At 72.3% G+C, this 89757-nt stretch carries 96 protein-coding genes, 4 tRNA genes and 1 rRNA gene (1 of these 101 running past the window's edge); 48 read left to right on the plus strand and 53 right to left on the minus strand.

From position 1 onward, the window contains the following. On the plus strand, positions 1–39 hold the 3' end of the coding sequence (locus tag BTM25_RS23795; protein ID WP_146059127.1) for a chymotrypsin family serine protease. The gene continues 1782 nt to the left of window position 1, outside the view; only the last 39 of its 1821 coding nucleotides appear in the window; the start codon falls outside the window, past its left edge; its stop codon occupies positions 37–39. A gap of 28 nt (positions 40–67) precedes the next feature. Here BTM25_RS23795 and BTM25_RS23800 read toward each other — a convergent pair whose 3' ends face one another. The 6 genes from BTM25_RS23800 to BTM25_RS23825 all read right to left on the minus strand — a co-directional run bounded on the left by BTM25_RS23800 (position 68) and on the right by BTM25_RS23825 (position 7088). Further along, positions 68–2812 carry an ATP-binding protein gene (locus tag BTM25_RS23800; RefSeq protein ID WP_103565192.1) on the minus strand — a complete coding sequence of 915 codons (2745 nt, stop codon included), beginning with the start codon at positions 2810–2812 and terminating at the stop codon, positions 68–70. 470 nt (positions 2813–3282) lie between these two features. Continuing rightward, complete coding sequence (locus BTM25_RS23805; RefSeq protein ID WP_103565193.1) at positions 3283–3846, minus strand: dihydrofolate reductase family protein; 564 nt, start codon at positions 3844–3846, stop codon at positions 3283–3285. Positions 3847–3902: 56 nt separating this feature from the next. Beyond that, entirely contained in the window at positions 3903–4826 is a 924-nt protein-coding gene (locus BTM25_RS23810; protein WP_103565194.1) for a sigma-70 family RNA polymerase sigma factor, read from the minus strand. Positions 4827–4843: 17 nt separating this feature from the next. Beyond that, positions 4844–5074: a hypothetical protein gene (locus BTM25_RS23815; protein WP_205648238.1), complete on the minus strand. Its 231-nt coding sequence runs from the start codon at positions 5072–5074 to the stop codon at positions 4844–4846. Between the two features lie 90 nt (positions 5075–5164). Next, positions 5165–5914, minus strand: coding sequence for a sporulation protein (locus BTM25_RS23820; RefSeq protein WP_168212223.1), 750 nt, complete (start codon positions 5912–5914; stop codon positions 5165–5167). A gap of 172 nt (positions 5915–6086) precedes the next feature. Continuing rightward, on the minus strand, positions 6087–7088 hold the full coding sequence (locus tag BTM25_RS23825) for a hypothetical protein (protein WP_103565196.1): 1002 nt from the start codon (positions 7086–7088) through the stop codon (positions 6087–6089). Between the two features lie 139 nt (positions 7089–7227). On the opposite strand from BTM25_RS23825, the gene BTM25_RS29325 reads away from it, so the two are divergent. After that, positions 7228–7458, plus strand: a complete 231-nt coding sequence (locus BTM25_RS29325) for a hypothetical protein (protein WP_146059129.1) — start codon at positions 7228–7230, stop codon at positions 7456–7458. Between the two features lie 729 nt (positions 7459–8187). Here the strand turns inward: BTM25_RS29325 and BTM25_RS29330 are convergent. Both BTM25_RS29330 and BTM25_RS23830 read right to left on the minus strand, forming a co-directional pair. Further along, complete coding sequence (locus BTM25_RS29330) at positions 8188–8997, minus strand: hypothetical protein (RefSeq protein WP_146059130.1); 810 nt, start codon at positions 8995–8997, stop codon at positions 8188–8190. 70 nt (positions 8998–9067) lie between these two features. Further along, a tRNA-Val gene (locus BTM25_RS23830) sits at positions 9068–9139 on the minus strand. 82 nt (positions 9140–9221) lie between these two features. Here BTM25_RS23830 and BTM25_RS23835 point away from each other — a divergent pair. Beyond that, positions 9222–10136 carry a DUF1684 domain-containing protein gene (locus BTM25_RS23835; protein ID WP_205648239.1) on the plus strand — a complete coding sequence of 305 codons (915 nt, stop codon included), beginning with the start codon at positions 9222–9224 and terminating at the stop codon, positions 10134–10136. 2 nt (positions 10137–10138) lie between these two features. Here the strand turns inward: BTM25_RS23835 and BTM25_RS23840 are convergent, their stop codons facing one another. Then, positions 10139–11155: an ABC-2 transporter permease gene (locus tag BTM25_RS23840; protein WP_103565197.1), complete on the minus strand. Its 1017-nt coding sequence runs from the start codon at positions 11153–11155 to the stop codon at positions 10139–10141. A 37-nt stretch (positions 11156–11192) separates the two neighbouring features. Then, on the minus strand, positions 11193–11636 hold the full coding sequence (locus tag BTM25_RS23845; protein WP_103565198.1) for a PGPGW domain-containing protein: 444 nt from the start codon (positions 11634–11636) through the stop codon (positions 11193–11195). Positions 11637–11956: 320 nt separating this feature from the next. Here BTM25_RS23845 and BTM25_RS23850 point away from each other — a divergent pair, with 320 nt between their 5' ends. Beyond that, on the plus strand, positions 11957–12376 hold the full coding sequence (locus BTM25_RS23850; protein WP_103565199.1) for an SsgA family sporulation/cell division regulator: 420 nt from the start codon (positions 11957–11959) through the stop codon (positions 12374–12376). A 7-nt stretch (positions 12377–12383) separates the two neighbouring features. Here BTM25_RS23850 and sthA read toward each other — a convergent pair whose 3' ends face one another. After that, positions 12384–13787, minus strand: a complete 1404-nt coding sequence (sthA, locus tag BTM25_RS23855; RefSeq protein WP_103565200.1) for a Si-specific NAD(P)(+) transhydrogenase — start codon at positions 13785–13787, stop codon at positions 12384–12386. A 102-nt stretch (positions 13788–13889) separates the two neighbouring features. Between sthA and ppgK the strand changes: the two genes are divergently transcribed. After that, positions 13890–14633 (plus strand): polyphosphate--glucose phosphotransferase, encoded by a 744-nt coding sequence (ppgK, locus tag BTM25_RS23860; RefSeq protein WP_103565201.1) that lies wholly within the window; start codon positions 13890–13892, stop codon positions 14631–14633. Positions 14634–14636: 3 nt separating this feature from the next. Here ppgK and BTM25_RS23865 read toward each other — a convergent pair whose 3' ends face one another. Together BTM25_RS23865 and BTM25_RS23870 are read right to left on the minus strand one after the other, a co-directional pair. Next, the gene (locus BTM25_RS23865) at positions 14637–15473 is read right to left on the minus strand and encodes an aminotransferase class IV (RefSeq protein WP_103565202.1); all 837 of its coding nucleotides are present in this window, start codon (positions 15471–15473) and stop codon (positions 14637–14639) included. Beyond that, on the minus strand, positions 15439–16443 hold the full coding sequence (locus BTM25_RS23870) for a chorismate-binding protein (RefSeq protein ID WP_103565203.1): 1005 nt from the start codon (positions 16441–16443) through the stop codon (positions 15439–15441). Before BTM25_RS23870 ends, BTM25_RS23865 begins: the two co-directional genes overlap by 35 nt. A 192-nt stretch (positions 16444–16635) precedes the next feature. Here BTM25_RS23870 and BTM25_RS23875 point away from each other — a divergent pair. The 3 genes from BTM25_RS23875 to BTM25_RS23885 all read left to right on the plus strand — a co-directional run bounded on the left by BTM25_RS23875 (position 16636) and on the right by BTM25_RS23885 (position 16919). Further along, positions 16636–16707 (plus strand) — tRNA-Gly (locus tag BTM25_RS23875). Positions 16708–16744: 37 nt separating this feature from the next. After that, positions 16745–16815 (plus strand) — tRNA-Cys (locus BTM25_RS23880). 32 nt (positions 16816–16847) lie between these two features. Beyond that, positions 16848–16919, plus strand: a tRNA-Val gene (locus tag BTM25_RS23885). A 71-nt stretch (positions 16920–16990) separates the two neighbouring features. Here BTM25_RS23885 and BTM25_RS23890 read toward each other — a convergent pair. Then, the gene (locus tag BTM25_RS23890; protein ID WP_235828589.1) at positions 16991–18310 is read right to left on the minus strand and encodes a salicylate synthase; all 1320 of its coding nucleotides are present in this window, start codon (positions 18308–18310) and stop codon (positions 16991–16993) included. Positions 18311–18613: 303 nt separating this feature from the next. On the opposite strand from BTM25_RS23890, the gene BTM25_RS23895 reads away from it, so the two are divergent. After that, positions 18614–19585 (plus strand): terpene synthase family protein, encoded by a 972-nt coding sequence (locus BTM25_RS23895; protein WP_103565204.1) that lies wholly within the window; start codon positions 18614–18616, stop codon positions 19583–19585. A 37-nt stretch (positions 19586–19622) separates the two neighbouring features. Beyond that, complete coding sequence (locus BTM25_RS23900) at positions 19623–20804, plus strand: cytochrome P450 (RefSeq protein ID WP_103565205.1); 1182 nt, start codon at positions 19623–19625, stop codon at positions 20802–20804. Here the strand turns inward: BTM25_RS23900 and BTM25_RS23905 are convergent. Next, the gene (locus BTM25_RS23905; protein WP_103565206.1) at positions 20767–22314 is read right to left on the minus strand and encodes an MFS transporter; all 1548 of its coding nucleotides are present in this window, start codon (positions 22312–22314) and stop codon (positions 20767–20769) included. The two genes, BTM25_RS23900 and BTM25_RS23905, sit on opposite strands and share 38 nt — an antisense overlap. Before the next feature lie 28 nt (positions 22315–22342). Beyond that, positions 22343–23593, minus strand: a complete 1251-nt coding sequence (locus tag BTM25_RS23910) for a wax ester/triacylglycerol synthase domain-containing protein (protein WP_103565207.1) — start codon at positions 23591–23593, stop codon at positions 22343–22345. A gap of 226 nt (positions 23594–23819) precedes the next feature. Between BTM25_RS23910 and BTM25_RS23915 the strand changes: the two genes are divergently transcribed. Further along, positions 23820–25397, plus strand: a complete 1578-nt coding sequence (locus BTM25_RS23915) for a (2,3-dihydroxybenzoyl)adenylate synthase (protein ID WP_103565208.1) — start codon at positions 23820–23822, stop codon at positions 25395–25397. Between the two features lie 6 nt (positions 25398–25403). On the opposite strand, the gene BTM25_RS23920 is transcribed toward BTM25_RS23915, so the two are convergent. Together BTM25_RS23920 and BTM25_RS23925 are read right to left on the minus strand one after the other, a co-directional pair. Next, positions 25404–25628, minus strand: coding sequence for an acyl carrier protein (locus BTM25_RS23920; protein WP_103565209.1), 225 nt, complete (start codon positions 25626–25628; stop codon positions 25404–25406). A 123-nt stretch (positions 25629–25751) separates the two neighbouring features. Further along, a complete protein-coding gene (locus BTM25_RS23925; RefSeq protein WP_103565210.1) occupies positions 25752–26648 on the minus strand; it encodes an MBL fold metallo-hydrolase in 897 nt (298 codons plus the stop codon). 82 nt (positions 26649–26730) lie between these two features. Here BTM25_RS23925 and BTM25_RS23930 point away from each other — a divergent pair, with 82 nt between their 5' ends. Then, positions 26731–27582: a LysR family transcriptional regulator gene (locus tag BTM25_RS23930; RefSeq protein ID WP_103565211.1), complete on the plus strand. Its 852-nt coding sequence runs from the start codon at positions 26731–26733 to the stop codon at positions 27580–27582. Positions 27583–27585: 3 nt separating this feature from the next. Here BTM25_RS23930 and BTM25_RS23935 read toward each other — a convergent pair whose 3' ends face one another. Continuing rightward, entirely contained in the window at positions 27586–28539 is a 954-nt protein-coding gene (locus BTM25_RS23935; protein WP_103565212.1) for an alpha/beta hydrolase, read from the minus strand. Between the two features lie 87 nt (positions 28540–28626). Then, on the minus strand, positions 28627–29184 hold the full coding sequence (locus BTM25_RS23940) for a TetR/AcrR family transcriptional regulator (RefSeq protein ID WP_103565213.1): 558 nt from the start codon (positions 29182–29184) through the stop codon (positions 28627–28629). Positions 29185–29273: 89 nt separating this feature from the next. Here BTM25_RS23940 and BTM25_RS23945 point away from each other — a divergent pair, with 89 nt between their 5' ends. Further along, positions 29274–30215 carry an SDR family NAD(P)-dependent oxidoreductase gene (locus BTM25_RS23945; protein WP_205648240.1) on the plus strand — a complete coding sequence of 314 codons (942 nt, stop codon included), beginning with the start codon at positions 29274–29276 and terminating at the stop codon, positions 30213–30215. A 28-nt stretch (positions 30216–30243) separates the two neighbouring features. On the opposite strand, the gene BTM25_RS23950 is transcribed toward BTM25_RS23945, so the two are convergent. Further along, positions 30244–31449, minus strand: coding sequence for a cytochrome P450 (locus tag BTM25_RS23950; protein WP_103565214.1), 1206 nt, complete (start codon positions 31447–31449; stop codon positions 30244–30246). A 63-nt stretch (positions 31450–31512) separates the two neighbouring features. Between BTM25_RS23950 and BTM25_RS23955 the strand changes: the two genes are divergently transcribed. Together BTM25_RS23955 and BTM25_RS23960 are read left to right on the plus strand one after the other, a co-directional pair. Beyond that, the gene (locus tag BTM25_RS23955; protein WP_103565215.1) at positions 31513–32235 is read left to right on the plus strand and encodes a TetR/AcrR family transcriptional regulator; all 723 of its coding nucleotides are present in this window, start codon (positions 31513–31515) and stop codon (positions 32233–32235) included. A gap of 51 nt (positions 32236–32286) precedes the next feature. Continuing rightward, entirely contained in the window at positions 32287–33114 is an 828-nt protein-coding gene (locus tag BTM25_RS23960; RefSeq protein ID WP_103565216.1) for an MBL fold metallo-hydrolase, read from the plus strand. Positions 33115–33155: 41 nt separating this feature from the next. On the opposite strand, the gene BTM25_RS23965 is transcribed toward BTM25_RS23960, so the two are convergent. From BTM25_RS23965 to BTM25_RS23990, 6 genes are all read right to left on the minus strand, one after another. After that, positions 33156–34256 carry an amidohydrolase family protein gene (locus tag BTM25_RS23965; protein WP_103565217.1) on the minus strand — a complete coding sequence of 367 codons (1101 nt, stop codon included), beginning with the start codon at positions 34254–34256 and terminating at the stop codon, positions 33156–33158. Positions 34257–34395: 139 nt separating this feature from the next. Then, a complete protein-coding gene (locus tag BTM25_RS23970; protein ID WP_103565218.1) occupies positions 34396–35565 on the minus strand; it encodes a sedoheptulose 7-phosphate cyclase in 1170 nt (389 codons plus the stop codon). 27 nt (positions 35566–35592) lie between these two features. Then, positions 35593–36261, minus strand: coding sequence for an HAD-IA family hydrolase (locus BTM25_RS23975; protein ID WP_103565219.1), 669 nt, complete (start codon positions 36259–36261; stop codon positions 35593–35595). Next, positions 36258–37046 (minus strand): TIM barrel protein, encoded by a 789-nt coding sequence (locus BTM25_RS23980; RefSeq protein WP_168212224.1) that lies wholly within the window; start codon positions 37044–37046, stop codon positions 36258–36260. Before BTM25_RS23980 ends, BTM25_RS23975 begins: the two co-directional genes overlap by 4 nt. Further along, complete coding sequence (locus tag BTM25_RS23985; protein WP_103565220.1) at positions 37043–37777, minus strand: SDR family NAD(P)-dependent oxidoreductase; 735 nt, start codon at positions 37775–37777, stop codon at positions 37043–37045. Before BTM25_RS23985 ends, BTM25_RS23980 begins: the two co-directional genes overlap by 4 nt. Next, a complete protein-coding gene (locus BTM25_RS23990; protein WP_146059133.1) occupies positions 37774–38295 on the minus strand; it encodes a hypothetical protein in 522 nt (173 codons plus the stop codon). Before BTM25_RS23990 ends, BTM25_RS23985 begins: the two co-directional genes overlap by 4 nt. A 161-nt stretch (positions 38296–38456) precedes the next feature. On the opposite strand from BTM25_RS23990, the gene BTM25_RS23995 reads away from it, so the two are divergent. Then, positions 38457–39599 carry a site-specific integrase gene (locus tag BTM25_RS23995; protein WP_168212225.1) on the plus strand — a complete coding sequence of 381 codons (1143 nt, stop codon included), beginning with the start codon at positions 38457–38459 and terminating at the stop codon, positions 39597–39599. A 110-nt stretch (positions 39600–39709) separates the two neighbouring features. Here BTM25_RS23995 and BTM25_RS24000 read toward each other — a convergent pair whose 3' ends face one another. The 7 genes from BTM25_RS24000 to BTM25_RS24025 all read right to left on the minus strand — a co-directional run bounded on the left by BTM25_RS24000 (position 39710) and on the right by BTM25_RS24025 (position 44939). Then, complete coding sequence (locus BTM25_RS24000) at positions 39710–39961, minus strand: helix-turn-helix domain-containing protein (protein ID WP_103565223.1); 252 nt, start codon at positions 39959–39961, stop codon at positions 39710–39712. Then, a complete protein-coding gene (locus BTM25_RS29335) occupies positions 39954–40466 on the minus strand; it encodes a hypothetical protein (protein ID WP_146059134.1) in 513 nt (170 codons plus the stop codon). Before BTM25_RS29335 ends, BTM25_RS24000 begins: the two co-directional genes overlap by 8 nt. Before the next feature lie 227 nt (positions 40467–40693). After that, a complete protein-coding gene (locus BTM25_RS24005; protein WP_103565224.1) occupies positions 40694–40996 on the minus strand; it encodes a DUF4282 domain-containing protein in 303 nt (100 codons plus the stop codon). Next, entirely contained in the window at positions 40986–41408 is a 423-nt protein-coding gene (locus tag BTM25_RS24010) for a hypothetical protein (protein ID WP_146059135.1), read from the minus strand. Before BTM25_RS24010 ends, BTM25_RS24005 begins: the two co-directional genes overlap by 11 nt. 41 nt (positions 41409–41449) lie before the next feature. Next, positions 41450–42340, minus strand: a complete 891-nt coding sequence (locus tag BTM25_RS24015; RefSeq protein WP_103565226.1) for a replication-relaxation family protein — start codon at positions 42338–42340, stop codon at positions 41450–41452. 175 nt (positions 42341–42515) lie between these two features. Further along, positions 42516–44750, minus strand: coding sequence for a type IV secretory system conjugative DNA transfer family protein (locus BTM25_RS24020; RefSeq protein WP_146059137.1), 2235 nt, complete (start codon positions 44748–44750; stop codon positions 42516–42518). 9 nt (positions 44751–44759) lie between these two features. Next, a complete protein-coding gene (locus BTM25_RS24025; RefSeq protein WP_103565228.1) occupies positions 44760–44939 on the minus strand; it encodes a hypothetical protein in 180 nt (59 codons plus the stop codon). 274 nt (positions 44940–45213) lie between these two features. On the opposite strand from BTM25_RS24025, the gene BTM25_RS29340 reads away from it, so the two are divergent. Beyond that, entirely contained in the window at positions 45214–45663 is a 450-nt protein-coding gene (locus BTM25_RS29340; RefSeq protein ID WP_146059138.1) for a hypothetical protein, read from the plus strand. 138 nt (positions 45664–45801) lie between these two features. On the opposite strand, the gene BTM25_RS24030 is transcribed toward BTM25_RS29340, so the two are convergent. Both BTM25_RS24030 and BTM25_RS24035 read right to left on the minus strand, forming a co-directional pair. Further along, a complete protein-coding gene (locus tag BTM25_RS24030; RefSeq protein WP_103565229.1) occupies positions 45802–45987 on the minus strand; it encodes a DUF397 domain-containing protein in 186 nt (61 codons plus the stop codon). Further along, positions 45978–46802, minus strand: coding sequence for a helix-turn-helix domain-containing protein (locus tag BTM25_RS24035; protein ID WP_168212226.1), 825 nt, complete (start codon positions 46800–46802; stop codon positions 45978–45980). The genes BTM25_RS24030 and BTM25_RS24035 overlap by 10 nt, the downstream gene beginning before the upstream one ends. Positions 46803–47024: 222 nt before the next feature. Between BTM25_RS24035 and BTM25_RS29345 the strand changes: the two genes are divergently transcribed. The 4 genes from BTM25_RS29345 (at position 47025) to BTM25_RS29355 (ending at position 48340) form a co-directional block, all read left to right on the plus strand. After that, complete coding sequence (locus BTM25_RS29345; protein ID WP_146059139.1) at positions 47025–47240, plus strand: hypothetical protein; 216 nt, start codon at positions 47025–47027, stop codon at positions 47238–47240. A gap of 107 nt (positions 47241–47347) precedes the next feature. Continuing rightward, entirely contained in the window at positions 47348–47545 is a 198-nt protein-coding gene (locus BTM25_RS29805; RefSeq protein WP_103565231.1) for a hypothetical protein, read from the plus strand. 73 nt (positions 47546–47618) lie between these two features. Next, on the plus strand, positions 47619–47924 hold the full coding sequence (locus BTM25_RS24045) for a hypothetical protein (protein ID WP_205648241.1): 306 nt from the start codon (positions 47619–47621) through the stop codon (positions 47922–47924). Then, positions 47924–48340, plus strand: a complete 417-nt coding sequence (locus BTM25_RS29355) for a hypothetical protein (protein WP_146059141.1) — start codon at positions 47924–47926, stop codon at positions 48338–48340. Before BTM25_RS24045 ends, BTM25_RS29355 begins: the two co-directional genes overlap by 1 nt. Positions 48341–48618: 278 nt before the next feature. On the opposite strand, the gene BTM25_RS24050 is transcribed toward BTM25_RS29355, so the two are convergent. The 3 genes from BTM25_RS24050 to BTM25_RS24060 form a co-directional block, all read right to left on the minus strand. Continuing rightward, entirely contained in the window at positions 48619–49353 is a 735-nt protein-coding gene (locus BTM25_RS24050) for an alcohol dehydrogenase catalytic domain-containing protein (RefSeq protein WP_103565232.1), read from the minus strand. Beyond that, positions 49350–50372, minus strand: coding sequence for an ROK family protein (locus tag BTM25_RS24055; protein ID WP_103565233.1), 1023 nt, complete (start codon positions 50370–50372; stop codon positions 49350–49352). Before BTM25_RS24055 ends, BTM25_RS24050 begins: the two co-directional genes overlap by 4 nt. A 73-nt stretch (positions 50373–50445) precedes the next feature. Then, the gene (locus BTM25_RS24060; RefSeq protein ID WP_103565234.1) at positions 50446–51747 is read right to left on the minus strand and encodes a glycosyltransferase; all 1302 of its coding nucleotides are present in this window, start codon (positions 51745–51747) and stop codon (positions 50446–50448) included. Between the two features lie 204 nt (positions 51748–51951). Between BTM25_RS24060 and BTM25_RS24065 the strand changes: the two genes are divergently transcribed. Beyond that, positions 51952–54192, plus strand: a complete 2241-nt coding sequence (locus BTM25_RS24065) for an Orn/Lys/Arg family decarboxylase (RefSeq protein ID WP_103565235.1) — start codon at positions 51952–51954, stop codon at positions 54190–54192. On the opposite strand, the gene BTM25_RS24070 is transcribed toward BTM25_RS24065, so the two are convergent. From BTM25_RS24070 to BTM25_RS24080, 3 genes are read right to left on the minus strand one after another with little or no spacing between them, the layout of a single operon-like run. Then, the gene (locus BTM25_RS24070; RefSeq protein ID WP_103565236.1) at positions 54179–55093 is read right to left on the minus strand and encodes a carbohydrate kinase family protein; all 915 of its coding nucleotides are present in this window, start codon (positions 55091–55093) and stop codon (positions 54179–54181) included. The two genes, BTM25_RS24065 and BTM25_RS24070, sit on opposite strands and share 14 nt — an antisense overlap. Then, on the minus strand, positions 55078–55308 hold the full coding sequence (locus BTM25_RS24075) for a GH32 C-terminal domain-containing protein (protein ID WP_103565237.1): 231 nt from the start codon (positions 55306–55308) through the stop codon (positions 55078–55080). Before BTM25_RS24075 ends, BTM25_RS24070 begins: the two co-directional genes overlap by 16 nt. Then, the gene (locus BTM25_RS24080) at positions 55305–55652 is read right to left on the minus strand and encodes a GH32 C-terminal domain-containing protein (protein WP_146059142.1); all 348 of its coding nucleotides are present in this window, start codon (positions 55650–55652) and stop codon (positions 55305–55307) included. Before BTM25_RS24080 ends, BTM25_RS24075 begins: the two co-directional genes overlap by 4 nt. A gap of 217 nt (positions 55653–55869) precedes the next feature. Between BTM25_RS24080 and BTM25_RS24085 the strand changes: the two genes are divergently transcribed. The 3 genes from BTM25_RS24085 to BTM25_RS24095 all read left to right on the plus strand — a co-directional run bounded on the left by BTM25_RS24085 (position 55870) and on the right by BTM25_RS24095 (position 58440). After that, the gene (locus BTM25_RS24085; protein ID WP_103565239.1) at positions 55870–56691 is read left to right on the plus strand and encodes an SGNH/GDSL hydrolase family protein; all 822 of its coding nucleotides are present in this window, start codon (positions 55870–55872) and stop codon (positions 56689–56691) included. Positions 56692–56726: 35 nt separating this feature from the next. After that, positions 56727–57287 carry a TIGR04222 domain-containing membrane protein gene (locus BTM25_RS24090; RefSeq protein WP_103565240.1) on the plus strand — a complete coding sequence of 187 codons (561 nt, stop codon included), beginning with the start codon at positions 56727–56729 and terminating at the stop codon, positions 57285–57287. 178 nt (positions 57288–57465) lie between these two features. Beyond that, positions 57466–58440 (plus strand): hypothetical protein, encoded by a 975-nt coding sequence (locus BTM25_RS24095; protein ID WP_103565241.1) that lies wholly within the window; start codon positions 57466–57468, stop codon positions 58438–58440. Here BTM25_RS24095 and BTM25_RS24100 read toward each other — a convergent pair. After that, positions 58430–61183 (minus strand): helix-turn-helix transcriptional regulator, encoded by a 2754-nt coding sequence (locus BTM25_RS24100; RefSeq protein ID WP_103565242.1) that lies wholly within the window; start codon positions 61181–61183, stop codon positions 58430–58432. The two genes, BTM25_RS24095 and BTM25_RS24100, sit on opposite strands and share 11 nt — an antisense overlap. A 187-nt stretch (positions 61184–61370) precedes the next feature. Between BTM25_RS24100 and BTM25_RS24105 the strand changes: the two genes are divergently transcribed. The 8 genes from BTM25_RS24105 to BTM25_RS24140 are packed head-to-tail and all read left to right on the plus strand — an operon-like array spanning position 61371 to position 71100. Continuing rightward, positions 61371–63026: an ABC transporter substrate-binding protein gene (locus BTM25_RS24105; protein ID WP_103565243.1), complete on the plus strand. Its 1656-nt coding sequence runs from the start codon at positions 61371–61373 to the stop codon at positions 63024–63026. Then, positions 63008–63961 (plus strand): ABC transporter permease, encoded by a 954-nt coding sequence (locus BTM25_RS24110; protein ID WP_235828591.1) that lies wholly within the window; start codon positions 63008–63010, stop codon positions 63959–63961. Before BTM25_RS24105 ends, BTM25_RS24110 begins: the two co-directional genes overlap by 19 nt. Beyond that, entirely contained in the window at positions 63958–64803 is an 846-nt protein-coding gene (locus BTM25_RS24115) for an ABC transporter permease (RefSeq protein ID WP_103565244.1), read from the plus strand. Before BTM25_RS24110 ends, BTM25_RS24115 begins: the two co-directional genes overlap by 4 nt. Continuing rightward, a complete protein-coding gene (locus tag BTM25_RS24120) occupies positions 64800–66368 on the plus strand; it encodes a dipeptide ABC transporter ATP-binding protein (protein WP_103565245.1) in 1569 nt (522 codons plus the stop codon). The genes BTM25_RS24115 and BTM25_RS24120 overlap by 4 nt, the downstream gene beginning before the upstream one ends. An 11-nt stretch (positions 66369–66379) precedes the next feature. Next, positions 66380–67723: an NtaA/DmoA family FMN-dependent monooxygenase gene (locus tag BTM25_RS24125; protein WP_103565246.1), complete on the plus strand. Its 1344-nt coding sequence runs from the start codon at positions 66380–66382 to the stop codon at positions 67721–67723. After that, positions 67720–68910 (plus strand): LLM class flavin-dependent oxidoreductase, encoded by a 1191-nt coding sequence (locus BTM25_RS24130; RefSeq protein WP_103565247.1) that lies wholly within the window; start codon positions 67720–67722, stop codon positions 68908–68910. Before BTM25_RS24125 ends, BTM25_RS24130 begins: the two co-directional genes overlap by 4 nt. Positions 68911–68923: 13 nt before the next feature. Further along, positions 68924–69985, plus strand: a complete 1062-nt coding sequence (locus tag BTM25_RS24135; RefSeq protein ID WP_103565248.1) for an LLM class flavin-dependent oxidoreductase — start codon at positions 68924–68926, stop codon at positions 69983–69985. Then, positions 69982–71100, plus strand: coding sequence for an LLM class flavin-dependent oxidoreductase (locus BTM25_RS24140; RefSeq protein WP_103565249.1), 1119 nt, complete (start codon positions 69982–69984; stop codon positions 71098–71100). The genes BTM25_RS24135 and BTM25_RS24140 overlap by 4 nt, the downstream gene beginning before the upstream one ends. Here the strand turns inward: BTM25_RS24140 and BTM25_RS24145 are convergent. After that, entirely contained in the window at positions 71097–71957 is an 861-nt protein-coding gene (locus tag BTM25_RS24145) for an ROK family protein (protein ID WP_205648242.1), read from the minus strand. The genes BTM25_RS24140 and BTM25_RS24145 overlap by 4 nt on opposite strands. A gap of 212 nt (positions 71958–72169) precedes the next feature. Here BTM25_RS24145 and BTM25_RS29360 point away from each other — a divergent pair, with 212 nt between their 5' ends. Together BTM25_RS29360 and BTM25_RS24150 are read left to right on the plus strand one after the other, a co-directional pair. Continuing rightward, positions 72170–72349, plus strand: a complete 180-nt coding sequence (locus tag BTM25_RS29360; protein WP_146059143.1) for a hypothetical protein — start codon at positions 72170–72172, stop codon at positions 72347–72349. Next, positions 72346–72711, plus strand: a complete 366-nt coding sequence (locus BTM25_RS24150; protein WP_103565250.1) for a phosphomannose isomerase type II C-terminal cupin domain — start codon at positions 72346–72348, stop codon at positions 72709–72711. Before BTM25_RS29360 ends, BTM25_RS24150 begins: the two co-directional genes overlap by 4 nt. A 5-nt stretch (positions 72712–72716) precedes the next feature. On the opposite strand, the gene BTM25_RS24155 is transcribed toward BTM25_RS24150, so the two are convergent. Next, positions 72717–73193, minus strand: coding sequence for a pyridoxamine 5'-phosphate oxidase family protein (locus BTM25_RS24155; protein ID WP_103565251.1), 477 nt, complete (start codon positions 73191–73193; stop codon positions 72717–72719). Between the two features lie 91 nt (positions 73194–73284). On the opposite strand from BTM25_RS24155, the gene BTM25_RS24160 reads away from it, so the two are divergent. After that, positions 73285–73875, plus strand: a complete 591-nt coding sequence (locus BTM25_RS24160; RefSeq protein ID WP_168212227.1) for a TetR/AcrR family transcriptional regulator — start codon at positions 73285–73287, stop codon at positions 73873–73875. Between the two features lie 9 nt (positions 73876–73884). On the opposite strand, the gene BTM25_RS24165 is transcribed toward BTM25_RS24160, so the two are convergent. The 4 genes from BTM25_RS24165 to BTM25_RS24180 are packed head-to-tail and all read right to left on the minus strand — an operon-like array spanning position 73885 to position 78816. Next, on the minus strand, positions 73885–74328 hold the full coding sequence (locus BTM25_RS24165) for a hypothetical protein (RefSeq protein WP_103565253.1): 444 nt from the start codon (positions 74326–74328) through the stop codon (positions 73885–73887). Positions 74329–74331: 3 nt separating this feature from the next. Further along, a complete protein-coding gene (locus BTM25_RS24170; RefSeq protein WP_103565254.1) occupies positions 74332–75147 on the minus strand; it encodes an ABC transporter permease in 816 nt (271 codons plus the stop codon). Beyond that, on the minus strand, positions 75144–76058 hold the full coding sequence (locus BTM25_RS24175; RefSeq protein ID WP_103565255.1) for an ABC transporter ATP-binding protein: 915 nt from the start codon (positions 76056–76058) through the stop codon (positions 75144–75146). The genes BTM25_RS24170 and BTM25_RS24175 overlap by 4 nt, the downstream gene beginning before the upstream one ends. Further along, positions 76051–78816 (minus strand): bifunctional YncE family protein/alkaline phosphatase family protein, encoded by a 2766-nt coding sequence (locus BTM25_RS24180; protein WP_103565256.1) that lies wholly within the window; start codon positions 78814–78816, stop codon positions 76051–76053. Before BTM25_RS24180 ends, BTM25_RS24175 begins: the two co-directional genes overlap by 8 nt. 210 nt (positions 78817–79026) lie before the next feature. Between BTM25_RS24180 and rpmG the strand changes: the two genes are divergently transcribed. From rpmG to BTM25_RS24215, 7 genes are all read left to right on the plus strand, one after another. Continuing rightward, complete coding sequence (rpmG, locus tag BTM25_RS24185) at positions 79027–79191, plus strand: 50S ribosomal protein L33 (RefSeq protein ID WP_103565257.1); 165 nt, start codon at positions 79027–79029, stop codon at positions 79189–79191. Continuing rightward, a complete protein-coding gene (rpmB, locus tag BTM25_RS24190) occupies positions 79191–79427 on the plus strand; it encodes a 50S ribosomal protein L28 (protein ID WP_103565258.1) in 237 nt (78 codons plus the stop codon). The genes rpmG and rpmB overlap by 1 nt, the downstream gene beginning before the upstream one ends. Next, positions 79427–79732 (plus strand): 30S ribosomal protein S14, encoded by a 306-nt coding sequence (rpsN, locus tag BTM25_RS24195; RefSeq protein ID WP_103565259.1) that lies wholly within the window; start codon positions 79427–79429, stop codon positions 79730–79732. Before rpmB ends, rpsN begins: the two co-directional genes overlap by 1 nt. A 4-nt stretch (positions 79733–79736) precedes the next feature. Next, positions 79737–79898 carry a 50S ribosomal protein L32 gene (rpmF, locus tag BTM25_RS24200; RefSeq protein WP_103565260.1) on the plus strand — a complete coding sequence of 54 codons (162 nt, stop codon included), beginning with the start codon at positions 79737–79739 and terminating at the stop codon, positions 79896–79898. 137 nt (positions 79899–80035) lie between these two features. Continuing rightward, complete coding sequence (locus BTM25_RS24205; RefSeq protein WP_103565261.1) at positions 80036–80938, plus strand: metal ABC transporter solute-binding protein, Zn/Mn family; 903 nt, start codon at positions 80036–80038, stop codon at positions 80936–80938. Next, complete coding sequence (locus BTM25_RS24210) at positions 80935–81720, plus strand: metal ABC transporter ATP-binding protein (RefSeq protein ID WP_103565262.1); 786 nt, start codon at positions 80935–80937, stop codon at positions 81718–81720. Before BTM25_RS24205 ends, BTM25_RS24210 begins: the two co-directional genes overlap by 4 nt. A gap of 113 nt (positions 81721–81833) precedes the next feature. Continuing rightward, complete coding sequence (locus BTM25_RS24215) at positions 81834–82697, plus strand: metal ABC transporter permease (protein ID WP_103565263.1); 864 nt, start codon at positions 81834–81836, stop codon at positions 82695–82697. A 22-nt stretch (positions 82698–82719) separates the two neighbouring features. Here the strand turns inward: BTM25_RS24215 and BTM25_RS24220 are convergent, their stop codons facing one another. Next, positions 82720–83106 carry an SCO5389 family protein gene (locus BTM25_RS24220; RefSeq protein WP_103565264.1) on the minus strand — a complete coding sequence of 129 codons (387 nt, stop codon included), beginning with the start codon at positions 83104–83106 and terminating at the stop codon, positions 82720–82722. Positions 83107–83258: 152 nt separating this feature from the next. On the opposite strand from BTM25_RS24220, the gene BTM25_RS24225 reads away from it, so the two are divergent. The 3 genes from BTM25_RS24225 to BTM25_RS24235 all read left to right on the plus strand — a co-directional run bounded on the left by BTM25_RS24225 (position 83259) and on the right by BTM25_RS24235 (position 86543). Next, complete coding sequence (locus BTM25_RS24225) at positions 83259–84290, plus strand: dihydroxyacetone kinase subunit DhaK (RefSeq protein WP_103565265.1); 1032 nt, start codon at positions 83259–83261, stop codon at positions 84288–84290. Next, a complete protein-coding gene (locus tag BTM25_RS24230) occupies positions 84290–84889 on the plus strand; it encodes a DAK2 domain-containing protein (protein ID WP_205648243.1) in 600 nt (199 codons plus the stop codon). The genes BTM25_RS24225 and BTM25_RS24230 overlap by 1 nt, the downstream gene beginning before the upstream one ends. An 82-nt stretch (positions 84890–84971) precedes the next feature. After that, entirely contained in the window at positions 84972–86543 is a 1572-nt protein-coding gene (locus BTM25_RS24235) for a purple acid phosphatase family protein (RefSeq protein ID WP_235828593.1), read from the plus strand. A gap of 40 nt (positions 86544–86583) precedes the next feature. Here the strand turns inward: BTM25_RS24235 and BTM25_RS24240 are convergent, their stop codons facing one another. Both BTM25_RS24240 and BTM25_RS24245 read right to left on the minus strand, forming a co-directional pair. Next, entirely contained in the window at positions 86584–86991 is a 408-nt protein-coding gene (locus BTM25_RS24240; protein ID WP_205648244.1) for a helix-turn-helix transcriptional regulator, read from the minus strand. A gap of 125 nt (positions 86992–87116) precedes the next feature. After that, the gene (locus tag BTM25_RS24245) at positions 87117–87974 is read right to left on the minus strand and encodes an alpha/beta hydrolase (protein ID WP_103565267.1); all 858 of its coding nucleotides are present in this window, start codon (positions 87972–87974) and stop codon (positions 87117–87119) included. A 110-nt stretch (positions 87975–88084) separates the two neighbouring features. On the opposite strand from BTM25_RS24245, the gene BTM25_RS24250 reads away from it, so the two are divergent. Continuing rightward, positions 88085–88576, plus strand: coding sequence for a metallophosphoesterase family protein (locus tag BTM25_RS24250; RefSeq protein WP_103565268.1), 492 nt, complete (start codon positions 88085–88087; stop codon positions 88574–88576). Between the two features lie 10 nt (positions 88577–88586). Here the strand turns inward: BTM25_RS24250 and BTM25_RS24255 are convergent, their stop codons facing one another. Continuing rightward, the gene (locus BTM25_RS24255; RefSeq protein ID WP_103565269.1) at positions 88587–89033 is read right to left on the minus strand and encodes a GNAT family N-acetyltransferase; all 447 of its coding nucleotides are present in this window, start codon (positions 89031–89033) and stop codon (positions 88587–88589) included. 629 nt (positions 89034–89662) lie between these two features. Between BTM25_RS24255 and BTM25_RS24260 the strand changes: the two genes are divergently transcribed. Continuing rightward, positions 89663–89757 (plus strand): 16S ribosomal RNA (locus BTM25_RS24260); the annotation flags it as partial.

An 89757-nucleotide genomic window follows, 5' to 3' on the forward strand; every position in this document is an offset into this window, starting at 1 on the left:
ACCCCCGTCCCCGGCTACACACCGGGCAGCAAGCTGTAAGGCGCGAGGGGGCCGGGGTCCGGCCCCCTCAGTCCTCGGCGGGCAGGGCCGCGAGGGCGTCGCGCAGCGCCGCGCGGGTCGCGACGCCGAGCTTGGGGAAGATCCGGTAGAGGTGGCTGCTGACCGTGCGGTGGCTCAGCGAGAGCCGGGCGCCGATCTCCTTGTTCGTCAGCCCGCCCGCGGCCAGCGCGGCGATCTGCCGCTCCTGCGCCGTCAGCGGACCGGTCCCGGCGGCGCGCAGCTCACCGGCGGCCCGGACCGTCCACGGCCGCGCGCCCAGCCGCTCGAACGTCGCGAGCGCGGCGGCGAGATGGTCGCGGGCGGCCGGGGCGCGGACCCGGCGCAGCCGCTCCCCGTAGGCCAGCCGGACGCGGGCGTGCTCGAACGGCCAGCCCGGCCCCTCCGGAATCGCCAGCGCCCGCTCGAAGATCGCGACGAACTCCGCGTCCGGCGCGGCCAGGCCCGCCGCGCCGCCCGCCAGCAGCGCGAGCCGCGGCGAGATCCGCTCCACCCCGGCGCGGCGCAGCTCCGCGACGTGCGCGCGGGCCTCGGCGAGGCGGCCGGTGCGGACGGCGGCCTCCACCAGGTCCATGCACACCCACAGGACGTGCGGCGTGTGGGACGGCAGGTGTCCGGGACGGGCCATCGCGGCGGCGTTCCGGTAGGCGTCCTCGAAGTCGGCGCGGCCGAGCGCGGCCAGGCAGCGGACGTGGTGGAAGTAGAGGATCCGCCGCGTCGCCGTCGGCGCCCGCATCTCCTCGGCGAGGTCGGCGCCCGCCCGCTCGTCGCCGCGCGCGGCGGCCAGCAGGCCCAGTTTGTACCGGGTCGTCCACGCCATGAGGTGGTAGCCGTGCGTGCGGCACGTCTCCAGGCACTCCTCGCCCAGGGATTGGGCGCGGTCCCAGTTCCCGGTGAGGAAGTCGTCGAAGGTGAGGATCAGGGACGCGTTGATGGCGTGCATGACGGCGCGGCCCGTCCGGCCGAGTTCGCTGACGCGGGTCAGGGCCGTCCGGCATCCGGCCTGCCGGTCCACGTACACCGCCGCCATGCCGACGCGGGAGACGTGGGCCGGGTCGGCGGCGCCGTCCAGCCCGGCCACGGCCGCGTCCACCCGGGCCAGGTGCCCGGGACCGGCGCTGAGCGGATCGGCGAACGTCACGCTGCACAGCGCCAGCGGTTCGGGCACCGGCGGCGGGACGGCGGCGACGGCCTCGTGCAGCGGCGCCCACAGCTCGGGCCGCCCGATGAACATGCAGATCGAGATCAGCGTGTGCAGCGCCTCGATCAGCGCGGCGCGGGCGGCGTCCGCGCCGCTGCCGTCGTCGGCGTTCCACGTCCGGACGGCGCCGACGATGAGGCGGTAGGCGGTGTCGAGGTCGCCGTCCTCGTTGAGCAGGACGAACGACGCCGCGACGGCCGCCTGGAGGGACACCGCGTCCGACGGGTCGTCCGGCCGCGCCTGGGACAGCAGCTCGACCGCGCCCCGCAGCTCGCCCGCCATCTGCGCGCCGAGGTAGGCGGCGCTCGCGCAGCGCCTGGCACGGTCCCGGGTGCGGGGGCTCAGCTCGGCGGCCCGGAGCAGCGCCGTCATCGCCGTCCCCGCGTCGCCCCTGGCCAGCACGGACTGGGCGGCCCGTTCGAGCCGCGCGGCGACGTCGTCGTCGGGCTCGACCGTGGCCTCGGCCAGGTGCCAGGCGCTGCGCTCGGGCTCGTCCGCCAGCGCGTCCGCGAGCCGCCGGTGGGCCGCGCGGCGCTCCGCCAGCCCGGTCGGCGCGACGACGGCGGACCGGATCAGCGGATGCCGGAACCGCAGCCGCCGCGTCGGCCCGTCCAGGTAGACGAGCCCGGCGCGCTCGGCCGGGTCGAGGTCGGCGAGGCCCGCCGGTCCGGCCGCCTGGAGGACGCTCAGCTCTCCGGTGCCGTCCAGCGCGGCGAGCAGCAGCAGGTGGCGCGTCGCCGTGGGAAGTTCGGCGATGCGGGACGCGAACAGTTCGCTGAGCCGGCCGGTGAGCGGCAGCGCGGCGGGCAGCGGACGCCCGGTGCTCAGCCACCGGCTGTCCAGCGCGGCGGGCAGTTCCAGCAGCGCCAGCGGATTCCCCCGTGCGTCGGCGAGGACGCGGCGGCGCGCCCGGGGCGCGAGGTCGGGGAAGCCCGCGCGCAGCAACTCCTCGGCGGCGTCCTCGGGCAGCGGCAGCACTTCGTGCGTGGGAAGCCCGGCCCGGTCGGGGAACGCGCCGCTCCCGGGGCGGCCCGCGATCAGCAGCGCGACCCGGCTGCCGGTCAGGCGGCGTGCGACGAAGCCGAGCGCGGCGGCGCTGGCCCGGTCGAGCCAGGGGGCGTCGTCGACGAGGACCAGCAGGCCCGTCCGCGCGGCGCTGTCCCTCAGCAGCCCGAGCGCGGCCGTGAAGATCATCAGCCGGTCGGGGGCGTCCGCCGACGTCGTCAGGCCGAGCACGATCGCCAGCGCGTCGCGCTGCGCGGGGGGCAGGCCCGCGAGCCGGTCGGCGAGGGGCAGCAGCAACTGGTTGAGGCCCGCGAAACCGAGATCGGCCTCGAACTCGATGCCGGACGCGCGCAGCACCGGGACGTCCGCCGCCGCCGCGACCGCCGCCGCCTCGTCCAGCAGGGCGGTCTTGCCGATGCCGGGATCGCCCGACAGCACCAGCGCGCCGCCGCCGCGGGTCCCTTCGCCGACGAACGTGCGCAGCAGGTCCAGTTCCGCGTCGCGTCCCACGAGCCCGCCGAGTGGACGCACGACACCTGCGATACCCATGGAGGCCCCCAGATACCGCGACAGTTGACGTGTCCCAGTTTAGGGCAGCACGAAATGCGGGGCGGGTGGCCGGATGTGGGCACGGAACGCCGTCGGCGGGTTTCACCGCCCGTGCCATTGTCGGGTGTTCACGCGACTCCCCAGCGTCATCGACTTAGATCCGGAAGCCGGATTTTCGACCGCTTCGTACTGGAGATGATGGGCGTCAATCCGCCGGAAAGCGTCGCCCAGCGCGATGAGGTGGCACGGCGCGTGATGTCGGCCCTTCGGCGTGAGGGACGCCGCTATGCCCGCGCCCCTGGTGTCAGCAAAACCGAACTCGCCGCCATAGGTTGCGACCGCACGCTCGTCCGCATTCTCGACGCCGTCTCGGGTATTCACCCTTAGCCGCGAGCGTTTCCCGCGGAAAGCGGACGATGAGGGTCGGTCTGAGCCCGTGAACCGTCAAATGGGTGGCGCAGACCGGCCCGTCATCGAGCCGCGCGCCGGTATCGGCTGAGGACGGCCGCGCCGACCTGTTCGACGCCCGCGCACTCCAGTTCCCTCGGGGCGCCGTCGGCCGGGAAGAGCCGTCGGCCCGCGCCGAGGACGGACGGGAAGGTCAGCAGCCGGTACTCGTCCACCAGGTCCGCGGCGGCGAGCCGGTCCACGACGCTCAGGCTGCCGGTGACGACGACGTCCCGCCGCTCGCGCTTCACGGCGTCGATCACGTCGCCGTCGACGACCTGCGAGTTCGCCCACGCCGACGTGTCGGCCGCGGTCATCGTCCGGGACGCGACCAGCTTCGGCACGGCGTTCATCCGCGCGGAGAACGGGTCGTCGCGGCCGGGCCAGAGCCGCGAGAACAGCTCCCAGGTGGTGCGGCCGAGCAGCAGGACGCCGTCGTCCAGCGTGCGGCCGAGCCGGAACTTGTCCCCGGCCACCGCCTCGGGGCCGTGCCGGAACGCCCAGCCGCCCGACGGGGTGCCCGCCGATCCGTCCGGGTCGGACACGATGCCGTCCAGGGTGATGAACTCGATGACGACGACGCTCATGATGAGTCTCCTTCGGTTCGGTGCTCACCGGTATGTACCGGCGGCACCGCCGCGACTCATCGCTCCCGGCACGGCTTTTCGGCGGGGAGCCCGAACGCCGCGAAGACGCGCGGGTCGGCGAACACGACGTTGTGCGCGACCCGTCCCGCCGCGACGGTGAGCACCTGGAGGGTGTGCAGGCGGTGCCCGCCGCCGGGGTGCGGCGCGTACGCGGCGAACGCGGGCTGCCCGTTCGCGGTGAGCGTCCGCGTGGCCCAGTCCGTCCCGCGCGTCCGGAAGACCCGCTCCAGGAAGCGGCCGTAGTCCCGGCTCCCTCGGTACCACAGCGGCACCGGCGGCATCTCCAGGACGGCGTCGTCGGCGAGCAGCCGCACCAGCGCGGGCACGTCGGCCGCCTCGAACGCCCGCAGGTACCGCTGGACGACCGCCCGCACCTCGGGATCGTCCGGCTCGGCGACGGCGGCCGCGTCCGCGCCGGCGAGCGTGGAGCGGGCGCGCTGCAGAGCGCTGTTGACCGCCGCGACCGTGGTCGCCAACTGCTCGGCGACCTCGGCGGCGGAGAACGCCAGCACGTCGCGCAGCACCAGCACCGCCCGCTGCCGCGGCGGCAGCACCTGGACCGCCGCCACCCACGCGAGCCGCAGGTCGGCCCGCGCGTCCGCGTCGGCCCGCGCGTCGGGGAACGGCTCCAGCCAGGGAACGTCGAGGGCCGGTGCCAGCGGCGCCTCGGGATCGTCGCTCGGCGAGCCCAGCCCGGACGGCAACGGCCGCCGCCCGCGGCCTTCCAGCGCCGTCAGGCATGCGTTGGTCGCGATCCGGTACAGCCACGTCCGCACCGAGGCGCGCGCCGGGTCGTACCGGTCGCGGGCCTTCCAGGCGCGCAGCAGCGTCTCCTGCACCAGGTCCTCGGCTTCGTGGAAGGACCCCAGCATCCGGTAGCAGAACGCCAGCAGCTCGGCCCGGTACGGTTCCAGATCCACCGGACCATCATGCCCCGTCACAGCAGGCCGTCACGTTGGGCCTGGCAGACGGTCGCGGTGAACCCGAGGCCGCGCAGGAGGGTCCCGGCGGCACGGCCCGCCCAGGGATCGGTGAGCGGCTCGGCGGACGGCTCGCAGGGCGCACCGACGATCCGCGCGATCTCGTAGTCGGTGTCCCGGGCGGAGCTCGGTCGGGCTCTCCCTGCCGCCCGCCGCCGTTCGGAAAGGCCCTGCCCCACAACCCGCACGGCTGATGTGGTCCAACAACCGCGACAACCCGGCAGGTGTCACGCTCGCGTCGAGGAACTCGACCTGTACTGACCGTGGTCACTCGGGCGTCACGAACGTGGTCGGCGCTTGGGCGACAAGTAACGGGGCAGATGGGTGATCCAGGGCTCGGGCAGGGGCACGTATCGCCGGGGCATGACGTTGAGGTCGATCACGGTGACGGTCAACCGCTCGCCGTCGTTGGTGGCGTTGAGCCATATCAGCGCAGTGTCGGACTCGAACCACAGGCCGAATTCAGCCCCGTAACCGAGGGACGTCCTGGAGGGGCGGAGGCCGAGTTCCGCGCAGGCGTCCAGAAGACGTCGGTGGGGTGGGGCCGGTTCCAACCTGACCTCGAAATCAGGTGTTCCGCTCACGGAGGGCGTCGAGAACACCCTGAGCCGAACGTGGTCGCCGCGGATCCGGGTGCCGTCCACGTAGGTGATGGGCGTGTTCAAGCCGATCGGGATGCTGTAAGGGACGGCGACCGACTCTCTGGCGTCCAGCCGCAGGTCGGCCGCCAGTTTCTCGGTGTGCAACACCTCTACGGGCGCACCGTAGAGGTCGTCCCAGCGGCTGACGCAGCGGACTTGGAGCGCCGTGGACAGTGAGGTGATCGCCAGCGGAGCGGCGCCCGCCCGCACCGTGATCTCGCCACTCAGCGTCCCACCGGGGATGGCCCGCAGCCCGTCGGGGTGAATGCGGATCGATGCGTCGTTCGCCATGATCGCAATATCCCACCGCCGTCGCGGCATGGCGAAGCCGTCGAGGCCGCCCGCCAGAGCCACGGCATCGGGAGATCGGCGCAGCTCGGGGCTCATGACACGGTTCTTACCGACACCCGCCTTCATGCGCTCCCCGGCCAAGTCGTGCCGAAGAGCAGCCTGCTAGGCAGACAATGCGTCAGTACCCATTCCAAGCCGTTGCAGCGATAAATCATTTACCAGCGTCAAAACCCCCCAGCCCCCAGTTTCGTCGTCAGTGACGAGACCGTCAGCCCGAGCCCGGCAGATCGTAGGGGAATCCTCCTGGGTAGGCGGCGGCGTTCTGCACGCAGGGCAATTCGGGGGAGACGTTTCCGCGGCACAGCCACGCCACCCCGGTGCTGGTCTGGGCGATGGTGAAGAGCTGGGCCGGGTTCTTCGGCGGCGCGAGGACGCGGAACGCCGCTGACTTGATCAGCTTCGTGCGCGCCGTGCCCGCCGAGTGATAGACGGCTTCGAGGTCCCAGCGGCAGGAGCGAGTACCGGTGAGGACTGAGAGGTTCACCGCCCAAGAGGGCTGGCCGTTGCCCAGCTCGACGTTCTTGTCGGTGAAGAACGGCTTCAGGCTGTCGTTGCTCTGGTCCTGGGGGTTCTTCACCACCGACTGGAGTTCGAGGGTCCTGTGTAGTGGCGACAGATCCAGGGCGACGTTGTCGTTCTCGCCCGCTCCCTGCGCGCCGAGGTAGAGGACCGCGGGCGCGTCGGACTCCTGGCACCTGACGTTGACCGCCCTCAGGTCCCTGATGTCGACGGAGTCCTGCAGACCGCTCTGGAAGGTCATGGCGAACCTGCTCCAGGCGTTCCACACGTTCTGCGGGGCGTCGCTTGCGTCGGATCCCGTGTTGTGGGGAGAGTAGTACTTGCGCGGGGGCGACCGGCTGAACGCGATCACCGGAGCCGGATTGAAGGTTCTCAGGATGCGCCGGACGGCGTCATATATGTCCGATTTCCCGAGGGTCGAGACGATCTTCACCTGCTCCACGCGGGTCAAGGGCCGGTCGAAGACGACGAACAGCGGCGGGACGAAGTTCGTCTGGTCCAGGTCGTCAAAACGTGTCGTGGTGACCGTGAACAGCGCCGGATTCGCGGTGGAGCCGAGCCTGGGGCAAATGACGGTATTGCCGTTGCCGTTGGCGTTGCAGGCGTTCCCGGTTCCCTTCGTCGTGTTCGTGCCACCCGTGGAGTTTGCGCAGGCGGCGAGGAGCAGGGCCGCGGCCAAGGTTCTGCCCATACGCATACCTCTGCAGGCGCGCGCCAAGGGTGGCCTCCGCGATCGTAGGCGTTGTGAATCCCGATGCTGCCGGAGCAACCACTTGCCCCGCAAGACCGTCAAAGGCATGACGTAGCGACGAGAAGTCACAGGAGTTGACATGGTCACACCGGCACCGGGCGGTGAGCAGGGCAGCGGCGGTTTCCTGGGTTGGCTGGGAGATCATCGCTGGGCCGGCATTTCGGCGATCGCGGGGATCGTCGCGATCGTGGTGACGATCCTCCTGTCATCGTCCGGAGGTGACAACACGACCCAGGGGAACGGAAACACCTGCAACGCCAACGGCAACGGCAACACCGTTGAATGCGTGCCCAGCAGCAAGGCACCGTAGACCAGCTATGGCAGACGGGCGCGGGTCCGCTAAATCCGACGCCGCGCATGGCGTTGTCACGCCTCCGGTCGACGGCGCGGATGCAGCCGAGCACGACCGGGGCTGTTGGGCGCCCAGGGGCCGTGGCGGGCGATGATGGAGACGGGGACGCCACGACGCGCCGCCGTGCCTTTCAAGCGTAGCGGCCGCCATTGACGGCTCAGGTGGGATCGGGGATGCCGGGGTGGGCGGATGCGGTCGTGGCGGGAAATGGGTCATTCTCCGCCACATCAGAGTGTCGGGCCTCCCGGCTACCGTGCCGGCACGTCTGACACGTTGGCCGCTCCGCTGCGGGATCCGTTGCCCGGCCCGGCGCCGCCAGCCCCGCGCGGGTTGTCCGGACGGCTACAGCGCAGAGCGCGCTGGCCGCTCACTGTGTGCGCACCGCCAAGCTTTCTCGGCGGTGTGTGGAAGGCCTCGCGGCGTTTTGGAGTCACCTCAGTGCCATCGGCAGAACGCCAGACGGGGATGGCAAAGCGCTGGTGTTCGCCACGCGGAACGGCACGGCGCAGAGCGTCGGCAGCGTCCGGCGCGAGTTGCGAAGGCCGAACTGGTCGCGGACGACTGGGCTCCGCGCGAGCTGCGCCATAGCTTCGTGTCCGTCCTGTTGGACAGCGGAGTTGAGTTTGAGCCGATCTCTCGCCTGGTTGGACACCAGGGGGCGGCCGTCGCGGAAAAGGTGTACCGACACTAGATCAGACCCGTCATGGACGACGGCGCGACGGCGATGGACCGCATCTTTCCGAGCGTGGCGGGCGGTGCGGATGAATCTAAAGAGCCGACAGAGTAGCCCCCAGCCGTATGTAGAAGTTCGATTGTTTGTTTGCCTAATGTCGTGAGTACCCACCGTTCGCTCTTTCCTTTAAGGAAAGCGCGAACGGTGGGATCGCGCACCAGGCCACCGCTTACCAGAATGCCAATGAACGGGTTGATTACGTCGGCAAATTCGGGAAGCTCTCTAATGAGATCCTCTTCTCGCCAACCGAAGTTGGCCTCTCCCGGCGTGGGTGGCGCTTTCTTGGTGAGCGTCTCCAAAATCCTGGCGTGTGGCTCTTCAATAGTCGTCAACACGTCTGCGAGCAGAATTGCGATGTCGAACTTGGCATCGTCCCAAAGGCCCATCGCAAGGACGTGGCCGAGGGCATGCACTTTGGTATCGAGATTGACCGTGTGGCTAGCGGCGGCAAGAACGCGGGCAAAGAGTTCTGTCATCGCATCTGATGACTCAACTCGCGCCTGCAGTTCCTCGAGTCCGTAACCCGATACAGAGACGGCGACATTTACCGTCTCGACGGCTCTTTGAGTGCGTGCTTCGTGCGACCGCTGGTCTAGAACAATCACTTTCTTGAGTGTCGGGCCGAAGAAGGGAGCAAGGAAGGCAACTGGGTTGCCGCCGCTCGCTGCGAACGCAACGCTGCCGGTCACGGCGGCCGTGACCCAGTCCGCAGTCGTCGATGGAGTGACGGTAGGTGGCTCGTCAGGATCATCAGGTTGGGACATGGTGGGAGCCTCTGTCAGGCAGCACAACCACGAAGGCCGGTCCACGATGTGAACCGGCCTCTGACCTGGGTGGGCGATACTGGGTTCGAACCAGTGACCTCTTCGGTGTGAACGAAGCGCTCTCCCACTGAGCTAATCGCCCGGGACGGTGTGCCGCTGGGGCGTTCCGTCGTGGAAAAGCCTAGCGCATCCCGTGGGGTCCCCGCGCATCGTTTGGTCGGTGGGTGGCCGGGTGGACGAGGGAAGTGTACATTTTTGGTAGGGATGGTTGTCTAGCGGGGCGGCGTGCGGGGCGGTCTCTGTTTCGCGGCAGGGGTGCGCCGCTGTTCGATCTTCCTTGCACCGGTCCGTTCGCCTTCGACATGCATCTGAAGGAGAGCATCGTGAGCACCGACGAGGACGCATGGAAGCTGTGGCATGAGGAGCGGTTGCGCGCGGTGCGGGCGCCGCTCGGCGCGCTGTCGATCACCGGGACGCACTGGGTCGCGGACGAGACGCGCATTCCGGGTGTTCCTGGCGTGTGGGGGCCGCATGAGGCCGGTGTGCGGTTGAAGGCTGTCGCGGCGGACGGGATCCGTGCGCACGGACAGGTGCTGGAAGGGGTCGTCGTACTTGAGGCGGGCACGCCCGGTCTGACGGTGGGGGACCGGACGTTGGCTGTGCTGGTCCGCGACGGTGTGCCGGCTGTCCGTGTGTTCGACTCGGCGGCGGCGAACCGGCTGACGTTCGACGGGATCGAGACCTTCGACTTCGACCCGGCGTGGACGGTTGCCGCGACGTTCACGCCGTACGACGCTGAGCGCGCCGCGACCGTGCCGAACGCGGACGGCGTCCGCCGTGCGCTGGTCCTTGCGGGTGACGTGGCCTTCGAGCTTGCGGGAGAGCGCAGGACGCTCGCGGTGTCGCGCTCGGCCCAGGGCCTGAGCGCGGTGTTCGGTGACGCGGCCAGCGGGAGCTCCACGTTCCGCTTCCTCGATCTTCCCGAACCGGACGCCGAGGGACGAACCGTGGTCGACTTCACCAGGGCCTACCTGCCGCCCTGCGCGTTCACCGACCACTCGCTGTGTCCGTTCCCGCCGCCCGGCAATGTCCTGGACGTGCCCGTGACGGCGGGGGAGCGGTCCGTGCGCCGCGTCTGACCTCAGGACGCGGGCCGTCCGCCCGGATGCCGGTGCCGCCAGACGACGAACACGACAAGGGACACGATGCTCCACGCGGCGAGCACGAGATACGGCTGCACATGCTGGTGTCCGGAAAAGTAGACGGCCGTATGTTGCGCGCTTACCGACGCGCCGGGCGGCAGCCACCGTCCGATGGCCCCGAGCCCGGACGGCAGCAGCGGCCATGACACCGCGCCGCCCGACGACGGGTTGCCGAGCATGACCATCAGCCCCCACGTCGGAAGCATCGCCCAGCGTCCGACCAGGGTGTTGAACATGGTGAAGACCATCCCGCTGGTGAACAGCGTGAACGACAGGATCGCCCACGACAGCACGAACGGCAGGGCGAGGACGCCGAGGAGCCAGTCCACGACGGCGCCGATCGCGAAGCCGCCGAGCAGCGAGTACGCCGCGATGAACCCGATGCGCTCGGCCGGGTTCAGCGGACGGGCGTGGACGCTGAGCTGGATCGCCCCCACGAACCCGATGATCACGGCGGCGAGTGAGATGTAGAAGAGCGCGAGCCCCTGCGGATCGGACGACTGGAGCGGCTTGACGTTCCGCACGGAAAGGGGGATCCGGGCCGCGGCCGAGGCCGTCGGCGCCGCCTGGACGAGCACCCGCGCCACCGATGCCCCGGCGGCGGGTGCGATGTCCAGCCGGGCCGCCGCCGGGCCGGCCGTCAGAATCGCGAACCGGCTCTGCTCGTCGACGGCCCGCCGCGCCGACGCGTACGACGGGTACGTCCGGACGGCCAGCGTCGTGGACATCGACCGGTCCAGAGCGGTGACCAGGGCGTTCGCCCGTGCCGGAGTGCCGACGACCGCGATGGGCAGATGCCGGGGCGCCGGGTTCGCCATCGCGTAGGTGTAGGACCCGGCGAACAGCCCGGCCGCCGCCGCCAGGATCAGCGTCAGGACGAGCGCGGACAGGTACGGCGAGCCGCGGAACGCGTCCCAATGCCGCCGGGGCGTCCGCTCACGAGCGTGTTTGCGCACGTCAACGGCCCTACCCGGAGGCGGGTGGCGCTAAGGATCAGGACCAGGGCGTCCAGTCGGCGACGTGCCACGGCAGGTTGAAGTGGTACAGGCACAGGTACGCGATCACGGCCGCGCCGCAGACGAGCCCGCCGAGCACGGCGAGGACCGAGTTGCGGCGCTTGGTGCGCGGGTCGAGCGCCTTCTCCTTGGCCTTCTCGGCGGCGACCTTGGCGTGGTGGAGCGCACGCTGCGCCCAGGCGAACTCGGACGCGAGGATCGCCAGGCCGACGATGATGCCGAGGATGCCCGGGCCGGGCGCGACCATCATGACCAGGCCGCCGATGAGGACCGTCATCCCGACGGTGAAGACGCCGATGCGCCAGGTGGTGTTGAGCAGCGCGTTCCGCCGGATGCGCTCCCGGAAGCGGTGCAGCCTGCCCGGCTCCCCGGTCTCCTCCGGGGGCGACGACGGTGTGTCGTTCTGCTGGTTGATCGCCACGTTTTTACCCTACGCCAGAGGACTCACGACTTCGGGCGTCCGCGCCGCCCTCACCCCCAACGACCGAGCACCCTCGATCGTCACACACGGGATGTTCTGTCGCAGGGCGAATACCCCGCACCATCCGGCATGTTGCCCCCTTTTGTGCAGGTCAGGGGGGAGATTGACATACGTGAGATAGATCACACCGCACGCGGGGCGCGGAATGTTCCCACAAGTCGGCCCCGTTACGCGTCATAGATCCAGGGGACATCCGTCAGAGGGGTGTCTCCCATCCGGAACACCCGCGCACGCCGGGACCGACGTCTGAAGGATTGGCCATGAACAGCAGTACCTCCGTGTCCGCAGAGCTGGGCCTTCGCCTCGTCGTCCCCGACCGCGCGTCCGTCCCGCTGCTGGCCGGGCTGGAGTACGCGGCCGACGACCCGTACGCGATCCGCATGGCGTTCTACGTCGGCGACGACGAGCCGGTCGAGTGGATCTTCGCGCGCGAGCTGCTGACCGTCGGCATCGTCCGCCGCGCCGGGGACGGCGACGTCGAGGTGTGGCCCGCGGGCCCCGAGGCCGACGACACGCTGAACCTTGCGCTGTCCTCGCCGTTCGGGGACGCGCTGTTCGAGGTCCCGCTGTCGTCGCTCGCGGAGTTCCTGCACCGCACCTACCGCGCCGTCCCGGCGGGCCAGGAGAGCGACTTCATCGACATCGACGCCGAGCTGGAGAACCTGCTCTGGTCGTCGTGACCGGGCGTCAGTCCACGAGCCGCGCGATGTGGCGCATCTTGTTCGTCGCGTCCAGCGCCGCGACCTTGTAGGACTCCGCCAGCGTCGGGTAGTTGAACACGGCGTTGACGAGGTAGTCCACCGTCCCCCCGAGCCCCATCACCGTCTGGCCGATGTGGACGAGCTCGGTGGCGTTCGTCCCGAAGACGTGGACGCCCAGCAGCGAGCGGTCCTCCGACGAGACGAGCAGTTTCAGCATCCCGTACGAATCCCCGATGATCTGACCGCGCGCCAGCTCCCGGTAGCGCGACACCCCCACCTCGAACGGGATCTTGGCCTCCGTCAGCTCGTCCTCGGTCCGTCCCGCGAAGCTGATCTCCGGGATCGTGTAGATGCCGATCGGCTGGATCTCGTGGATGTCGGAGACCGGTTCGCCGCAGGCGTGGTGCGCCGCCAGCCGGCCCTGCTCCATCGACGTGGCGGCCAGCGACGGGAAGCCGATGACGTCCCCGACCGCGTAGATGTGCGGCACCTCGGTGCGGTAGTCGTCGTCCACCTTGATCCGGCCGCGGTGGTCGGCGTCCAGCCCGGCGGCGGCGAGCCCCAGGTCGTCGGTGACGCCCTGCCTTCCCGCCGAATACATGACCGTGTCGGCGGGGAGACGTTTGCCGCTCTCCAGGACGGCGATGGCGCCGCGCGCGTGCCGCTCGACGGACGCCACGGCCTCGCGGAACCGGAACGTCACCGCCAGGTCGCGCAGGTGGTACTTCAGCGCCTCGACGATCTCCAGGTCGCAGAACTCCAGCATCCGGTCGCGCCGCTCGACGACGGTGACCTTGCTGCCGAGGGCGGCGAACATCGACGCGTACTCGATCCCGATCACCCCGGCGCCGACCACGACCATGGTCTCGGGGATGCGGTCCAGGTGGATGATGCCGTCGGAGTCGATGACGGTCCGGTCGTCGAACTCGACGGTCGCCGGACGGGCCGGACGCGTCCCCGTCGCGATGACGATCTTCCCGGCGGTGTAATCGTGGACGCGGCCCTCGCCGTCCTCCACGGTGATCGAGTGCGGGCCGGTGAAGCGGCCGTGGCCGCTCAGCGTCGTGACGTGGTTGCGGGCGAGCTGGCTGCGCACCACGTCGATCTCGCGGCCGATCACGTGCCGCGTGCGCATCCCGAGATCGGCGACGGTGATGTCGTCCTTGACCCGGTAGCTCTGCCCGTACAGTTCGCGCTGGTTGAGGCCGGTCAGGTAGAGGACGGCCTCGCGCAGCGTCTTGGACGGGATCGTTCCCGTGTTGATGCAGACGCCGCCGATCATGGTCGCCCGGTCCACGATGGCGACGCGCCGGCCGAGCTTGGCGGCGGCGATGGCCGCGCGCTGCCCGCCGGGGCCGGATCCGAGCACAAGGACGTCGAAGTCGTTCACGTTCCTCAGTGTCGCAATCGCGGGGCCCGCTTATCAGGTGGACGCACATTCCGGATCCGGCCGGGTTCGTTGAGGACGCTCCGAAAAGGGCAGAATCACGCCATGAGCTTGCTGGGCATCGACATCGGCGGATCGGGCGTCAAGGGCGCCCCGGTGGACCTCGCCACCGGGGCGTTCGAGGCGGAGCGGATGCGCATCGAGACCCCCCGTCCCTCCGAGCCGAAGGCGGTCGCGGCGGCCGTCGCGCAGATCACCGCGCACTTCGGCGGGACGGGACCCGTCGGGGTGACGTTCCCCGGCGTCGTCCTGCACGGCGTGACGCGGACCGCCGCCAACCTCGACCGGAGCTGGATCGGCGTGGACGCCGCCGCGCTGTTCGGCGAGGCCACCGGACGTCCCGTCAGCGTCCTCAACGACGCCGACGCCGCCGGGATCGCCGAGATGCGGCTCGGCGCGGGCCGCGGCGCGCAGGGCACGGTCGCGATCTTCACGCTCGGCACCGGCATCGGCAGCGCGCTGTTCACCGAGGGCGTGCTGCTGCCCAACACCGAGTTCGGGCACCTGGAGCTGGACGGGCACGACGCCGAGACCCGCGCGTCCGCCAAGATCCGCGAGGACGAGGACCTGAGCTGGGACAAATGGGCGCACCGTCTCAGCGTCTACCTCCGCCACGTCGAGAAGCTGATCTCGCCGACGCTGATCGTGCTCGGCGGCGGCGTGAGCCGCAAGGCCGACAAGTTCATCCCGCTGATCACCGGGGTGAGCGCGCCGATCGTCCCGGCCGCGCTGCACAACAACGCCGGGATCGTCGGGGCCGCGATGGTCGCCGCCGCCGCGCGTCCCTGACGGTCAGGGGTCCATCACCTCGGCCGCCCGCGCCGCGAACGTCTCCATCGCTTTGGCGGTGATCGGGCCGGGCGCCGCCGGGAGCGCGACGCCGTCCACCAGCGCGATCGGCTGGAGATCGCGCGTGGTGGAGGTCAGGAACGCCTCGTCGGCGTCGCGCAGCGCGTCCAGCGAAACGTCCTGCTCCTCGCCGCCGCACCACTCCAGCGCCAGCGCCCGCGTGACGCCCGCCAGGCAGCCCGCCGACAGCGGGGGAGTGACGAGCCGTCCGCGCCGGACGACGAACACGTTGCTGCCGGTGCCCTCGCACAGGTTCCCGGCGAGGTTCCCGAAGATCGCCTCGCCCGCGTCCCGCCGCGCCGCATGGTCCAGCGCGACGGCGTTGTCGGCGTAGGACGTCGTCTTCAGCCCGGTCAGCGGGCCCCGCTCGTTGCGCGGCCACGGGACGACCGCGACCGCCGCCGTCGCCGGGAACGGGCGCTGCTCGGCGGCCGTCACCACGACCGTCGGCCCCGCGTCGCCGCGCGCCGAACCGAGCGGGCCCGGACCGCTCGTGTACGTGACGCGGATCCGGCCGAGCGGCCAGCGCGGCGCCGCCGCCAGTACTTCCAGGACGCCCTGGGCGATGGCGTCCTGGTCGGGTTCGGGCAGTCCGAGTCCCGCCGCCGACACCGCGAGCCGCCGCAGGTGCCGGGTCAGGGCGAACGGCTCGCCGCCCGTCGCCTTCACCGTCTCGAAGACCCCGTCGCCGACGAGGAAACCGTGGTCGAGCACCGACACCGTCGCCTCGCGCGGGTCGACCAGATCACCGTTGATCCAGACCTTGCCCTGCTCCGTCACCGGAAGCCACCTCCAACAGCCGAGCCGCCTTCAGCTCGGTCTCCCGCCATTCGCCGGCCGGGTCCGAGCCCCAGGTGATGCCCGCGCCGGTGCCGAGGCGCAGCATGCCGTCCTCCGCCCAGAAGGTCCGGATGCCGACCGCGAGGGCACCGCGCCGGGCATCGGCGTCGACCCAGCCGATGGCTCCACAGTACGGCCCGCGCGGGACCGGTTCGAGCTCGGCCAGCAGCGCCAACGCGCTCGCCTTGGGCGTCCCGGTCACCGAGCCGGGCGGGAACGTCGCGGCGATCAGCTCGGGCCAGCCCGTCCCCGGCGCGAGCCGCGCCCGGACGGTCGAGACCATGTGGACGAGCCCCGGATGCTCCTCCACCGCGCACAGCTCCGGCACCGTCACCGAACCCGTCGCGGCCGTCCGGCCGAGGTCGTTGCGGACGAGGTCCACGATCATGACGTTCTCGGCGCGGTCCTTCGGGAGCAGGCCCGCCGCCGTCCGCGCGGTGCCCTTGATCGGACGCGACTCCACCACGTCGCCGTCCCGCGCCAGGTACAGCTCAGGGGACGCCGACGCGATCTCCAGGCCCGGGACGCTCAGCGTCATCGCGTACGGGGCCGGGTTGCCGCGCGCCAGCCTGCTCCCGAGGCCCGCCATGCCCGCGCCCGCCGGCAGCGGCGCCGACAGGACGCGGCACAGATTGGCCTGGTACACGACGCCGTCGGCGATCTCGTCCCGGATGCGCCGTACGCCCGCCGTGTACGCGGCACGGTCCAGGGACGACGTCCACGCGCCGGGAGCGCTCCACGGGCCCTCCGGATGCGGGGCCCGGCGGACGTCGGTGAACCGCACGCACGTCACCTTGCCCTCGAACGTGACGGCCACCGCCCACCAGCCGCCGCCCTCCAGCGCGGCCGGATCGCTCGTCGTCTCCGCCGGTCCCGTCGCCAGCACGCCGCCGGCGTACGCGAAGTCCATCCCAGTCCGCCCCCGCCGTCCGCTCTCGGGACCAGTGTGCCGGGCGCCGTGGCCCGTGCCGTCGTCCGGGGCCCGACCTCGGGAAAGCCCCGCGCGGCCTTAACCGGTTTGGGGAACGCGGCGGAACGCGCTAGTGTTCTGCATGTCGCCGCGAGGGACCGGCCCGGAAGGGACCGGAACCGAGCAGCACACGCGGAAGTGGCTCAGGGGTAGAGCATCACCTTGCCAAGGTGAGGGTCGCGGGTTCAAATCCCGTCTTCCGCTCTGAGGGCCTCGGGGCTTTGCACGGCAGGGCCCGCTCGGTGGAGTGGCCGAGAGGCGAGGCAACGGCCTGCAAAGCCGTGTACACGGGTTCAAATCCCGTCTCCACCTCAACCGTCGTCTTCCCCCCGGGGAGAACGCGCGGGCGATTAGCTCAGTGGGAGAGCGCTACCTTGACACGGTAGAGGTCACTGGTTCAATCCCAGTATCGCCCACGAGTCGGGCCGTCGTGGTCGGTGCTTCGCACCTTCCCCGGCGGCCCGCAGTGTTTTCCGGGGCTCCCTTTCTACGTCGGTGTTCCGTCTTCGGACGCGACCACGTGGGGGGCGATGCTCGTCAGCTTCTCGCACGTCTCCTCGAATTCCCTTTCCGGATTCGAGGCGCCCACGATTCCCGCGCCCGCGCGCAGCCATGTCCGGCCGTCCTGGCGGTAGAGGGCGCGCAGGACCAGCGCGCAGTCCAGTGCGCCTTCGTGGGTCACCGAGAGGGCCGCGCCCGAATAGAGGCCGCGCGGTTCGTCCAGGCGGGTGATGGCTTCGATCGCCTGCGCTTTGGGGACGCCGGACGCCGTCACGCCCGGGAAGAGGGTGTCGAGCGCGTCCCAGGACGTGCGGTCGCGGGCCAGCGTGCCGGTCACGGTGGAGCCCAGGTGCTGCACGCTGCCGCGTTGTTTGACGGTCATGAAATCGCCGATCCGCACGGTTCCCGGGGCGCAGATCCGCTGCAGTTCGTCTTGTGCGGTGTAGACGGAGATCGCGTGCTCGAAGACCTCTTTCGGGTCGTGCAGGAGCTCGTTCCTGAGGCGGGGGTCGTCGTCCGTCCGGTTGAAAGCCCGGGTTCCCGCCAGCGGGTCGGTTCGTACGCGTCCGCCCGCGGTCACCAATGCCAGTACTTCTGGGCTGAAGCCGAGCGCCTGGTGGTCGCCCAGTACCGACAGGAACGAGCGGGCCGGCGTGTTGGCCCGGCGTCCGCGTACGTAGGTGGCGATGACGTCCACGGGGAACGGCACGTCGACCGTCCGGGAGAGGATCACCTTCTGGTAGCGGCCCGCGTGGATCTCGGCGATGGCTTCGGCGACTCGTTCCCGGTAATGGTCGCCGTCGGTGCGGATCTGCACTCTGGTCGGTGCGGCCGGTTCCGGTGCGCCTTTCGCCAGCGCGGCGGTGACGCGTTCGACCTCGTCGCGGTCGCCTCCCGTGATGTGCGCGGTGCCGTCGTGGACGCGGACCTCCACGCGCGGGACGAGCAGGTGGGCCAGGCGGCCGGCCGGGCGGCGGGCGGCGAACTCGAACGCGATCCAGCCGTAGGCGTTCCACGTCGGCAGGGGGCAGGCGGCGAACGCCGCGCGTAGCGCGTCGGCCGGACGGCCCGACCACGGGCGCACGTCGCGGGGCGCGTCCGGCCAGGCGGTGCTCACCGTGTCGGCTTCGAGGATCACCTCGCCCAGCGCGCCGCCCGCGAACGTCCACATGCCGGGCTTCTCGTAGACGACGTATTCGTCGAACAGGTTCGACCCGGCCAGCGCCGCCATCAGCAGGACGGGGGACGCACCGGTCGCCACCACCCGTTCCGTGCGTTCCGGGCGCTCGACTGGTGGGACGGTCACGGGGTGGCTCCCTTCGGGCCGGGACGGCTGACGCAGCCGTTCCGCAAGAGTGTGGTCACGATCCGTGAATTGTCCATGGCCCGCTCCGGTAGAGAACCCTTGCCCCACCAGTCACAATGACACAGCGTCATCGACTGGATACCTCGCGCCGCGTTAGGGGTAGGGTCCGAGGACACGTCGGCCGCCTGACAAGCGTTTCGGCGGAATGCGGAGTGTCCCTGCCGTCAGGTGTTCGGGCACGCTCCCATCTCGCGTCCGGATCCCGCCCGGGTGTGCTTCTTCGCTTCTGGAATCGAGCGTCCCATGACCACCTCCACGCCGTGTCCGTCCGTTCCCTCGCTGGCGGGGCTGCTGCCCGGGGTCGAGCCGCCGGTGGCCGAACCGGGGTTGCGGGAGGCGGCGGAGCGCCGGTTGCGCGACTGGGTCCGCCGCTACGACCTGACGCCCGGCACCGACGAATGGCTCCATCTGACGCTCGGCGCCGACACGGCCGCCTGCTGGCCTACGGCCGACATGGACGTCGTGGACCTGTCCGCCCGGCTCTACTTCACGTTCATCGCCGTCGGCGAGGTCGTGGAGGAGGTCGCCGACGGCGCGGACCTCGCCCGGTTCGTCCATCTGCTGATGGCGCTCACGACCGTCCTGGAGGAGCCCGGGCGCGTGCCGGACGGCCGGGGCTTCGACGCGGCGCTGGCCGACGTCCTCCGGCGCAGTGCCGTGATCCTTTCGCCGCGCCATCAGGAAGACCTGCTGGCCAGCGTGCGGTCGCTGCTCGGCGTGTGGCATTGGGAGGCGCACCACCGCGTCACCCGGACCTGGCCCGGCGTCGACCACTATCTGACGGCCCGCCGTCATCTGTCCCTGATGTGGCTGACGCGGACGCTGGCCGAACCGCTCTGCTCGGTCACCATCACGCCCGGTTCGCGCCACTACGACGACTTCCTCCGGCTCAAGAAGGCGGCGACCCGGGTCATGGTGATCCACCACGACCTCGCGTCCTACGCCAAGGAGCACCACGCCGTCGGGGGCGTCCCGTTCAGCCTGCCCGGTGTGCTCATGCACGCCCACGGCTGCGACCTTCCGTCCGCGCTCGACCGGACGCGCCGGATGTTCACCGAGGCCGCCGCGCGGGCCGTGGACGTCCTCCGGCCGCTGCTGTCGTCACCGGATCCGATGATGCGCCGGTACGCCGACGATTCGGCGCTCTTCCTCGTGATGACCGACGCCTGGTACGCGTCCGTGGCGGCGGAACGGTACGTCGCCCCCGTCCGGTGAGACGCGTGCCCGGCGATCTCCGAAAAGGACAGTGAACATGCCCGATGTGCCTCTTCCTCGGCTTCCGCTGGAGCGACCGGACCTGCTTCGTCCCGCTCCGCTGATCCGTGAGTTCCACGACCGCGACGAAGTGCGGCGCGTGCGGACGGTGGTCGGCGACGAAGCGTGGCTCGTCACCGGTTACGCGCACGTCCGCGCGCTGCTCGACGACGAACGGCTCGGCCGTTCCCACCCCGAGCCGGCCAAGGCCGCGCGCGCCGGGAACGCCGCCATCTTCTCCGCCCCCGGCAAGAACTTCGACCGGGAGAGGCAGGAGCACGCGCGGACGCGGAGCTTCTTCCAGTCCCATTTCACCGCCCGGCGCATGCAGGACTTACGTCCGCGCGTCGAGCAGCTCACCGGGGAACTCCTCGACGGGATCGAGCGGCACGGCCCGCCCGCCGACCTGCAGAGGGATCTGGCGACGCCGCTGCCCATCGCGGTCATCAGCGAGGTGCTCGGCGTTCCGCACGACGATCGCGGCAAGTTCCGCGCCTGGTCCGAAGCCGCGACGAACACCGCCGACCGCGACGTCTCCCTGCAAGGGCTGGCCGAGCTGTACCAGTACGGGACATGGCTCGTGGAACGCAAGCGGAAGGAGCCCGGCGACGATGTGATCAGCCGGTTGTGCGCTCGTCCCGACGCGTCCGACGACGACGTCATCACCGTCCTGTGCAAGCTGCTCATCGGCGGGCACGAGACGACGGTCGTGCAGATCGGCTGGGGCGCGCTGTTCCTGCTGGCCGACCCGGGGCGGTGGGCGGCGCTCGTGCGGGACCCGTCGGCCGTCCCCGGCGCCGTGGAGGAGATGCTGCGGGCGCCGATCACCGTGCCGAGCGGCGTCGTCCGGTACGCCCGCACGGACCTGGAGTTCGCGGGCGTCCGGATCGGCGCCGGGGACCTCGTGCTGCTGGACACCGGCGCGGCGAACCATGACCGGCGCGTGTTCGAGGACCCCGACGGGTTCGACGTGGCGCGGGACGTCAACCGGCATCTGGCCTTCGGGCACGGCCGCCGGCACTGTCCGGGCGCGCCGCTGGCCCGGCTGGAGCTGACGGCGGTGTTCTCCCGGCTCGTCGCGCGTTTCCCGTCCCTGCGGCTGGCGGTTCCGGCGAGCGAGCTGAAGGTGCGGGAGCACGGGCTCACGGCCGGGCTCGTCGCGCTTCCCGTGACGTGGTGAGCGTCCGCGCCATGCTCCACGCGACCGGGACGGCCGCCGCGCCGACGAGGACGGCACCGGCCAGCGCGCATCGGGTCATGCCGTGGACGAAGGCGTCCTTGGCCGCCGCCACCGCCGCCGGCCCGGGGCCGCCCGGGACGTGCGCCGCCGCCAGGAGGGCGTTGACGTCGTCGTCCGGGACCGCGCCGCGCAGGTCGTGCAGGCGGTGCGCGGAGACGGCGGACAGGGCCGACCCCTGCACCGCGATCCCGAGGGCCAGGCCGACCTGGCGGGTGACGTCGTTGAGCGCCGACCCCAGCCCGGCGCGCTCCCCGGGGAACGCCGCCATCACCATCTCGGTGCCCGCCGCCAGGATGACGCCCGCGCCGGTTCCCAGCAGCACGAGGTACACGGCCAGCGCGCGGTAGCCCGACGCGGTCGTGAACGTCGCCAGCAGGGCGAACGCCGCGGCGAGGGTCGTGAGGCCCACCACGATCGCGGTCCGGTCACCGAACCGCCCGAGCTTGTTGAGCAGCGGCAGCGCGATCGCGGCGCCGACGACCATGCCCGCCGTCGCCGGGAGCGTGCGCGTCCCGCTGCGCAGGGCCGAGTAGTCCAGGACGCCCTGCATGTAGAGGTTCAGGATCAGCACCGAGCCGAAGACCAGCGCGGAGACCAGCGCCATCACCGCCAGGCCGAGCCGGACGCGCGGCGCGCGCAGCAACGACAGCGGCAGCATCGGCGCCCGGCAGCGCGCCTGCCACACCGCGAACGCCGTGAGCAGCACCGCCGCGCCGGCGAACGCCGCGAGGACGGCCGGGCTCGTCCAGCCGTGCCTCGGCCCGGCGACCACGGCCCAGACCAGGGCGCTCAGCCCGGCGGTCGAGAGCAGCGCGCCGCGATGGTCCAGCGGGGACGCGTCGGCGTCGCGCGACTCGGGCACCATCCACGCCGCCAGGGCCGCCGCCGCGACCGCGATCGGCATGCTGCTCCAGAACGCCGCGCGCCAGGACGCGTGATCGACCAGCCAGCCGCCCGCGACCGGTCCGAGCAGGCCGCCGACGCCCGCGACCGCCGCCCAGACCGCGATGCCCCGGCGCCGCAGGTGCGGTTCGGGGAAGACGTCGATGATGATCGACAGCGTCGCGGGCATCATCAGCGCGCAGCCGGCGCCCTGCACGACCCGCGAGGCGATCATCTGCGCGGGGTTCGTCGCGGCGCCGCCCGCGACCGAGGCCGCCGCGCACAGCAGCAGCCCGGTGACGAAGACGCGGCGCCGCCCGATGCGGTCGCCGAGGCTTCCCGCCGCCAGGACCGTCCCGGCCATGACGACCGCGAAGGCGTCGACCGTCCACTGGACCTCGGCCGTGGACGGGCGCAGGGCCCGTTGCATCGCGGGGATCGCGACGTTGAGGACGGTGCCGTCGACGCCGATCAGCAGCAGCCCGGTGCACGCGACGGCGGTCGTCGCCCAGCGCCGGGCCAGGCGCGCGTTCGCCGGTTCCGGGTCGGCGAGGCTCTGCACGGTCATGGGCGCGGCTCGTTTCCTGAGGTCGGTGTCACGTGTGGAGGGCGCACAGCTCGGTCAGCGCGGCACGCCACAGGGCGCCCAGCCGCTCGGGGCCGGCGGCGGCCGATCCGGCGAGGGCGGCGTCGACGGACGCCACCGCCGTCACCCGCGCGCCGTAGAAGACGATCACGACGGCGAGGCGCACCAGCGGCACCGGCGCGGGCGTGATCGCCACCGCGCGCACCGGCGCTCCGTCGACGGTGAGCCCGGACGCCACGCGCAGGGTCGTCACGAACTGGCCGACGACGCCGGCGCGCTCGCACTGGCCGACCACCGTCCGCAGCAGCGCGTACGGCACCGACGGCGCCAGCGCCCGCGCGAGCGCGCGGTGGAGGGCGATGCGGCGCTCGCTCGTCTGGTCGACGACCTGCCGCAGGTGCTCGCGCGGGGACGGCGCGCCGCAGGGCAGGTCCACGCGCAGCAGGCCGAGGTGGTGGCCGAGCGCGCCGCTGCGTTCGGGCGGCCACAGGTTCATCGGCACCTGGACGGGCAGCGACGCGCGGCGGTCGGCGCGGTCCGGGGGCGTCCAGGCCCGCAGCGCGCCGGTCAGCGAGGCCAGGCAGACCTGGTTGACGGTCGTCCGCCCGGCGCGCGCGACGGTGAGCAACTGCGCGGTGTCCAGTTCGACGGCGTGCATGACGAAACGGCCGGTGGGCGTCCGCGCGGGCAGCGGCCACGGCGTGCGGCGGCGGCGCGCGGGGCGGCGCAGGGCCGGGAGCGGGAACGCGCGCGGACCGGTGCGGCCCGGGTTCGGCGGAGGCTCGGGCAGCCGCCTGCGGCCGAACAGCGCCTCCACGGTGCCGACGACGGCCGTCCCGTCCTGGAACATCGTGTGCGAGCGGTAGCACAGGGCGTACTCGCCGGGCGCGTGGCCGTGCAGGAGCGTCAGGTCCCACAGCGGCCGTCCGGCCGGGAGGGACGGCAGGTCCAGCGCGGCGGCCCGGACGTCGGCGCCGGGCTTCAGCTCCCGCTCGCGGATCTGCGGGCGGACGTCGAACGGCTCGATCCGGACCCAGCGCCGCCGCCGCCCGTCCGGCCGGTACCGCAGGACGGGCACGCGGTCGATCCGGTCGGCGATGTAGGCGCACAGATCGGACAGGGCCGGGGCGGGGCCGTCGACGGTCAGGATCACGCACGCCGCCGGGGGCGCCTGCGCCCGCGCGGCGACGTCCCCGGAGACCCGGTCGATCGCGGTGAACGGGACGGTTCCCGGCGGCGGCGCGGGACGGAGAATCGGCACCTGCGGCTCCCTCCAGGATCGGCCCCTCATGAAACTCCCGGCGGCGCGGGAACGTGCCGTGTTCGGCGTGACTGTGGCCGCGTCGGCATATTCATCGGGCGGCCGAGTAAGAATCGGCGCCGCGCGTTACCGGAAATGCGGATATCGCGTCATGAATCGCGGTCGAAGAAAGCGCGGAGAGACGTCATGATGAAGTTTTCTCGGCGACGCGGGAGGTGCCGCGAGCATGGACGGTTTCACGCCCTGGCCGCCGGAGTTCGCGGCCCGCTACGAGGCGGAGGGCCACTGGGGGCGGGATCTGCTGGGCGACGTCCCCGGCGGCGCGCCGGGCCGCACCGCGCTGGTCGCGGGGGACACCCGGCTGACCTACGCGGAGCTGGACCTGCGCGTCCGGCGGGCGGCGGACGGCCTCACCGCGCTGGGCCTGCGCCGGGGCGACCGGGTGATCGTCCAGTTGCCCAACTCCGCCGGGTTCGCGGTGGTCTTCCTGGCGCTCGTGCGCAGCGGCATCGTTCCCGTCCTGGCGCTGCCCGCGCACCGGGCCGGCGAGATCCGGGAGCTGTGCGCGCTGACCGACGCGCGCGGCTATTTCATGAGCGAGACCGACGGGGACTTCGACGTCCGTCGGCTCGCCCGTTCTCTTCCGGTGGACCATGTCGTCGTGGACGGCGACGCGGGGGAATTCACCACACTCGCCGACGTCGAGGCGGCGGGCCGCGCGGACTCTGTGCCGGAGCGTCCGGAACCGGGCGACGTGGCCGTCCTGCTCCTTTCCGGCGGAACCACCGGGTCCCCGAAACTGATCCCGCGAACACACCGCGACTATGTCTACAATCTTCGCGCGAGCGCGGAAGTATGCGGATTCGGCCGGGACACCGTCTATCTCGCGGCCCTTCCGGCGGCGCACAATTTCGCGCTGGCGTGCCCGGGGATCCTCGGCGCGCTGCACCGGGGCGGCACGGTGGTGATGGTGCCGACGACCTCGCCCGCCGAGACGTTCCCGCTGATCGAGCGGGAGCGCGTGACGGTGAGCGCGCTCGTCCCGCCCGCCGCGCTGCTGTGGGCGCGCGCGGCGGCGCGGACCCGGCACGACCTCGCGTCCCTGCGGCTCGTGCAGGTCGGCGGCGCCCGGCTCGCCCCCGAGCACGCCGCGACGGTGCCGCGCGCGCTCGGCTGCGCGCTCCAGCAGGTGTTCGGCATGGCGGAGGGCCTGCTGAACTTCACCCGCCCGGACGACCCGCCGCATCTGGTCGAAGGCACGCAGGGACGCCCGCTTTCACCGGCCGACGAGATCTGCGTCGTGGACCCCGGCGGCGCCCCGGTCCCGCCCGGCGAGGTCGGCGAACTTCTCACCCGGGGCCCGTACACGCTGCGCGGCTACTACCGCGCGCCCGAGCACAACGCCCGCGCCTTCACGCCGGACGGCTTCTTCCGCACCGGCGACCTCGTGCGGCGGCTCCCGTCCGGGCATCTCGTGGTGGAAGGACGCACGAAGGAGCAGATCAACCGGGGCGGCGAGAAGTTCGCCGCCGCCGAGCTGGAAGGGCACCTGCTCGCGCATCCGGCGGTCCGCGACGCGGCCGTCGTCGGCCTGCCCGACCCGGTGCTCGGCGAGCGGACCTGCGCGTTCCTGGTCCCGCGGGACGGGACGCCGCCGCCCGCGCTCGCGGCGATCAAGGAGTTCCTGCGCGGCAGGGGCGTCGCCGCGTTCAAGTTCCCGGACCGGATCGAGGCCGTCGGCTCGTTCCCCCTGACCGGCGTCGGCAAGGTCGACAAGAACGGCCTGGCCGCCCGGCTGCGGTAGCCGCCCTCAGCCGCCCGACATCAGGTGCTCCAGCTCCGCGACGGTCGTCGTGGCGTTGAACTCGGTCTCGTCCAGCCAGACGCCGAAGTCCTCCTCGATGCGGACGCGCAGCCGGAGCAGGGCGAGCGAATCCAGGCCCAGGTGCTCGAACGTGTGCTGCGGCCGCAGGTCCGTCCGGTCGATCCCGGCGTCCTCGGCGATCAGCGCCGCCCAGGATCGGTCCTCGCCCATCGGCGCTCCTTGTCGTGACGAGCCAAGAGAAACGGGCGAGCCCGCCGCCGGTTCATTGCCGGTCCGGCGGTCACGAAGCGTGACGGCACGTCTGAGGCCAGTGGCCCGGAGGACAGCCCGTCGTCACCTCGCCGCGTGCTCGGCGCACAGGCAGCCGACGCCCCGTTCGATCCACTCCCGGCCGGACCACTCCGGATGGCGCTCGATCAGCAGCGCCCGGACCTCCGCGGCGACGGCGTCCTCGGCGAGCGCGGAGTCGCGGCGGCGCCAGGTCTCGTCGCGCAGTTCGCGCAGGTAGGCGGCGACGTCGGTGAGGATCTCCGGGCCGCCGGGGGCGCCGTGGCCGGGGACGACGACGGCGGGACGGGACGCGGCCAGCCGGTCCATGACCGTCAGCCAGCGCACGCCCGAGACGTCGGTGTCGTGCGGCGGGAACCACGGGAAGATGGCGAACTGCCCGGTCTCGGCCAGGTCGCCGGTGAACAGGACGCCCGCGTCCGGCACCTCGATCACCTGGTCGCCCCGGGTGTGGCCCCGGCCGGTGGGCCGCAGCCGGACGATCCGGCCGCCGAGGTCCAGGTCGTACGCGTCGTCGTAGACCACGTCGGGGACGGGCACTTCGGCACCGTCCAGGCGGCGGGCGATCGCGTCGCCGAGGCCCCGGAACATCTGGAGGTAGGCCGCCCCCTTGGCGCCCAGATCGTCGGCCTGCGCGCGGTTGACCAGATACGTGGCCCGGCCGGCGAAGGCGTGGGCGCCGAACGCGTGCTCGGGGTGAAAATGCGTCGTCGTCAGAAACAGCCGACGGCCGCGCGCCACCTCATCGGCCAGCGCGAGGACCTGTTCGGCGTTGGCGGTGCCCATTCCCGTCTCCACGACGAGAACGGCCTCGGCGCCGCCGATGATGCCGATGTTGGGGACCAGCGGGACGTCGCGGTTCGGGACGATCAGCAGGTCGCGGGCGATCTCGTCGGCGTCGGTGACCCGGACGGCGGGGTCGGGGAGCTGTTCTTCGGTCATGCCCCGATTGCACCGCCGCCGCGTCCCGGACGTCCAAGACCGTTTGCGCGGGTGCGATGCCGTCCGGGTATCGTCGCCGGTCATGGAGCTGCGCACGCTGCGCTATTTCGTCGCCGTCGCGGAGGAGCTGCACTTCGGCCGCGCCGCCGCCCGGCTGCACATGAGCCAGCCGCCGCTGAGCCGCGCGATCCGGCGGCTCGAGGACGATCTCGGCGCCGTCCTGCTGCACCGCTCCCCGGCGGGCGTCGCGCTCACGCCCGCCGGGAAGGTGCTGCTGGACGAGGCGCGCACGCTGCTCGAACGGGCCGAGGGGGCGCGCGTGCGCGTGGCGGCGGTGGCGGGCGCCGCAGCGATCACTGTGGGGATCCTCGGGGACGGCGCCGATCCCGGCGCCGCGCGGCTGGCCGCCGCCTACCGGCGAAGGCATCCGGGCGTCGAGGTGCGCGTCCGCGAGGCCGACCTGACCGATCCGACGTGCGGCCTGCGCGCCGGACTGGTCGACGTGGCGTTGACCCGCGCGCCCTTCGACCCGGCGGGCCTCGCGGTGCGCGAACTGCGCGCCGACCCGGTGGGCGCGGTGCTGCGCGCCGACGATCCGCTCGCCGCCCGCGACCGCCTCGCCCTGGCCGACCTCGCCGGCCGCCGCTGGTTCCAGTTCCCGGACGGCACCGACGCCGCGTGGCGGGCGTACTGGAACGGCGGCGAGCCGCGCGAGGGCCCGGTGGTGCGCGGCGTCCGCGAGTGCGTGCAGGCCGTCCTGTGGAACGGGACGGTCGGCCTGAGCCCGCTCGGCCACGACCTGCCCGCGGAACTGGCCGTCGTCCCGCTGGCGGGCATGGCGCCGAGCCGCGTCGTGGTGGCGTGGCAGGCGGCCGACCCGAACCCGCTGATCAGGTCGTTCGTCCAGATCGCGACGTCGGTGTACCGGAGCTGAGCGTCAGGCGGCGGTGGTGCCGACGGCGCTCGGCGCCAGGTAGGTCCGGACGAACGACGCGATGTCGCCGATCGCCCGGTCCGCCTCGGGGATGACGCCGGAGAACGCGGCGAACACGTGCACCTGCTTCTCGAAGATCTCGACCTTGTGCGGCACGCCGGCGTCCGCCAGGCGCTGGGCGAGCAGGTCGGTGTCGTAGCGCAGGGCCTCGTGCGAGCCCGACACGACCAGCACGGGCGGCAGCGTGCGCAGGTCCCGGTCGGCGGGGGCGGTGACGTCGCCCTCGGACAGGAGCAGGCGCTTGAGCCGCTCCAGGCGGTGGACGGGGATGTAGGCGTCCTTGCGCGTGTACGGGAACGCGGCGCGCTCCACGTGGTCGAGGGTGACGAGCGGGGCCAGCGTCGCGATCGCGGCCGGCACGGGCCGTCCCTGCTCGGCGGCGGTCAGGGCGGTGTTGAGGGCCAGGAAGCCGCCCGCCGAGTCACCGCCGAGCGCGATGTGCTCGCCCGCGATGCCCTGGGCCAGCAGCCACTCGTAGGTCTGCTGTGCGTCGGCCACCGACGTGGTCAGGGGCGCCCCGGGAAGCTGCCGGTAGGCGACCGAGAAGGCGGTGACGCCCGCCGCCTCGGCGATCTTGGCGATCATGCGGCGGTGGGTCTTCAGGCCGCAGAAGAAGAACCCGCCGCCGTGGAAGTACAGCAGCACGCGGGACGGGTCGGCGTTCGCGGGGCGGATCCACTCGCCGTGGAAGCCGTCGAACTCCACGCGCTCGATCTGCGTCCCGCGCGGCGTCCGCATGACCAGGGGCGCGCCCAGCTCGAACACGCCCGCCAGGCGCAGGGTGCTGCGCGTCAGCGGCATGCCGAACAGCCACGGCTTGATCGCCAGCCGCAGGAAACGCTCGAAACTCCGCGCCCGGCCGCTGCGGCCCGGGACGAACTCAACCACTGGATCCATGTGGGTACGCTGCCACACGCCGGGCGCCGGGGTTATGCAGTCGGCGACGAATCCGCGCCGCCGAAACTGAATCCGGCGACGCCCCGGTCAGGCGCGGACCCCGTCGGTGACCAGCCCGAGCAGCCGCACGGCGAGGTCGCGGCGGTCGGGGCCCTCGGCGATCAGCGCGATCCCGCCGAGGACGAGCAGCAGATCGTGGGCGTCCACCTCCGGCCGGATCGTGCCGCGCTCGGCGCCCGCCCGCAGCAGGACCGCGAGCGCGTCGCGGAGCAGGCCGCGGGTGCGCATGCGGTCGTCCTCGGACGTCAGGACGGCCCGCAGCGCGTCGCCCATCGCGTGCTTGGCGGCCATGAAGTCCACGAACCGCTCCATCCACTCCCGCAGCGCGTCCAGGGGCTCCAGCCGTTCGAGCAGGGCGGGCGCCGTCGCGCACAGCCGGTCGACCTCGCTGCGGTAGACCGCCTCGATGAGCGTCTCGCGGCTCGGGAACCGGCGGTAGAGCGTGCCGATGCCCACCCCCGCCTCCTGCGCGATGGCCTTCAGGGACGCGTCCGGCCCCGAGCGGGCGAACGCCCGCGCGGCGACCTCCAGCAGACGCGACTCGTTCTGCCGCGCGTCGGCGCGCAGCGGCCGTGCCGGTGGCATCGCGCTCCTCCTTCGTGCTTGCAAACGGAGCCGGGTCCGCTTACGCTGAGCGGAGCCGACTCCGTTTAGTCTAGCGTGCTGGGAGCGCCATGATGAGAGAACTGGTCACCACTCCGTTCGGTGCCGCCTCGACCGCCGCCGAGGTGATCGAGGGCGTCGACCTGCGCGGCCGACGGGCGGTCGTGACCGGCGGCTCGTCCGGTCTCGGCGCCGAGACCGCCCGCGCGCTCGCCGGCGCGGGCGCCGAGGTGACGCTCGCGGTCCGCGACACCGCCGCCGGGGACCGCGCCGCCGCGGACATCGCCGCGTCCACCGGCGCCCGCCCGCGCGTCGCCCCGCTCGACCTCGCCGACCGCGCGTCGGTGGCGGCGTTCGTCGCCGCGTGGGACGGTCCGCTGCACGTCCTCGTGTGCAACGCCGGGGTCATGGCCCCGCCGGAGACCCGGACGCCCGAGGGCTGGGAACTGCAGTTCGCCACCAACCACCTCGGCCACTTCGCGCTGGCCACCGGCCTGCACCCGGCGCTCGCGGCGGCCGGGGACGCCCGCGTGGTCGCCGTCAGCTCGGTGGGCCACCTCAACGCCGACGTGGACTTCGAGGACCTGACGTACGAACGCGGCCCGTACGACCCGTGGTCGGCGTACGGACGGTCCAAGACCGCCAACGTGCTGTTCGCCGTCGAGGCCGCCCGGCGCTGGGCCGGCGACGGGATCGCCGTGAACGCGCTGAACCCCGGCCGGATCACCGCCACCAACCTGTCCCGCCACATCGGGGACGTGTCGGCCGCGCCGGCGTCGTTCGGCCCGCGCAGCACGGACGTGTCCTGGAAGACCGTCGCGCAGGGCGCCGCCACGTCCGTCCTGCTCGCCGCGTCGCCGCTGGTGGACGGGGTGACGGGCCGCTACTTCGAGGACTGCGCCGAGGCGGGGCCGCGCCGCGCGGGCGTCCGCCGCGGCGTCGCCGGCTACGCGCTGGATCCCGCGCGCGCGGCCCGGTTGTGGCGGGCGTCGCTCGCTCTCGTCGGCGAGTGAGCGGGCCCGGGGTCCCCGCGGCGCGGACCTAGACCCGGACGGGCAGCTCGGCGGGGCCGCGCAGGTTGACGCGGCCGTTCCAGACGACGTCCCCGTCGAACTCCAGGCGGGGGAAGCGCCGGACCAGGCGCTCGAAGGCCACCCGGCCTTCCAGCCGGGCGAGCGCGGCGCCGAGGCAGTGGTGGGGGCCGGCGCCGAAGGACACGTGCCGGCGGGCGTCCGGCCGGTCCAAACGCAACTGATCGGCGTCCGGCCCCCAGAACTCCTCGTCGCGGTTGGCCGACCCGACGCAGGCGATGACGAACGTGCCGGGCGGGATCTCCCGTCCGCGCACGGTGTACGGCGCGGTCGTGATGCGCCGCGTCTGCTGGACGGGCGAGTCGTAGCGCAGCAGTTCCTCGACGGCGTTGCCGGTCAGCCCGGGGTTCGCGCGCAGCGCGGCGAGCTGGCCGGGGTTGCGCAGCAGCGCGACGGTGCCGCCCGCGATGAGGTTCACGGTCGTCTCGTGGCCCGCGATGTAGAGCAGGACGACCTGGGCGACCAGCTCGTCGTCGGTGAGCCGGGCGCCGTCCTGCTCGGCCGCGATGAGGGCGGTCAGCAGGTCGTCGCCCGGGTCCCGCCGCTTGGCCGCGATCAGCTCCCGGACCAGCGCGACCATCGCGTCGCCCGCCCGCGCGACGGAGTCCAGGACGGCCGGGTCGAAGACGGGCTCCTGGGAGCGGACGAGCAGCCCGCTCAGCTCGCGGACGCGGTCGCTGCTGTCGGGCGGCAGGCCGAGCATCTCGGAGATCACCGCGAACGGCAGCGGGAAGGCCAGGGCGTCGACCAGGTCGGCGCGTCCCGCGTCGGCGACGCGGTCGAGCGCGGCGTCGACGAGTTCGGTGACGCGCGTTTCGAGCGCCGCGACGGCGCGCCGCGTGAACACTTTCGTCACGAGCGAGCGCAGCCGCGTGTGGTCCGGCGCGTCGTGCTCCAGCATCGTGCGGGCGAACATCGCGCCGGTCCCGCCCAGCCGCTCGTACTGGCCGAGGACGGCGCCGTGCGTCACGTTCCGCGGATTGGACGACAGCCCGGCGCGCAGGACGGCCGAGACGTCCCGGTAGGACGACAGGAGCCAGAATCCGGCGGCGCTCTCGTGCACCGGGTCGGCCGCGCGCAGGAAGCCGTAGGCGGGATACGGGTCGTCGGTGAAGTCGGCGCCGAGCGCCGCGATCGGGTCGGGGGTCTCGGTCATCGGGCACCTCTTCGGGGGGCTGACCTCGCGCATAACAATGTAATGAGCAGGTATAACATCGTCATGGCCGAAGGTCCAGGGGAGAACGCGCGGCAGCGGCTCGTCGCCGCCGGCATCCGGCTGCTGGAGCGGGACGGGCCCGAGGCGCTGAACGCGCGCAAGCTGGCGGCGGAGATCGGCGCGTCCACGATGGCCGTCTACACGCACTTCGGCGGCATGGCCGGGCTCCATGAGGCGATCATGCGGGAGGCGTTCGTCCGCTTCGGCCGCCAGTTGCGAGCCGTGCCCCGCACCGACGACCCGGTCGCCGACCTGCTGGCGCTCGGGCTCGCCTACCGGGACTACGTCCTCGCCAACCCGCAGCGCTACCGGTTCATGATCGGGCTCACCGGGCCGGGCGCGCACCCGCCGATCGGGCACGACCTGATCGCCGAGGGGACGCCCACCACGCTCGCCGAGAGTAACGCGGCGTTCGAGCAGCACGTCGAGACCGTGCGGCGCATCATGGCCGCCGGGCGGATCCGCCCCGACGACGCCATCGCCGTCGCCGCCCAGTTCTGGAGCGTTCTCCACGGCTATGTGCTGCTGGAGGCCGCCGGGGTGTTCGGCGACGAGGGCAACGGCGTGCTGCGGGTCCTCGCGCCGCACGTCGTCAACCTGATGGTCGGGCTCGGCGACGACCGCGCGGCGGCCGAGGCGTCGCTGCTGTCGCTCGCGGTCGCCCCGGCCCCGCCGCCCGCGCCGCCCGCGCCGCAGGCGCGCCGGGGTCGCCGTCCGCGCGCCTGACGCTCGCGCGCGGCTTGTTATTCAGTAGACCGGTCTGTAGATTTTCGGCCCATGCGCCTCCATCATCTGAACTGCGGGACGATGCGGCCGTTCGGCGGGCGGCTGGTCGACGGGACCGGCCCGGTGCTCGCGTCCGCGCGGGACGTCTGCCACTGCCTGCTGATCGAGGCCGACGACGGCCTGGTCCTGGTCGACACCGGGCTCGGGCTCGGGGACGTCGGCGATCCCGGACGGCTGAGCGGCGTCTTCCGGCGGCTCGTCCGGCCCGTGCTGGACGAGACCGAGACGGCCGCGCGGCAGGTGGTGCGGCTCGGGTACGCGGTCGAGGACGTCCGGCACATCGTCCTCACCCATCTCGACCTCGACCACGCGGGCGGGCTGGCCGACTTCCCGCACGCGAGAGTGCACGTCCACGCGACGGAGCTGGAGGCCGCGCTGCGTCCGGTCACCGCCCAGGAGCGTTTCCGGTACCACGCCGGGCAGTGGGCGCACGGCCCCGACTGGGTCCCGCATTCGGCCACAGGGGAGACCTGGTCGGGGTTCACGGCCGTGCGGGACCTGCCGGGGCTGCCGTCGTCGATCCTTCTCGTCCCGCTGACCGGGCACACGCGCGGGCACGCCGGGGTCGCGATCGACACCGGGGCCGGGTGGCTCCTGCACGCCGGCGACGCCTACTTCCACCACGGGCAGATGGCGCGTGAGCCGTCCTGCCCGCCGGGGACCCGGGCCTTCCAGGCGCTGTTGCAGGCCGATCGGGCGTCGCGTCTCCACAATCTGCAACGGCTCAACGAACTCGCGCGCACCGGGGATGTGCAGATCTTCTCGGCGCACGACGCCGTCGAGTTCGACCGCGCGGCAGGGCGCTCGTCCGCGCCGTAGTCGGGCCGCCTTGTTCCGCGTGGTCGAGGGGATCGCCCGGTTCAGCGGACGTCGTCCAACCGGTAGGTGCGGCGGGCGACGTCGCGCGTCAGGGCGTCGAGGGACGCGTCCTCGCCGAGGACCTCCAGTACGACGCCGAGCGTGGCCGGAAGCGTCAGCCCCGGCTTGTCGACGGGGAAATTGGAGGCCCACATCGTCCGCTCGGGGCCGAAGCAGTCGTGCAGGTGCCGGACGAGCGGCGCCACCGCGTCCACGAAGGCGGCGCGCGGCCCGTGGACGTCGTCCGGCGTGAGCGGCGCGGCCCGCTCGCCGCCCAGCAGCGGCATCCCGAGCCCCGAATGCTTGGCGACGACGTTGCGGTGCTCGGCGAGCGCGGCGACGTCGTCGCGCCAGGCGGCGAGCTGCTCGCGCCGCTGATGAGCGAAACGTCCGGTGTGCCGTCCGCGCGGGCCGAGGAACCCGACCGGCGTCGCGTAGTGGTCGAGCACGAACGTCGTCTCGGGATACCGCCGGACGAGCCCGAGCGCGCCCGGCAACTGGTGCGCGTAGCACCACAGCTCGAAGCTCAGCCCCCGCTCGGCGAGCGCCGCGAACCCGTCCAGGAACGCCGGATCGGTGTAGGCGGCCGGAACGTCGGCGAAGTCCCGGACGCCCCGGTCCGGGTGGTGCGCCGCGCTGAACCGCACCCCGCGCACCAGGCCGCTGACCGCGCGGTGGGCGTCGAGCACGGCGCCCACGTCGTCGCGGCGCGGATCGACATGGACGACGATCCCGCCGAGCCGGGGCGCTCCGTCGCGGCCGAACGGCAGCCCGGCCACCCAGCGCGTCTCCGCCACGGTCCCGAGATGCTCGCGCGCGGGCCAGGCCGCCTCGATGTGGACGACCGTACCGACGGGCAGCCCGCCGAGGTCCCGCGCGTACGTGCCGGGCAGATACGGCTTGAGGACGTGGTGCGGATCGCCGAGGAACTCCCGGTCGGCCCGCGGGACGACCCGCCGCAGCCCGCGCGGCACCCGGGGAACACGGCGCAGCAGCCGCGCCCGCCCCGAGCCCGCCCGCGTCGTCGTCAGCGGATCCCACTGGTGGACATGCGGGTCGACGATCGAGGCGGGCAGGCGCTCCGCGAGCTGGTGGGAATTCATGGCCCTCGTCTCGCAGGCGATGCGACTACGGCAAGCAAGACTGCCAAACTTCCGGCGTTCCGACGACTCCGGCGCTCCGACGACTCCGGCGCGCCCGCGGCGGTCGGCCGCGCTCGTGCGACGGGAGCGGGCCGCGGCGTCAGGGGAAGGGGAGCGGGGGAGTGGGGGCCAGGGTGCGCTGGACGGCCGCGGCGGTCTCCAGTTCGGTCTGCGTGATGTCGTTGACGAAGGTGACGCCGCCGATTCCGACCGGGAGCGGGACGCGTTGCCTGCCGTCGCGGTGCCGGACGGTGTCCTGGAGGGCGCCCGCCAGGACGTCCGGTTCCAGGAGGGGATGCCAGGTCGGGAGCTCCAGCGCCGTCATCACGGCGAAGACCCGGTCGCGCTGGTGCTCGGTCAGCAGGCCGCGGTGGTGGGCGACCACGGTCGTCAGGGCCATGTCCACGCAGACGGCCTCGCCGTGCAGCAGGGACGGAAGTGCCCGCATCTCGATCGTGGGGCTGAACGTGTGTCCGTAGTCGACACTGCGTTCCAGTTCGGTCTCCCACAGATTCGGTTCCAGCTCCTCCAGCATTCCCGCGGTGGCGGCGTGGAGCACCGCGACGGCGGCCTGGTCGCCGACGGGTGTGACGCCCTGGAACTTCTCGTCCAGCAGGCGGGGGCCGTGGCGTTCCAGCAGGTCGAACAGCCGGACGTCCTTGATCAGCCCGAGCTTCAGGATCTCGGCGATGCCGTTGCTGACGTGGCGGCGGGCGAGCGTCGCGAGGAAGAACCGGTCGAGCAGCGTCAGCGCGGCGGGCGCGTAGGTGCCGAGCCGGTTCTTGTGGCCGTTGAAGTTCACCCCGGTCTTCACGCCGACGCCCGCGTCCACGAGCCCGACGAGCGTGGTCGGGACGCGGACGAACGGCGTCCCGCGCCGGTACAGGCTCGCGACCAGGCCCACGATGTCGGTCAGCACGCCGCCGCCGACGACGATCACCGGTTCGCGGCGGCGCGCCAGGCCGAACGCGTCCAGTGCCTCCACGATGCGCGCGGCGGTGCCGAAGTCCTTCGCCGACTCGTCCGCCCGGACGGTCATGATCGTGGACTCGACGTCGTGATGGTCGAAGTAGGCGCGGATCCCGGCGCCGTGCAGCAGGTCGACGGCGTGGTCGACGACGACGAAGCGGCGCCGGCCCGATCCGATCTCCAGCACGTCGGCGCGGTCGGGCCGGAAGACGTGGTCGCGGAACCGCACCTCGTAGCTGACGAGCTGCTGCGCGCGGACGCGCCACGACCCCGGACGTTCCGCGTTGGACGGTGCGTTCACAGCGGCAACCCTTCGGCTCGCTGGCGGTCAGGACGGGGTGAGCCGCACGCGCAGCCGTCCGGCCGGGCCGTCGGCGGTGACGCGGACGTCCCGCAGGTCCCGGACGCGCTCGGCCCGCACGCCGTCCGGCACCGGGCCGGGGCCGACCAGCACGGTCGCGGCCCCGGCGGCGTGCGCGGCCAGCAGCCCGGCCGGGGAGTCCTCGAACGCCAGCGCGGACGCGGGCGCGACGCCGAGCCGTCCGGCGGCCGCGAGGAACCCCTCCGGGCTGGGCTTTCCTGCGGCGACGTCGTCGGCGGTGACGACGACGGGCGGCAGCGGGAGCCCGGCCGCGCGCATCCGGGCGGCGGCGAGCGCGCGGTCGGCGGACGTCACGAGCGCCCAGCGGTCCGGCGGCAGCGCGGCGAGGAGTTCGGGCGCGCCGGGGACGGGGACGATCCCGTCGGTCTCGCGCACCTCGGCGGCGGTGACGCGCGCGGTCTCGGCCGCGACGTCGGCGCCCGGCGGCGCGAACTCCGCGACGGTCTCGGCGGTGCGGCGGCCGTGCGACACCGCGAGGATCGCCGCCGCGTCCAGCCCGTGGCGGCGGGCGAAGTCGCGCCAGGTGCGCTCCACGACGGCGGTCGAGTCCAGCAGCGTGCCGTCCATGTCGAGCAGGAGGGCCGTCGCGGCGACGACGGCGGGGGTTCGTCTCATCGTGGTGTCCCTGAAAACGTCGGGGCGTGCCGCCGTGCCCAGGCGAGGTCCGCCGCGAGCCGCGCGGAGTCGCCGTCGCGGTAGTCGTTCTCCAGCACGAGCGCGCGCACCGGGACGCGGCGCAGCGCGCCGAGGGTCGCGTCCAGCCCGGCCGTGCCGGTGCCGAGCGGGGGCGTCGCGCCGGTGCCGGGCGGCCCGTCCTTGAGGTGGACCTGGTCGGCGAGCAGGTCCCCGCAGCATGCCACGAGGCAGTCCGGACGCAGCCCCGCCTCGACCGGGTTGTAGCAGTCCAGCACGAGCCGGAACGCCGGCGACGCGACCCGCGCGGCCAGTTCCCGGGCCTGTGCGCACGGCAGGACGTTCTCGCTCCCCAGCAGCAGGCCGCGCGCGACGGCCTCCGCCGAGGCCCAGCGAAGCGTCGCGGCGGTGGCGGCGAACGCGTCCGGGCCGTCGATCGCGCTGCGCCGGAAGCTCGGCGCGAACGCCAGCGGCACGCCGAGCGCGACGGCCGTGTCGAGCAGCCGCACCAGCACGGGCCGCGCGGCGGCGGACGTGAGGCCGACGTCGTTCAGGTGGTTGCCCGCCATGGCCAGCAGCCGCACGCCCGTCGCGTCCGCCGCCGCGCGCACCGCGTCCGTCCGGCCGGGCGCGTCGAGCCACGGGCCGCGTCCCGGGCCGCCGAGGTCGAGTTGCAGGCCGTCGGCCCCGGCGCCGGCCGCCGCGCGCACCGCCGCCGCGCCGGACGCGGGCAGCCGCCACTCCGCCAGCCCGACCGCACAGGTCACCGGACCGGCCCGCTCTGTGAGGCCGGCGCGCGGTCGCGGACCGGCCACCAGGTTCCGTCGCCGTCCACGACGAGGCTGTCGCCGTGGTGCCCGGCGGTCGTGGCCAGGCGCACCGCCAGCGGGGCGAACGCGGACGGCCGCATGTACGAGCCGTAGTCGAAGCCGGGCGGCCTGCGGCGGCGGATGCCCGGCGTGTCGACCATCCCGGCCGGGAGGATCTGGACGATCCGGACGTCCGCCGGGTCCTCCTCCTGCGCCACCGCGTCCAGCAGCGCCCGGGCCGCCGCCTTGGTCGCCGCGTACCCGGACCGTCCGGGGCCGGGGTTGAACGCCACTTCCGACGACACGCCGACGAACAGCCCCGGCCGCGCTGCGCGCAGCGCCGGGAGCGTCGCCGCGAGCGTCCGCCACAGCCCGGTCACGTTCACGTCGAGCTGGCCGAGCCACTCGTCCTCGGGCACCGCGCCGAACGGGGCGCGGCCGGCGCCGTACCGGACGGCCGCGAAGCACACCGCGTCCAGCGGCCCGGCGCCGAGCGCGGCCAACCGGTCGGCGGCGTCCGGGCCGCCGAGGTCGAGGCGCTCCCACCGCAGCGGCGCGGCGCGGGCGGGTTCGCGGCGGCTGCACACGACGACGTCGGCCCCGGCGGCGGCCCAGGCGTCGGCGACGCCCCGGCCGATGCCCGTGGAGCCGCCGACGACCAGCATCCGGCGGCCGGTCAGGTCGGTCATGGGTCTCCCTCCGTCGCGGCGATCCGGACCGACAGCTTGACCAGGCGGCGGCCGTCGACCGTGCGGTCGCGCGTGCGCGCGAGCCGCCGCATCAGCCGCGCGGCGCCGTCCATGCCGGTCCGGTGCGTGATCAGGTCGCGGTAGCGGGCGGGGTCGTGGGCCAGCTCGGCGGCGGCGGCGCGCAACTGGCGGCCGGACACGCCGCGATGGCCGAACAGCCGCCCCCGCGCGGTCGCCGTGACGCGGGCCGGGGACGGCAGCCCGCCGCAGTTCGCCGCCCGCGCCGCCGCGAGGTCCACGCCCGGCAGCAGCGGTGTGGCCGCGCCGGGCGGCAGGCCGCCGACCAGGTCCACGACGACGTCCGGCCCGGCCGCCGCGAGCACGGCCTCCAGGGCGGCGACGGTCGCGTCCCGGGGCGTGGCGATCAGCGCCGCGACCGGCCCGGTAGCGCGGCTACCGTGGGAACCCCCGGATGACCTGGGGGAACAACAGAAGATGAGTGCCGAGAGAGCCATCACGGGAGCCATGATCAAGGTTCGCGGAACGCCTGAAGTCGAAAGGCCGTTCTAACTCTCGATTGGCTCTCAACAGCGGAAGGGCCGGACGCTGCAACGTCCGACCCCTCCTGACACACACCGCGTCGTGGAAGGACTGGTGGCGTCTGATGAGTACTCTACTCGTGAACGGCTACAAGGCCAGCATCTACCCGGAGGGCAAGGGCTTCACCGGCGTTCTTGATCTGGGGTGGAAGGCTGACGGCAAGCGGAACCGGCCCAAGCGCAAGGGACCGACTAAGGCCGTTGTGAAGGACAAGCTTGCGAAGCTTGCCAAGGACCTTGATGACAAGGTCACCACCGACCGATCGGTTACCGTGCTCCGGGTCGCCACCGAATACGTAGACGAACTGGAGCGCGCCGGAAAGGCGCCCCGGACGATTAGCACCTACCGGAGTTTCGTCAAGAATCACGTATCGAAAATCGGTGCGATCAAAATCAAAGACTTTGAGCCACTTCATGTGTCCGTGTGGCTTGTGGAACTGGCCGCGAAGCTCTCTCCAGAAACACTGCGCAAGGTACACGCGCTGCTCACCAACGCGATTAATCGCGCCATCGTGTACCGATACGTCAATGAGAACGTGAGCCTTCCTGTCGCGCGTCCGCAGGGAAGAAAAGATGCGCTGCGCGAAAGCAAGTCTTTTAGCGTGGCTCAGACGGACTCGATCCTCAAGACGTGCCTGTCTCCACACCAGCGGTTCGGCGGGTATCTGGCGTTGGCGCTCACGTCCGGTCTTCGGATTGATGAGCTGAATGGCCTGACGTGGGAATGGCTGGATCTGGACTCCGATGAACCTACGGTTTATGTGGAGCGCGCCGCGCGAACCGATGGGAAGCTAAAGACGGAGAACAGCCGCCGGGGGCTGACGCTCGGCGGAGTTTCCGTGACCGCGCTCAAGGACTGGCGGGGGATCCAGCGCGCGGAATTCGCCGCGCGCGGCGAAATCGTGTCAAAGGAGACGCCGGTGTTCACGCGCCCCGATGGGAGCGCCTACACCGCCATTACCGCGCGGCAAGAATTTCGCGCCTTGCTCGCTGTGGCCGGTATCGCCAACCCTGCCGAGTGGACGCTACGCGAGACGCGCACCACGTTCGTCTCGATAATGAGCCATCATGGCATTGCACGCGAAATCATCGCGGACATGTGCGGGCACACGCTCAAGACGCTTGAGCGCCATTACCGCAAGGTTCTCGCTCCTGTTCACCGGCAGTCGGCAAGCGTGATCGACGCTGTGTTTGGACAGGCTGCGCACGCCCTAGCGGCGTAGGCAGCGCACAGAAACGCCCCTGACAGTTCGTCAGGGGCATTTCTGCGTCCTTCCACGACGGCTTAGGGAGTCTCTTACGCGGGCGCGCCGCGCGAGGCTCTGAGAGAGCGTTAGGCGCTATCGCTGTCTGCGGCGTCTTCCCGGCGCTTGAGGTAGGCGCGCAACTGGCCGTGCGTTACGCGCCGTCCGCGCTCCCGGATACGGATGGAGCGAAGTTCACCCGTGCGCAGAAGTGCGAAAACCGTATCCCGCGAAACGCCGAGAAGTTCGGCGACCTCCAAGACCGTGTAGACGCGGAGTTCGTTCGTCGCATCGTCGGTGGGTTCGCCCGAAATACTGTCTGGGTCATGCCGGTCAGACATGGATTCTCTCCTTGATCGTCGCAAAGTATCGGTCGGCACGCTGCCGGGTTCTCTGTGGGCTTTCATGGTGCGGACCGGACGAGACCTGCGCGAAACTCATGGTAAGCATGAACGGTCCGCGCGTGAGGACGTAAGAGACCTTTTCGCACTTGCCGCCATTCGTGCATCCCAGGGATTCGACCCGCCGGAAATACCTCCAGCCGAACATAACGGTCCCATTTTGGCCGGCCGCGCCCTTGCAATTTCTGGAAATCCGGTCGAAATATGCGGCGGCTTTCTCAGTGGTCTCGAACTCAAGTGCGGACTGATAGAGGGAACGGCGCAAGTCGCCGCCCATCCCCCGGATGTAGTCGTTCCAGCGCTGCCCGAAAACCCGAAGTTCCCCGGCGTGAACACCGGTAGGTGCGTCGTCGGTCCATCCGCAAAGCGCGTCAACTCGCGCGCTGTCGGTTTCGACTCGGTAGTGCGGCAAGTCGCGTCGGGATACGTCGGCACGGCTGAGCATGAGACGCAGGACGTCCGGCAGGCGTTGACCGCCTGCGGCGCATCCCGCGCCGGTGCCGACTGGCGCGCACGGCGCTGTGGTGCCCGTGGACGGCCGTGCGGACGTGGGGCCGGTCGGCAAGACGGGTGAGAACCTTCCGGACGGCTGGTGGCTCCCTCCGCAGGCGGACGCCGTCAGGACGACCGCCAGGGCGACCGCGACCCCTAGGCGTCTACGTGGGGACATGGCTACTCCTTTTCGTTGATGCGCTGAACTTCTGCGTGAATTGCGAATCCGATTGCCACCGCTTCGAGCGCGACTCGCACGGCCATGACGAAGACGACCCAACCGAGCGGCAGAAGCGTGACGAATGCCGCAGTTGCGACCGGTCCGAGCCACGAGCGAAAAGCGATGACGACGGCGAGAAGAATGCTCACCCACAGTCCCGCCGTAATGCGCGTCACGCGGTACAGGACTGAGACGATTGTGGGAGTCACGAAACGCTGGAACTGCGTTTCCGTAAGTGCGGCGGACAGGGAGTTACTTTTCATCGGACACCTTCCATTTCTGTGCTTGCCGGAGTGCGGCGAGTATGTGACCGGTAGCGGCGAAGGACACCATCCCGATCCAGAGCCATTCGGGAATCGTCGTTGTCCCGAGGAAGACGACAGCAGGGAACGTGCTCAACGGCAGGATGAACAAGATCGTTGATAGGTAGCGGTGGAAGGTGGGTCCGCGCAGCCACTCGAAAATCGGAGAGAGTAGCCACATGAATGCGCCGTAGTCCGGGTACTGCGCCGGACGCGCGAGCGCGAGGAAGATTTCTGTGACCGTTTGCGCCGCCCAAGCGGCAACCGTCGCCGATAGAACGGGCATGACCGGGCGGTGTGGCGTGGTGAATGAGTCCGTGAAGATCGGGAACTGAACGGCCATAAGTGCGGCGGCCGAATAGACTACGGCCAAAGCCGCAGACCAACCGGCGACAATCGCGGCAGGAAACCGTCTCATTGGTCGTCCCGGAAAAGGTCGCGCGTTAGTCCGTCTAGCGTTGCCAGACCTTGAGAGCAGATCACGAAAAGCCGGTCAGCCGGAGCCGGAAACTTGCGTGCTATACGGGTAAGCACACCCGTCCGCCGATTGTCCGGAGCGGAGAAAAGCACACGCGGGATGACGCCGCCCGGACCGGTTATTTCGGACTGAGCGATACGCAGGTAACTGCGCATCTTCTGTTCCACAATGGACACGCTCTCTGTGCCTCGATCTACTTCGATCCACCAATGATCGGTAACCCGGTGATTGCGCCTGACAAGAGCTGCGTAAGCATCGGGCTTGATGACGTCACCAAGTTCAGTAGTCCACCAGGATTCCGGCTCGGTTTGAAAGTCCGCGACCGCGAAAGGCAGCTTGCGTGACGACTCGATGAGCTGCACGTAAATCTCGGAGACGGCAAGGACGTGAGAGTGCAACCGGGGAGAAACGTTGCTCGCTGTCGTCTTCTTATCAGGTGCGGGAACACCCCGAATTGTTTGAATGAGCACAGCCCCGGCGGGATCAATTCCGTAGATTGCGGCACCGGCTCCACCGAAGCTTCCGCCGACACGACGAGGAAGAACGATAAGCGCTCGGCTTTCAACAAGCCGATGCAATACACGCTTACGGACGCTGAAACTACTAGAAAGCCCAAAGAAATGCAGACGCTCAATCTGAGAACCAGTGGCCAGCCCAAGCCGGTAAACAGTTTCAAGATCGGCCAGATCGCGATCCGTGAGGCGCATTCCGAGCCATACGGCGCGCTCGAAGATGTTAGGTGGCGGATTCAAGAAGATCACCTTTCTCGTTAATGTATTTCTTGCAATTCTTTCGATTTCTTTCCAGGCCGGCCGGAGCTTGATCATCAAGCGTCGGAAGCAGAAGAATTGCCGACAGGCCCGGACGTAGGGGAGAGTTTCAGCAGGAGAGGGAAGAGCTAACGTGGGGCTGACCTGCGGTGATGTGCTGTGACGCGTGTTGCCCGATGGCAACACCGGAGGCAACACCGAGGGACGCGCCGACGGCTACACCTCTATGGACTCATTTCTCACCGCTTTTTTCGTCGCTTGTTCGACCAATTCTCGGGACGACTCGAAGTCGCGGTTTGACGCGCTCGGCAATCTCGGTTTCGACGTCCGCGCGAAGTGCTCCGAAACGCTGTGCGCTTTCGCGGATGAAGTCGCGTCCGTCTCTCAGCGGTTCGCCGAGGGGTCGCGTCCGTCCGGTCACGGGTGCTGCCGTCCGCGCGTCAATACAGGGACGCATGGCGATCTCGAAGGCGTCCAGCGCTCCGAGGTCGTCTCGGGTCAGTGGCGCAAAGCGCGGTGCGAGCGTGGACGCGTCGCGGTATTCCGCCTGGAAAGTGACTTGAGTGCGGACGGTTCCCAGCACCGCGTTTGTGACGTCTGCACTCAGTTGGTCTAGGTACTGGTACGCCATGTTGACGCCGAGTCCCAGGCCGCGCGCTTGGGCGAGCATTTCGGCAAAATCGTCCGCTCTCCCGAAGTGCATGAATTCTTGAAATTCATCGAGATAGGCGAAGGTCGCGTGTCGCCGGTCCGCCGGAACGGACGCCCGACTAAGCGTGATCTGCCAGAGCGTCGAGACGAGTAGCGCACCGAGCAAATGCGCGGCGTCTGGCCCGATCCTGCCTTTCTGAAGCGGCACAAGTATGATTTTGTGCTCGCGGTACAGCGTGGACAGGTCAACGCCGTTGCTCTGTCCGAGCATGAGCCGCAGCGCGGTACGGGTGGAAAACGCACGAATCTTGTTCATGGAAGGGCCGATGACTTGCGCCCGTTCTGGCTCGCTCATCGCGTCATAAGCGGTCCAGAATCCGCGCACGGCGTCCGGAATCGGTTGTCGCAGGAGGTCCCGGCGAAATTCGTCGTCGGTGAGCAGCGCCGGTATCTCAACGACCGTGAACGAACGTCCGCCGGGCGCTCTCGTGTACGCCAGCGTCAGTAGGCAATTCCGCATAACGTCCGCCGTTCGCGGTCCCCAAGAATCGCGCCACAGGGACGCGAACACATGGACTACTTGGTCCACCATGAGTTCCCGCGCGTGCTCATCAGATGTGTCCACAGAAAGCAAGTTAAAGCCGGTCGGATAGTCCAACGACGCAGCGTCGATCACCACAACATCGTCGATTCTGTTGTCGGGAATCCGGGCGGTGATGTCCTCAATTAGATCGGCCTTTGGGTCGATAACCAACACCCCCCGGCCGGCCGCGATATCCTGCAATATCAGATTGGCGAGCAGAACAGACTTACCTGATCCGGTCGGCCCTTGAATCATTACGTGCCTCAGCCGGTCATCTGCCGTCAGCGCCAATGGCCGGGATTCCATCCCCGGATAGTTGCTGTCAGCGATGACGAGGCCCGTCCGCCGCATTCGCGACGGCGGCGGCAACTGGCGCGCGGACCCGACGCTGAGACCGGGAACGGTGAGCCCCTGTGTCGGCAACGCCAGCAGTGCCGCAGCTTCCGCAGCCGACAGCAGCATTGGCCACCATGCGGACGTGACCGGCATCGCGCGGCGCGCAGCTCGCCGCGCGACTACCCGTGTCGGCAAGGCGCGTGCCCGTATGCGCGTCTCAGGGCCGCTTACAGCCGACAGGCCACCGAGGACACCCGCCAGCAGCAACGCCGCGCGTGAGCGGTGCGACGCGCGGACCGCGACGCGTCCGGACGCGTCCAGCAACGGAAAACTGTTTTTCTCCGCAACCGCCTTAGCGATGTCGTCGGGCGCACCGCGTGCCACTTTCACGCGCCGAGTAGCCGAGACAACCCATTGCACGCAAACCATTTCGTCCGAGCCGAGCGGGTACATCGTGGCGAGCACACCAGCGATAGCGCTTTCACCATGCCCGTAGTCAAGCGTCCGCCACCGTCGGCTACTCCTCAGTTCACGCGCGCGGCGGAACTTCGGATATTCCAACCCTTCGGGATCTTCTTCAAGGCGCAATCCCGGCATTGCCGCCGTCAGGCGCGTAATCATCGCTGGCGCTAGGTGCGCCTGAATGAGTATGTGATGCGTGATGCCCCGAGCCGTTCCACGTACTTCTACGACAAGTGGCCACCGACCCGAAAGCGGACCGATCAGGTACAGGGCCGCTGTTACCGTCTCCACCGAGAGATCAGCGGGAAGCCGCATTTTGTACGCGACTAAACCCGCGCGCCACCTCCGGCGGTCCATCCAGCCCGCTGTCACGACGATCACGGCACACAAACCAGCGACGGCAAGCACAAAAATTGCCGATTCCCGGTAATTCATGCCGGCCGCCTAGTAACGGCGGCGGAATCCAACCGCCCAAAAAACGATGACGAGAATGGCCGCACCGATCAAAGGAAGGATCGGGATCAACCAATCACTGACGAGGCGACCCACGTACGCGAGGACCGGGATCGCAATGAGAAACGCGAGGATTCGGCCCATCCACGGACGTCGGTAGTACATGCGCATGATGCGTCTCCCATCGGCTGATGTTTCATCAATACCGATGGTGCGAGAACAGGTCCGTTTGAAACAAGCCACATTTAAAGGCAGGCCAACAGGGACCCATCACGGCAGTCAGTTAGGAAGTTACCAAGTCAAGGAAAACGTGGCAGTTATTGGCATCGGTGCAGGTCAGCGGAAGATGATCTAGTATGGGTCGGGCACGAAAGTTTCCCACCGACGACCCGCAAAGACGCAGGTCACCGGAAGGCAACGCGAACAGGAGGAGCCCTCAAGTCCGATGATCAGTGACGATCACCCCGCCGACACGACACCGCCACCTAGCCGGGAACAGGTTCACGACGCGCTACGCACGACAGTCCGGCATGGCGCGGCCGCAGCGAACCTCACCGTCTTCACGCCCACCGTCATTGACCTTCTCGCCCCTCCCAACGGGGACGAGGACTCGAATATGACACGCGCCGCTATAGCGGAAAACCTCATCCGCAAAGGGATTACAGCCGTTGAAGAACATGACGGCCCGGCGGTCGGGAGCGCCCTGCGTATTATGCTCGGACTCGCGTCCGGTACCGCAGTGCTTTCGGTCGAGCAACGCAGACGCCAAGCCGCACGCGCCATCGGTATACAGCCAGACACGTTCCGACGAGACAACCACTCGCGCCGATATTTCCTCGAACTCGCTTTTGCGATTCACTCACTTATCGAGAGTCGTTCAGCGGGCACGAGATAGCACACTTCCAGGCGAAAAGACCGGGCGAAGGTCCCGAACGGGAACCCCGCCCTTCCCCGGCACGCCGGACAGCAGAAACGCCCCTCGTTCGGTTGAACAAGGGGCGCTCTGTAGGCGGAGCGGGTATCGCCGGTTCGACTAGAGGTTCTTAACCGCTCCGATGAATTCCCGGAACATCTGCCGAGGAAGGGGCACCTTCGGCCCGTCCGGGTTCTTGCTGTCGCGAACAAGTACCGTTCCGGCCGTGTTGGCAAGTTCGACGCATTCGCCTCCGTTGCCAAGGCTTCTCTTGGCCTTTCGCCAAGTCAGATCGCTCAAGTCCATCGTTCCGCAATCACCTTCCGAATGAACTCCCGTGATTGGTCCACGGGAAGCGCGTTAGCCCTAAGTTCGATCAGGATTCCATGCAAGACCGTCAGGTCATGACGGTCGTCTACAGTGAAGCCTCTTAGCGAGTTCTCCACGTAGGCGACTTGTCCGGCATCATCCATTGTACCAACTACGAAACTGCTACCATTCCCCTGGTGGTCCCCGCTCGATCGAACAATCTGCACGGTGACGTTGGGAAGGTCACTGAGTGCGAGCAGGTGTTCCAATTGCTCACGCATAATTTCTTCGGTACCGACTTGCCGGTAAAGGACTTGTTCGTCTACGAGGAATACGACTTGGGGAGGTCGAGGTTCTTCCCGCGTGAGTACCGCTTGCCTTGCGAGTCGCTTTTCTATCTCCCTTACGTCGCCCTTGAGCAGGACGGCCATGTACGCGCGTGTTTGCGCGAGTCCCGACAAGACGCTTAGTTGGTAGCTTTCCAGGATATCCGCGTGCTCTTCCGACTCTTGCCAGTCGAACCATACGCTAGCGGGATATCCGTCCTGCGAAAGGTTATCCCAGAGACGGACCAGGGAGCCGCTGGCATTAAGGTACTTATCGGCTTTTTCGACGAAATCCGGACTTGGCCGATGCCTTCCGTTTTCGATCTTGCTGACAGCGGATTCGGTGACGTTCGTCGCCGCCGCAAGAGCGGCTTGCTTGATTTTGAGTTTTTCGCGCAGTCCGCGTAGATGTTCGCCAAATGCCTTCTTTGCCGGAGTGGGAGCCGACCTGTCCCCTGAGCGCTTCCGGCGCGGCTGGTCTGCCATTTCGGACACTCCTTCCACTTGAGCGAACTTGCGCGCTACTTGCGCGCCTTGCGTGTCTGGTCTCAAGGATGACACATGTTGAGCGTTTCCGGTGCTCAAGCTGCGCACTGATTCGGCAAGTGGCTTCATAGGTGACACACGCACGTCGATCAGGGCAGGAACCCCGTGAAAGCTGCGCCACCCCCCATACCGGTCATACCTATCGAGTCGATCATGCTTCCGGTGCGCGACAACGCACCGAAGAGGGCAGAGGACTTCGGCGTCACGCTCTGTCGCTTGGGCGACCTCAGCGAGTCCACGGCCGGTCCTCGGGCGCTGGCATTCTCCGAACTGACGATGAACGTTCTCAGGCACGCATCAAAGGCGACGGTGAATGAACGCCTCGCGCCAAACCAGGAAGTGAGGTCCTGGCTTATGAGAATCGGGTGGAGCGCATGACCACGCGCACGCCAGAGCAGACAAGCGGAGAGGCACATCCGCCGAACGCACGCAGGATGTATCTCGGAGGACTTCGGACTTCCTTGAAGGGAGACCCGCGTCTGTCCGTGAAGATGGTGGATGACCGTGGGTTGGTGTACCTGGAAGTCACCGAACCCACACGAGACAACACGGTGGAAGTCGGCGCGGACTTCATCGACGGTCAGTGGATGTTCATCCGACGCGAGGATGGCTTCCGCATGGGACACGCAATGGATTGCTTCGGAGCCACGCGCATAATTCAGATCGTCCTCGGACTCGGGTGACGCTTCCATTCACTCCGCACGGCGGAAGGTCAACCTTTTGGTCGCGATCACCGCCGGGAATAGGAACCACGGCATGAAGAGATCGAGTCTTTCCCCGCACACCGTCCGACATCTCGCCGCAAAGGGGGCACCGCAGGCCGCCACCAAAGACACGTCCCAGGAACCCCAAGAGGATCGGTGGAGCAAGCCTCAGCTTTCCTCCGATGGCACGTGGTCATGCCGACTGCGCGTACCGCTCAGCTATGCCCAGGAGAAGGCGGGCCTTCTGTATTTCGTGATCGCAGCGACGCGCGAGGAACTTGCGCGGCTCATGGAGCACGAGGACGAGCGCGCCGCGCGTTTCGAACTTCCCGCCTACCATCACCGGGACACCTGCTGATGACGAGCCACGAGCGAATCCCTGATCTCGTCAACGCCTACGACTTGGTGGGGGCCGCATACCAGGAAGCCATGCAGCGCGCAGGACTCATGGGAGGGATGATCACAAAGGTCAACGCTCTCGCCCGTGACCGACTTCGAGAAATCTACGCCGAAGCGGAACAGGGACCGACCTACACGGTCATGATCAATAAATGGACGGTGCATCTGTCCGGTCTTCGAGCGGCGAAACGCGGTGACGGGCGGACTTGCAATGCGCTGACGCGTGCATGGGAGACCTTTACGCCGGTCGCGTCCCATACTGACCTGAAAGACGCAATGGCAGCGGTGCGCGCGACCGCGAAGAAGTGGGATCTGCGCGTGTGTTCGCACTGTGCGCATGCCATCGCTTGGCAACCCGACGCGCCCGCCAAATGAACCCCTCCGGCCGGACGGTTGCCACTGTCCCGTGTGGCCCGACGAAGCAAGTCCTGTCCGGCCGGAGGTAACCACGGCTCCCCGGACCAACAGGGACAGTCCGGGGAGCGCTCACACGGGCGCACACGCTGAGAGTGCAAGCCCTGTGAGCACAGCCCCCCGGGGGGATCGAACCTCCCTTTTCTCCCCCTGGGGGGCTGCCCTGTCCGACGCGAGCGGACAGCGGGAGCCACCGCAGGGAGCCAACCCCAACGTTCCCGCCCCTACGGCTCCCCACTTCATGAGGTCACCACACGGTATCCGCGCAGGTCAGCAGCTTTCCACCTGACTCCCTCAGATTCGATGCGCAATCCCCTTGCTACCGGTCCGGGCAGCGGCGCCCGCTCGGCGCCGACGAGCAGCGCGTCGGCCGGGTGCGGGCTCCGCAGGCTGAACACCCGGCCCGACTCGGTGCGGTGGACGAGCACCACCCGCACGTCCGCGCCGAGCACGGGCCGCGCCGCGCGGACGGCCAGGTGCCCGACGACGCCGTCCCCGACGACGAGCAGCGTGCGCGGCGCGAACGCCCGCAGCTCCTCCAGCGCGTACCGGGCGACCGCGAGCGGTTCGAGCAGCGGCGCGAGCGTGACGTCCGTGGACGCGGGCAGCGGCAGGACCATCCCGCCCGCCACCGCCGACGCGGGCAGCAGCGTGCGCTCCTGGAACAGGCCGTCGACGTTGTGGCCCAGCAGGAAGCCCGGATCGTGGGGATGCGTCGGGTTGACGGTGACGAGCGTGCCGGGCGCGAGCGCGTCCGGCACGCCCGGGCCGACGGCCGCGACCCGGCCGACGCCCTCGTGCCCGATCACCGGCGCCGGGTCGTCGCGCAGGCCGCGCAGCATTTGCAGGTCCGTCCCGCACAGCCCCGCGTACAGGGTCGCGACGCTCAGCTCGCCCGGCCCGGGGGACGGCGTCGGCCGCGGGACGACCGACACCCCGCCGCCGCTCCGCACGATCGCCCGGTGGACGCTCATCGCGCCCCCGTCCCGAGCGCCGCGAGCCCGGCCCCGACGAGCCCGTCCGCCTCGCCCGGCGCGCAGACGCGGATCCGGTCGAGCGTCCAGGCCGGGTCGCGCTCGCCGGTCAAGTAGAGGCCCTCGCGGCGCAGATGGCCGAGCAGGGCGCGGTGATAGTGAGAGCCGAGGCCCGCCGCGACGCCGCCGGTGAACGCGACCAGGTCGAGGTCGGGGTCCAGGCAGAGCGCGGTGCGGACGACGTCGGCGACCGGCCCGGTGGCGGCGGCCAGCAGCTCGGCGGCCAGCGGGTCGCCGTCGTCCAGCGCCGCCGCGAACGCCGTCTCCAGCGGCTCGCCGCGCGCGGTCCGCACGCCGAGCGGCGCCGCGTCCCACGCCGCGCCCCGCCGGTCGCGCAGGACGCCCGCGAGCCGCCGGATCCCCGGCCCGGACGCGAACGCCGCGACGTGCCCGGGCCGTCCGCAGGCGCAGTCGAGGGCCACCGGAGCGCCGCCGAGCGCGGTGGACGCGGGCAGGTGCCCGATCTCGCCCTGGAGCCCGCAGCCGTCGACCGGGATCGTCCCGGTGCGGCGGTCGATCGTGCGGCACGCGATCCCGGTGCTGACGGTCACGAGCATGATCTTGCGGCGGTCGCGGGTGGCGCCCGCCAGGTGGAGGAGCGCGGCGGTGACGTCGTTGACGACCGTCCAGGCGACGTCCGGCCGCGCCGCCGCCAGCGCCGCGCGCAGGTCGAACGGCTCGGCGTGCGCGCCCCACAGCGGGGCCGACGCGTAGACCGTCCCGGTGCGGTGGTCGAGGGCCGCGCCGAACGACACGCCCGCCGCGCCGTCGGGCGGGACCGCGTCGGCGAGCAGCCGGACCAGCTCCGCGCGCAGCGCGGCGACGTCGGCGTCCGGACGGTGCGCGCGGCTCGGGGACGGCACCCGCCGCACGGCGCCGAGCCCGCGCCCGGGGGACCAGCCCGCCCAGCGCACATGGGTGCCGCCGACGTCGATGACCGTGATCGTGCGCTCAGGCATGGGGGTCCTCGGCGGCCGGCCGTCCGGCGGGGACCGGCCCGATCAGCAGAGTCACACGGATTGACCGGGCCCGTCAAGACGCCGGGGGCGTCGCCCCGGCCGCGTCCGGCGCGGCGACGCGCGCGTAGTCGTCGGCCAGCCGCCGCATCGTGTACCGGGCGGTCGCGCTGCGCCGCGCGTGCTCGCCGAGCCGCCTCCGCAGCGCGGGATCGTCCAGCAGCCGGGCCAGCGCGCGCCGCACCCCGGCGGTGTCGGCCGGATCGACGAGCACGCCGTTCTCCCCGTCGGCGATCTGGAGCCGGATGCCGCCGACCGCCGACGCGACCACCGCGCGTCCCTTGACCATCGCCTCGGTCACCGTGAGGCCGAAGCCCTCCTCCAGGCTCTTCTGGACGACCACGTCGGCGCGGCGCTGGAGCGCGTTGACGACCAGCGCGCTCCACTCCGGCGGACGCATCGACAGGCTCACCAGATGGACGCGGGCGCGCTCGGCGGGCGGCAGCTCCGCGCGCACGCGGAGGACCTCGGCGAGGACGGCGCGCCCCTCGGGATCGTCGGAGACCTCGGACGGGTCGGTGCCCGCGAGGACGAGATGGACGTCCGGCGGCAGCCCCGCGAAGCACCGGACGACGCCGACCATGTCCTTCAGCGGGTCCCACCGCGACACCTGGACGACCACGCGCGCGTCCCGGGGGAGCGGCGCGTCCTGCACGATCGCCGCGCGCGGGGACGTGCGGGCGGCGGTGAGCCCGACCTCGTCCAGCAGCGCGGCGCCCTCGCCCGGCGCCAGCTCCCGGTTCTTCGGCGCGTCGGTGTCGACGGCGGGCGCGGCGACGAACCGGCGCCCGTCCGGCACGCCCGGCGGCGCGAACTGCGGCAGCGTGGTCACGACGGCGTCGACGGCGGCCAGCTCGCCGGCCAGCGCCCGCCACACCGCGCCCGGCCCGCGCTCGGACGGGATCTCGGCGCCCACGTGGCAGTGCCACACCACCCGCGCCCCGGCCGCCCGCAGCGCCGGGGCGAGCCCGATCGTCTGCGTGTCGTGCAGGACGGCGACGTCCCCGGGACCGATGTGCGCCAGGAACCAGGGCGCCTGCCCGGCGAGCACCGCGCGGTAGACGGCCAGGTACTCCGGATCGTCCAGCGGCGCGGCGGCGACCTGCCCGTGCAGCAGCCGGTAGAGGTACTTGGTGACGGCGAAGAACTCCGCGTTCCCGCCCGTCACGGCCCACGCGGCGTTCGTGCCCCGGGCGCGCTGCGCGGGGACGAGCCCCGACAGCAGTTCGGCGACGCCGCCGCCCGTCGCCGTGGCGTTGACGTGGACCAGCCGGGGCCGGTCGTCCGCCGGCTCGATCACCCAGAACGGAACTGTCATCGGGCGCGCCTTCCGCAGCGAACGGCCACCGGGCAACGCCGTCCATGCTGACAGCGTTCCGACCGGAGTCAACCGGCCTGTCGAGTCCGCATGTGGCCACCGGCAGAGGCGACATTTCGTGATGAATTGGACGCGCTGTGTAACGATCACGGCCGCGGGTACTGATCGTCCATCGGTCTCCCCCCGGGCCTCTGGAGTCCCCCCATGCACCGCACGATCCTGGCCGCCGTCACCGAGCCCCCCGACGCCGACACCGTCCTCGCCGAGCAGACGCGCGGCCTGCGCGCGGAACTCGACGCGCTCGGCTTCCGCCTCCGCTGGACGCACCGGGCGTCCGACGCGCGCGCGATCATCGGGTCGGACGCGACGCTGGCGGCCGTGCTCGCCGCGTGGGACGCGCCCGGCGCCGAGGACGTGCTGCACGCCGTCGCGGCCCGGTTCCGCGGCCTGCCGGTCTTCCTGAGCGGCGCCGGGGACGCCGAGCTGCCGCTCTGGGTGTACGAGATCATCCAGGGCTACGTCCATCCGCTGGAGGACACGCCCGCCTTCATCGCGGGCCGCGTCGCCCACGCGGCCGAGCAGTACGCCGAACGGCTCTTACCCCCGTTCTTCGGAGCGCTCCTGCGCCTGGAGGACCACCACCGCTACTCCTGGCACACGCCCGCGCACGCCGGCGGCGTCGCGTTCCTGAAATCGCCGGTCGGCCGGGCGTTCTTCGACTTCTTCGGCGAGCACCTGCTGCGCACCGACCTGTCGATCTCCGTCCCCGAGCTGGGCTCGCCACTGGACCACACCGGCCCGATCGGCGCCGCCGAGGCCAACGCCGCCCGGATCTTCGGCGCCGAGCGGACGTTCTTCGTCGTCAACGGCAACTCGACCGCCAACCGCGTCGTCGCGCACCACGCCATCGCCCGCGACGACACCGTCCTGGTCGACCGCAACTGCCACAAGTCGATCCAGCACGCGCTGACGATCACCGGGGCGCGGCCGGTCTACCTCGTCCCCGAGCGCAACGGGCTCGGGCTCGCCGGGCCGGTCCCGCCCGCGGCGCTGACGGCGGACGCGGTCCGCGCGCGGCTGGCCGGCCATCCCCTCGCCGCGGGCGACCCGACCTACGCGGTGATCACCAACTCGACCTACGACGGGCTGTGCTACGACGCCGTCCGGGTCGGCGCGCTGCTGGCCGGGAGCGTCCCGCGCGTGCACTTCGACGAGGCGTGGTTCGCCTACGCCCGCTTCCATCCGCTCTACGCGCGCCGCTACGGCATGGCGATCGACGCGGGGACGCTGCCGGGGGAGGGCCGCCCGACCGTCTTCGCGACCCAGTCGACGCACAAGCTGCTGGCCGCGCTGTCGCAGGCGGCGATGCTGCACGCCCGCTCCAGCGACCGCGCCCCGCTGGACTACGACCGGCTCAACGAGACCTACCTGATGCACGCGTCCACCTCGCCGCTCTACCCGATGATCGCCTCGCTGGACGTGGCCGCCGCGATGATGGACGGCCCGTCCGGGCCCGCGCTCACCGGCGAGGCGATCGCCGAGGCCGTCCGGTTCCGGCAGGCGATGGCGCGGATCGCCGCCCGCATCCGCGACGCGGGGGACCGGCCCGGCTGGTTCTTCGGCGTCTGGCAGCCGCCGCACGTCACCGACCCGCGCACCGGCCGGACGACGCCGTTCGCCGACGCCGACCCCGCGCTGCTGGCCGCCGAGCCGTCCTGCTGGACGCTGGAGCCAGGCGCGGACTGGCACGGCTTCGACGGCCTGGCGAACGGCTACTGCCTGCTCGACCCGGTGAAGGTCACGATCACCTGCCCCGGCGCGGACGCCTCGGCCGGGACCCTCGCCTGGGGCGTCCCCGCGCGGATCGTCGCGGCCTACCTGGAGCGGCGCGGCATCGTCGTGGAGAAGACCGGCGACCACACGCTGCTGGTGCTGTTCTCGATGGGCATCACCCGGGGCAAGTGGGGCACGCTGATCGACGCGCTCATCGACTTCAAGCGCGCCCACGACGACGACGTCCCGCTGGACGACGTGCTGCCCGGCCTCGGCCCGGCCGGGATCTCGCTGCGGGACTTCTGCGCGCGGGTCCACGGGACGCTGCGCGACGCGGGCCTCGGCGCCCTGCTCGACCGCGTGTTCACGGCGCCGCCCGAGCCCGTCCTGACGCCGTCCGACTGCTACCAGGCGCTGATCAGGTCCCGCACCGAGCGGGTCCCGCTGGACGGCCTGCCGGGCCGGATCGCCGCCGCGACCGTCGTCGTGACGCCGCCCGGCATCCCGATGCTGATGCCGGGCGAGGCGGCGGGGCCGGCGGACGGCGCCCTGCTCGCCTACCTGCGGGCGCTGGAGGAGTTCGACCTCGCGCATCCGTCGCTGGCGACCGACGTGCACGGCGTCCACCGCGCGCCCGACGGGCGGTACCGGGTCGAGGTCATGGCCCGGTGAGGCCGGCGTCGAGTTCGGCGCGGGTCGGCGGGTCGGCGCCGGGACGGGTCGTGGCGAGCGCTCCCGCCCGGACGGCCCGCGCCAGCACCCGCTCCAGCTCGTCCGGCGCCGCCGGGACGCGCACCGCGTCGCCCGTCCACAGCCCGTCCAGCAGCGCGGACTGGAACGCGTCGCCCGCGCCGATCGTGTCGGCCACCCGCACGCGCGGCGCCGGGACCGACACCTCGGCGTCCGGCAGGAAGCCGGTCGCGCCCGCCGCGCCGCGCGTCAGGACCACCAGGCGCGGCCCCCGGGCGAGCAGCGCGCGGGCCGACTCCGACGGGCCTCGCCCCGGCCACAGCCAGGCCAGGTCCTCGTCGCTGGCCTTGACGACGTCGGCGACGCGCGCGATCCGCTCCACCGCCGTCCGGTAGGCCGCGCGGTCGGGCAGCACGGCGGGCCGGACGTTCAGGTCCACCGCCACCGCGCGTCCCGGCCGTCCGCGCACCTCCCGGCACGCCGCGAGCACCCGCGCGGCGCCCGGCCGCACGACGGCGGCGAGCGAACCGGTGTGCAGCAGGACGGCGTCGTCGGCGACCGGGACGCGCACCGGGTCCCAGACGGCCAGGAACTCGTAGGTCGCCGCGCCGGTCGCGTCGTCCACGTACGCGAGCGCGACCGTCGTCCGCCCGGACGCGCCCGGCACGCGCTCCACGTCGATCCCGGCGGCGGCCAGCCGCTCCCCGACCAGCGCGCCCGGCGGGTCGTCGCTCCAGCAGGTGACGAGCGTGACCGGACGGCCGAGCCGGCGCAGCCCGATCGCCACGTTCGCCGGGCTCCCGCCGGGCAGCGGGCGGATCGTCGCCGCGCCCGCGCGCCACACCAGGTCCACGAGCGACTCGCCGATCACGACGGTCCGCATGCGTCCTCCGTTCCCGCCGGGCGCAGCGGCCACACCCGGACGTCGAACGCGGCGAACCCTTCGCCCGCCGCGCGGGCCCGCAACCGCCACGGCCCGTCCCCGACGGGGTAGAGCCGCAGCGTGAGCGCCTCGCCGGTGCCGAGGAAGATCTCGGCGATCGAGCGGTCGACGATGATCCGCACGTCGGCCGCCGCGCCGGGCGCGGAACGCGTCACCGCCCGCCCCGCGCACGCGGTTCGCGGGACGCCCGCGAACGGTCGGCGACCAGCTCGCCCGTCGCCGGATCGAGCGAGATGTCCAGGTGCTCGCCGCCGTCGGACGACGTCGGCAGCCGCAGGCCCGCCGCGGCCCGTCCGTCCGGCGAGCGGTGCAGCCGCGCCGTCACGTCCGGGCACCGGCCGACGGCGCCGAGGTCGCGCGGGACGCACGCCGCCGCCCGGCCGCGCGCGGTCACCACGGCCGCGCCGCGCAGCGCGCCGATCTCCCGCGCGGGCCGCTGGACGACGGCGCAGTGCCCGTTCGTCGCCACCTCGCGGGGAGCGTGGGCAGTCCCACCCATCCGGCCTCGTCGGTCCAGGTGCTCGGCGCGCCGGGGCGGACGGCGTCCCGGGCCTCGAACATCACCGCCTCGTCGGGCGGCTCGGCGATCCGCAGGCCCGGGTCCTTGGCGAATGTGGGCTCGGTGCCGTTCGGGAACGCGTCGGGGGCTGTTTAACAGACATATTTGTCTGTTAGATTGCTCGCCCCCGAGACCTTCGAATCCCCGTGGAGCGCGCATGCGTCCGGTCCGACTCGCCGCGTCCGTCCTCGCCGCGCTGCTCGCCGTCTCGGCCGGCGGCGCTCCTGCCCGGGCGGCGGCCCCGGAGTACTATCTCGCGGTCGGCGATTCGCTTTCGGTTGGCGCCCAGCCGGGCAAGGGGCCGACCGACGAGGGATATACCGACGACCTCTACGCAGCGCTCCGGAAAAAGCACCCCGATCTGAAGCTGGTGAAACTCGGCTGCGGCGGCGAGACCACCACGACGATGCTCAAAGGCGGGATCTGCACCTATCCCGAAGGCTCCCAGGTGGGCGCCGCCGAGGCGTTCCTGAAAAAGCACGCGGGCGCCGTCCGGTACGTCACGCTGAACATCGGCGCGAACAACACCGGCTGCATGCTGGACGGCGACATCGCGTGCGGGCTCACGGGCATGGCGGCGCTGGTCGCCGAGCTGCCGCAGATCGCGTCCCGGCTGCGCGCGGCGGGCGGCGACGGCCCGGCCTACGCGGCGATGACCTACTACGACCCGGGCCTGGCGTCCTGGGTGACGGGCGGCGCGGGCCAGGCCGTCGCCGTCGCGTCCGTCCCGGTCGTGGACGTCTTCAACACCTGGGAACAGGCCGTCTATCTCCTGAACGGCTACAAGGTCGCCGACGTCAACGCCGCTTTCTCCACGCACGACTTCACCACGAAGGCCACCGTCGCCCCTTACGGCACGATCCCGCTGAACGTCGCGCGCATCTGCACCTGGACCTATCAATGCACCGACAACGACGGCCACGCGACGCCGGCCGGTTATCAGCGGATCGCCGACACCTTCGAGCACGTCTTTTCCTAAGGAAACCGGCCGGCTGAGGCGGGCGTCCAACTTTCATGGACGCCATCGGCCGCCATGAGGCGGCCTATCTCTGCGGCGGCCCCGAGCGCGTCGCCGTCGCCGCCCTGGTCGCGCTGGCGGACGCCGGACGGATCCAGGTCGCGTCCGGCCGCCACCGGGTGTCGGTGCTCGTCCGCGAGGCCGCCGACCCGGTGGAGGCCGCCGTGCTGGACGCCGTCCCGGGAACGGGCCGGGTGCTCGGCGCGGCCGTGCGCGACGTCGCCGGATCGTCCGCCGTCGCGGCCGTGCGGGACGCGCTGCGCGCGGACGGCCTCCTCGCCCGCCACCGCCTCCCGGGCCTGCCGGCGCTGACCGCGAAGGGCCGCCGCCTGCGCAAGGCGCTCGCCGCCGCGCCGCCCGCCGGGCTCCGCGTCGCCGTCCTCGGCGCGGACGCCGTCGCGGACGACCGGCTCCGCCGCACGTTCACCACGCCCGACCCGCCCCCGGCGAGTTCGCTGCTGCCCGAGCGCGAGCGCGGCGCCGAGCACCGCGGCCAGTACGGCGCGCCCGACCGGTCCCTCGACTACGGCGGGACGGCGGGTGGCGACTCGTACTGACCGGCTGCGTCATCGGGCCGACGACTGAGGTGACGCGCGGCCGGACGGGGCAGTCATCCGACCGATGCCGCCGCCTGCGCCGGGCGCTTCGATGAGGGCGGGACCGGCCGCGGCCGGTCCCGCGGGTCGCGTGCGCAGTCCGGCGCGGTCCGCCCGGCATGCGACCGAGAGGGACCACGTGCATCACCTGACGAAGACCGGACGGACGCTCGCGGCGGCGGCGACGGCGGCGCTGCTGGCCGCCGGCCTCGGCTCGACCGCGCACGCCGCTCCGAAGCCCCGGCCGCGCACGCTCGGCGCGTTCACCTTCGGCAACTCCTACAGCCACAAGAAGGTGGCGGGGCTGACGACCGGGAAGATGCCCGCCTCCTCGGCCCGGCACTTCCTCGACCTGAAGAAGCCGCGCTTCAAAAACGCGAAGCGGCGGACGGCGAAGACGGTCGCCGCGACGGAGACGCCGTGGACCGGCTCATGGCACATGGACTGGGGCGTGTTCCCGAGCGTCCAGGTGTACGGCGCGGCGGCGCTCCAGAGCGTCAACCCCTCGATCGTCCTGCCCGCCGGGCACCCGGACGACATCTACGCCCCGACGCTGCTGCCCGCCAACCAGAGCTGCATCGAGATGGTGACGACCTACCTCGCCGGGCGCGACTCGGTGTCGGCGTGGGACTGGTGCAGGTCCAGCCCCGGCTGGAGCGTCGGCGTCACCGTGGACAGCGCGTTCACCGCCAAGTACACCGCCATGTCCGCCGGCCACCCCGTCTACGCGGTCCAGACTCTGCTGACCAACGCCGCGTCCAATACCTGGACGTCCTATCTCTGGAACTTCACAACCTCGTCGTGGGACACGTTCTACACCAGTTCGGGCGGCACTCCGTTCCCCGCGACGGGCGGCGGCTGGGACATGTGGGAGGTCTACACCGACTACGACGCCACGACCGGGCAGGGCGCCTTCTGCGACGACACCCGGGGCGCGGTCTGGGAGAGCTCGGCCCTCGCCTACTCGACGAGTGTCGGCGCGGCACCGCTCACCACGGCGTCCACGGCCAACTCCACCCAGCCCGCGGTGCCCGGCGACGACGGCGGCTGCGACTCCCCGGCGCTGACGCGCCAGCTCGTCTCCGCCAACAGCCAGTGGCGGGTCACCAACTAGCGTCCCGCGACCCCGGGGCGGGCGCGGGCCGGTCGGCCAGGGCGTCGCGCAGCGCGGCGCGGGTCGCGACGCCGAGCTTGGGGAAGATCCGGTAGAGGTGGGCGCCGACCGTCCGGGGGCTCAGGAACAGCTTCTCCCCGATCTGGCGGTTGGTCAGCCCGGCGGCGGCCAGCGCCGCGACCTCCTCCTCCCGCGCGGTGAGCCCGCCGTCCGCGCGGGAGAAGGAGGTCGCGCCCAGCTCGCGGCGCGCGCGGTCGGCCCAGGGCCGCGCGCCGAGCCGCTCGAAGACGTCGAGCGCGGGCGCGAGCTGGTCGCGCGCCCGCCGGGGGCCTGCGGTCGTGGTGCGGCGCAGCCGCTCGCCGTAGGCCAGGCGGACGCGGGCGTGGTCGAACGGCCACCGCTCGGCCCCCGGTTCGGCGAGCACCCGCTCGAACAGCTCGCCGAACCGGTCCTCCGGCGCGGTCATGGCGGACGCGCCGGAGGCGAGCAGGACCAACCGGGGCGACAGCGCCGCCACCCCGGCGGCGTCCAGGGCGGCGGCGTGCGCCCGCGCCTCGGCGTCCCGGCCCGTCCGGACGGCGGCCTCGACCAGGTCGAAGCACACCCACAAAGCCTGCGGAGCGTGCGCGGGCAGCCGGCCGGGCGGGGCGACCGAGGCGGCGTGCCGGTAGGCGTCCTGGAAGTCGCCCCTGCCGAGGGCGGCCAGCGTGTGGACGTGCGCGCAGTAGGCCTCGGCGGACAGGATCCGGCGCGGCGCGGTCCACGCCAGGATCCGCTCGGTCAGGGCGGTCGCCGCCGCGTCGTCGCCCCGGACGGCCGCCAGCAGCCCGAGCTGGTAGCGGGCGGACCAGGCGAGCAGGTGGTAGCCGTGCTCCTCGCAGACGCCGAGCGCCTCGTCGGCGAGCGCCCGCGCCTGCTCCCACCGCCCAGCGAGGAACGCCTCCAGGGCGAGCGCGATGAGCGCGTTGATGGACGGCGTGGGAGCGTTCCCCGACCGTCCGAGCTCCACGACGCGGGCGAGGGCGTCGCGGCACGCGGTGACCCGGTCGATGAACACTCCGGCGAGGCCGACGCGGATGATGTCCTCGGGGTCGGTCTGGTCCCGCAGGTCGGCGATCGCCGCGTCGAGCCGCCGCAGGGACGCGGGCGTCGCGTTGACGGGATCGGCGAACAGCGTCCCGCACAGCTCCAGCGCGGGCGGAAGCGGGCGCGGGGCGGCCTTCAGGGCGTCCTCGAAGGCGGGCCACAGCTCGGGCCGGCCGCCGTAGACGCAGACGAGCAGCAGCATGTGCAGCGCCTCGAACAGGTCCGCGCGGTCGTGGGCGGAGGTCTCGATCGCGCCCGTGAGCAGGCGGTGGGCGAGCTGGATCTCGCCGTCCCCGTTCAGGAGGAGGAACGCCGCCGCGACCGTCGCGCGCAGGGACGCGGCGACCTCGGGATCGGCCCGGCGGGCGTCCGACAGCAGCCCGGCGGCCTCGCGCAGCCGGCCGCCGAGGTTCGCGCCGACGTAGGCGGCGCGGGTGAGGCGGCGGGCGCGGTCGCGGACGCCCGGGCTCAGCTCGGCCGCGCGGACCAGCGCGGCGACCGCGCCACCCGCGTCGCCCCGGCGCAGCGCGGGGAGCGCGGCCCGCTCCAGCCGTCCGGCGATGCGCTCGTCCGGCCCCGCCGCGGCCTCGGCGGCGTGCCACGCGCCGCGCTCGGGATCGCCGGCCAGCGCGGCGGCGAGCCGCCCGTGCGCCGTGCGCCGCTCCGCCAGCGTCGCCGCCGCGACCACCGCCGACCCGATCAGCGGGTGGCGGAACCGCAGGCGCGCGTCGCCGTCGACCCGGACGAGCCGGGCGCGCTCGGCCGGTGCGAGGGCGGCGAGGTCGGCGGCGCCCGCCGCTTGCTGGAGCAGGCCGGGGTCCCCGCCGCCGTCGAGCGCGGCCAGCAGCAGCAGCGCCCGCGTCTCGGGGCCGAGACCGGCGAGCCGCGCCGCGAAGACCGCCTGGAGCCGTCCGGTCAGCGGCAGGACGGCCGGCGGCGCGCCCGGCCGGTCGTCCAGCGCGGCGGGCAGCTCCAGCAGCGCCAGGGGGTTGCCGTGCGCGGCGCCGAGGACGCGGCGCCGCGCGCCGGGGGAGAGCCGGGGGAACCGCGCCCGCAGCAGGCCGGCCGCGGACGGCTCGTCCAGCGGCGCCACCTCGTGCCGGGGCAGGCCGCTCGCGTCGAAGAAGCCGCCGGCCTCCGTCCGCGCGGCGGCCAGCACCCCGACGCGGGCGCCGGCGAGCCGTCGCGCGACGAAGCCCAGGGCGGCGGCGCTCGGACGGTCCAGCCACTGCACGTCGTCCACGACGACGAGCAGCGGTCCGGCGTCCCGCAGGAGGCGCAGCGCGGCGGTGAAGACGAGCAGGCGGTCGGGCGGGGGCCCGGCGTCCAGGCCGAGGGCGACGTTCAGCGCGTCCCGCTGCGCGGCGGGCAGCCCGCCGCGCCGGTCGGCGAGCGGCAGCAGGAGCTGGTTCATGCCCGCGAACCCGAGGTCGGTCTCGAACTCGACGCCGGACGCGCGCAGGACGGTGACGCCCGCCGCGTCCGCCAGCGCGGCGGCCCGGTCCAGCAGCGCCGTCTTGCCGACCCCGGCCTCGCCCGACAGGACCAGCGCGCGGCCCTCGGCGGCGGACGCCGACAGGAACGAGCGCAGGAGGTCCAGGTCCGCCGTCCGGCCGACGAGCGCGGGGTCGCCGTCCGGCGGGCGGGGGAGGCTCATGCGGGCCTCCGGTGCCGGCGGCGGGCGGGACGCGGACAGGCTACCGAGGGCGGAGATCGACCGGTTCGCGACGGATCTGAGAGTTGCGCCACAGCGGCCGGCGGGCCTCGGGAGCGCAAACGTTGACGATCTTTCCGATTTTTCCTACTATTTAAGTAGGTAATACTCTGATCGAGAGGTCACGCCCATGCTTCGCGCACGCCGTCCGGCAGGCCCGGCTCTCGCCGCCGCCGCCGTCCTCGCCGCCGCCCTCGCGCTGGCGGGCTGCGGCGGCACCGACGCGGCGGGCGGCACCGGCTCGGGCACCCCGGTGCGCGGCGGGACGCTCGTCTACGCCGTCAACACCGAGCCGGTCAACCTCGACCCGCACGCCAGCCCGCAGGACGTCACCGGCCTGTTCACCCGGCCCGCGCTGGACTCGCTCGTCGCGCTGGACGCCAAGGGCGGCGTCCATCCCTGGCTCGCGACCGCGTGGAAGATCTCCGCCGACCAGAAGAGCTACACGTTCACCCTGCGCACGGGCGTGAAGTTCAGCGACGGCACGCCGTTCGACGCCGCCGCCGTGAAGACGAACCTCGACCACATCGTCGACCCGCGGACGAAGTCGCAGCTCGCCGCCGGGTTCATCACGCCCTACACCGGCACGACCGTCCTGGACGACCACACGGTGCGGGTGGACTTCTCCCGTCCGCACTCGCCGTTCCTCGCCGCGCTCGCCACCGCCTACTTCGGGATCGAGTCGCCCGCGTCGCTGAAGAAAGGCCCCGACTACCTGGCGCGGCACGTCGTCGGCACCGGGCCGTTCGTCATCGACGCGTTCACCCCGCACCAGGGCATCACCTACCACCGCAACCCGGACTACAACTGGGGACCCGAGGGCGCCGCGCACACCGGCCCGGCGTACCTGGACAAGCTCCAGATCAAGACGCTGACCGAGGACTCGGTGCGGCTCGGCGCGCTCACCAGCGGCCAGGTGGACGGCATCGCCAGCGTCCCGCCCGCCAACGTCAGGCAGGTCAAGGCCAATCCCAGGCTGACGATCCTGTCGCGCGAGGCCCCCGGCGGGAACTACAACTACTACCCGAACACCGCGTCCGGGGTCTTCGCCGACCTCCGCGTCCGGCAGGCGTTCCGCGCGGGCATCGACTTCCGCACGATCGTGCGGAAGCTCTATTTCGGAACGTTCTCACCGGCGTCGAGCCCGATCGCCCCGAACACCGTCGGCTACGACCCCGCGACGGGGAACCTCGGCGCCTACGACCCGGCGCAGGCCGCGCGGCTCCTGGACGAAGCGGGCTGGACGGGCCGCGACGCGCAGGGCTACCGCACCAAAGATGGCAGGCGGCTCGTCGTCCGGTGGTCCTTCGCCAAGGCGTTCGCGCGCGAGCAGCGGGACGTCCTCGCCGTCCAGGTCCAGGCCGAGGCGAAGAAGCTCGGCATCGACGTCCGGTTCGAGGACGGGACGTTCACCGAGCTGATCGCCCGCCAGGTGCGGGGCGACTACGACCTCGCCGACTTCAGCTGGCAGCGCGCCGACGGCGACGCCCTGCGCAACCTGTTCGCGTCCGCGAGCATCTCGACGCCGCGCAGCTTCGGCCAGAACTCGGCCCGCTACAAGGACCCGCAGGTGGACGGCTGGCTGAACGCCGCCCTCGCCACCACCGACCTCGCGCAGCGGTCCGCGCTCTATGCGAAGGTCCAGCAGAAGGTCCTGGCGGACGGCGCGGTCTTCCCCGTCTACGTCTTCGACTACCTGCTCGGCGCGAACAAGCGCGCCCACGGCATCGCCTGGGAGCCGCAGGCCTACCCGACGTTCTACGACGCGTGGGTGACGGGGAAGTGAGCCGCCGGATCGTCCGGACGGTGCTCGTCCGGCTCGGGACCTCGCTGCTGGTGCTGTGGGGCGCGGTGACGGCCGCGTTCGTCGCGCTGCACCTCACGCCCGGCAGCGTCGTGGACGCGCTGATCGGATCCAACACCGTGACACCGCAGGTCCGCGCGCAGATCATCGCCGACTACGGGCTGGACCGGCCGCTGTGGCGGCAGTACCTCGCCTACCTCGGCCGGATCCTGCACGGCGACCTCGGCCGCTCCTACCAGCTCCACGAGTCGGTGGCGTCGGCGCTCGGCTCGCAGCTCGCGCCGTCCCTCCAGCTCACGCTGGTCTCGATCGGCCTGGCGCTGATCGTCTCGACGCCGCTCGCGCTGTTCACCGCGCGGCGGCGCCGCTGGATCCGCGCGCTGTCGTCGGGGATCGAGCTGGTCGGCGTCTCGATCCCGACGTTCTGGGCGGCGATCCTGCTGCTGACGGTCTTCTCGTTCCGGCTCGGCTGGTTCCCGGCGGCGGGCGCCACCGGCTTCGGCGGGCTCGTCCTGCCGGCCGTCGCGGTCGCGATCCCGGTGACGGCGCTGCTCACCCAGGTCACGCGGGAGGGGCTGGAACGCGTCCTGGAGGAGCCGTTCGTGCTGACCGCCCGCGCCCGGGGGATGTCGGACGCGGGCGTCCGGACGCGGCACGCCCTCCGGCACGCGGCGCTCCCGGCCGTCACGTTCGCGGGCTGGCTGTTCGGGCTGATGCTCGGCGCGCTCGTCCCGGTCGAGCAGATCTTCTCCCGGCCCGGCCTCGGGCAGCTCCTGCTCACGGCCGTCGGGGGCAAGGACCTGCCGATCGTGATGGGCGTCGTGCTGTTCACCGCCCTGGTCTACGTCGTGGTCAGCAGCACGCTCGACGTGCTCTACCTCGTCATCGACCCGCGCCTGCGGGGGGCCGCGCGATGACGGCCCTCGCCGTCGCCGCGCCCGCGCGGACCGGCCGGCGGTTCCGGCCGGGCGTGTGGGGCGCCGCGCTGTTCCTCGCGCTCGTCGCGCTCGCCGCCGTCGCGCCTGGCCTGCTCGTCCACGGCGGGCCGGGCGACGCCAACGCGCTCGACGCGCTCACCGGCCCGAGCGCCGCGCACCCGTTCGGGACCGACGCCAACGGCCGCGACGTCCTCACCCGCGTCGTCTACGGCGCGCGGCCGTCGCTGCTGGCCGGGCTCGGCGCGACCGGGCTCGGCGTCGCGGCCGGGTCGCTGCTCGGGCTGCTCGCCGCGCTCGGCGGCCGGGCCGCCGACGAGATCGTCATGCGGTTCATGGACGTCGTCCTGTCGCTGCCGACGCTGCTGCTCGCGCTGCTCGTCCTGACGATCACCGGTCCTGGCACGCTCAACTCGATCTACGCGATCGCGCTCTACACCGCGCCGAGCTACGCGCGGCTCGTGCGCGTCCAGGCGATGGTCATCGGGCGGTCGGGGTTCGTGGAGGCGGCGACGTCCCTCGGGCTGACGCGGGCGCGCGTCGTCGCGCGGCACCTGCTGCCGAACGCGTTCGCGCCGCTGTTCGTGCTGGCCACGATGGAGGTCGGGCTCGCGATCGTCGCCGCGTCGTCGCTGAGCTTCCTCGGCCTCGGGCCGCGCCCGCCCGCGCCGGAGTGGGGCGCGATGCTCTCGGCGGGCCGGGACTACTTCTCGGTCGCGTGGTGGACGGCCGTCTTCCCGGGCCTCGCGATCACGCTGACCGTCCTGTCCGTCACGGTCGCCGGACGGCGGCTCCAGCTCCGGAGCGAGGGGAGGTCGGCGTGAGCGGCGCACTGGTCGAGGTCGCCGGGCTGCGGGTGACGTTCGGCGACGTCGCGGCCGTCCGGGACGTGTCGTTCACGATCCGGCCGGGCGAGTGCGTCGCGCTCGTCGGCGAGTCGGGGTCGGGCAAGAGCGTCACGGCCCGCACGCTGCTCGGCCTCACCGGCGACGGCGCCGACGTCCGCGCGGACACGCTGCGCATCGGCGGCGCCGACGCCACCGGGTTCACCGAGCGGCGCTGGCGCGCGGTGCGCGGCACCGAGATCGGGTACGTCCTGCAGGACGCGCTGGTCTCGCTGGACCCGCTGCGCCCGGTCGGCCACGAGATCGCCGAGGCGCTGACCCTGCACCGCAGCCTGTCGCGCGCGGAGCGGACGGCCCGCGTCGTGGAGCTGCTGCGCGCGGCGGGCGTCCCCGAGCCCGAGCGCCGCGCCCGCCAGCGCCCGCACGAGCTGTCGGGCGGGCTGCGGCAGCGGGCGCTCATCGCGTCCGCGCTGGCCTGCGACCCCGCGCTGCTCATCGCCGACGAGCCGACCACCGCGCTCGACGTCACCGTGCAGGCGCAGATCCTGCGGCTGCTCGCCGAGCGCCGCGCGGCCGGGACGGCGCTGCTGCTCATCAGCCACGACCTCGCCGTCGTCGCCGAGCTGGCCGACCGGGTGCTCGTGCTGAAGGACGGGCGCGTCGTCGAGGAGGGCCCCGTCCGCGACGTCCTCACCGCGCCCGGCCACCCCTACACGCGGACGCTCCTGGACGCCGTCCCGAACTCCCCGAAACCGGCGCCCGCCCGGCCGCCGGGCGAGGTGGTCATTGCGGCGCGCGGCCTGGTCAAGGACTTCAAGGGCCGCCGCGCCGTGGACGACGTGTCGTTCGAGCTGCGCGCGGGGGAGACGCTCGGCATCGTCGGCGAGTCGGGGTCGGGCAAGACCACGACGGCCCGGCTCGTCCTCGGCCTGCTCGACCCCGACGCGGGCGAGGCCGCCGTGGACGGCCGTCCGTGGCACCGGCTCACCGCCAAGGAGCGCCGGGAGCTGCGGCGGCACGTCCAGGTCGTCTACCAGGACCCGCTCGGCTCGTTCGACCCCCGCTTCACCGTCCGCCGCGTCCTGGACGAGGCGCTGGAGGTCGGCGGGACGCCCCGCCGCGCCCGCCGGGACCGGGCCGTCGAGCTGCTCGAACGCGTGGGGCTGGACGCGTCCGTCCTGGACCGCCGGCCGCTGCGGCTGTCGGGCGGGCAGCGCCAGCGCGTCGCCATCGCCCGCGCGCTCGCCCCCGGCCCGCGCGTGCTCGTGTGCGACGAGCCGGTCTCCGCGCTCGACGTGTCGGTGCAGGCGCAGGTCCTGGACCTGCTCGCCGGGCTCCAGGACGACCTCGGCGTCGCCTGCCTGTTCATCTCCCACCACCTCGGCGTGATCCGCCGGGTCAGCGACCGGGTCCTCGTCCTCAAGGACGGCCGGGTCGTCGAGGCCGGCGCCGCCCGCCGCGTCCTCACCGAGCCCCGCGCGGACTACACGCGGGAACTGCTGGCCGCCGTCCCGACGCTGCCCAGCGCCGAACCGGCGCACTAAGGAGAGTCCGAATGCCCAGACAGATCCATCTCGCGGCGCACTTCCCGGGCGTCAACAACACGACGGTCTGGTCCGACCCGCGCTCGGGGAGCCAGATCGACTTCGCGTCGTTCGTCCACCTGGCGCGGACGGCCGAGCGCGCCAAGTTCGACTTCTTCTTCCTCGCCGAGGGCCTGCGGCTGCGCGAGCTGAAGGGCCGCATCCACGACCTCGACGTCGCCGGACGGCCCGAGTCGCTGACCGTCCTGTCCGCGCTCGCCGCCGTGACGACGCGCCTCGGCCTCGCCGCGACCGTGAACTCGACGTTCAACGAGCCGTACGAGGTCGCGCGGCGGCTCGCGTCGCTGGACCACCTCAGCGGCGGGCGCGCCGCCTGGAACGTCGTGACGAGCTACGACGCGTTCACCGGCGAGAACTTCCGGCGCGGCGGGTTCCTGGACGAGGCCGACCGCTACACCCGCGCCGCCGAGTTCCTCCAGACCGCGCGCGAGCTGTGGGACTCCTGGACCGACCGCGACCTGCTCGCCGACCCCGCCGCCGGGCAGTTCGTCCGCGAGGGCGCGGGCGAGTTCGCCCACCACGGCCGCCACTTCGACATCCACGGGCGCTTCGCCACGCCGCGCGGGCCGCAGGGCCATCCAGTGATCATCCAGGCGGGCGACTCCGAGGAGGGCCGCGAGTTCGCCGCCCGCGACGCCGACGTCATCTTCAGCCGGCACAGCACGCTGGAGGACGGCCGCGCGTTCTACAAGGACGTCAAGAGCCGCCTCGCCAAGTACGGCCGCCGGTCCGAGGACTTGAAGATCCTCCCGGCCGTGACCTACGTCCTCGGCGACACCGACGCGGACGCCGCCGAGCGCGCCGCCGAGATCCGCCGCGCCCAGGTCTCCCCGCAGACCGCCATCGCCTTCCTGGAGGCGGTGTGGGGACGCGACCTGTCCGGCTACGACCCCGACGGCCCGCTCCCGGACGTCGAACCCGACCTCGGGGAGGGCGTGTCGAAGGGCCGCGCCCAGTTCCGGGGCGACCGCGCCGCGACCGTCCGGCAGTGGCGCGCCCTCGCCGGGGAACGCGGGCTCAGCATCCGCGACCTCGCCATCGAGACGACCGCGCGGCAGACGTTCGTCGGGACGGCCCGCACGGTCGCCGACCGCATCGACGAGTTCGTCCAGACCGACGCTGCCGACGGGTTCATCTTCGTCCCGCACCTGACGCCGGGCGGGCTGGACGACCTCGCCGAGCACGTCGTCCCGCTGCTCCAGGAGAAGGGCGTGTTCCGCGCCGACTACACCGGGCCGACGCTGCGCGACCACCTCGGGCTCGGCCCGGCCCGTACCGCTGAGGAGACCTCGTGACCCACCTTCACCTCGCCGTCGCGCTGGACGGCACCGGCTGGCACCCCGCGTCCTGGCGCGAGCCCGGCGCCCGTCCCGGCGACGTGTTCACCGCCGGCTACTGGACCGGCCTGGTGCGGGAGGCCGAGCGCGCCGCCCTCGACCTCGTGACGCTGGAGGACGCCCTCGGACCCCAGTCGTCGGTCCCGCTCGCCTTCGACCACCGCACCGACCAGGTGCGCGGACGGCTCGACGCGGTGCTGATCGCCGCCCGCGTCGCGCCGGAGACGACGCACGTCGGGATCGTCCCGACGACGAGCACCACGCACACCGAGCCGTTCCACGTCGGCATCGGCATCGCGTCGCTGGACTTCGTCAGCCGGGGCCGCGCGGGCTGGCGCCCGCAGATCTCCGCGCGCGCCGCCGAGGCCGCCCACTTCGGCCGCCGCGTCCTGCCCGAGCTGACGCCCGCCGACTTCGGCGCGCCCGAGACCGAGGCGCTCGTGGCCGGGCTGCTCACCGAGGCCGGCGACCACGTCGAGGTCGTCCGCCGCCTCTGGGACAGCTGGGAGGACGACGCCGAGATCCGCGACGCCGCCACCGGCCGCTTCCTGGACCGCGACAAACTGCACTACATCGACTTCGCGGGCGAGCAGTTCAGCGTGCGCGGGCCGTCGATCACGCCGCGTCCGCCGCAGGGCCAGCCGCTCGTCACGGCCCTCGCCCACAGCGCGCCGATCTACCGGTTCGCGGCGCGCGGCGCGGACGTCGTGTTCGTGACCCCGCACTCGCGCGACGAGGCCGCGTCCATCATCGGCGAGATCCGCGCGGCCGAGGCGGAGACCGGACGGACCGGCGCCCCGCTCGCCGTCCTCGGCGATCTCGTCGTGTTCCTGGACGACGAGCCCGGCGCCGCCGCGGCCCGGCTCGCCCGCCTCGACCGCGTCGACCCGCTCGCCTCCGACGCCGAGGTCTTCGCCGGGACGCCCGCCGAACTCGCCGACCTGCTTCTGGACCGAAGCGCCGCCGGGCTCGCCGGATTCCGGCTGCGGCCGGGCGTCCTCCCGCACGACCTCACCGCGATCGCCGACGGGCTCGTGCCCGAGCTGCGGCGGCGCGGCGCGTTCCGCGACGCCTACGCCGAGGACACGCTCCGCGCCCGATTCGGCCTGCCCCGCCCCGCGAACCGGTACGCGGCGGCGCCATGACGGGGGCACGCGCATGAAGTTCCTCGCGATCAGCCTGATCGTCCACGCGCCCGATCCGCTGACCGGGCGGTACAAGCCCGTCACCGAGCGGTTCCGCGAGGTCGTGGACAACGCCGTCCTCGCCGAACGGCTCGGCTTCGACGGGTTCGGCGTCGGCGAGCGGCACGAGCGGCCGTTCCTGTCGGCCGCGCCGCCGGTGGTGCTCAGCCACATCGCGGCGCGGACGTCCGCGATCCGGCTGTTCACGGCCGTGACGACGCTGAGCCTGCTCGACCCCGTCCGCGCCTACGAGGACTACGCCACGCTGGACCACCTGGCGGGCGGACGCCTCGAACTCATGATCGGCAAGGGCAACGGCGCGGCGCAGGCGCAGGTGTTCCACGTCAGCGCCGACGACCAGTGGGAGCGCAACCGCGAGGGCTACGAGCTGTTCCGGCGCCTCTGGCGGGAGGACCGCGTCACCTGGTCGGGCCGCTACCGGCCGTCCCTGACCGACGCCGAGATCCTGCCGCGCCCGCTGCGGATCCCGCGCGTCTGGCACGGCAGCGCCACCAGCGAGGAGTCGGTGGAGCTGGCCGCGATCCACGGCGACCCGCTGTTCTCCGCCAACGTCACCAACCCCATCGAGCCGTACGCCGCGCTGATCGACCACTACCGCGAACGGCTCGCCCACCACGGCCACGACCCGGGCCGGGCGCTCATCGGCGCGGGCAGCGCCGGGCTGTACGTCGCCGAACGCTCGCAGGACGCCCTCGCCGCGTACCGGCCCGTGTACGACGCGCGGCTCGCGCTGTTCCGCCGCGTCGGGATCGAACCCGTCTTCCCCACGCTGGAGGACGCCGTCGAACGCAGCTCCATTCTCGTCGGCAGCCCCCAGCAGATCATCGACAAGGTCCACCGCTACCACGACCGGTTCGGGCACGAGGTCATGCACGTCCAGGCCGACGCCGACGGGCTTCCCCCGTACCTGCACCGCGCGTCGCTGGAGCTGTTCCAGCGCGACGTCGCGCCCGTGCTCCGCAAGGAGATCCCGAGCCGTCCGTTCCCCGCCCCTTCCGTGGAGTCGCCGTCATGACCGTTCCGCTGTCCGTCCTCGACCTGGTCCCGATCCCGGCGGGCGGCACCGCGCCGCAGGCCGTCCGCAACACGCTCGACCTCGCCCGCCGCACCGAGGCCGCCGGGTACCGCCGGTACTGGCTGGCCGAGCACCACCTCGCGCCCGGCGTGGCCAGCTCCGCGCCGCAGGTGCTCATCGGCGCGGTCGCCGCCGCGACGTCCCGGCTGCGCGTCGGGTCCGGCGCGGTGCAGACCGGGCACTGGACGCCGCTCGCCGTCGCCGAGCAGTTCGCCACCCTCGACGCCCTGTACCCCGGCCGGATCGACCTCGGCCTCGGCCGCTCCGGGCAGCGCCGCGCCGAGGCGCTGCGCCGCGCCGACAGCCCGCCCCCGCCGCGCGAGGCGCGCGTCGTGGACGGCCTGCTCCTGCCGAAGCCCTATGACTTCGGCCCGCTGCTCGCCAAGTCGGCGGGGTTCGCGCTGCTCACGACGCTGCTCCAGCAGCCGGGCGCGGAGTCCCCGGACTTCGCCGACGTGGTGGACGACATCGTCCGGCTCCTGACCGGCGCCTACGAGTCCCCGGACGGGCACCGCGCGCAGGCCGTCCCGGGCGAGGGCGCCGACCTCGCGCTCTGGATCCTCGGCAGCAGCGGCGGGCAGAGCGCGCGGGTCGCGGGGGAGCGCGGCCTGCCGTTCGCGGCGAACTACCACGTCAGCCCGGCGAACGTGGTGGAGGCCGTCGAGGCCTACCGGGCCGCGTTCAAGCCGTCGGACGTCCTGGACGAGCCCTACGTCGTCGTCTCGGCCGACGTCGTCGCCGCCCCGACCGACGAGGAGGCCCGCCTGCTCGCGTCGCCGTACGGGCTGTGGGTGCGCAGCATCCGCACGAGCCTCGCCGCGATCCCGTACCCGACCGAGGCCGACGCCGCCGCCCACGAGTGGACCGCCGAGGACCGCGCGCTCGTCGCCGACCGGGTCGACACCCAGTTCGTCGGGTCGCCCGAGACCGTCGCGGCCGGGCTGGAGACGCTGCGGCGCGTGACGGGCGCCGACGAACTGCTCGTCACCACGATCACCCACGACCACGCCGACCGCGTCCGCTCCTACGAGCTGCTCGCGGAGGCGTGGGCCTAGCGGCCCGCCCGCGCGTGCCGCGCCGCGCCCGCCAGCGCGGACGCAGTCGCGTCGGCGGCGACCGCGACCGGCGGCAGGTCCGGCGCGGCGGCGCGGAACCACGGCTCGAACAGGTCCCAGGAGCCCGTCATCGACCCGCCGACGACGAGCAGTTCGGCGCCGAACTCCCGCAGGCACGGGCCGAGGGCGGCGCCGAGCGCGCCGAGGGCCGCGCGCAGGACGGCCGTCGCGGCGGCGTCCCCGGCGCGGGCGGCGGCGGCGATCGCGGCGACGTCCGCGTCCGGATCGCCGCCGGACGCCCGGTACGCCGCCCGGATCGCTCGGCGCGACATGCGGTCCTCCAGCGGCGCCCCGCCGACGGTGAGGCGGTGCGCCTTGCCGTCCGGCGGGACGCCCGGCCCTTCGGCCACGGCCCGTCCGTCCACGATCCAGCCGGAGCCGACGCCCGTCCCGAGCGTCACGCCGACGCAGCGGCGCGTGCCGTGCGCGGCGCCGTAGGCCCACTCGCCGAGCGCGAACGCGTCGGCGTCGTTGAGGAAGGCGAACCCGGCGGCGCCGATCCGCGCGCCGAGCGCGGCGCCGACGTCCAGCCCGCGCAGCGCCTCGAACTTGCCGACGCCCTCGAAGAGCGCGATGCCGCGCGCGTAGTCGAACGGGTCGGGGATGGCGACGCCCCAGGTCGCGGCGGGGTCGGCGGCGAGCGGCGCGGCGGCGCCGGCGACGGCGGTCAGGAACTCCTCGGCGGTGCCGTCGGCGCGCAGCGGACGCTTCTGGATCGTTCCAACGAGCTGCCGCCCGTCGACCACGGCGGCGCAGACGTGCGTGCCGCCGATCTCCAGCACCGGGATTCCGGTCACCGCTCACCTCTGCCGCTCGGGGTCCGGCCACGGAAGCTAGCCGACCTCGGACGTTTCCGGCAAAACCGAGTGATTACCCGTTTCGGGGAACCGTCCGCCCCCGGGCGTCGGACGTCGGCGGCGCGATCGGCCCGGTCAAGGGCCCGCCGCTCGCCGCCGGACGCGTCGGACCGGCGTCCGGACCGAACGTTGACGGCCGCGCCGACCTCACGTTGACCTCGGCCGGGTACGGCTACCTCGCGCGGATCGTGCCGCCCGCGCCCGGAGCGGTCCTCGGCCGCAACTATCTTGATCTGCGCGACGGCGTCCGTGCCGAGGACCCGCCGGACGGCTTCGACCCCGCGGCGCTGCGCGTCGCGACCTTTGGCACCTCTGGGAGGGGAACCGCATGACCACCACCGAGTCGCGCCCGTGGGGCAGCTACACCGTCGTGGACGAGTCGCCCGCGCACAAGACCAAGCGCATCGAGGTCGCCCCCGGCAGCCGCCTGTCCTACCAGCGCCACCGGCACCGCTCCGAGCACTGGTACGTGCTGGCCGGAACGCTCCACGTGACGATCGAGGGCGCGGAGACCGTCCTGCTGCCGGGCCAGTCGGTGGACGTCCCGGCGGGCAGCGCGCACCGCGCCGCCAACCACGGCGACGTCCCGGCGGTGTTCGTGGAGGTCCAGACCGGGACGTACTTCGGTGAGGACGACATCGAGCGCCTGGACGACGACTACGGCCGCGCCGGCGCGGGAGCCGTCGCGCAGTAGCCGGATCAGTAGGTTCCGCCGAGCTTGCGGTGGTCCCAGGTGACCGTCCGGGTGGGCCGGAAGAGCAGCGCGACGCGCTTCTCCGCCTGCCCCCGGACGAACTCGACCAGCTCCGCCGGGACCTCGGCGGCGGATCCGCCGTCCAGCGCGTACCGGGCCGTCAGCGCGAGCCCGACGGCGGCGGTCCGGGAGGCGTCGTCCACCACCTCGGCGTCGCACTCCATCGTCGCGCCGCGCAGCTCGGCGTAGTCCGTGCCGTCCTCGAACTGGAGGGTGGCCCGCGGTTCGCGGCGCAGGTTGGCGACCTTCTGCGACCGGCGGTAGGTCCAGCAGGCGATCGCGCCGTCGTGCGGGACGAACCACAGCGGCACGAGATGCGGCCTGCCGTTCGGGCCGAGCGTCGCGCACGTGACCGTCCGCGACGCGCGCAGGAACGCGTCCAGCTCGTCGCCGGTCATTCGGATCTGGTCGCGGCGCGACATGGCGTCCCCCTCGGCTTTCGATGATCGTAGACCGGCGCCCGGCGATGTCCCTGGGCCGCCCTACAATCGGCCTCCGGGAAGGGGTGCCACGATGGCCGACACGGTCCGGCGCGTCGAGCAGGACGCCCGCGAGAGCCTGCTCCGCACCGCGGGCGAGCTGTTCATGCGCCAGGGCTACGCCGCGACGGGCGTGAAGCAGCTCCTGGACGAGAGCGGCACGGTCGTCGGGTCGCTCTACCACCACTTCCCCGGCGGCAAGCGCGAGGTCGCCGCCGAGGTCGTCCGCCGCGAGGGCGAGCGGATCGGCGGCCGGATCGCGGCGGACGTCGCGGCGCTCGGCACCCGCGCCGGCATCGACCGGACGCTCGGCGTCCTCATGGAGTCGATGGCGGCCAGCGACGGCCTGGAGGGCTGCCCGATCGCGCTGCTGGCGGTCGAGTCGCCGATCGCGGGCCGGGCGATCCGGGACGAGGCCGTCCGGCAGTTCGGGTCCTGGGGCACGGTCATCCGGACCGCGCTCGTCCGCGAGGGCCACGCCGAGGACCGCGCCGCCGGGCTCGCCCACCTGCTGCTCGCCGCGATCGAGGGCGCGCTCGTCCTGGACCGCACCGCCGGGACGACCACCGCGCTCGCGGCGCTGCGCGCGGCCCTGCCGGTGCTCGTCCCCGACGCCCCCGGCTGAGGACGCCCGTCAGGTCGTGTCGAAGCAGCCGTCGAACTGCCACAGGGGGTTGGCGACGGTCGCGCCGTCGGCCGCCGTGATCGTCTGCTGCCCGTTGAGGTCGGCGGGCCCGTCGCCGTCGGCGGTGTAGCAGCCGTTGGTCTGGACGTGCACCTGGTAGGACGCGTTCACCGCCACGCCCGGCCCGGTGTTGAACCAGGTGATCGTGCAGGCCCAGTCGTTGCCCGCGCCGCTGTCGGCGACGTCCGGGCCGCCGCGCCCGCAGTCGGCCCGCGCCCGCAGGTCGGCCGCGCGGACCGTCCGGCCGCGCAACGACTGCTGGAGCACGTACAGGTGGGCGAACGTCGGCGCGACGGCGTCGTTCAGCCGCGTCCGGGTGACGCCGGACGTCCCGCAGCCCGCGGCCCCGGCGACGACCGCCGCCGCGACCGCCGCGCCCAGATACCTGCGCATTTCTCAGCCCCCCGTGATGTCGCGGCGGCGCAGCAGCGCGTACGCGGCGCCCGCGCACACGGCCAGGTAGAGGACGCTGACGAGCGTCCCCTGCTGCAACGGCCCGTAGAACGGAGGGTCGGCGAACAGCCCGTGCCACGCCCCGAACGGCGTCGTCGGCAGCAGCGTCCGGACGAGCACCGGCGCGTTCACCAGCGAGACGAGCTGGAGCACCAGCCCGAGCACGACCGGCCCGCCGATGCCGAGCGCGCCGCTGCGGCCCGCGGCCGACAGCAGCAGCCCGAGCGCGGTGAACGCCAGGACGGGCGGCAGCACCGACGCCCAGCTCGCCAGCACCAGAGCCGTGCAGCGTCCGGCGGGCAGCAGCGTCCCCGACAGGCCGACCATCGGCTGCCGCCCGACGAGCAGCACGCCCGCCGCGAGGCTCGCCAGCGCCAGCACGACGGTCGCGGCCACGGAGAACGCGGTGGCGGCGAGGGCCTTGCCGGCGAAGACCTGCGTGCGGCCGCGCGAGCGGGTGAGGATCGTCTTCCACGTCCCGTACCGGTCCTCGGCGGCGAACATGTCCCCGGCGACGACGGCCGTGACCGCCGGCAGCGCCCACTGCCCGGCGAACCCGAGCACGACCAGCGGGACCGCGAACCCGCTGTCGTGGACCCAGCGGCCGAACAGCGTGTCCTGCGGAACGTTGCCCTGCGCGTTCAGCGCCGCGACGAACAGGAACGGCCCGAGCAGGCACGCCGCGAGGACGAGCTGCGCTTTCGCCTGCCGCGTGATCTTGAACAGCTCCCAGCGGAGCACCGTCCACGTCCCGCTCACGCGTCCGCCCCCTCGGTGAGGGCGAAGAACGCGCCGCGCAGCGCGGAGGACTCCAGCGCGAGCGCGCGGACGGCGACGCCCGCGCGGCCGAGCGCGATCACGTAGGCGTCCAGCCGCTCGCGCGGGGCGCGGACGAGCAGCCCGTCATCGCGCGCCTCCGCCGTGACGCCCGGGACGTCCGCCGCCAGAGCCAGCGCGGCCGGGTCGTCGCCGGTCGCGAGCCGGAACGCCGGGGCGGGCGCCCGGCCGCGCAGCTCCGCGAGCGTCCCGTCGAACACCGCCCGGCCGCCCGCGACGATCGTGACGTCGTCGCACAGGTCCTCCACCTCGTCCATGTCGTGGCTGCTCAGCAGCACCGCGACGCCTTCGCCCGCGAGCCGGGCCACGAGCGCCCGCACGTCCCGGCGGCCGGACGGGTCCAGCCCGCTCGTCGGCTCGTCCAGGATCAGCAGCCGGGGGTCGCGCAGCAGCGCCGCCGCGAGCCCGAGCCGCTGCCGCATCCCGACCGAGTACCCGCCGACCCGCGCCCCGGCGGCGGCGCCGAGCCCGGCCAGCTCCAGCACCGCGCCGATCCGGTCCCGGGCGCCGCCGCCGTCCAGGTCGGCGAGCAGCGCCAGGTTCGCGCGGCCGGTGAGGTAGGGGTAGAACGCGGGGGCCTCCACGAAGCCGCCGACGCCGTCCAGGGCCCGCGCGCCGTCCGCCGCGTGGGTGCGGCCGAACAGCCGCACCTCGCCCGCGTCCGGCCGGACGAGCCCGAGGATCATCGCGAGCAGCGTCGTCTTCCCGGCCCCGTTCGGGCCGGCCATGCCGTGGACCCGGCCGGGGCCGACCCGCAGGTCGACCCCGGCCACGGCCACCGTGGCGCCGAACCGCCGGACGAGCCCGGACGCCTCGATCGGTGCGTCAGGCATGCGTCTTGTGCGGCACGCGGCTGCGCGGCAGGTCGTTCTCGGTGCCGTTGACGACGGTCGTCTGCGGGAACCGCCGCAGCACCTCCTGCGGGGTCATGACCTTCGCGTCGCCCGGGTACGGCTTCTTCCAGCCGGTCGAGGCGTACCAGGTGAGCCGGTTGAACGGGGCGAACGCGAGATTGTCCTCGGACCGGAAGTCCTGCTTCTCCGACCAGGCGAGCCACGACTTCTGCATCGCGTCCGTCACCTGCGCCGCCGACGGGTTCAGCGTGTCCAGCGGGATCTTGTTCTGCTGGACCTCGTAGGGCGTGAGGTCCGGCGTGTCGGTGAACGCGCCGTACATCGGCTCGGCGGCGAGATCGAGCTGGTTCATCGGCGGCAGGCCGAGGATCTGCTCGACCGTCCGGACGACGTTGAGCTGGCTGTAGTAGGTGTGGTCGACCGCGCCCCGCTTGGCGTACGGGCTGGCGATCATGGTCACGTTGCGGTGCCCGTCCACGTGGTCGACGCCGTTCTGCGAGTCGTCCTCGATCACGAAGACCGCGCTGTCCTTCCAGTACCTGGAATGCGAGATCGTGTCGATGATGCGCCCGGTGGCCAGGTCGTTGTCGGCCACCATCGCCGACGGCGTCGGGTATCCGGCGTTGAGGCCGTTGGTGTGGTCGTTCATCACCCACAGCATGTTCAGCGCGGGCAGCTTCCCGTTCTTCACGTACTGCGCGAAGTCCCGCTCGAAGATGTCCGCGCGGTACTGGTCGGGGATCTGCGTCTGGAAGTTCGGGAAGTCGCGCGACAGGATCCCGTCCAGCGACGGGATGTCGGTCTTCGTCTGGCAGTGGCCCATCGGGGAGTGGAGCTGCCCCGTGGCCCTGCCCTCAAGGATCTTGGAGTCCTGGTACCACTGCGTCCATGTGCCGGGGCAGTTCTGGCCGTCCGGCGTCGTGAACCACTCGGCGTACTCGCCCCACACCCGCGCGCTCAGGCCGTGCGCCCGCGCGTTGTCCCACAGGAATCCCGACTTCGGGTACACCATCGCGTCCGGCTGCCCGTAGTTGCGGATGTAGTTGGCGTACGACCGCTCCAGGTAGTCGTTGACGAACCCCGCGTCGAGCCAGGTGTGCCCGGTCGCGGAGTTGGTGCCGTCGGAGTACAGGTTGTCGATCAGCGGGAACCGCCGGACGAGCTCGTGCGCGTTCGGCGTCGCGTTCGCGCCGAACTGCGCGTACGCGGGGTTGCCGTTGCCGCGCGGGTCGTCGCCCAGCTCCTGGTCGTACGTCCGGTTCTCCCGGACGATCACGAACACGTGCTTGATCTTGGACGGCGATCCGGTGCGCAGCGGCACGGCGACGGGCGCGGCGCCGCGCGAGCCCTTCTTGTTGCGCTCCCTCAGGCCGTTCCACTGGTTGGCGGCGAACACCTGCGAGGTGTAGGCGGCCATCTCCTTCGGCGTCGGCTCGGCGATGAGCCCGACGGTGCCGACGTCGGCGTACACCTGGTGGCCGGTCGCGGGCGTCGTGCCGGGGCCCTGGCTGATCGTCCGCGCCGGGCCGAGCGCGCCCACGCCCGCCTGGCTCGCCACGACGAGCTTGCCGAGCGCCGCGTTCCAGCGGACGGTCCCCGGGTACCAGCCGGTCGGGATGAGCCCGTCGAACGCGATGGGCCGGTGCGCGCCGGTGTATTCGTAGACGGCCAGCGCGTTGTTGCGGCCGAGGCTCACGACGAGGTGGCTCGCGTCCAGGAACTCCAGCGCGTTCGGCGAGCTGCCGTACGGCTGGCCGGGCAGCGGGTTGACGTTGAACGTCCGCGCCACCTGCCCGCGCACGGTGTCGATCACCGAGACGGTGTCGTCGCTGGAGTTCGTCACGAGCACCTCGGTGCCGTGCGCGAGGAGGCTGCTCGGGTCCAGCCCGACCTTGTAGGTGCGGACGACCTTGTTCGCCGCGAGGTCGATCTCCGAGACCGTCCCGGAGGCCGCGCGGCCGTCGCGCCGGTCGGCGAGCACGGGGGAGTCGTAGCTGAGGTTGGTGCGCTCGCCCGCGCGCGGCGTCCGGCCGCCCTCGTTGCCGACGAACGCGTGCCTGCCGACCACGACGACGTCGCGCGGCGCGACGCCGACGGGCGTCTGCGCAGTGAGCGCGCCCGTCTCGGGGTCGAGGACGCCGAGCCGGTTCCAGCCGTCCAGGACGACCAGGATCCTCGACCCGTCCGGCGACCAGGCCAGGCCGGTCGGCAGCGGCGCGGCGGCCGTGCCGTTCGCGTCCTTCGGGACGTCGGCGTCGGCGGGGAGCGCGATGACGGACGGCTTGCCGAGCGTGCCGTCGGCGGCGACCGGGAACTTCAGCAGGTTCTTGCTCTGCGTCGCGTACAGCGTGTTCCCGTCGCGGCTGTAAAGCAGACCGGTCACGCCGATGTTGCCGCTGCCGGTGCCCTTCGGCGGCGTGTACTGCTGGAGCACCTTGCCGCCCGCGAGGTCCACGACCGTGAACAGGCCGGCGCCGGACTTGGTGAGGTCGACGGCGGTGCGGCCGTCCGGGCGCACGGCGAGGTCCATCGGACGGCCCGACTGCTCGATGCTCGTCCCGGCGGGCGTGACGTACTGGTTGTTGGACGTCAGGACGGAACCGTCCTGCTGACGGCCGACGAGATGGTCGGCCAGCGGCGTGTTCGCGCCGCCCGGGCCGGCGGCGAACGCGGCGGTGGCGGTCGCGAGCACGGCGACGGCCCCGAGCACGGACGTGGAGAGCGTTCTTCGGCGCATCGAATCCCCTCTGGATTCCGGGCCGGTACGGATGACCGGCCCGCCGCCGGACCCTAGGCCCGCACCTGATCACGGGGGCCAACCGCGGATGACGGGCCCGTGAACGGCACCGGGATCCGGCGCGCGGGTGACGTCGCCCACACGCCGTCCGGTTCCGAAATGAAAACGGTTATCGCTACCATGGGTCGTCCACCGACGAGAGGAGAGCGCATGGCCCGCAACGAGCTGCGGCCGGTCGTCAAGCTGCGATCGACCGCAGGGACGGGGCACACCTACGTGACCCGCAAGAACCGGCGCAACGACCCCGACCGCCTCACGCTGCGCAAGTACGACCCCGTCGTGCGCCGCCACGTGCTGTACCGCGAGGAGCGCTGATGGCGCGCCGCTGCCAGCTCACCGGCTCCGAACCCGCGTTCGGCAGGAGCGTGTCCCACTCGCACCGCCGCACGCCGCGCCGGTTCGATCCCAACATCCAGCGCAAGCGCTACTGGCTGCCGAGCGAGCGGCGGTTCGTCCGGCTCCGGCTGTCGGCGCGGGCGATCAAGACGATCGACGCGATCGGCGTCGAGGCGGCGGTCGCCCGGATCCGGGCGCGCGGGGAGAAGGTCTGATGGCCAAGCGGAGCAAGATCGCGGCGGACGCGCGCCGCCGGGCGACGGTCGCGCGGTACGCCGCCCGCCGCGCCGAGCTGAAGCGGGTCATCGCGTCCGCGCGCACCGCGCCCGAGGACCGGGACGCGGCGGTCCGCGAACTGCGCCGCCAGCCGCGCGACGCCAGCGCCACCCGCCTGCGCAACCGCGACGCGGTGGACGGGCGCCCGCGCGGCCACCTGCGCAAGTTCGGCCTGTCGCGGGTGCGGTTCCGCGAGATGGCCCACCGGGGCGAGCTGCCCGGCGTGACGAAGGCGAGCTGGTGATCGCATGGCCGTCCCGAAGCGGAGGACGTCGCGCTCGAACACGCGGTCCCGGCGTGCGCGGTGGAGGGCCGAGCCGCCCGCGCTGGTGACCGTGATCGTGGACGGGCGGACGGTCCGCGTGCCGCGCCGTCTCGTCCGCGCCTACGAGCGGGGCCTGCTGCCCTGACCGGGCGCGTTGCGCGGGTCCCGGCAGTGCCGGGACCCGCTTTTTCGCGCCGGGCATCCGTCCGAGATGACCGATTGGCCGGGCTGTGGCATAGTACGAAATGAAAACGGTTATCAATATTGCTTTGGGAGACCCCCATGCCCAGAACGTCCCTCCTCGGCGGAGCGCTGGTCCTCGGCGCCGGACTGCTCACCGCGTGCGGCGGGTCCGGCGACGGCCCGGAGAGCGACGGGACGGTCGCGGTCGTGGCGTCCACGAACGTCTACGGCGACATCGCCCGCCAGATCGGCGGCGACCGGGTCGCGGTCACGTCGATCATCAGCGACCCGAGCCAGGACCCCCACTCCTACGAGGCCAGCACCCGCACGCAGCTCGAACTGTCCCGCGCGAAGGTCGTCATCGAGAACGGCGGCGGCTACGACGACTTCGTGGACCGGATGCTGAAGACGGCGCACAACTCGTCGGCGACCGTCCTCAACGCCGTCCGGATCTCGGGACGGACCGCGCCCGCGGGCGGCGAGCTGAACGAGCACGTCTGGTACGACGTCCCGTCGATGGCCAGGCTCGCCGACGGCGTCGCCGGCGCGCTCGGCAAGGCCGACCCGGCGCACGCCGCCGCGTTCACCGCGAACGCGGCGACGTTCAAGCGCGCGCTCGCGCCGCTGGAGCGGGAGACCGCCGCGCTGAAGACCGTGCACGCGGGCGCCGGAGTCGCGATCACCGAGCCCGTCCCGCTCTACCTGCTCGACGCCGCCGGGCTGAAGAACGCGACGCCCGACGAGTTCAGCGAGGCCGTCGAGGAGGGCGACGACGTCCCCGCCCGCGTGTTGCAACAGACGCTCGCGCTGTTCACCGGCAAGAAGGTCGAGGCGCTCGTCTACAACGCTCAGACCGCCGGGCCCGAGACCGAGAAGCTGGAGGCCGCGGCGAAGGACGCCGGGATCCCGTCCGTGCCCGTCACCGAGACGATGCCCGCCGGGAAGACCTACCAGACCTGGATGGCCGGCACGCTCGCCGCGCTCCGGGCCGCACTGTCATGACACCGGCCATCGCGCTGCGCGGCGCGGGCCTCGCCTACGGCAGCCGCGTGCTCTGGCGCGGCCTGGACCTGGAGGTGCGGCCTGGCGAGTTCCTGGCCGTCCTCGGCGCCAACGGCACCGGGAAGAGCAGCCTCCTGCGCGTCCTGCTCGGCCTCCGGCGGCTGACCGAGGGGACGGTCGAGATCGCCGGCCGCGCCCCCCGGCGCGGCGGCGACCGCGTCGGGTACGTCCCGCAGCGCCTGGAGGTCTCGCCGCTCACCCCGCTGCGGGCGCGCGACTTCGTCCGGCTCGGCGTGGACGGCCACCGCTGGGGGTTCGGCCGCGCACGCGGCGCCGTCCGCGAGCGGGTCGAGGACGCGCTGCGCGCCGTCGGCGCCGAGCCCTACGCCGACGTCCCGCTGCGGCTGCTGTCGGGCGGCGAGCGGCAGCGGGTCCGGGTCGCGCAGGCACTGGCGTCCGATCCCCGGATCCTGCTGTGCGACGAGCCCCTGCTGTCCCTCGACCCCGGCAGCCAGGCCACCGTCGCCGGGCTCATCGACCAGCGCCGCCGCACCCGCGACACCGCCGTCGTGTTCGTCACCCACGAGATCGAGCCGATCCTCGGTCTCGCCGACCGCGTCCTGTACCTGGCGGGCGGACGGTTCCGGATCGGCGCGCCGGACGACGTCCTGACATCCCCCGTGCTGTCGGACCTCTACGGGACGCCCGTGCAGGTCGTCCGCGCCGGCGACCACGTCGCCGTCGTCGGCGCCCCGCCGGTCCGGGCGGAGGGGACGGCATGAGCGAGCCGGAGGCGCGCGCCGCGCGCTGGACTGAGGAGCGCCGGGAGCTTGCGACCAGAGCGACGAGGGAAGCGCGCGGCTTTGGCGCGCCGTAGGCGAACGGGAAACACAGCATGAGCGTCTGGCACGAGATCTTCTCTTTCGACCACTACGGGGAGCTGCTGTCGCTCGTCCGCAACTCGCTGGTCGCGGGCGCGGTGCTCGGGCTCGTCGGCGGGCTCGTCGGGACGTTCGTCCTCCTGCGGGACGTCACGTTCGCCGTCCACGGCGTCAGCGAGCTGTCGTTCGCCGGGGCCGCCGCCGCGCTGCTGTTCGGGTTCAACGTCGTCGTCGGCTCGCTGGCCGGGGCGCTCGCCGCCGCCGCGCTCATCGGCGTGCTCGGCGCGGGCGCCCGCGACCGCAACTCCTTCATCGGCGTGCTGATGCCGACCGGGCTCGGGCTCGGCGTGCTGTTCCTCGCGCTCTACAAGGGACGGTCGGTCAACAAGTTCGGCGTCCTCACCGGCCAGATCGTCGCGATCGACACGCCCCGGCTGTCCTGGCTCGTCGCGATCTCGGTGCTCGTCGTGCTGTGCCTGGCGGTCCTGTGGCGCCCGCTGACGTTCGCGAGCGTGGACCCGGACGTCGCCGCCGCGCGGGGCGTCCCGGCGGGCGCGCTGTCGCTGGCGTTCATGCTCGTCCTCGGCCTGGCGGTCGCCGCGTCGGTGCAGATCGTCGGCGCGCTGCTCGTGCTGGCGCTGCTCTGCACGCCCGCGGCGGCGGCGCTGCGGGTGACCGCGTCGCCCGTCCTCGCGCCGGTGCTCAGCGTCGTGTTCGCGACGGCCGCGATGCTCGGCGGGATCCTGCTGGCGCTCGGCGCGAGCATCCCGATCAGCCCCTACGTCACGACGCTGTCGTTCCTGATCTACGTGGCGTGCCGGGCCGTCGGGGCCGTCCGGACGCGCCGGGGCTGGACCGCGCGCCGGGTCCCCGCGTGACGGGCGGGGACCCGGCCCCGGCTCAGCAGTCGCGCAGCTCGGGCGACTGGTTGAGGATCTGCTCGCGCGCCGTCACGAACGCGTCGTGCGCCGGGGTGCCCGGCTGCGCGAACACCGCCAGCCGGTGACAGTTCTGGAATGCCAGCGCCACCCCGAAGTGGCGCTCGATCGAGGTGCGCATCGCGTCGCTGGCGAGCATGCGCAGGAGCTGGCCGCGGGCCTGCTCGTCCGGTGGCGGGGTGAGGTTGTCCGCGAACTCGCCGCCCTCGGTCCGGAGCCGGGCGATCAGCTCGGTGACGAGGTTCCAGGCATAGGGGAGCGACTCCCGGATGCAGGCGATGAACTCGGCGTCGTCGACGGGACCCCGCTGCGCCTTGGCGAGCAGGTCGGGGGAAACGTCCAGGGACAAGACGGAGACTCCTCGGATCGGCGAGACGTGCCGCGGAAGGACCGCTCCCCGACGCTAACCCGGCGGGCACCGGAGATCAATAGCAATGATTTTCATTACGCTGCGGGCGGGACGGCCGGGACGGAAGGGACGCGAGCGGGTACACCGCAGGCATGGCGACGGACCGAACGACCCCCGGCGGCCCCTTCCTCCCCGCGGACGGCGACCCCGTCCCGCCCGCGCTGCGCGGCTTCGCCCGCGCCCACGCGGCCCTGGTCGAACTGCGCGACGACCCGCCGCACCTCCTCGCCCGCGACCGCGCCCCCGCGCGCCGCGTCGGCCTGGTCTCCGGCGGCGGGTCCGGCCACGAGCCGCTGCACGCCGGGTTCCTCGGCCGCGGCATGCTCGACGCCGTCGCGCCCGGCAAGGTGTTCGCGTCCCCGCACAACCGGCAGGTCCTCGCGGCGAGCCGCGCCGCCGCCGGACCGGACGGCGTCCTGCACGTCGTGAAGAACTACACCGGCGACCGCATCAACTTCGGCATCGCCGCCGAACGGCTCCGGCTCGCGGGCATCGCCTCCCGGCGCGTCCTCGTGGACGACGACGTCGCCACCGACTCCGCCGACACCGCCACCGGACGGCGCGGCACCGCCGCCACGGTCGTCGTCGAGAAGCTGCTCGGCGGCGCGGCCGACGCGGGCCTCGGCCTGGACGAGCTGGCCGACCTCGGCGCCCGCGTCGCCGCCGCCTCGCGGAGCCTGGCCGTCGCGTCCCGCGCCCAGACGTCCCCGCACACCGGACGGCCCGCGTTCGACCTGGAACCGGGCGAGATCGAGTACGGCGTCGGCATCCACGGCGAGCGGGCCGCGAGATCGGTGCCCCGCCCGCCCACCGCCGATCTGGTCGCCCGGATGCTCGACGCGGTCACCGCCGCGCTGCCCGACGGCCCCGGCGACGTCCTGGTCGTCGTCAACGGCCTCGGCGGCACCACGCCGCTGGAGCTGTACGGGCTCTACGACCTCGTCGCCGGCGACCTGGACCGGCGCGGGCTCACGGTCGCGGACGCGCTCGTCGGGACGTTCGTCCCCGCCCTCGACATGGCCGGGTTCTCGCTCACCCTCACCCGCCTGCGGCCCGAGTGGCGGCCCTGGTGGGACGCCCCGGCCGTCACGCCCGCCTTCCCCCGCGCGAACGGAGCCGCCTGATGGACCTCGACCAGAACGCCGTCCTGCGCCGCTACGCCACCGCCGTCGACGCCGCGCACGGCGAGCTGACCCGCCTGGACCGGCACAGCGGCGACGGCGACTTCGGCGACAACCTCCGCGCCGGGCTCCGCGCCGCCGCCGCCCGCCACGACCGGACGGGCGGCCCCGCGTTCGCCGTGCTCGGCGAGGTCTTCCTGGACGAGGTCGGCGGCACCAGCGGCCCCCTGTTCGGCCTGCTGTTCACCGAGATCGCCCGCGCGCTCGCCGCGGACCCGGGGGCGTTCGCGTCCGGCGCCGCCGCCGGGCTCGGCGCGATCCGCCGCGTCGGCGAGGCCGAGATCGGCGACCGCACGCTCGTGGACGCCCTCGCCCCCGCCGTCGACGCCCTGCACGGCCCGCGCCCGTTCGCCGCCGCCGCGCGCGCCGCCGCCGACGGGGCCGCCCGCACCGCCGGCCTGCGCGCCCGCCGGGGCCGCGCCAGCTACCTCGGCGACCGGGCGCTCGGCGCCGCCGACCCGGGCGCGGCCGGGATCGCGCTGCTGTTCTGGGCCGTCGCATCCGTCGCCGAACCGGACGACGACGTCCCGCCGCCCTTCTAACCCGGAGCGCGTCACGCGCTGTATCGAGGAAATTCATCGCAACGGCACTCTTGGAACGGTCCCGCGCGCCACCCTGGCCACCGTGAACAACACACCACGCATGGGGATCCCCGACCGGCTCGCCGAGCGCATGAGCATGGCCGAGCAGTACGAGTACCTGCGCTCCCGCCTCTCCCGGCGCGGCGTCCTGCGCGGCGGCGCCGTCGCGGCGGGCGCCCTCGCCGCCACCGGCGTCCTCACCGACACCGCCCGCGCCGCGACCCCGGCCGTCCCGCGCACCGCGCCGAAGATCGACGGCGCCCTCGTCGCGCCCACCGGCCGCCACCTGGCCTTCGGCGCCGACCCGCGCACCGAGATGACCGTCTCCTGGCAGGTCCCGGTCGCCGTCGCCAAGCCGTTCCTGCGCGTCGGCACCCACCCGTGGAACCTGTCGCACCGCATCCCCGCCGAGATCCGCGCCCTGCACACGCCCGCGGGCGTCGGCGCGAGCCCCGACGTCACCCAGTACTTCCTGCACGCGCGCCTCAGCCGCCTCCAGCCCGGCACGACGTACTACTACGGCGTCGGCCACGACGGCTTCGACCCCGCCGCGCCGCACCTCGCCGGGACGCTCGGCACCTTCACCACCGCGCCGTCCGGCCGCCGCCCCTTCACCTTCACCGCCTTCGGCGACCAGGGCGTCAGCTACCACGCGCTCGGCAACGACAGCCTGATCCTCGCCCAGAACCCCGCGTTCCACCTGCACGCGGGCGACATCTGCTACGCCGACTCGTCCGGCCAGGGCAAGCCGACCGACACGTTCGACACCCGGCTGTGGGACCAGTTCCTCGCCCAGACCGAGACCGTCGCCAAGCAGGTCCCGTGGATGGTCTCCTACGGCAACCACGACATGGAGGCGTGGTACTCGCCCAACGGCTACGGCGGCGAGGAGGCCCGGTTCCAGCTCCCCGGCAACGGCCCGGACCCGGAGAACCTGCCCGGCGTGTACTCCTTCGTGTACGGCGGCACCGCCGTCATCTCGCTCGACGCCAACGACGTCTCCTGGGAGATCCCCGCCAACCTCGGCCTGTCCAAGGGCGCGCAGACGGCGTGGCTGGACAAGCAGCTCAAGGCGTTCCGCGCCCGCCGCGACATCGACTTCATCGTCGTGTTCTTCCACCACTGCGCGTTCTCCACGACGAACCAGCACGCCTCCGAGGGCGGCGTCCGCGACGCGTGGGTGCCGCTGTTCGAGAAGTACCAGGTCGACCTCGTCGTGAACGGCCACAACCACGTCTACGAGCGGACCGACGCCATCGCGAAGAACGCCGTGGGCAAGGCGCTTCCGATCGGCGGATCCGCCCGGACGGACACCGACGGCGTCGTCTACGTCACCGCCGGCGGCGCGGGCAAGAGCCTCTACAGCTTCCCCGTCACCGACAGCTACGAGGGCAACGAGAAGCCCCTCGACGAGGTGCGGACCTACGCCTGGGACAAGTCCGGCAACAAGGTCCCCGAGACCGTCCAGTGGTCCCGCGTCCGGTTCACCGGCTACTCGTTCATCCGGGTCGACGTGGACCCCGGCGGCCACGGCCACGCGCCGAGCCTCGCCGTCCGCGCGCTCGCCGAGAACGGCACCGAGATCGACCGGTTCACGCTCACGCGCGGCCGCTGACCCCGTCCCGGCCGGGAGCCCGCGCGGCTTCCGGCCCGGGTCAGGGGGAGTGGGGCCCGGGATGCGGACCCGGTTGCGCGAGGACCTTCGCCACCGCCTCGGTGCGGTCGGCCACCCCGAGCTTGACGAACACCGCGTGCAGATGGTTCTTGACCGTCGCGTCCGTGATGTTCAGCGAACGCGCGATCCTGCGGTTCGGCATGCCCCGCACCAGCAGGGCGAGGACCTCGCGCTCCCGGCGGGTCAGCCGGTCCAGGTGCGGCGAGCCCGACGGCAGCCCGCCCGGCTCCACCCGCGCCGCGTTCCCGGCGGGCGCGCCCGCGGGCTCGGCCAGGCCCTGCATCCGCGCGACGACGCGGGCCAGCCCCTCCAGATGCGCGATCGCCTCGCGCGCCAGTTCCGCCATCGTCGGCGAGGGGAGGTCGGGGGCCGCTCGCTCGTCCTGCATCTGTCGCTCCGATCGGTCTGAGCCGCCCGCGGCACGGCCGCGTGCACGTGACGATCTGATGACTGAGAGTAACTATAGGTTCTGGACGACGTCATGGGAAGTGCGGAATCGTCCGCCTCCGGTGATCACCCGGTCACACGATCGATCCAGGTCACGAGGTCGCGCTCGACGTCGTCGCGGTTCAGCTCGTTGAGCACTTCGTGGCGTGCGTCCTGGTACTTCCGGTACGTCAGATCGGTGAGGCCCGCGTTCCGGTACCGCTCGACGAGCAGGTCGCTCAGCTCCAGCCCGGCGTTCAGCGGATCGTCGGTGCCGACGACGACGTACACCGGCAGGTCCGCCGGGATCCCCGTCGGCTCGGCGAGCCGGACGGCGGCCGTGAACAGGTCGCCGGTCGCGCGGTCGTCCAGGCCGAAACCGCACAGCGGGTCCGCGACGTACGCGTCGACCTGCGCCTCGTCCCGGCTCAGCCACTCGAACCCGGTGCGGCCCGGCTCGAACGGACGGTTGAACGCCGCCATCGGATCGGCCTCCGGGTCCTCGGCGAGAACGGCCACCATGCGCTCCAGAAGGCCGTCCACGGCCGTCGTCCCCGACAGGATCAGGCCCGCGATCTGATCCGCGTGGTCCAGGACGTACTGCTGCGCGGCGAACGACCCCATGCTGTGCCCGAGCAGCACCAGCGGATGCCCCGGATGCCGTTCCCGCACCTGCTCGGACAACGCGGCCATGTCGGCGACGAGCAGGTTCCAGCCGTCGTCACCGAGGTCGCCCGGCGCACCTTTGAGCGTCCGGCCGTGCCCGCGATGGTCGTTGGCGTAGACGGCATAACCGCGCGCGGCCAGGATCTCCGCGAAACGGGTGTATCGCTCGGCGTGCTCGCCGACCCCGTGCGCGATCTGCACGATGCCCCGCGCCTCACCGTCCGGCTCCCACACGTGTACGTGGACCTCGACGCCGTCGGTACTGGAAAAGGTGAACATCGGGGCTCCTCGGGGATCCGGGGCGCGGACGGTCCGCGACGTGATCGCGAGCGTAGACGCGCCGCCGCCCGCGCATAAGGCCCTCCCGGACGACGGGGACAATGGGACGCATGAAAGTCGTCGTGTTGTCGGACACGCACGCGCCGCGCCGCTGGAAAGGCGTCCCGGCCGCCGTCGCCGGCCATTTGCGCGGGGCCGACGCCATCCTGCACGCGGGCGACGTGTGCACCGCCGGCGTCCTGGACGAGCTGACGTCGTTCGCGCCCGTCCACGCCGTCCTCGGCAACAACGACGGCCCGGACGTCGCCGCCTGGGGCGCGCCCGAACGCCTCGAACTCGACCTGGACGGGCTTCCCGTCGCGATGGTCCACGATTCCGGCGCCAAAGTCGGGCGAACCGCGCGGATGCGGCGGTGGTTCCCGTCCGCGCAGCTCGTCGTGTTCGGCCATTCGCACATTCCGCTGGACGTCACGGGCGACGGCGTCCGGATCTTCAACCCCGGCTCGCCCACCGACCGCCGCCGCCAGCCCCACGGCACGATCGGACTGCTGTCGATCACGGACGGGGTCTTGCTGGACGCTCGCATCGTCCCGGTGACCTGACGTCCTCGGCTCAGACGAGCGGACGATCGAACACCACGCGGCTGACTCCCGGGCCGTCGTAATCGGCGATCGGTTCGGTCACGGTGAACCCCATCGCGGTGTGGAAGGCGATGGACGCCGTGTTCTGGGGCGACGTGACGCAGCGGACGCGTTCCCGCCCGTCCCGCCGGGCGAGCGCGAAGAACCGCTCGTAGAGGTCGCGGCCGAGGCCGTCCCCGCGCGCGGCCGGGGACACGCCGACGAAGTGGATGTAGGCGAGCCCGGGGACGGACGGGGAGAGCAGCCCGACCAGGAAGCCGGCGAGCAGGCCGTCCCGCTCGGCGACGAGGCTGCTGCGATGGAAGTGGTCGAGGAAGAGCCGGGGAAGAAGGGCGTGGACTGGCCGGCCCCACCAGTCGTCCATGACCGCGACGATGCGGGCATGGTCGTCCGGCCGGGCTGCGCGGATCACGGTCATGGCCCCTCCCAGGGTGAACCGCCGGCGGTCGGCCCCAACCTATGGACGCGTCACGGTCGTGTGCGGCCCGAGGGCCGGATTTGACGACACGGTCGAGAGGGCGTAAGTTATCCACTTGTCCCCGGAGGGATGCAGGACGTTGCGCGTGCCGCAGCGGCCGGCCCCGGGAGACCTCCACAACTACCTTCTCCAGTGTCGGCTTGCGCCGTGTCTGGTGTGTTGTGGTGCGCCGGGAATTGCGGGTTTGACATCCGCGGGATCTCTGGTGAAATAGCGGAGCCGTTGCGGACGGACGCGAAAGCGAACCCGGCGCAAAGGAATCGGAAAAGCGCGGAATTGACAGTCCGAGCGGATCTGATAAAGTAGAAAACGTCGCCCCGGAGCGAGCATCACGGAAGTGGTGGGAGCGCGGTGGGTGTCCGTTTCTTGAGAACTCAACAGCGTGTTAAAAGCCAGTGCCTTTATAACGGCCCGACATGGTTCGGGTCGTCCCCGAGGCCACCCGCGTTCGCGTGGTGGTCTGGGATTTCTTTGAGGCAAGCCGGTTTTTGGGCCGGCATGCTGGGATTTCGATCCCTTCATGAGGTTTGGCATGTCCGGGGTTCGCCCCCTGGGTGTGTCGTTGGACCTTGATGGAGAGTTTGATCCTGGCTCAGGACGAACGCTGGCGGCGTGCTTAACACATGCAAGTCGAGCGGAAAGGCCCTTCGGGGTACTCGAGCGG

Source organism: Actinomadura rubteroloni (assembly GCF_002911665.1).
GTDB lineage: Bacteria > Actinomycetota > Actinomycetes > Streptosporangiales > Streptosporangiaceae > Spirillospora > Spirillospora rubteroloni.

What these genes read in the sequence shown, in the direction of transcription:
- BTM25_RS23895 (WP_103565204.1), top strand. Translation starts at nt 18,614, where the DNA reads ATGACCACCTCCACGCCGTGTCCGTCCGTTCCCTCGCTGGCGGGGCTG.
- BTM25_RS23985 (WP_103565220.1), bottom strand. Translation starts at nt 37,777, where the DNA reads ATGACCGACCTGACCGGCCGCCGGATGCTGGTCGTCGGCGGCTCCACG.
- ppgK (WP_103565201.1), top strand. Translation starts at nt 13,890, where the DNA reads ATGAGCTTGCTGGGCATCGACATCGGCGGATCGGGCGTCAAGGGCGCC.
- BTM25_RS24180 (WP_103565256.1), bottom strand. Translation starts at nt 78,816, where the DNA reads ATGCGCCGAAGAACGCTCTCCACGTCCGTGCTCGGGGCCGTCGCCGTG.
- BTM25_RS24065 (WP_103565235.1), top strand. Translation starts at nt 51,952, where the DNA reads ATGCACCGCACGATCCTGGCCGCCGTCACCGAGCCCCCCGACGCCGAC.
- BTM25_RS24080 (WP_146059142.1), bottom strand. Translation starts at nt 55,652, where the DNA reads ATGGGTGGGACTGCCCACGCTCCCCGCGAGGTGGCGACGAACGGGCAC.
- BTM25_RS24055 (WP_103565233.1), bottom strand. Translation starts at nt 50,372, where the DNA reads ATGCCTGAGCGCACGATCACGGTCATCGACGTCGGCGGCACCCATGTG.
- BTM25_RS24255 (WP_103565269.1), bottom strand. Translation starts at nt 89,033, where the DNA reads ATGACCGTGATCCGCGCAGCCCGGCCGGACGACCATGCCCGCATCGTC.
- BTM25_RS24205 (WP_103565261.1), top strand. Translation starts at nt 80,036, where the DNA reads ATGCCCAGAACGTCCCTCCTCGGCGGAGCGCTGGTCCTCGGCGCCGGA.
- BTM25_RS24045 (WP_205648241.1), top strand. Translation starts at nt 47,619, where the DNA reads ATGAAGAGATCGAGTCTTTCCCCGCACACCGTCCGACATCTCGCCGCA.
- BTM25_RS23915 (WP_103565208.1), top strand. Translation starts at nt 23,820, where the DNA reads ATGGACGGTTTCACGCCCTGGCCGCCGGAGTTCGCGGCCCGCTACGAG.
- BTM25_RS24215 (WP_103565263.1), top strand. Translation starts at nt 81,834, where the DNA reads ATGAGCGTCTGGCACGAGATCTTCTCTTTCGACCACTACGGGGAGCTG.
- BTM25_RS23935 (WP_103565212.1), bottom strand. Translation starts at nt 28,539, where the DNA reads ATGGATCCAGTGGTTGAGTTCGTCCCGGGCCGCAGCGGCCGGGCGCGG.
- BTM25_RS23805 (WP_103565193.1), bottom strand. Translation starts at nt 3,846, where the DNA reads ATGAGCGTCGTCGTCATCGAGTTCATCACCCTGGACGGCATCGTGTCC.
- BTM25_RS24070 (WP_103565236.1), bottom strand. Translation starts at nt 55,093, where the DNA reads ATGCGGACCGTCGTGATCGGCGAGTCGCTCGTGGACCTGGTGTGGCGC.
- BTM25_RS23965 (WP_103565217.1), bottom strand. Translation starts at nt 34,256, where the DNA reads ATGAATTCCCACCAGCTCGCGGAGCGCCTGCCCGCCTCGATCGTCGAC.
- BTM25_RS23955 (WP_103565215.1), top strand. Translation starts at nt 31,513, where the DNA reads ATGGCCGAAGGTCCAGGGGAGAACGCGCGGCAGCGGCTCGTCGCCGCC.
- BTM25_RS24020 (WP_146059137.1), bottom strand. Translation starts at nt 44,750, where the DNA reads ATGAATTACCGGGAATCGGCAATTTTTGTGCTTGCCGTCGCTGGTTTG.
- BTM25_RS24060 (WP_103565234.1), bottom strand. Translation starts at nt 51,747, where the DNA reads ATGACAGTTCCGTTCTGGGTGATCGAGCCGGCGGACGACCGGCCCCGG.
- BTM25_RS23950 (WP_103565214.1), bottom strand. Translation starts at nt 31,449, where the DNA reads ATGACCGAGACCCCCGACCCGATCGCGGCGCTCGGCGCCGACTTCACC.
- BTM25_RS29335 (WP_146059134.1), bottom strand. Translation starts at nt 40,466, where the DNA reads ATGCTCAGCCGTGCCGACGTATCCCGACGCGACTTGCCGCACTACCGA.
- BTM25_RS24035 (WP_168212226.1), bottom strand. Translation starts at nt 46,802, where the DNA reads ATGGCAGACCAGCCGCGCCGGAAGCGCTCAGGGGACAGGTCGGCTCCC.
- BTM25_RS24090 (WP_103565240.1), top strand. Translation starts at nt 56,727, where the DNA reads ATGGACGCCATCGGCCGCCATGAGGCGGCCTATCTCTGCGGCGGCCCC.
- BTM25_RS23925 (WP_103565210.1), bottom strand. Translation starts at nt 26,648, where the DNA reads ATGACCGAAGAACAGCTCCCCGACCCCGCCGTCCGGGTCACCGACGCC.
- BTM25_RS24175 (WP_103565255.1), bottom strand. Translation starts at nt 76,058, where the DNA reads ATGCCTGACGCACCGATCGAGGCGTCCGGGCTCGTCCGGCGGTTCGGC.
- BTM25_RS23820 (WP_168212223.1), bottom strand. Translation starts at nt 5,914, where the DNA reads ATGAGCCCCGAGCTGCGCCGATCTCCCGATGCCGTGGCTCTGGCGGGC.
- BTM25_RS23825 (WP_103565196.1), bottom strand. Translation starts at nt 7,088, where the DNA reads ATGGGCAGAACCTTGGCCGCGGCCCTGCTCCTCGCCGCCTGCGCAAAC.
- BTM25_RS23905 (WP_103565206.1), bottom strand. Translation starts at nt 22,314, where the DNA reads ATGACCGTGCAGAGCCTCGCCGACCCGGAACCGGCGAACGCGCGCCTG.
- BTM25_RS23800 (WP_103565192.1), bottom strand. Translation starts at nt 2,812, where the DNA reads ATGGGTATCGCAGGTGTCGTGCGTCCACTCGGCGGGCTCGTGGGACGC.
- BTM25_RS24240 (WP_205648244.1), bottom strand. Translation starts at nt 86,991, where the DNA reads ATGCAGGACGAGCGAGCGGCCCCCGACCTCCCCTCGCCGACGATGGCG.
- rpmG (WP_103565257.1), top strand. Translation starts at nt 79,027, where the DNA reads ATGGCCCGCAACGAGCTGCGGCCGGTCGTCAAGCTGCGATCGACCGCA.
- BTM25_RS24105 (WP_103565243.1), top strand. Translation starts at nt 61,371, where the DNA reads ATGCTTCGCGCACGCCGTCCGGCAGGCCCGGCTCTCGCCGCCGCCGCC.
- rpsN (WP_103565259.1), top strand. Translation starts at nt 79,427, where the DNA reads ATGGCCAAGCGGAGCAAGATCGCGGCGGACGCGCGCCGCCGGGCGACG.
- BTM25_RS23940 (WP_103565213.1), bottom strand. Translation starts at nt 29,184, where the DNA reads ATGCCACCGGCACGGCCGCTGCGCGCCGACGCGCGGCAGAACGAGTCG.
- BTM25_RS29325 (WP_146059129.1), top strand. Translation starts at nt 7,228, where the DNA reads ATGGTCACACCGGCACCGGGCGGTGAGCAGGGCAGCGGCGGTTTCCTG.
- BTM25_RS23850 (WP_103565199.1), top strand. Translation starts at nt 11,957, where the DNA reads ATGAACAGCAGTACCTCCGTGTCCGCAGAGCTGGGCCTTCGCCTCGTC.
- BTM25_RS24050 (WP_103565232.1), bottom strand. Translation starts at nt 49,353, where the DNA reads ATGAGCGTCCACCGGGCGATCGTGCGGAGCGGCGGCGGGGTGTCGGTC.
- BTM25_RS24230 (WP_205648243.1), top strand. Translation starts at nt 84,290, where the DNA reads ATGGACCTCGACCAGAACGCCGTCCTGCGCCGCTACGCCACCGCCGTC.
- BTM25_RS24250 (WP_103565268.1), top strand. Translation starts at nt 88,085, where the DNA reads ATGAAAGTCGTCGTGTTGTCGGACACGCACGCGCCGCGCCGCTGGAAA.
- rpmF (WP_103565260.1), top strand. Translation starts at nt 79,737, where the DNA reads ATGGCCGTCCCGAAGCGGAGGACGTCGCGCTCGAACACGCGGTCCCGG.
- BTM25_RS24000 (WP_103565223.1), bottom strand. Translation starts at nt 39,961, where the DNA reads ATGTCTGACCGGCATGACCCAGACAGTATTTCGGGCGAACCCACCGAC.
- BTM25_RS24210 (WP_103565262.1), top strand. Translation starts at nt 80,935, where the DNA reads ATGACACCGGCCATCGCGCTGCGCGGCGCGGGCCTCGCCTACGGCAGC.
- BTM25_RS23960 (WP_103565216.1), top strand. Translation starts at nt 32,287, where the DNA reads ATGCGCCTCCATCATCTGAACTGCGGGACGATGCGGCCGTTCGGCGGG.
- BTM25_RS23975 (WP_103565219.1), bottom strand. Translation starts at nt 36,261, where the DNA reads ATGAGACGAACCCCCGCCGTCGTCGCCGCGACGGCCCTCCTGCTCGAC.
- BTM25_RS24015 (WP_103565226.1), bottom strand. Translation starts at nt 42,340, where the DNA reads ATGATCAAGCTCCGGCCGGCCTGGAAAGAAATCGAAAGAATTGCAAGA.
- BTM25_RS23945 (WP_205648240.1), top strand. Translation starts at nt 29,274, where the DNA reads ATGATGAGAGAACTGGTCACCACTCCGTTCGGTGCCGCCTCGACCGCC.
- BTM25_RS24225 (WP_103565265.1), top strand. Translation starts at nt 83,259, where the DNA reads ATGGCGACGGACCGAACGACCCCCGGCGGCCCCTTCCTCCCCGCGGAC.
- BTM25_RS24005 (WP_103565224.1), bottom strand. Translation starts at nt 40,996, where the DNA reads ATGAAAAGTAACTCCCTGTCCGCCGCACTTACGGAAACGCAGTTCCAG.
- rpmB (WP_103565258.1), top strand. Translation starts at nt 79,191, where the DNA reads ATGGCGCGCCGCTGCCAGCTCACCGGCTCCGAACCCGCGTTCGGCAGG.
- BTM25_RS24135 (WP_103565248.1), top strand. Translation starts at nt 68,924, where the DNA reads ATGAAGTTCCTCGCGATCAGCCTGATCGTCCACGCGCCCGATCCGCTG.
- BTM25_RS24150 (WP_103565250.1), top strand. Translation starts at nt 72,346, where the DNA reads ATGACCACCACCGAGTCGCGCCCGTGGGGCAGCTACACCGTCGTGGAC.
- BTM25_RS24115 (WP_103565244.1), top strand. Translation starts at nt 63,958, where the DNA reads ATGACGGCCCTCGCCGTCGCCGCGCCCGCGCGGACCGGCCGGCGGTTC.
- BTM25_RS29355 (WP_146059141.1), top strand. Translation starts at nt 47,924, where the DNA reads ATGACGAGCCACGAGCGAATCCCTGATCTCGTCAACGCCTACGACTTG.
- BTM25_RS24245 (WP_103565267.1), bottom strand. Translation starts at nt 87,974, where the DNA reads ATGTTCACCTTTTCCAGTACCGACGGCGTCGAGGTCCACGTACACGTG.
- BTM25_RS24140 (WP_103565249.1), top strand. Translation starts at nt 69,982, where the DNA reads ATGACCGTTCCGCTGTCCGTCCTCGACCTGGTCCCGATCCCGGCGGGC.
- BTM25_RS24100 (WP_103565242.1), bottom strand. Translation starts at nt 61,183, where the DNA reads ATGAGCCTCCCCCGCCCGCCGGACGGCGACCCCGCGCTCGTCGGCCGG.
- BTM25_RS24165 (WP_103565253.1), bottom strand. Translation starts at nt 74,328, where the DNA reads ATGCGCAGGTATCTGGGCGCGGCGGTCGCGGCGGCGGTCGTCGCCGGG.
- BTM25_RS24085 (WP_103565239.1), top strand. Translation starts at nt 55,870, where the DNA reads ATGCGTCCGGTCCGACTCGCCGCGTCCGTCCTCGCCGCGCTGCTCGCC.
- BTM25_RS23900 (WP_103565205.1), top strand. Translation starts at nt 19,623, where the DNA reads ATGCCCGATGTGCCTCTTCCTCGGCTTCCGCTGGAGCGACCGGACCTG.
- BTM25_RS24025 (WP_103565228.1), bottom strand. Translation starts at nt 44,939, where the DNA reads ATGCGCATGTACTACCGACGTCCGTGGATGGGCCGAATCCTCGCGTTT.
- BTM25_RS29340 (WP_146059138.1), top strand. Translation starts at nt 45,214, where the DNA reads ATGATCAGTGACGATCACCCCGCCGACACGACACCGCCACCTAGCCGG.
- BTM25_RS24160 (WP_168212227.1), top strand. Translation starts at nt 73,285, where the DNA reads ATGGCCGACACGGTCCGGCGCGTCGAGCAGGACGCCCGCGAGAGCCTG.
- BTM25_RS23870 (WP_103565203.1), bottom strand. Translation starts at nt 16,443, where the DNA reads ATGGACTTCGCGTACGCCGGCGGCGTGCTGGCGACGGGACCGGCGGAG.
- BTM25_RS24125 (WP_103565246.1), top strand. Translation starts at nt 66,380, where the DNA reads ATGCCCAGACAGATCCATCTCGCGGCGCACTTCCCGGGCGTCAACAAC.
- BTM25_RS23920 (WP_103565209.1), bottom strand. Translation starts at nt 25,628, where the DNA reads ATGGGCGAGGACCGATCCTGGGCGGCGCTGATCGCCGAGGACGCCGGG.
- BTM25_RS23930 (WP_103565211.1), top strand. Translation starts at nt 26,731, where the DNA reads ATGGAGCTGCGCACGCTGCGCTATTTCGTCGCCGTCGCGGAGGAGCTG.
- BTM25_RS24155 (WP_103565251.1), bottom strand. Translation starts at nt 73,193, where the DNA reads ATGTCGCGCCGCGACCAGATCCGAATGACCGGCGACGAGCTGGACGCG.
- BTM25_RS29330 (WP_146059130.1), bottom strand. Translation starts at nt 8,997, where the DNA reads ATGTCCCAACCTGATGATCCTGACGAGCCACCTACCGTCACTCCATCG.
- BTM25_RS24030 (WP_103565229.1), bottom strand. Translation starts at nt 45,987, where the DNA reads ATGGACTTGAGCGATCTGACTTGGCGAAAGGCCAAGAGAAGCCTTGGC.